Source organism: Acetobacter syzygii (assembly GCF_000964225.1).
Lineage (GTDB): Bacteria > Pseudomonadota > Alphaproteobacteria > Acetobacterales > Acetobacteraceae > Acetobacter > Acetobacter syzygii.
The window spans coordinates 1-114823 of sequence record NZ_BAMZ01000009.1 but is presented as its reverse complement, the minus strand read 5'-3'; the positions used below and the strand labels follow the sequence as shown (position 1 = coordinate 114823).

Genomic DNA, 114823 nt, shown 5'->3' with positions numbered 1-114823 from the left:
TATGGTGACCATGAAGGGGAGCTGAGCCGCTTCCCGCACCAATCCATTGCTCTCCTTCTTTGGAAGAGGAGTAAGGGGTTGGGTCATTTATAGGAGCGTGATCCAGCCGTTAGGCAAAAGGGTCTGGATCATATCCCACACCTGTCAGGTATAATCCATCAGGCGGGGCTGTAGGACCTGCTGCACTGCGGTCCCGTGCTGCAAGGGCGGTGGCAACGCGGTCTGGCTCCCATGCGCCAGTTCCTACTTTTTTGAGCGTGCCGACCATATTGCGCACCTGATGGTGCAAAAATGACCGAGCCTTGGCAAATACCACAACCTCATCCCCCTCACGCGTGATGTCCAACCGGTCAAGCGTGCGAATGGGGCTGTTGGCCTGGCAGGCAACAGCGCGGAAGGATGTAAAGTCATGCTGGCCGAGCAAGAGGTTGGCAGCCTGCTGCATAATATGTTCATCCAGCGGGGATTTAACATGCCATACATGGCCTTCGGCCAGTGCAGGTCGTGTGCGCCGGTTGAGTATCCGGTAGCGGTAAGAGCGCCATGTGGCCGAAAAACGGGCACTCCAGTCTAAGCTGACTGGTGCCGCATCAAGCACAACCACTGCATGGGGTTTAAGGTGGTAGCTTAGCCCTTCCCGCACGGAATAGCTGGAAAAATGGGCATCTGCAGGAAAATCCAGATGCGCCACCTGTGCCAGCGCATGGACCCCCGAATCAGTGCGTCCAGCGGTAATGCTGGGCACGGGTCTGCCACCAGCAAGACGAAAAGCCGCGTCTTCCAGCAGAGCCTGTACGGACAGACCGGATTTTTGGCGCTGCCAGCCAACAAGACCGCGACCATCATATTCCAGTTGTACAGCCCAACGCTGGATGGCGGGTTCGGTCATGGAGTGTTGCTGGGGGTGCTGGTGCCCAGGCAGGTTCCCGCGCGCAGGGGTTGCCCACGCAAAAAGGCGTCGGCATCCATCATGCCGCGTCCGGGGCGCTGCAGGCGGGTGAGCCGCAGGAACCCGCTCCCACAGGCAACGGTAAGATGATCGTCAATAATTGTGCCTGCCGGTGCAGTATGGGAGGCTGATGCAGGAACACCACCACCAACCTTGATGACAGTACCGTCTGCCAGAGTAGTAAAGGTGCCGGGCCAAGGGGTTAGGGCACGGATCTGGCGGTCTATGGCTGTAGCGCTCTGTGTCCAGTCAATACGACCATCTTCCCGCATGAGGCGGGAGGCGTAAGTCACGCCCTGTTCCGGCTGTATCTGGCGCGCCGGACGATGGGCAGCAAGGCGGTCCCGTGTTTCTGCCGGGGTTGGGTGTGTGGCCGGGAAGTCCTGCAATACACGCAGGACCATGCTGCCCCCCAGAGCGCTCAGGGCATCATGCAGGGTTGTTGCGGTTGTCTGCTCCGTAATGGAAACGGCCTCGCGCAGGAGCATGGGGCCTGTGTCCAGCCCGGCTTCCATCTGCATGATGGTTACGCCACTTTCCGTATCCCCTGCCAGAATGGCACTTTGTATGGGGGAAGCGCCCCGCCAGCGCGGGAGCAGGCTGGCATGGATGTTCAGGCAGCCCAGTCTGGGGGCATCCAGCATAATCTGGGGGAGGATCAGCCCATATGCGGCAACAATGGCGGCATCGGCTTTAAGTGCGGCAAAAGCTGCCCATTCATCCGGGTTATTGCGCAGGGATAATGGATGACGCACAGGCAGGCCCAGTTCTTGTGCGGCCTGCTGCACAGGAGATGCACGCAATGCCTTGCCCCGTCCGGCGGGGCGAGGCGGCTGGGAGTAAACGGCAGCAATGTCATGCCCGGCGGCGTGGAGGGCCTTTAGGGCGGGAACGGCAAAATCTGGCGTACCCATAAAAACAAGACGCATCGGGCGGTTATTTTTCACTTAGTTGCGTTTCAGATCCTTGGCCAGGCGACGCAGGATCATGTTGCGGCGCAGGGCGGACAGATGGTCCACAAACAGAACACCATCCAGATGGTCAAGCTCATGCTGCACGCAGGTTGCCAGCAGACCGCTTACGTCACGCTCCTGCTGCTCACCGCGCAGGTTCTGCCAGCGAACACGCACTTTTTCGGGGCGAACAACTTCGGCGTACTGTTGGGGAAGGGACAGACAGCCTTCTTCCCGCGCAGCCATCTCTTCCGTTTCAGCCAGAATTTCGGGGTTGATCAGCACCATGGGGTCGCGTGATTCCTTTTCCCCCAGATCGATCAGGACAAAACGCAGACTCAGGCCAACCTGTGGGGCTGCCAGCCCAATGCCGGGAGCCTGATACATGGCGGCAAACATGCCGGGTAGAATCCGCTGGATTTCTGCCACGTCTTCAGGTTTGACCAGTCTTGCTTTCTGGCGCAGCACCGGGTGCGGTGGCGTCAGGATGGTAAGAGGGGCGGCATTGTCCGAGGCAGCGGAAAATGCGGCGTCTGTCAGGGCTGCGTTTGTCATACAGCCCGATTTAGCGTCCCGTTGTGGCGGATGCTAGAAGAAAACCGCATTAAAAGTTTTTGGGGGGCAAAAAATCTGTCACTTTGCCGCCACAACATGGCGCACAAACCACAGTGCGGGTGTATCTGACCAGATAGAAGCGGGACACAGGGTTGCGTGCGCCTGCTTCTATCCCATATCGTGAAGAGACCGGATGCCGTGGCGGGTTCGGTTGATACGTCTCGCTCAGAAGGGAGGAGGCTTGTACAATGTCAGGCAGGCTTTTTGGCTCGCCCATGTTTTTGGGTTTTGATCATCTGGAACAGATGTTGGAACGTGCCAGCAAGGGTTCGGGTGATGGATACCCACCTTACAACATTGAGCAGATTGCCCCTAATGGCCTGCGCATTACCCTTGCCGTTGCCGGTTTTCGTATGGAGGACCTCCAGATCACGCAGGAAGACAACCAGCTTGTCATTCGTGGTCGTCAGGCGGAGGAAGGGGAGGAACGTGTGTACCTGCACCGGGGCATTGCCTCCCGCCAGTTCCAGAAAGCGTTTGTGCTGGCCGAGGGCATAGAAATTGGTGGTGCGTGGCTGGATAATGGTCTGTTGCACATAGACCTTTTTCGCCCACAGCCAGAGGTCAGGATCAAGCAGATCGAGATTATGCAAGGTGGACAAAAGGCGCAGGGGGCCTCCGGTACGGGGGTTAAACCACGGCCTGCACCGCGTATGCTGCATCCAGTCATGGATGTAGACGGTCGATAAAAAACCGGAAAGGAAGACGCAATGAAAAGCAGCATACAGGGTGGTTATATGCCAGCTGGTTTGCCGCAGGCCGAACGGGTGGCGGATGTGCGGCAGCTTTCCGATATGCAGTTTCGCTCCCTTGGGTTGAGCAAGGTTGCCTATACCCGGCCTGCCATGATGGAAGATGGAGAGGAAGGCTGTGCCATTTACGCAGCAGACGGCTCCTTGCTTGCCGTGGTGGATGATATGGAAACCGCGTGGGGCGCCATTGTGCAGAACGACATGGTGCCAGCATCCCTCCAGTAAACGGAGGGTGCCCATACATTAAAAAAAAGGACCGGTTATGCCGGTCCTTTTTTGTTGGGGGGGGATGGATGCCATGCCCCCCGGTTGGCTGGATTGGCTGTTCAGGCAGAGGTGGCTTCCAGCGGTGCTGTATCCACCCAGCCAATATTGCCGTCATTGCGCCGGTAAACCAGACTGATCTGTCGGCTGGCGGTATTGCGGAAGAGCAGAAAGCTCTGGCCTGCAAGGTCCAGCCGCATCACGGCCTCCCCTACGGACAGGAGCGGAATATCCGTTGGCTGTTCGGCAATAATGGTTGCAAAGGTCTCTTCCTCCTCCGTGTGGCCCGTTGTGGCGGAGGCTGTTTCCAGCACCTGTTCTTCCACGGGCTGCAACACGTAGGAGCGGACGCGCTCCGGTAGTTCCTGTCGTGTGGTCGCGCGTGAATGGGAGGTAACGCGCTTGTGGTAGCGGCGCAGACGCTTGGCAATATGTTCGGCTGCATCATCAAAAGCGGCATTGGCATCCGCTGCTTCGCCTTCCCCGCGCAGGATCAGGCCACGACCGGCTTTTACGTTGATGTCGCAGGTAAAAAAGGAGCGGGCCTTACCAAAGGTTACCTGTGCCTGTAGCCCTGTATCAAAATATCGTTCCGCAAGATTGCCCAGATGGGTGTTGACCCGATGTTTCAAGGCATCGGAAAGATCAATCTGTTTACCGGAAACCTGAATATGCATAGGACATCGTTCCTTGCGACTGGCAGGCTGTTCCACCACACCCGAAAAGCATGTGTTCACAGTGCTTGTCCGGTGCAACGGATAGGCCTTGATCTGCATTGCAGGCAGGGTTCTGCAACGCTTCGTTTGGTATTTGGGCATGGGCAGGGTGTTCGTGTCCATGCCTTTGTTACAGATATAATGCAGAGCTTTGCCCGGTGGTTGCATGGCAGCCTGATCCGGAGAAAATATAAAGCTGCATGGCAGGCTTGCCGCCAGACGCCCCCTATGCCTACACAGGGAGTTGCTGGCCTTACATGTTATGATCTGGATATTTGCCAACCATGCTTTTACGTTCTGCCCCCCCCAAGCATATGCCCAAAATGCCGCGCGGCTGGGGCTGGCAGATTAAACTGGGCTGCCTTGTGGTTCTGGGTGGGCTGTATGGCGGTTTTATGTGGCACATAACCCACCAGAAGGTCCGCCCGGTTATGGAGCGGATTGATATTCCGGTTATGGTGCTGGCACCACCCAAACCACCGGCTCCGCCTACGCCGCCTATTGCCATGCAGCCCCCACCACCGGTGACGGTTGCAGACCCGCCAAGCTTGCCAGGCTATAGCCGGCACAGGCCATAGCACAGCCATGTCGGTGGATATGGGGTTGCAGGGGCCGCACGTTACCAGCTTGCATATTTATCCGGTCAAAGGGTTGCATGGGCTTGCGCCTGCTTCTGCCATGCTCAGCCCTTGGGGGATGGAGGGGGACCGCCGCTGGATGGTGGTTACGCCGGACAATCGGTTTTTAACCCAGCGTACCTGCCGCGATATGGCATTGGTGGCCCCGATTCCCACAGCGGGAGGGCTTGTGCTGACCCGCGCAGGTGTGCAGCCTTGTCCGGTGCGTTGCCCGGATCAGACGGCGCTGCTGTTGACGGTAACGGTCTGGAAAGATCAGGTGCAGGTGCGCGATGCGGGAGAAGAGGCGGCAAGCTGGTTGACCAGAGTGTTGGGGCGGCCTTGCCGGCTGGTGTGGATGCACCGCCCGGAGCTTGCGCGCATCCGAATGCTGGGCGAGGCGGAACATCCTGTTTCCTTTGCTGATGGGTATCCGCTCCTGCTTGCCAATACCGCCTCATTGGAGGCGTTGAATGACCGCCTTCCCGCAGGGCAGGCCATACCTATGAGCCGCTTTCGCGCCAATATTGTAATCAGCAGCAATCAGGCCTGGGCGGAGGATGGCTGGCGGCGGTTGTGCATCGGTGGGAATGTGGTTGTGCGTGTTGTGGCGCCGTGTTCCCGGTGTGTTGTTACATCCATTGACCAGAACACGGCGCAGGTGCCTAACCCGAAGGAACCATTGGCTACGCTGGCCAGCTTCAGGCGCACCAGTGGCGGGGTTATGTTTGCACAAAACGCGGTAGTGGAAAAAAGCGGGCTGATTAGCGTAGGGGACAGGGTTGAGGTGCTGGAGGAAGGCCCTTCCAATCTGCTGGATAACCAGAACCAAACAGCCTGAAAAAAACCAGAAGCCCGCTACAGTTTCCTGCCTGCGGGCCTCTGGTTTTGCATCTGTGCAGCGTTAGAGCGAGAAGCTTTCGCCCAGATAAACACGGCGCACATCCTCATGCGCCACAATTTCCTCTGGTACGCCCTGCATCAGAACCTGACCACTGTGCATAATGTAGGCACGGTCAATAACTTCCAGTGTCTCACGCACGTTATGGTCGGTAATGAGCACTCCGATCCCACGGTCCTTGAGGTGGGAAACCAGATCGCGGATTTCGCCCACGGCAATGGGGTCAATCCCGGCCAGTGGTTCGTCCAGCAGAATGTAGTGTGGCTGGCTGGCCAGTGCGCGGGCAATTTCCAGCCGTCGGCGTTCCCCACCGGAGAGTGCGAGGGATGGCGAATGGCGCAGGCGTGCAATGCCAAATTCGTTAAGCAGCCCATCCAGCATGACCTGCCGCTGGTCAATGTCGGGTTCGACCACCTCTAGTGCTGCCATAATGTTCTGTTCAACATTCAGCCCCCGGAAAATGCTGGCTTCCTGTGGCAGATAGCCAATGCCAAGGCGTGCACGGCGGTACATGGGCAGTTGGGTAATATTGGCGCCATCAAGCGTAATGGTGCCTGTATCGGGCTGGACCAGCCCTACAATCATATAAAAACTGGTGGTTTTGCCCGCGCCGTTAGGGCCAAGCAGGCCCACGGCCTCGCCCCGATGCACTTCAATCGAGACATTTTTAACCACTTCGCGCTTTTTATAACTTTTACCAATGTTATGCGCGACCAGACCATGCCCCGGTTGGTGAGGAGCGTTCAGGTCCATGGGCTCTGGCTCCAGACCAATCACTTCTTCCCGCACGGTTTCTTCGGACGTCCAGCTGACTTCCCGGTTCATTGTTATTTCCTGTCCGATGTATCGCCATTGTTGGGTACGACCAGCCCGCTTACGCGGCTGCCGGGGCGTTCCGTCATGGTGGCAATACCTGTGTGCATGTTGATAATGGCCGCAGCCCCCTGAATCTGGTTTGGCCCGCGGGTGATATGCACATTGCCAATAATCCGCGCAATGCCCGTGTCCGGTACATATACGCCCCGTTCGCCCGTAACAATTTCTGTCTGGGTACGGACCCATACATGGCCAAACGCATTGACTTTTTCCAGCTTGCCGGAGCCGGAACTCAGGGGATCGCCCGATGTGTTGGCGGGTTTTGCCTGTGGGTCGGTTCCGGCTGGCGGTGGCTCGCTGGGGGCGCTGTAGCCAACCAGCACATCAGCACGAATCTGCCTGTGGTCATTGGTTGTAACCGTTGCATCACCCCGCCCGATGGAAATGCGGTCCTGCGAGTAATATTCCATCGAATCGCGTGCGGTCAGCACGTCTTGCGGTGTTGTCAGCTTCAGGGCCTTGCCGGTCATGACCAGTACAGCCTTGTCCATGTCATACACGGCCTTGTCACCCCAGGCCTGATCGGTCTCGGTAAAGATGTGGACGTGACCTATGGCTTCCAGCCGGTAAATTTCATTCGCACCGGAATCCTGATCATCCCCGGTCTTGGCCGGGGCAGGGGGGGGCGGTGCGGGCGGTGGTGTGGCCGGGGCCGTTGGTGCATTGTCCTTGCCCGGAGTGGTCGCCGCCGCACCCGCTGGTGCTGCCGGAGCATCTACGGGCGTTTTTTTGCGGTAATAGGCAATCAGCTTATCGGCCGTGACCGTAACATTGTTCCGTACGGCTTTGGCCTGATCATAGGCCGTGACCTTTTTCTGGTTCTGGTCCCAGTCAAACCCACCAAGCGCTGTTACGGTAATCTGCCCCCCGTGGGAGAGGTCTATGGCCTGTGCGTGCGCACCCCCGTGGAAGAGCAGAATGCCAGCAGGCAGACCAGCCAGCAGGCAAGCGCGCCGTGCAAAAGAACGCAGGACGGACGATAGGGGCAGTGCTCGTGTTATCATACTTCAGGATGCCTTTTTGCCAGTTGTGGCATCATTCTGGCGGTCATCATTCAGGATCAGTCGGCCCGGGCCACGGAATTGGGCAATGCCTTCATGCTGGCTCAGCAGGAACCCCTGCGCGTCCAGCACACCAAATGGCCCTTCAGCCCGCACCCATGAGTCGGATGCAATAATGCTGCGTTTTACGTCAACATCCGCAATAGGTGTGTGCATCATCAGCCCATCGTCTCGGTACAGGGTGACTTCTCCGGTCAGGTCAAGAATCTGTGCGTGCTGCATGTAAACGCCTTTTTCCGATCGGACCATAAGCCAGTCTCCACCCTGGGTCAGAATATCGGCCACGGGGTCAGTCAGGTCCAGCCTGCTGTCCGTTGCCTGATGGACGACATCGGCCGTGATCATGAACGGACGGTCGTGTTCATCCACTCCACGGTATGTGGCTCCGATCAGATTGCCGCTTTCTATCTTGACCTTGCTCAACTCACGAATGGTGGTTTGGTTAGCACTTACCAGACGTTCAACCTCCGGCCATATGGCTATGGCGGATAAAAGCAGCAGAGCTGTGGCAGGCAGCACCCACTTGGCCCAGCGGAGCACCATACGGCGGCGCGCAAGTTTGACCGGGTCCGGTGGAGTACGTTTGATGGATGCGCCAGCAATGTGTTCGCGCCGCTGTCTGTTATCTGCCGCGGAACGGGCGTAGTCGTCGCGTTGTGGGCGTTTGTCGGGTGTGTTGGTCATCCAACACCTGCGCGGATCAGGTCGTGCAGATGTACAACCCCAATGGGCTGGCGGTCGGCATTAAGAACAAAAAGGGAGGTAACGGGCCGCTTGCGTGCATTCATGACCTGCAACGCCTCGGAAGCAAGGGCATCCGGGTTTATGGTAAGCGGCCTTGGGTTCATTATGTTCTGTGCCAGTGTGGTTGTTAGGTCGTGGTCCAGCGCGCGGCGCAGGTCACCATCCGTGATCAGCCCTGCCAGTTCCCCATTCTGCCCCACAATGCCAACGCAGCCTAGCGCCTTGTGCGTCATTTCCATAATGACATCGCGCATGGGCGTGCCGGGGGCGGTCAGGGGCATGGCGTTACCAGTGTGCATGACATCGCGCACTGTTAGCAGGCGTGCGCCAAGCCTGCCACCGGGGTGGAAAACCCCGAATTGCGTTGCCGTAAAACCCCTGTAGCGCAGCAGGGCCACAGCCAGAGCATCGCCAAACGCCAGCTGCATGAGAGTACTGGTCGTGGGGGCCAGCCCCATGGGGCAGGCTTCGGGCATGGCAGGCAGGGTCAAGGCCAGGGTGGCCGTGGTTGCCAGGGTGGACGTTGCTTTGCTGGTTACGGCCAGCAGGGGTTGGCCGGTGCGCAGGGCATGGGCGGCAATGTCGCCCAGTTCCGTGGTCTCACCCGAGTTGGAAAAAGCCAGAATGGCATCATCGGGTTGCACCATGCCCAAGTCCCCGTGAGAGGCTTCAGCCGGGTGAACGTACAGGGACGGTGTGCCAGTAGAGGCCAGAGTGGCCTGTATTTTGCGTGCAACATGCCCCGATTTGCCAATGCCGGTTACAACAACCCGGCCCTGAATACCCAATAGAATTTCTACCGCCCGGCTGAAGGTGCCTCCCAGTCCGTTGGGGTCTTCAAAGGCATGAGCCAGCGCATCCAGCCCGGCCTGTTCCATGCGCACGGTCGTTGCGGCATCCATGCCCGCTGTGGTGGGTGCCGTTACACTGGAGGGGAGGGGTGTTGTCATGCGTCAGGTGGGTCCGATAGCCAGAAGGAGCAGCAGGGTACGTTTGCTCAGGCGCGATGGGAGAAAATGTCCGGGTCCTCATAACCCAGCATGTCCAGCCGTGCCCGTGTTGGCAAAAAGTCGTAGCACGCTTGGGCAATATCGCGCCTGTTTTCGCGGTCCAGAAGGGTGGAAAGCTTATGCCACAGGTCATGCAGGTAAAGCACGTCCGATGCGGCATAGGCCAGCTGTTCGGGCTTGAGCTCACGTGCACCCCAGTCCGAGCTTTGCTGCTGTTTGCTCAGGTCAACGCCCAGCAGGTCCCGGCAGAGGGCCGCCAGTCCGTGGCGGTCTGTAAAGGTACGGACAAGGCGGGCCGCAATTTTGGTGCAGACAACAGGGCTGACCGTAATACCCAGAGCATGTTGCAGAATACGGACATCAAAGCGCGCATAATGCATGATTTTGGTTATGCTCGGGTCCGCCAGAACGCGTTTGAGGTTGGGGCAGTCATAGCCCTGACCACCAAGGGATGAGGGGATAAGCTGCACCAGATGGGCCGTACCATCCCCGCTGGAAATCTGGACAAGGCACAGCCTGTCCCTATGGGGGTTGAGGCCCATGGTTTCCGTGTCCACGGCAATGGAGCCTGTAAAGCGCATGTGGTCGGGCAGGTCATTTTTGTGCAGGGTAATGGCGCCAGCACATGGGCCCTGAGCTGCGGACATAAGGCGCTCCTGTTCTGCTGTTGCGTCTAGGCTGCTTTGCATCAGACGGATTACCGCCGTGGGGGGGGAATGTCCATTCCCGTGCGTGTTCATGGTTCTGATCTTTACTCACCAAAGCGCATCATACCGTGTTGTGGGGATAGGCGGAGACCCCGCTCATGCGCTAGGGGAGAGGCAGAGTGACCCAAATCCGGAACCGTTTGTCCATGCAGAACCCCCGCAAAGTTGCCCGCCCCGCCCGCAGATCCCGCTCCTCCGGCCATGGTGGTGGGCGCGAAGGCGGGCCTTCCGCACCCGTGGGTAAATGCTGGCTGTTTGGCACACATGCCGTGGCTGCGGCCTTGGCAAATCCACGCAGGGTGTACGAACGCTTACTGGTGACCGAGGCCGAACATCCCGCACTGGAAGAAGCAGCCCGTTCTGGTGGGCGCGGCTTGCGGGTAGCCCCCGAACTGGTGCAGCGCGCCCGGCTGGATGACCTGCTGGGGCCGGAGGCAGTGCACCAGGGTGTAGCCATGCTGGCGCATATTCTGCCCTCGCTCTCGCTGGAGGAGGCGCTCGAACGCCCCGGGCCGGTGCTGGTGCTGGATCAGGTTACAGACCCACGCAATGTGGGGGCTATTTTGCGGTCGGCAGCAGCCTTTGGTGCCGCTTGCATTGTGGTGCAGGACCGCAATGCCCCAGAAGAGACAGCCGTTCTGGCCAAGGCCGCATCCGGTGCGCTGGAAACAGTGCCGTTTGTGCGTGAGGTTAATCTGTCCCGCGCTATAGAAATGCTCCAAAAAGCAGGGTGCTGGACCGTAGGGCTGGATGCTGGCGGATCAATCCTTAATGGTGCCGGGTTTGACGGACGGCGTGTGGCGCTGGTTCTGGGCGCGGAAGGCCGCGGCCTGCGCCGCCTGACGCGTGAGAGCTGTGATGAAATTGCCGGTCTGTACATGCCCGGTGATATGGAAAGCCTGAATGTATCCGTGGCGGCAGCCGTTGGGTTGTACGAACTGGTGCGCCGGGGAATGCCTGGCGCAAAATAACCGGATGGCAGGGCGCGCGAGGTTCTGCCCGTAGCCTTGATTTAATGGCTTCAGCCCAGATCCGGCTCCGGCTCCGGCATACTGCCCGGTGCTCCGGCTGGCTGGTTGTTGTAATAGGCTTCGGCTAGTTTGATGGGCAGTAAATCCATCAAACGGGAGCCTGCTGCAAGCCAGAGCGGAAAGGTAATACGCCGCTCATTGCGTGCCAGTCCGCGTAAAATCCGACGGCAGGCACTGTTAACATCCGTAAGACCGGGCATGGGGAAGGTGTTGCGCGCCACCATGGGTGTGTCCAGAAAACCGCAAACAACCGAACTGAGCAGAATACCGGCTTTTTTGGTGTTCCCCCCCGTTGCAACCATAAAGCGGTCCACAGCCGCCTTGGCGGCACTGTAAGATGGGGTGCCGGGAAAAGAAACAAGGCCAGCAACGGAGGAAATGGCACAGATTCGCCCGCGCAGGCCATCGGTCGCCCGGGGCTGGCCCTGCATAAGCTCAAGTGCGGGAAGAACGGTGTTGAGCACACCGTACAGGTCTGTTTCAAAAATTCTGCGGATTTGGGCCGGGGATTCGGTTGCCGGAGTATCTGCCCCTTGGGGTTTGCGGGTGCCGCCGGTAATGCCCGCGCAGGCCAGAACCATATCCAGCCCCCTTGTGCCCTGCACCCAGTCTGCCATGGCATGGCGGTCGGTAACATCGCACAGGTTCAGGTGCACGGCAGCGCCACGGCTGATGCAGTCGCGGGCAGTTTTGTTCAACCGCTCCGGGTTGCGTCCTCCCAGCCATAGGGTGCGGCCCGGGCGGGCCAGCGTTAGGGATAAAGCCTGCCCCAACCCGGAGGAAGCGCCGGTTATCAGAATTCTATCGTGCTTCATGGTGGATCAGCCTTTCCTTGTGGCACAGTGTGCGGTGGCGCAGCATGGCGGCTTCTGGCATGTAGGGGGCACGTCCGTAAGTTTGAACAGGCAGGGTGTTAAAAAGCAACATGGCGCACAATGGAACGGCTCATCCGGGTCATGCAACGCGGCGGGGTGTATGCCTTGTTATTTCCGCCCCATCGGGGGCTGGCAAATCAACTATTGCCAATGCGCTCCGTGCCTCGGACCCTAAACTCAAGCATTCGGTCTCGGTGACGACCCGCCAGCCCCGTCCGGGGGAAAAGGAAGGCGTGCATTACTACTTCCGCACCATGGAGCAGTTTGAAGCCATGGCGCAGGCTGGTGAACTGTTGGAGTGGGCCACTGTGTTCGGTCGTGGTTACGGCACGCCGCGTGCTCCAGTGGAGCAGGCCCTCGCTGAAGGGCATGATATGGTGTTTGATATAGACTGGCAGGGTCACCGCCAGATCCGGCAGGCATTGCCGGATGATGTGGTCAGCCTGTTTGTACTGCCGCCCTCTCTGGCGGAGCTTGAACGCAGGTTGACGGGCCGTGGCTCTGACCATCCGGAGGAAATAGCGCGCCGTATGGCTGCTGCGCGTGATGAAATTTCGCACTGGCAGGAGTTTGACTCCGTGATTGTGAACACAGAGCTTGACCGTGCCATTGCTGAGGCCCGTTCCGTCCTTGTGGCAGGGCGTCTGTTAACGCGCAGGCAAACAGGCCTTGCCGATTTTGTAGCAACATTTGGTGCCTGAACCACAGGGGGTGCCCCATATTCGGGTGCTCTGCACCAATCCGTATCCGTGACAGGCCATTGATGTGACTATGACAACAGAAACTGACAAACCCAAAGATGACGGCCTGCTAGGTTTGACCTTGCGCCAGCCCCCCGCCAACATAGAGGCGGAACAGGCGTTGCTGGGGGCATTGCTAACCAACAATCGTGCGTATGACCGGGTTTCCGACTTTCTGGCCGGGGAGCATTTTGCCAACCGTGTTAATGGTCAGCTGTATGCCGCTATTGCCCGCAGGATAGAAAACGGCCAACTGGCCGACCCTGTGACCATGCGCGCAGAGCTGGAAAATTCCGGAATGCTCGATAGCGTCGGTGGCATGGCTTATCTGGCCAAACTGCTGACCTCCATGGTGGGGATTATCAACGCCGGGGATTACGGGCGTGCCATCCATGATGCGTGGATACGCCGCCAGTTGATTGATATTGGTGAGACCGTTGTAAACAACGCCTTTGGTGCAACGGGGGACCTGTCCGGCCCGGACCAGATTGAAGCGGGGGAAGAAGCCCTGTTCAAACTGGCAACCGAAAAAGGCAAGGAGGGCGATTTTGTTGCATTTAACAAAGCTCTTACAGGGGCCATCAATGTTGCCGCACTCGCCTTCCAGAGCGAAGGGCACGTTACGGGCCTGACATCCGGTCTGCGGGATCTGGATAAAAGAACCGGCGGCCTGCATCCTTCGGATCTGCTTATTCTGGCGGGTCGTCCTGCCATGGGTAAAACGGCTCTGGCTACCAAAATAGCGTTTTCCGCAGCACGCGCCCTTATGGAGGAAGCTGAGGAAAAAGGGGGCAAGCCCAAAGGGTCTGTTGCGATCTTCTCGCTCGAAATGTCCGCTGAGCAGCTTGCAACACGTATTTTGTCCGAGCAGGCGGAAGTTTCGGGCGAACGCATCCGCCGGGGGGATATTGGGCAAAAGGAATTTGACCGGTTTGTCCGGGTCAGTCACGAACTGGCCAGCCTGCCTTTGCTGATTGATGATACGCCAGCTATTTCGCTCTCCGCCATGCGTACCCGGTGCCGCCGCCTTAAGCGCACGCAGGGTTTAAGTTTGATTGTGGTGGATTACCTCCAGCTTATGCGCCCATCGGTTGGCACCCGGCCTGAAAGCCGCGTGCTCGAAATTTCCATGATTACACAGGGACTCAAGGCTATTGCCAAGGAACTGGAGGTGCCGGTTATTGCACTCTCCCAGTTGTCCCGTCAGGTAGAAAGCCGTGAAGACAAGCGGCCCATGCTGTCCGATCTGCGAGAATCAGGCTCCATTGAGCAGGATGCGGATGCGGTCATGTTTGTTTATCGAGACGAGTATTACCTGCAACAGCGTATGCCCAAGGAAACAGCCTACGATTCCATGGATAAATACTCAGTCGCGCTGGAAGAGTGGCAGCGCAAGATGGGGCTGGTCCATAATAAAGCTGAGCTGATTCTGGAAAAACAGCGGCATGGACCAACAGGCACCATCCATCTGTTCTTTGAAGGCGAATACACACGCTTTGCCGATCTGGATAATATTCACGAACAGTGAGGATGATTGGATAACGGATTTGTCCGTAAAAAAACCGGCCTCCTTGTTGGGGCCGGTTTTTTTTGTGGTGGCCTGCACACCAATGCCAAGGAACTGGTGGTGTGCAAGGCATGGTATTTTTTAAAATTTAAGATGCGCGCACGGTCTGCCGGAAGGTCACAGGAATTTCGTTTTCCTGAAAAGCCTGCCATATTGCAAAAAGTGCGCTGCTGCGGGCCGTTTTTATTTCCACCCCATCCCGTGCTTTGGCGGAACCGGTCAGTATGGCGGAGCCATCGGCAACAGAGGTCATGGTCACTGTGGGCGGGCTGTCCGGGTCTGTATCCGCACAGGCGCTGAGCGTGGCAATGACCACGCTGCTGGCCTTGTTCAGGTCGGATGCAAAGGGCAGATCCAGCTCCACGGTAAAAACACCGGGTTTTTGCGCCCGTGTGGCATTTTTGACCGCTGATGTAATGAACTGCGAATTTGGTACGATCATGGTGGATTTGTCATCCAGCCTGATGTCTGTTGAACGTACACTAATGCGTTCCACCTTGCCGGTTACTCCGGCAATGGTCACAACATCCCCCACCGACACAGGGCGTTCGGCCATAAGAATAATGCCAGACACAAAGTTCTGCACAATGGATTGCAGGCCAAAGCCAATCCCGACGGAAAGAGCACTGACAACCCATGTCATGCTTTTGACCGTAACACCAAGGACCGCCAGCATGGCCAGACCAATTAAAATCCATGCGGCATAGCCCAGAATGCTCAAAATGGAAGCCTGTGCACCAATATCTAGATTGGTGGCGGGGAAAAACCTTTGCTGGAACCATGATTTTACAATTTTTATGGCCTGATACCCAGCCAGCGGTAACGCTACACAGAGCAAAATAGCATCCAGCGAAACCGAGGATGTATTGTTGTCCTCCGTTCCATGGAACAGGGAATAGAGTTGCTGCCATATCTGGGGTGGGTCAAAATTGGCGCCGGATGTTGCCACGGCATAGGCTACGGCCAGCAGCAGCACATTGACCAGACCCGGAATAAGAATACTGGCCTGGTTAATCAGGCGTGGGGGCAGGCCCAGTTCCACCAGATGGCGACCCAGAGGTGCGCGGGAGGCAAATAAGGCTCCCCCCATGGCGGTTGTGAGCATGGACAACAGCAAAAGTGTTGTCATGCTTAATGCCATAACGCTCACCCAGGAAATAAGGGTGTAAGCAAGGGGAATATAACCCGACAGCACCGCAATCCAGCAGATGATGGAAATGCCCATGGCCATGCTACGCAGGAATTGTGCCAGCGGAGGGGATTGGTCGGCTTTGCCTTGCTCCGCATCTGCCTCTGTATCCTGATCCTGCGCAGCGGTGAGGCGGAGCTTGCGGGGAATGGCAAACAGAAGCGGGCTAACAGCCAGCGTATACAGCCCATCCATAAGCTGCACACTCAGCAGGGACAGGCCACTCTGTGTGTCCACATAGCGCAAAATGCCGCGTACGATCATGGCAATGGCCAGCCATGCGGGGAAGAGCCGCAGGCTACGCGCCAGATCGTCTGACATGGCAAAAACCCGCCATTCCGCCTTGCTGCTCAGGAAGCAGAAGCCAAGCTCCAGCACCAGACCACACAGGGGGGCCTGTGTGGCAACCATACTGGCAAGCTGGTCCAGATCGTCCCCGACTGCGGGGTTGTCAAACGCCAGTGTGTTCCAGAACACCTGAAACGAAATTGTGCAGGCCAGCACACTGATCAGCCCGCACACAACGGTTGCGGCTATGGGGCGTACACGCCCTTCAGGCAAAAAGCGGGTGATCAGCAGCCTTACGGTTTTGCGCGCAAATATCCATGCCGCCAGTAACAGCAGGGATGCCCCAAGACCGGCCAGAGTAATAAAAATGCGTTTGCCAGTCAGGGCTGTGGCCAGCATGGCCAGTGTTTCTGCTCCCAGTGCGTTCAGCCTGCGCCCATCCTGTGGGGCGGTCTGTACGAACTGGGACCAGAAGTTGATCCCCAGTGGCGAGGGGAGCTGCTGCCAAAGTGTAGCCTGCTGGATGGCGCTATCATGCTGGCGCAGTTCGTTGACCAGTTGCTGTGCTTCAACCTGATACAGCTTTAGCCGTGTCAGGCGGGCAGAAATATCGTTCTGCCGCTTGTTCAGGCTTTCGCGCTGTTCGGTAATGGACGGAGCTTCTGGCGGGGCATCCTTGGCGGGTGGTTTGCCCAGAATGTCCACAAAGTTCTGATAAATGTCCTGATACGGTTTTATGCGCGTTATCAGCCTGTCAGTTTGTGTTGCCACGGCGGAAGCCCGCTGGAGCAGAACGCTCAGATCAATTGCGCTGTGCCCCGTGTTCTGTTCCGCAATGCCGCTTTTGTAGATGGCGCGTATTTCTGCCCCGATTTCGTCCAGTGTCTGGTCAGAGACAATATCCTGCGCGCTCATAATCAGGGGGGTGGGGGCATTGTTGGCGACGGCAGCAGCCTTGGGCTGGTCCGCCGCCTGCTGCGCTACCGCTGGACCAGCCAGAGATGGGACGGAAAAGAGGAAAAGCGAGAGCAAAAAGAATATGCGAGCAGGCATACGAAGCATCAGGCAACCTTGCGCCGTGGGAGAACACTACAGCTTTGAACGATCAGGGCCGACCTCGGGTTTCATGCCGGTCGTTTGCAAAGCCGGAACACATCATACCATGACTGCACACTGTGGGAAAATTTTTACAATTTTAAAAAGCTGTTGCGGTCGGGGGCATGGAAGAGAAATTCCCATGGAGATGGCGCGCCCCACACACAGACCCGCGCTGGCGTTGTATGTGGCCAGAGGTCCGCACTGGTGCCAGCCTGACTGCGCATTGGTCAGGCTGGTCAGGAGGGTTTTAGTTGTCGCTGCTGCTCAGGTGGTCGTGGTAGCCCAGCGGAACCCACTGTGAGGATTTGGTCAAATGGCGCGGTGGATGGTGGAACATAGAACAGGCGGAAAGCCCGAGTGCGCATGTCAGCAACAGAACCGCACGTTTCATTGTGTGTCTTTCTCCACAGTGGTCTGAGTGTTTCTATCTCATCCACGCCGGTTATGGGCAAGATAATTAGAGAACACTCGGGTCCGTTAGCGCCTTAATTCCATGGTAATGGGGCCTTCGCGGCGACCATGGGTAAACTGGTCTACGTAATCGTTGCCACTGTGCATAAGCGATGCCGCAGCCCCCTGCCAGACCAGCTTACCTTTGTAGAGCATGGCTGCCTCATCCCCAATCCGTTGGGCGGAGGCCATGTCGTGCGTAATGGCAATGGCCGTGGAGCCGAGTTTTTTAACGCAATCCACAATCAGCCCGTCAATCACGGCACCCATAATCGGGTCCAGCCCGGTTGTGGGTTCGTCAAAGAACAGAATGTTGGGCTGGGCTGCAATGGCGCGTGCAAGACCGACACGTTTTTGCATCCCGCCCGAGAGTTCGGAGGGGTACAGATCTCCTACGGATGGGGCCAGTCCAACCTGTTCCAAAATGGCGCCAGCTTTGCCGCGGGCATTTGCACGGGTCAGTTTTTTTAGCGCAAGCAGGCCAAAGGTCACATTTTCCCATACTGGCAGGCTGTCAAACAGGGCGCCGTTTTGGAACAGCATCCCAATTTCGCTCCGTAGTTGCTCGCGCCGTTTGGCGGAGGCTGCCAGCACGTCCTCACCATCAATTTCAATACTGCCCGAATCTGGGGTCATCAGGCCAAGAATGCAGCGCAGCAGAACAGATTTGCCGGACCCCGAACCGCCAATAATAACAAACGATGTTCCCTGCGGCACATCGAGAGAAATACCATCGAGTACTTTTTTGTCCCCAAAGGACTTGTGCAGATTCCGGATACGGATTTTGGGGGGCGCACTGGTCATGCTCTGGTCCATTGCGGCATTACTCATTGTGAGAAAAACAGGTCTGTAATCAGGTAATCAAAGGCGAGCAGCAGAATGGAGGCCACAACCACGGCGGCTGTGGTGGCCGAGCCAACGCCTTCTGCCCCCCCTTTGCTGTTATAGCCGTAGTAACAGCCCATCAGCGTAATAAGGAACCCAAAGAGGGCCGCCTTGATGAGCCCCACCGTAACATCCATGACCTTAACGGAGTTGAGGGTCGCGGTAATATAAGCGGTGGGGGAAAAACCCAGCTTGACCACAGCAACCGTAAACCCACCCGCAACACCCAGTACGTCGGCCACAAGGACCAGCAGGGGCAGGGCGATAATACCTGCCAGCAGGCGGGGCGCGACCAGATACTTCATGGGGTTGGTGGAAAGGGTGCTTAACGCATCGATCTGGTCTGTAACCCGCATGGTGCCAATCTGTGCCGCCATGGCGGCGCCAACACGGCCAGCCACCATAAGCCCGGCCAGAACAGGCCCCAGCTCACGGGTTACGGCCAGCACCACAATGCCTGCAATGGCGCTCTGGGCATGGTATTGTGCAAACCCCGTGTAGGATTGCAGGGCAATAACCCCGCCTGAGAACAGGGCTGTCAGTGCCACAACAGGTAGCGAGAAAAATCCCGTCTCAAGGAACGTGCGTATAAACACCCGCCCATAAAACGGTGGCCGCACAATGTGGGATAACCCTGCCAGTGCGAACAGCGCCAGAGCACCCGCACTGCGGATAAGCGAAAGTGTGGTGCGGCCTGTATGGGCCACAAGATCAAGCACCATATCCATGGGTCTGGGTTGTCTGTTCCTGCTGCGTGTTATCGGGCTCTGTATCTGGAGTGAGCCGTAACCCGTTCGGGTCGGGTTCGTCAAAGAATGCTTTTGTTTGCCATGTGTTTGTGTGGAACCAAACGGGAGGAATTGGGGCAAAAACCATCAGGTGGTCCTTGAAAATGTTCTTGTTTTATTCCATTTATGGGCGTCCAGTCAGGCAGGAACAGGGGAATATCCGTGGCCAAAAAAACGTCCCGCCAGTACGTGTGTAAGGCCTGCGGGGCCGTCCATGCCAAATGGGCTGGCCAGTGCGATGCCTGCCAGGAATGGAATACGCTGGAGGAAATGGCTGTGGAGCCTCTGGCGGCTTCGTCCGCCACGGTGCGTGCTGGCAAGGGGCGGCGCGTGCAGTTGCACGGGCTGGGCGGAAAGGTGGAACTGCCACCGCGCACTGGCACGGGTATTGCGGAACTGGACCGAGTGCTGGGCGGGGGGCTGGTGCCAGCCTCTGTTGTGCTGGTTGGGGGCGACCCCGGTATCGGTAAGTCCACGCTTTTGTTGCAGGCAGCAAGCCGTCTGGCAGGCAAAGGGGAGCGGGTTCTCTATATTTCGGGCGAAGAGGCGGTGGACCAGATTCGGTTGCGGGCCATCCGCTTGGGGGTTGCACAAACCAGCCTTGATCTGGCGGCGTCCATTAATGTGGCGGACATTGTCGCAACGCTGGAGGCTGAGCCGGACGTTAAGGTTGTTGTGATCGATTCCATCCAGACCATGTGGCTGGAAACGGTGGAGAGCGCTCCGGGAACAGTCTCGCAGGTGCGTGCATGTGCGTTTGAACTTATCAGGGCAGCCAAGCGACGCGGCTTTAGCCTTATTCTGGTCGGGCATGTGACCAAGGAAGGCGCATTGGCCGGGCCGCGTGTGCTGGAGCACATGGTGGATGCGGTCATGTATTTTGAAGGGGATCGCGGGCACCAGTTCCGTATTCTGCGTGCTGCCAAAAATCGCTATGGCGCGACGGATGAAATTGGCGTGTTTGCCATGACTGACCGTGGGCTTGAGGAAGTCAGTAATCCCTCTGCGCTTTTTCTGGCAGAGCGGCGTGGCAATATTGCGGGGTCTGCCGTGTTTGCAGGGTTGGAAGGAACGCGCCCCGTTCTGCTGGAGGTGCAGGTTCTGCTGGCCCCAAAGGGGGGGGATGGCGCACCCCGTCGGGCTGTAGTGGGGTGGGATAGCGGACGTTTGGCCATGTTGCTGGCGGTGCTGGAGACACGGTGCGGGCTTAAGTTATCGGGGATGGATGTTTATTTGAATGTGGCCGGGGGGCTTAAAGTGGTTGAGCCTGCGGCTGATCTGGCCGTGGCGGCGGCCTTGGTCTCTGCTGCCAGTGGGGTGCCCACCAGCCCTGGCGAGGTGTATTTTGGCGAGGTCGGTTTGTCTGGCGAGGTCAGGCAGGTTGCACAAGCGGATGCGCGACTGAAGGAGGCCGCCAAGCTGGGCTTTACGCAAGCCGTTCTGCCCCGCCGGATAGCACGTGGCAGTGCGCGGTCCCGCCCACCGGAGGGAATGAGCCTGCGGGAGCTGGGCCATATTTCCGATCTGGTTGGCTCCGATGCGGAGGCAGAATAATACGCAGGGTGTTTGCATACCATTGCAAGCACGACTGGAGCACGCTATAAGGCGCCCACGCACTGCGCGGATGTAGTTCAATGGTAGAACGGCAGCTTCCCAAGCTGCATACGGGGGTTCGATTCCCCTCATCCGCTCCATGCTTCCCCAAAAATAGAGCTGCATTCCTTAATATCAGCTGCATGTAGCTGTATGCCATTGGCAACGCGTGTGCGTTTGCCCCCACCCGTTGTGATGAATGAAAAATACAGCGGCGTTTGACCGATGAGGGGCGGTTAGCAGGTGGCTTAAGCCCTGTTTTCCTTGCGCACTGTGGGGACAGGATGGTGAAAATTCCTAATTTTTACAAGGAATTAATATATACCCAAGGATACAATTCATAGGATATTCCTGAAAAAGTGAAATTAATTGGCATGTATATTATTTCGTTCTTGGTATATTAAGCTATTTTTCAGTCAAGAACGGAAAAGAAACGATATTCAATACAATAATTACTTATTTGTATAAGAAAATACTACCAAGAATACAAAAATGAGATTTCAGGGTATTTTGATTATATCATCTTGAATGTATTATAGGATGGTGCAATGATTATAATGTAATTATTCGCCCAGCCATGCTGTGGGTGGGCTCTATAGCTGATTTTGGAAAGGAGCGCTTCTGGGTGTGAATGGTCTGCCAAAAAAAAATAAAAAACAGATTGGACTGTTCCGTTGCACACAAAATCAGCCTTCCACTCCGCCGCATTGCGGCAGGGAAGGGCGTGTGCATGGCTTTGCAGGGAGTGGAGTTTATGGCGCGCTCAGGCTGGGGTGTTCTTCCTTGTTGTTGAGCGCATTTGGGGTGAATCTGCCAGCCAGGGCGGAGCAGACGCTTGTGTCCCTTGGTGGGGTCACTATCCAGAGTGCTCTGGATATTGGCGGATCTGCTTTTCATCTTCCCCACACAAATTTTGGTGGTGGGTCTTATGCTGTTCGGCCATCAGGCGGTTACACACGCCATGCCAACACCACTTATGGCGAGCTTTATGCCAAGCCCACTCTCAAGGGGGAGTGGAAGACTGGCTGGGGGTTTGACGTTATTGGCAATGCCTCGGCCATAGGCGCAACCACTCTGGGGGATGGGGATGCCCAGCAGGTCTCCCAGACATCGGGCACACCACGATCGGTTTATCTGGAAGAAGCTTATCTGGGCGTCAGGGTTCCGGTCAGGCTTGGTGGGGGGCATCAGGCTCTTACCATTCAGGGCGGGCGACAGGCATTTGCCGTGGACGATGGGTTTTTGATTGGCAAAGGCACCTATAGCTCCGGGGAGCGGGGGGCATGGTGGTATGCACCACGGTTTGCCTTTTCTGGTCCGGGTGTCATCAAGCTCGAAGGAGACCCGGTTCGCGCAGACGTATTCATGCTTGAAAGCAATACGGATAACGATATTGACCGTGGCTATGACCGCCCCAAAACCAGCTTTGTCGGTTTTGATGTGACATGGTTTGTCAACAAGGCCGGAGGGCATGGTGCCTCGACCTATGCGGACCGTGCTGCTTACGTAACCCTTACGTATTTCCATGTAAGGGATGCGGATACATCCGCCCATTATGATTATTCGACCCGTGCAGACCGTAACGGTATGAATGTTGCAGCCCTAAGCTGGGGTGGCACCCTGTTGCCTATAAAAGCCTTGGGTATTTCCAAAAACTTTACGTTCTACGGGAATTTTGTATCGGAGCAGAATAGCCGCGCAGGCAATGGTTATACTGGGGTTTCGGCTTACGGAATGTATTTCGAACCAGGATATACGTTTTCCATGCTGCCGTGGACGCCCCATATTTTTTACCGTTACACCCGCTTTGGTGGCGGCAGAAATGCCGAAGGGGGCGTTAAGCATAATTACGATACGTTCTTTTTGTATGATGGTAAGCGCTACACCTATGGCGGCTACTGGCCGGGGGAAATTGTGGGCATGTATCTGGCCCCACTTTCCGACCTTGAGGACCATCAGATCGATCTGACGGTTATCCCGCCCGTGCATTTGTTCCGGCGGAACGATTCGCTCAAGCTTGGCCTTCATTTTTATGACCTGTCACTCCTCTATGCTTCTGGCATGGGGCTCAAAAACACAGGCCGTCACGTATCGGACGAACTGGATGCATCTGTTGAATATACGCTGGACGAGAACACCTCCGCAGCCCTTGCCGGGGGGGCTGCCTTTGCCGGACCGGCAGGGCGCGCCCTGTCAAAAGCAGGGGTGCCGGGTGGGCAGCCCATGCCAACCATCGGCCACCATGCAGGGGTGATCGAGGCATATTTTTACAAGCATTTTTAGAGATATTTCCCAGTTCATTCCTCTTGAGTTATGAATAGGGTAAGCCGACCAGAACAAAGGACCTCTCCATGGCTGAGCCGAACACCAAATCCGCTGATAAACCTGCTACCGGGTTGCGTAGCCGCCACATCGCCATGATCGCGTTGGGTGGGACTATTGGAGCAGGGCTGTTTGTAGGGAGCGGAGCGGCTATTGAGGCCACGGGACCCGCAGTTTTGCTGGCTTTCCTTCTGGTTGGTCTGCTGGTCATTCTGGTCATGCGCATGTTGGGCGAAATGGTGGTGGCCGACCCCGGCCGCGGTTCGTTTGTCGAATATATTCGCGCAGCACATGGGGACAGGCTCGGATTTACGTCTGGCTGGCTTTACTGGTTTTTCTGGGTGGTGGTGCTGGGAAGCGAGGCCATAGCCGGGGCGATTCTGTTACAGGACTGGGTGCATCTACCTATATGGGTTTTGTCCATTGGGCTGATTGTGCTTTTGAAACTGGTTAATTTTGCTGCCCCGCGTGTGTTTGGTGAGTGCGAGTTCTGGCTTTCTGCCGTTAAGGTTTTTAGCATTCTGGCATTTGTGGCCATTGGTGCGCTGTATGTGGTGCATGTTTTTGGCCCCGGTGTGCCTGTGTGGCAAAATGTTATGGGCCATGGCGGCTTTTTCCCACATGGGATTGTTGCCGTGCTGTCCATTATTCCCACCATTTTGTTCACGATGATGGGGTCGGAAATTGCAACCGTTGCAGCAGGGGAGTCACCCGAGCCGGGTAAGAATGTGGCCCGTGTTACCCGTAGTCTGGGTACACGCGTAACCCTGTTCTATCTGGCATCTGTTGCCATGATCCTGCTTGTGGTGCCTTGGACCAACATTGTTTCCGGCCGGTCTCCTTTTGTAACCGCCATGGACACAATGGGCATTCCCGGTGCGGGGATTATGATGCGGATTGTGGTGCTGAGCGCCATTCTGTCCTGCCTGAACTCGGCCATGTATATTACTTCGCGCGTACTTACCGAACTGGCTGCGCAGGGCGATGCTCCGGCTTTTCTAACCCGCCGTTCCGCTACTGCTGCGCCGCGGATGGCCATTACGGTCAGCAGTATTTCCGGGACATTGGTGGCATTTTCATCCATCCTTGCACCACAAACCATTTTTGCGTTTCTGCTGAGCTGTAGTGGTGGGGTTATCCTGCTGATCTACAGCCTTATTGTTACAGCGTATATTACCTCCCGCTTTGCCGCGCGCCGGAATGGTACGGAAAAAGATAATTACACGCTCTTTCTTTTTCCCTTCTGTAATTATGCAACGCTGGGTGGGGTCGTGCTGGTTTTTGTTGCCATGCTGGTTAATCCTGGAGAACGGATGACCGCTCTGGCAACGTTGGGTACTTCGGTTGTCTGCTACTGTCTGGCAACATATTTTGTAATCAAGAACAAACAGTCGACCTAACTGTTCATGTCGTGTTTTTAACAGAAAGGCCCGCCGGTTGATGGCGGGCCTTTCTGTTATGTAGGGCAATATTCTGCAAAAACAGAACTCAGGGAATGCTCATCCGGTCCAGATGAAAAGCAAGCGGATGCTTGCGCAGCAACAGGAGCCCCCCGGCTGCAATAATGGTGCCACCAGCAAGAGCAATGCCCAGAGAGACACTATGGTCCGAGACCAGTGTGCCAATAACGGCCCCAATAAACAGGCTAAAAATAGCGCTTACACGGCGCAGGGTGCCCGTGCTGTTCCCTCCTGCGGCAGAACTGTTGTGGGCCAGCCCATGCAGCACCATGGTTGCGGCAGGCAAGATCATGTCGGGTAATTTGGCGTGTCTGGTCGCGGATGTCTGTAAACCCATAGCGCATGACAACAGGGCAAGGGTTACGTAAATATCGCCCGGAATATTGGTATGCCAGACCCATGCGGCAAGACCGACCATACCGCCAACGCCCAGCAGAATATCGCCTATTGTGGAACGTACGCTGCGCTGGCGGCGCACAAGCCGCCCACCGACCATGGCCCCCAGAAAGAAAAAGCCTATAGCTTCCAGCCCGGACAGGACAACGGCTTGAGACGTGGCAATGTTGACAGCCATTAAAATAATGGTGGCAGTCAAATAGCCAGCAAAAATCTTGAGATGCAGCAGAGAAATGGCGTCCAGCATACCCATGGCCATGGTAACGAGCAAAATGGCAATGACCAGTTTGGCATCATGCCCCGCGCGGGTTGTCATTGTATCTCCTGATTATGAGAGACTGAAAAAAAGAACCCTACCGTGCCTGAGCACAGGGGCCAGTAAGAGGTGTTGTAACATCAGGAATGGTCACGGAAAAATGACCATAGCTGGCATGTGCCATGTTTTGTGGGCAGGATGTCGGGCCTGATATTGAGGATGAACAAAAAAGGCCCGGCAGGGTGCCGGGCCTGGAACAGGGGGGCTCTGTTCCGCTTAGTTCAGGGTCATCAGGCTGGCATTGCCGCCAGCGGCTGTGGTGTTGATGCTCCGGGACTGCTCTTCCAGCACAGCTTCAATCGAGGGCAGACCAGCACCAGTTATGTAAGCCGAAACAATAGGGCCATTGCCGGCACTCAATGTTTTGCGTGTGGTGTTAAAGACCTCGTTGTCCTCCTCGCTCAGAATAATGCTGCAAGGCAGGGACATGGCGGAGGAAACAGGACGCACAAAATGCTGGATGCCTGCGGGAAGGGAAGAGAGTCCCGCCAGCACTTGTGCATCTGCCAGAATGGCTGCCGTATTCCCCCCCGCCAGCACGAGAGAGATCTGGTCGTATAGACCTGTTTTGGTCTGGGCCATGCACAATACAGTACCGCGCGCACCCAGTTTATACTGGTTCAGTTCACCTACAGGGCCGGGCAGGGTGATCTGTCCATTGGTCAGTGGCTGGCTGGCAAGGATATGGGCGCGTTGGGCGGGCTGGCTTTCCCCTTGTGTGCGAAGCCAATCGGTCCATTTGACCATGGCCTGCGGCGTGCGGCCCCGTACAATTTGTGGCAGAGCCGGTACCTTTGCCAGCAGGCGGCGCAGAATAAGTGGTCCACCGGCTTTTGGCCCTGTGCCCGAAAGACCGCGACCACCAAAGGGCTGCACACCCACAACGGCGCCAATCGTGTTGCGGTTGACGTAAAGATTACCTGCTTCCACCTGTTCCAGAACATTCTGGATGGTAGAGTCCAAGCGTGTGTGCAGGCCAAAGGTCAGGCCATAACCTGTGGCGTTAATATCTGCCAGAACATTGGCAAGCTGGGTGCGCGGGTAGCGCAGCACATGCAGAACCGGGCCAAAAACCTCCTGCCCTACATCCCGAATGGACATGACCTCAATAAGGGTGGGTGGTACAAAGCTGCCATGTGCGCAGGCCTGCGGGAGTGCTAGCGCATGGACTGGTGCGTTTTTCTGGCGGAACGCATCAATATGGGTGGTAATGCCTTTGGCGGCCTCTGGCGTAATAACTGGCCCCACATCGGTGGACAGGGCTGATGGGTTGCCCAGCCGCAGTTCGTTCATGGCGCCACGCAGCATGGCCAGCACATGGTCTGCGCAGTCATCCTGTACGCAGAGAATGCGCAGGGCAGAGCACCGTTGGCCAGCACTATCAAAAGCGGAGGCCAGCACATCTGCTACAACCTGTTCAGCCAGAGCGGACGAATCAACGATCATCGCATTCTGGCCACCGGTTTCGGCAATAAAGGGTACGGGTTGCCCGGTGGCGGTGCGGCGGTCCTGCAACTGGCGGTTAATCAACTGGGCAACAGCCGTGGAACCGGTGAACATAACGCCCATAATGCGGGCATCTCCTACCAGTGCAGCGCCTACGTCTCCCTCACCGGGGAGGAGTTGCAGGGCTGCGGCAGGCACTCCGGCTTCGTGCAGAATGGCAACGGCAACGGCTGCAATTAAGGGTGTTTCTTCCGCGGGTTTGGCAATAACGGCGTTTCCGGCGGCCAAGGCTGCGGCAATCTGGCCGATAAAAATGGCGAGCGGGAAGTTCCACGGACTAATACAGGCGACAATCCCAAGGGGAATATGGGTTGCATTATCAAAATCGCGGTGGATTGTAGCAGCATAATAACGCAGGAAATCCACCGCTTCGCGTATTTCTGCCACAGCATTGGGGAGCGACTTGCCTGCCTCGCGGCAGATCAGGGCCATTAGGGCGGGGTGCCGTGCTTCCAGCAGGTCGGCAGCTTTCAGCAAAGCCTCAGCACGGATGGCAGGGGTGCGTGCCGCCCAGTCCGCAGCGCCGTTCTGTGCCGCGTCCACAGCCTGTTTAACGGTTTCTGCCGTGGCGTAGGTCACGTGGCCGACCACATCACGCCGGTCTGCGGGGTTGGTTACGGGCTGGGATGGACCAGTGATAGGGGCACCATCCACCATGGGTGCAGCCTGCCATTCTTTGGGTGCAGCCTGAATGCCAGTGGCAAGGGATTCAAGTGCACGGTCATCTGCCAGATCCAGTCCGGCAGAGTTCTGGCGTTCTGGTGCAAACAGGTCCAGTGGCTTGCAGATTTCGGAATGAGGGGCACCAAAAGGTGTGTAACGTTGCGCAGAGGTTACGGGGTTTTCAATCAGGGATGCCACGGCAATGGAGCTATCCCCAATCTGATTGACAAAGGACGAGTTTGCACCGTTTTCCAGCAGGCGGCGGACCAGATAGGCCAGAAGCGTTTCGTGCGTGCCAACAGGAGCATAAATGCGGGCGGGGCGGTTCAGCTTGTCCGCGCCAACAACCTGACGGTACAAAGGTTCTCCCATGCCATGCAAACACTGGAACTCGTAAGACCCGATCTCGTATTTTTGCCCGGCCAGTGTGTAGATGGTGGAAAGGGTACGGGCATTATGGGTAGCAAATTGCGGGAAAATAACATCCCGTGCGCCCAGAAGTTTGCGAGCGCAGGCAATGTAGCTGATGTCCGTATGGCATTTGCGGGTGTAAACGGGATAATCCGCCATGCCCTCAATCTGCGCCTTTTTAATTTCGCTGTCCCAGTAGGCACCTTTAACAAGGCGCACCATAATGCGGCGGTTGGTGCGCCGCGCCAGATCAATAATGTAATCCAGAACAAATGGCGCGCGTTTACCATAGGCCTGCACAACAAAACCAATGCCCTTCCAGCCTTCCAGCCCCGGTGTAGCGCACAGGGCTTCCAGCAGGTCGAGCGAAATATCAAGCCGCTCGCTTTCTTCGGCATCAATGTTAATGCCAATGTCGTACTGGCGTGCCAGCAGGGTTAATTCCTGCACAATGGGGAGAAGCTCCCCCATGACCCGTGCGTGCTGCGCGCGGGTGTAGCGCGGGTGCAGTGCTGAAAGTTTGATGGAAATACCGGGACGTTCGTAAACGTTGGCCCCTTTGGCGCTGCGGCCAATAACGTTAATGGCGTTAATGTAGTCCTGCCGGTAACGCTGGGCATCTGCTGCGGTGTAGGCGGCCTCGCCCAGCATATCGTAGGAATAGGAAAAGCCGATATCTTCCAGTTTTTTGCTGTTCTTGCGGGCCTGTTCAATGGTTTGGCCCAGAACAAACTGTTCGCCCATAAGGCGCATGGCCGCATCCACCGCTTTGCGGATAACCGGGCGGGTGCTCCGTTCGACAAAACCCATGAGCGCGCCAGAGAGTGTTTTGTCGTTATGCTCGGCAACCACGCGGCCTGTCAGGGCAAGCCCCCATGCGGCGGCATTGGCAAACAGCGGTTTGCCCCGTGCCACGTGGGAGAGCCAGTCACTCTCGCCAATCTTGTCCTGAATAAGGGCATCCCGCGTTGCCAGATCGGGAATACGCAGGAGCGCTTCGGCCAGGCACATCAGCGCCACACCTTCGGCGGAAGACAGGGCAAACTCCTGCACCAGTGTTTCCACCAGTCCGGGGTTGCGCTGGCTGCGCAGGGTTTCGGCCAGTGTGGTGGCTATGGCTGCTACGGCATCATCTTCCGGAGCACTCAGTGTTGCCGCGGGGGTCAGGGCTTCAATGCACACCTGCTCGGGGCGGCGAATGGCCTCGATAATGGCTTGGCGCAGTGGGGTGCGGGAGGTGAAGTCAGGAGCAAATGCGTCAGTGGAGGACATGGCCTTGTTCATCCAGATCAACCGCCAAACCGTGCGCCTGCGGGGCGCAGGTTGGTTTTGGCTTCATAATGATTTTTGTGCTCTGACACGATAATATACGATTTGCAACATTATATATTACCCAATCCGGCGTGGCTGATGGATGGAAGAATTAACCCCTTCAATAATCTGGATTTTTATACGCTAAAAAGACTCAGCCAGCCTGCTGGATTGCCTGCCGACGCCGGAAGACATCGACCGAGATTCTGGAGGCTTCCAGAATATGTGTGCGGGTCAGGCTGGCACACAGGTCTGCATCGCGGTTCCGGCAGGCGTCCAGAATAGCCTTGTGCTCGTCATGGGTAATTTTGATTCGGCCTTCAATAACCAGATGGCCGCGAATATAGCGGTCTAGTCTGGTGTGGAGGTCTTCTATCATTTCCAGCAGGCGGGGGCGGGGGGCCGCGGCATAAATGGCGTTATGAAAAGCCCGGTTGAGGGCACCGGAGCGGATCATACCCTGTGCCCCCTCAACACCATTGACAAAGGCATCATAAGCATCTTCCACGCGGGCAAAATCCACGCGGGTCATATTGCGCACACCCTCTGCGGCGGCCTGTTCTTCCAGCATGGCGCGGATCTGGGAGTATTCCAGAATATCGGCTTCATCCAGCCCAATAACCAAAGCACCTTTGTTGGGCGTAAAGGCCACCAGTCCTTCTGCGGCAAGGTGTTTAAGGGCTTCACGCACAGGAATGATGCTGACACCAAACCCGGCGGCTAGTTCCGATTGTGGCAAAGCCCGACCTGTTGGTAGCTGATCCTCCAGAATAGCCTTGCGCAACGCCGTGCATATACTCTCGGACACTGTGCCGTGCGGTGCGATTTCAACACTTTTGAAAAGGCTGGCAGGCAGCATATGGGGCTAAGCTCCCGCTTATTTTGTTACGGACTCGTTAAGGTTCGTTATAGAATGGAAGGCGTAACTGTTCAATCAGTCTGCGCCCACACAGCTTAGCACAGGTCAAAGGGGTGGGGGCAAGGTGCCACATCACCTGATCGTGATAGCGTTAAGGCATGGCAGGAATATGCCGTTTTTGCCGAAGCATTCGGTGCCATTCAGGGGCATGGCAGGTGGTGCATGGAACTTTGCACCATGCTGCCTGCTTACGCGTGCATACGCCCAAGACTACACATGTCATTGCAGAAGATTGAGATAATAGCATCATGTTTTGATGATGAAAATTTTTGTGTCTTGGGTGTTCAGGGTGTTTGCTCCCTGTTTGGAAGGCTGCCGTACCCCTTGTGGTATGGCGGGTGAGTGTTGTGATTTTTTTGTTATGACAAGCTGTGTGCACACCCATATGGACAGGACTGTGGGCAGCCATGTTTTTTGTGCGCGTGGGGGCTGCTTGATCTTTGCGGGGGTTACGGGGCAGTTTGGCGCATATTCCGTTTGGGAGATTCTGAATGAAACTGTTTGCCGTGCGTGCCCTGTCGGCGCTAGCCCTTACCACGTCCGTGCTGGCATCCGTGCCCGTGCTTGCTCATGCTGAGGACCAGACCCTCAACATTCCGGTTATCCGTGGGGGAGACACGTCCATGCTCTCAACCGTGGACCCATCGGGTTATGTTGCATCTGTTGACCCGAAAGAAAACGCAGGTCTGCTGAACTACTGTGTGCAGAATGAATACGTCCCTGATTATGATGACGCATTCCGCACTTTGCAGGAATATAACAAGAAGACCAACGCTGTGTCTGACGGCGCTGATGGCAATATGTTCTATGCAATCGGTTCTGCTGGTCAGATCCGCGTGAACAACCAGACCTACACCGTAGCCATGGCAACCCTGCCGCTGCGCCAGAAGACCTGCAAGGCTGTTCTGGAACGTGCCAAAGCTGCTCTGTAATTCGGGGGCAGGCCTTATTCCGCGCCGACCGGAATTTAAGGTAAGGCATTAAAACGGCATAACAAAAAGACTGGTCATGCAGATGGCCAGTCTTTTTTTATGTTCAAATTCGCATATTTTCCACGCATTGGGCCTGTGTATGCCTTTCCTATACAGGCGTGATATGATCAAAGACCATCTGGTTCGGGTGCAAAATAAGAACGTAAATGAAAGGACCAGTCCGAGTGGAAGATATGTTCCCCTGCACGGCGGAGGCAGCCGTCTCTGATCGCTATCTTGATCAAGTGCAGCGTGCGCAACGCGATCCGGAGCACTTCTGGCTATCGCAGGCGCGCCGACTGGTCTGGCATAAAACGCCGTCTCAGGCTTGCCGCTCCGATTTTGGCGGTGATGTCCGTATTGCGTGGTACGAGGATGGTCAGCTTAATGTGGCCGAAAACTGCCTTGACCGGCATGTTCTCAACCAGCCCGACAAGGTGGCTCTGATCTGGGAAGGGCAGGAGGCCGGGCAAAAAGAGGTGCTGACCTACCGCGAACTCCACGCGCAGGTGTGTCGCCTTGCCAATACCCTGCGCAGGTTGGGAGTTGGTCGTGGGGACCGCGTTGCCATCCATCTGCCCATGGTGGCCGAGGGCGTGGTTTCCATGCTCGCCTGTGCGCGTATTGGCGCCATTCATGTTGTGCTGTTTGGCGGTTTTTCGGCTGAAGGTCTGGCCGAGCGGCTTGTGGATAGCGGTGCGGTCGTTGTGATTACGGCCGACGTGGCGCGGCGCGGTGCCAAGGCCATTCCCAGCAAGGTGACCATGGATGAGGCATTGCAGGCCTGTGGTTCAGCTTGCGCTGTGCGGCATGTGCTGGTGGTGCCTGTAACGGGTACGGATGTGCCCATGCAGCCGGGGCGGGACCTGTCCTACGCAGCGGAAGTGGCGATGGAAATACCAGACTGCCCGCCAGAAGTCATGAATGCGTGTGACCCCCTGTTCCTTATGTACACCTCTGGCAGCACGGGTCGGCCAAAAGGCGTTGTGCATGGTACGGGTGGGTATCTGGTCTGGGCATCTTATACGCATGAGGTGGTTTTTGCGGCCCAGCCTAACGATGTTTTCTGGTGCACTGCGGATACAAGCTGGATTACGGGCCATACCTATGTTGTGTACGGCCCCCTGTGCAATGGTGCGACAATCCTGATCTACGAAGGATTACCCTCCTGGCCTGAACCGGGCCGCTGGTGGGATGTGATAGACCGTAATAACGTGAGCGTATTTTATACGTCGCCCACCGTTGTGCGTGCTGCCATGCGCGAAGATGCGAATGTTGTGCGCAGTCGTTCGCTTGCCAGCCTGCGTGTGCTGGGCACTGTGGGGGAACCGATTAGTCCTGAAGCATGGCAGTGGTTCCATGATGAGGTCGGCCGCAAGTGCTGTCCGGTGGTGGATACATGGTGGCAGACCGAGACTGGAGGCGTCATGATTACCGCCAGTGCCGGACAGGTGCCGGGCAAACCGGGTGCTGCTGGCCTTCCGTTGCCGGGGGTAGAGGCGGTGCTGGTGGAAGCCCAGACCCAGACCGAAGTCACTGGTGCAGGGGATGGCCTGCTGTGCATGAACCGCTCATGGCCGGGGCAGGCCATGACCTTGTGGCAGGACCATGCACGTTTTCGCCAGACCTATTTTACCACATGCCCCGGACGTTATTTTTCGGGCGATGGTGCCCGGCGCGAGGCAGATGGTTATGTCTGGATTACGGGGCGGGTGGATGATGTGGTCAATGTCTCTGGCCACCGGATTGGCACGGCAGAAATTGAAGACGCCGTTGCGACCGATGCCGAGGTTGTGGAAAGTGCCGCTGTTGGCGTGCCACATGACCTCAAAGGGCAGGGGCTGGTTGTGTTTGTTGTGCCACGCAGGGACGGGAGTCTGGACCCCGCCGTCGTACGCCGCGCCATTGCTGATGGTGTAGGCCGTTACGCGGTGCCCGAACAGATTTACGTTGTGCGCGATCTGCCTAAAACCCGTTCTGGCAAGATTGTGCGCCGCCTGCTGCGCAAGATTGCTGCGCATGATCTGGACAATCTGGGGGATTTATCCACCTTGTCAGACCCGGATATTGTGCACGAAATTATGGTACAGGTTGCCGGGCAGGCAGGCTAGGCTGCCTGTTATGGGGCGTATGGGTGGTCTTGCCTATACGCCACGGTTTTTTTGTTCATCCTCACCAATATACGCAAAGCGTGGCACGCCATTTACGCTTTGCTGCCACATGCTCAGGGGGCGCACCCAGTAGCTCCCCAGAGCCTCGCTCCGGTAAGTTACCAGCCACTCCTCGGTCTCGCTGTGCTGCCCTACACAGATTACGGTGTATAAACCGCCTTTATAATGGCGGTAGAGACCGGGGCGGGGGTGTTCGGTCTGCTCATTTGTGGCATTTTGGCTTGTCTGTTCGGACATGCTTGGGGTCTACTCCATAGAGTATGTGTTGCTCAGGATCTTACAAATTAAGGAATGCGCGCTTGATGCATCGTGTGGGGTTGTATTGTGTGCTGGCAGGCTTGTCATGCGTTGTTCCCGGTTATGCAGTTGCACATGCCGCAACGCACAGCCAGCGTGGAGGGGCTGCACACACCAAAGGTGAACCCGTAGTGCTTACCGCCCAGCGCGGCACGGAACTGGACCATGCCGCCAGATTGCTCAATGCGGATGATCTGGCGGCTGCCGCACGGCATAAGGACAGGCCACTGGTGCTGGTTGGCTCCGCTCCCTTGTCTGCCAATGGTAAAAACATGGGGCTTTTTGTACAGGTTCAGGCCGCCAGCCTTTGCGGGTCGGCTGGGTGCTCAACAGATGTGTATCTTATGCGCCATGGCCAGTGGACCAAAGTTCTGGATTCCGTAAGTGGTCCGGTGGAACTGTTGCCAACCACCCATGGTGGTATGAAGGATATACTGGTTGATGGGTCTGACCGTTGGGTATGGAAGAAAAATACCTATGTGGATACGCTGGTCGCGCCGGACGTGCCGGGGCTAAAAGCATCTGTGCAGAAGCATCAGGCCCAGATGCGCAAACACTCCAGTAGCAGCCGGTAACCGGTATGGCGCAAGAGGATGGCAGCATTGGGCGTACCCTGCTTAAAACAGGTGCCACCGTAGGGCTGACTGCGGCTCTGGTGTTGCTGCTCCGCTGGGTGCTGAGCATTCTCCCCCGGTTGGACAGCCTGACAGGTAGCCATGTGGGGGGTGATATTCTGCATTTTCTGGCATCGGACGGACAGGCTCAAACGCAAAAAACAGTTGCCATTGTTCTTATGGTTCTGTGCTTTGGTGTGGCTGTGTTGCTGGTGCACATTCTGGAACGCCTGCTCCAGCGTGGAACGACCAGACGTTCCTGAACAGGGGTATTGAACCCCTGCTAAACGCTGCTGATAAAATCAGAATGCGTTGGGAGGGAGGGGGGACTGGCCTTTAAGAGCAGCTTCCTGGGACCAGAAAAATGTCAGCTCATGTTTGTTGTGGGCAAGGTGCGCCAGTGCGCCACCGGGTATGGCTTCAAACGCTGCAACGGTTTCGTGGTCTGTATCGCCTTGGAATTTGACGGTCAGAACAATATTTTTGGTCTGCCCGGATTCAATCCATGCGCGGGTTAAGCGCAGAAGGCGCTGGGGGTAGGCTATAATATCGGAAAAAACCCAGTCTACAGCAGCGAGTTGCTTGGGGTCTAACCCAAAGGCACTGGCCTGTTCAAAGCAAACGCCGGGCATGGCGGCAACGGAGGGTGCCAGAGGTGCCCGGTCAAACGCGGTAACCTGCGCGCCAAGGGTTGCCAGCGCCCACGTCCAGCCCCCCGGTGTTGCCCCCAGATCATAACAGCGCTCGCCCGCAACTGGCCAGCGCCCAAGGCGGGTACATGCTTCCCAGAGTTTTAAATAAGCGCGGGATGGAGGATCCGTCCTGTTTTCCACAAACTCTGGAGCACCATTAACGAACGGGCTGCTTTTTGTGGCGGAGAACAGCATGGTGGACGTGTTGAGCAAGGTCCATGCCCCAAGTGGGCTGGTGGGAGTGTGCGCAGGAAAAACAAGAGGTGCAGCTTTGACAGGCGGCAGCTTTTGCACAATCAGCCCGGCACGGCGGAAGCAGTCTGCGGCATACAGGCTCCAGTTACGCTGGATGGCGCGCAGCGTATCGGACGCATCGCGGATGGATTGGATGTTAACCTTTTGCGGAGCAGTCCATATATCCAGCGCCCATGGAGAATAAACCGGCTTTTGGGAGGAAAGTGCGAGCATTCCATGCCACTGCGTTACCGTAACGCCACGGAGCAGTAGGTCCTCTTGCAGAACGTGCTTTAGCCCATCGGCAGCCAGCCATGCGGCCTGTATGCTTGCGCTCATGCCCGGCGCATCCAGCCTGCAGCCAGCACCAGCCACGAGCCAATAAGAATGCTGCCGCCAGTTGGCGCAATGTGGCTGCCGTGGTGGCCTGTAAAGGCCGTGTCATACACACCGGCGCAAAACAGGGATGTTCCCACCACAACACCACAGCCCCCGGCAAGGAGCAGGCGGTTGGTGCGCTGGGCCAGCCCAAGCCCCAGTGCCACAAGGGCAATGCCCTGCCACATTTGCATATCCATGGCGCTGCGTGCCATGGCTCTTCCGCCTTCAGCAAAATGGGCATCGGGCAGATGGGCGGTCAATGCGCCCATAATTGTCCCGGTTGCAACAAAGAGTGCACCACAGATGCACCACAGGCGTGTAAGGAAGGGTCCAGTCAGCATAGATGGTGTATAGGCGTCTCTGCACCAAACGGGAATAGCGCGTAAGGTGCGCCACCCGTAATTCTGCCGGTGCAACGGGGGGTGGCGTTGTGCGTTTTTGCCGAATGGCGGAATATTTCAGTACCTAAAGGGGCATGTCATGGCCATACGGATTGATAAGGTGGTGACCCGTGGGGGCGATGGCGGACAGACATCGCTCGGTGATGGAACACGTGTTGCCAAGGATGAAGCCCGGATAGAGGTGCTTGGCACACTGGACGAGGTTAACGCCCTGATCGGTCTGGTGCAGGCCCACACACCGGACGGAAAAAGTGTGGCGCACCAGTTGAGTGCGGTGCAGAATTTACTGTTTGATATGGGGGCGGATATTTGCCTGCCGGAAGAAGGCCCAATGGCCGACCGTGCACATCGGGTGGAAGAAAGTGCCCTGTTGGTTATTGAAAGCAGAATAGAAGAATTGCGTGCCGCCCAAACGCCACTGGCCGGGTTTGTGCTGCCTGGTGGTTCCGTGGCGGCAGCATGGGCGCACCTGGCGCGTACACAGGTCCGCCGGGCCGAGCGGCGTATGGTGGCTTTGGCCCGGCAGGAGCGTGTTAATCCGGTTTTGTTGAAATTACTGAACAGATTATCTGATTACTTTTTTGTTCTTGCCCGTCATTTTAATCATGATGGACAGACGGATGTTGTGTGGCAACCTGTACCAAATGGCAAAAAAGAGCTGTAGGGTAGACAACCCCTTGGAAAAAGCAGGGGGGTGTGGTAGACGGACTGGCAGCAGACATTGCCTGCGCGGCAATGTGTAAAATACCTTAGCTGCCGGTGCTGCGACCATTTCTCTGTTTTTATCATGTGTTTGGTAACAAGGCAGGTGCCTTAAACCTGTTTTTGACCAGACCTTAGTAAAAAAGTCGAATCGGTTTTCTGGCAGCTTATAAACAGACCATAAAATATCTGAAACGTGACATCTGAATTCATGAATACATCATCTTTTCTGTCTTCCCCCGTAGTAGACAGGGATAATGAGGAAGGGCTGGAAGAAGCGTCCATGCGTAATGCGCTGGAACGCCTTGGCCATTCCGCCCGTTCCCGTTCGTCTGCTCCTCCGCAGCCTCGCCCTGCTGCTGAAAATACCAATAACAAGCGCCGCCGCTTTGTGCGTGATGGCGAAGTGCAGGTGGAAAAACACTCCCTTGCCCGCACAACGCCGCGTACAGTGGCCATGCCCCGTGTGGCAGGGACCTCCCGCGCTGTGCATTTTAATGAAGAAGATAACAGCGAGCTTTCCCGCCTGCGCCGCCAGTTGGCGGAAGAAAAACTGCGGGTGGAAGAAAGCGAACGCCAGTTGGCGGACATGCAGGCAACCCAGCGCGGGTTAACGACCCGTATTGGCCATGCAGATGCCCTGATTGCCGAACAGAAAAACAAACTGGCTGAGCGGGATGCCGAACTGGCCAATGCCGGGCGCGAAATTCGTGCCGGACGCCGCCAGATGGAAGAACTGGAAGCCGAAGTGGCAAACCTGCGCCGCCAGCTGGAGGCCAAACCACGCGGGCGTCCGCGCAAGGAACCGGAAGTGGTAGAGGTTGCAGGTCATGAGGACGAGCCACAGCCCGTTAAATGGTGGAAGGACTAACCCCTGACTGTGTGGCTAGGGGTTTATCCTCATGAAAAATAATACCGTCACCCCAGCACTGGCCCTTCTGGTTCTGGATGTTGCACTTGGGGTGGCGTGTGTGCTGCTACCCCCTGTTGTTATGGGCTTTGTGGGGCTGCTGCGCGAAGTGTTTGGCGTTCTTGTGCTGCCGTTCAGCTTTTTGTTTGGGCTGGCGGGCTGGTCATCAGACCTTTCCTCCCTGTCCAGTATGCATGATGGGTTGGTGCCGGTAACCACAACACACCCGCTGTATGCGATTATGGCTGCCGGATTGCTGGGGGTGGGGGGCGTGTGCTCCGTGCTGGCGTGCAATGCGCCCGAAGGCGCAAAGCTGGAACGGGCGATTGCACCTGTTCTGACTGCCCTTGCTATTGTAATGGCTGGCTGGGACCCCGGATTAATTGTTGTTCCGGCGTTTATTTTGCAAATTCTGTGTTTTTGGTACCCAACACTGAGTTTTTCTTTTCGTCGCCCATAAATATCTTGCCGTGCAGGGCTTTGCACTTGGCGTATGTTTGCGCAGCGACCACCAGAAAAAGGACTATTCTTCCGGTGGTCGTCAGGCAGTCTGATCAGGCGGGGGGTAAGACCTTGCCCGGGTTCATCAGGTTCTGCGGGTCAATGGCTGCTTTAATCCGGCGCATGGTCTGCAGTTCTGCACCACCACGCCAGGATGGCATCATATAGGTTTTAAGTTGGCCTACGCCATGCTCGGCGGAAAAAGACCCATCCAGCATACGCACGACTTCGGCCACGGTATCCATAATGGCGTGATCCTGTGCCAGAAATGCAGCGGCATCCGCACCTTCTGGCTGCACCAGATTAAAGTGGATATTCCCATCCCCAATGTGACCAAAGGGGGCTACCCGGATACCGGGAATAAGAGCCTCACAGGCTTTGGTGGCTTTTTCAATAAACTCCGGTATGGCTGCCAGCGGAACGGAAATATCGTTTTTAACAGAGGCACCAGCCCGTTTCTGGGCTTCGGCATGTTCCTCGCGGATCATCCATAGACCTTGGCGCTGGCTTTCGCTTTCGGCCAGAACGGCGTCTGTGACCAGTCCTTCTTCCAGCGCGTTGCCCAGCACGTTTTCCATAAGGCTACGCAGGCTATCATCTCCACGGGGGCTGGCGAGTTCCACCAGCACATAGGCCGGAGCCGGAGCCTCCAGAGGCAGGCTTGCGCCTTCGATCAGGGCGTTAACCAGCGCCATGGATGTGCCAGACATATATTCAAACGCATGAATGGCGGAAGGGTCCTGTTTACGGAATGCCGCAAACAGGTCCAGAGCACCTTGGGTATTTTCCACCGCGCAAAGAGCCGTCTCGCGCGAGCGGGGGGCGGGCTGTAGTTGAATAACCGCCTGCGTAATAAGGCCCAGTGTACCTTCCGACCCTACAAGTAACTGGCGCAGGGCATAACCGGTGTTGTCTTTGCGCAGCTTGCGCATAAGGTCCAGCACACTGCCATCGGGCAGTACGGCCTTCAGGCCAAGGGCCAGTTCCCGTGCATTTCCATAACGCACCGTGTTGTTGCCGCCTGCATTGGTTGCCAGAATACCACCAATATCCGCCGACCCTTCGGAAGAGATGGATAGGGGGAGCAGCAAACCCTGCGCACTGGCTGCATCTTGTGCTGCTTTAAGGGTCACACCTGCATCTACGGTCATGCTCAGGTCTGCATGGTCAATGCTGTGGATCTGGTTCATGCGGGTGGTGGAAATAACAACCGCCTGCCCGGTTGCATCCGGGGTTGCGCCACCAACCATGCTGGTGTTTCCACCCTGCGGCACCATGGGCACATTGTATTCGTGGCACAGGGCAATGACTTTTGCACATTCTTCGGTATTGGCAGGGCGCAGCACGGCTGCGCAGCGGCCATGGTAAAGTGCGCGCCAGTCCACGCAAAAGGCTTCTGTATCCGCAGGGTTGGTCAGCACGCCTGATGGACCAAGAATTTGCACCAGCGCATCATGGAGGGGCGGGGCAAGGGGCGTTTGTGGCATGGCTCTGGTTTTCCCTGCAAAAGCACAAAAAGACAAAAAAGGCCGACTGGCAGCCCTTTAGTAAAGATAATGCGTGTTATCGGCTACAGTATGGGCGGGTGCGGGGCGCAGGACATGCGCCGCCTGCGACCCGGCAACGCCAACCAGCAAGCCAACAAGCAGACTAATGGCAATGGTTACCGGCTTTTTGTTGCGTGCGCTGGACTGGAGTGTTGCCAGATGAGTCTGGAGTTCCGCGCGGGATTTCTGGGTCAGGTAAAGTTCGGATTTGAGCGTTTCGTTCTGCGAGTGGGCAACCCGTAAGTTGCGGTCCAGCCGGGTAATGCTATCGGCCATTTCGCGCAGTTGTATGCGGTACTGGTCAGGCATGTCCGTAGATTTGGCCTTGCTGGCCGAGGCCCGTGTGCTGGCTTGCCGTGCCGCAGTTTTTGCTTTGGACGGGTTGGCCGCAATGGTCTGGAACAGGTTTTTGAGGGCACCACCTGTTGTGCTGTTTTTGCGGGCCCGGTTACGCAGGGCCTGCAAGGCATTGTCCGACTGACCGGGGTGCTCCTCAAGCACCAGAGCCAGAATGTCCGATAGGATTTTGAGTTCCTTGGGGTCAATCTCGGTCATGGAATGCTCCCCTGTGTGCCGTTTTGCGGGCGGGGGGCGGCAGCGCGGTTCAAACGGTCCTGAATGGCGCGGCCCAGACCGTACTGGGGAATGGGCTGCACGGCAATGCGGCTTAACCCTAATGCCTGCCCTTCCTGGTCGAGTGTACGCAGGCCGGTAAACAGCCGTGCTGCGGCCTCTTCCAGATTACCTCTGGTGCTCAGGTTCCATACAAGGGGAGCCTGAGTGGCACGGGGTGCGCCAAAGGCCAGCAGAGCCTCATCCGCCTGAACATGCAGGGCATCAAGCCTGACGGGGAGGTGCGGGGCGTAATGCGAGATCATACGGCCGGGGGAATGGGGGGCTACATCATGCGTGGTCTGCGGCAGGTTTATCTGCGGGCAGATGGCCTGCAGCTCTTCCAGCGTTACACCACCGGGGCGCAGCAGGCATGGGTTTTGTGGGTCTGTCAGGTCCACCACGGTGCTTTCCAACCCAACGGTGCAGGGGCCACTGTCCAGCACGGCGTCTATTCTGCCGTCGAGTTCTTCCAGCACATGTGCGGCATCAACCGGGCTGATACGGCCAGAGCGATTGGCGGAAGGGGCCGCTATGGGGCGGTCCACCAGTTCCAGCAATGCGCGGGCGACCTCATTGGCAGGCACACGCACGGCCAGACTGGACAATCCATCGGCCGCCAGATCGCTAATAATGCAACCCGGCGCACGGGGGAGAATAAGTGTGAGCGGTCCGGGCCAGAAGGTCTGCGCCAACCGCAGGGCCAGCGGATTTGGCACAACCTGCGTAAAAGCTGCCTGAGCATGGGCAAAGTGGCTGATCAGCGGGTTAAAGCGGGGCCTGTTCTTGGCTTCAAAAATACGGGCTACAGCCTCCGGCTGGCTGGCGTCCGCACCAAGCCCGTAAACGGTTTCCGTGCCAAACGCCACAAGGCCGCCAGCACGGAGTATGCTTGCGGCTGTGGCAATGCCGCTTTCGGTGGCATCCAGACGTCTGGTCATGGTTTTCTCATGGCAACAGGGTGCAATCCGTAGGCCGATCAGTGAGGCTGGCAGTGTTTTGGCAACAGGAGCACCCTGCGTAAAGAGGCTACGGCGGGGCTACCCTGTTTATCGTGTTCCGGTACAGACAAAAGGTGGGTTTTTCCAGCCTGCCTTGCCGTAAATAAGGGGTGCGCCATCAAGGAGAGTAATATGGCCACCTGCGGCTTCCACAATGGCCTGCGGGGCAGCCGTATCCCACTCCATGGTTGGGCCAAGGCGGGGGTACAGGTCCACCAGCCCTTCCGCAACACGTGCAAATTTTACTGCCGAGCCAATATTGCCCAAATGCGCAATGGGCTGGTTGTTCAGGTATTCGGCCAGACGCGTATCATCCGCATGATGGCGCGATGCCAGAACAGTCAGCCCTTCCGCAGGGGGCTTGCGTGTATGAATGGCCTGTGTGCCCTGCTTGTCCGTGCGGTGTGCGCCAAGTCCCACGCCTCCGGTATAGAGCTGGTGGTAGGCTGGCAGGGCCATTGCGCCCAGCACGGCATGGCCATCACGAACAAGACCGATGTTAACAGTAAAATCATCCCGTCCGGCGGCAAACTCCCGCGTGCCATCCAGCGGGTCCACCAGCCAGTAGGATGGCGTGGCTGAGGCCTGCAGACCAGCGGCAACTTCTTCTTCCGCAATAACGGGAATGTAGGGTGTTGCCGCGCGTAGCCCCCGCAGGATGTGGGCTTCCGCAGCGTGGTCCGCCTCCGTTACCGGGGAGGAGTCGGTCTTGGTCACGGTTTCAAAACCACGCGCACGGATGGTACGGATGATTTCGGCGGCTTCATCGGCCAGTCTGGCGGCAAGAGCCAGCAGGTCTTTATCTGCAAGGATGGTCATGCTCCTAGCATACGCCAGCTTGGGGCTGCCGTCATGCCCTGTCATGCGTTCCTGCGTGTTTATCGTGCAATATGGGAATGCGGGTCTGTGTGGCTATTGCCAAGACAGGGAGGGAGACTTAGGCAGAAAAGATGTGGTTTTCAGGGAGATCGGTCAGAACCATGCTACAGATTTCATTTTCCACCCAGACACAGCCCACAGGTGGCGCGCTGGCTATTCTGGTGCCCGAAGGTGACGCGCGGTCTGCGGTTTTTCACGCAGTTGATAAGGCAACCCATGGCGCATTAAGCCGCAGCGCCGAAGCGGACGGGTTTAAGGGTAAGGATGGAACAAGCTGTGTTGTTCTGGCTCCCTCTGCCCAGTTTGAACGCGTTGTGCTGGTCGGGCTTGGCAAATCTGCCGATGTGGATGCCTGGGTGGCGGAAAAGGCCGGTGGTCTTGCTGCATCGCTGTTAAGCCGTGCGCCCGCTGCCGCTCTGGCTGTGGGCGATTTGTCCGGCGAGCTGGCTGCCCATGTGGCGCTGGGTGCGGTTCTGGGGGCTTACCATTTTGGTCTGTACCAGAAAACCGCGGCTGAAGAGGATAAAAAACACCGGCTGGCCGATCTGGCCGTACTGGGCGAGCACGCAAGCGTATCCGAAGCACTGTGGCCTTCCCTGCAGGCTGTGGCGCGCGGCGTCGTGCTGACGCGTGACCTGGTGAGCGAACCGGCCAACGTGCTGACCCCGGCAGAATTTGCCGAACGTGCGACGACCCTGCGTGCCCATGGGCTGGAAGTGGAAGTCATGGACCGTGCCGCCATGACCACGCTGGGCTTTGGTGCTCTGCTTGGTGTGGCACAGGGCAGTGCGAATGAGCCGCGCATGGTTGTAATGCGCTGGAACGGCGGCAAGGAAGGCGAGGCTCCTCTGGCCTTTGTGGGCAAGGGGGTTACTTTTGACTCGGGTGGTATTTCCATCAAACCCGCCGCTGGCATGGAAGACATGAAGTGGGATATGGCCGGGGCTGCCACGGTGACCGGGCTTATGACCACACTGGCGCTGCGCAAGGCTGCGGTTAACGCGGTCGGTCTGGTTGGTCTGGTCGAAAACATGGTGTCCGGCACAGCCCAGCGTCCGGGGGATGTGGTGCGCAGTGCATCTGGCCAGACGATTGAAGTGCTGAATACCGATGCCGAGGGCCGTTTGGTTCTGGCCGATGTGCTGTGGTATGCGCGCGACCGCTTTGCCCCTCGCCTCATGGTGGATCTGGCGACCCTGACCGGGGCGATCATTGTTGGGCTTGGTCATGAATACGCAGGCCTGTTCTCCAATGATGATGCACTGGCCGTTGGTCTGGCAGATGCCGGTGCCTTTACGGGGGAAAAGCTGTGGCGGATGCCTATGGGCAAGGAATATGATGCCCTGCTGAAGTCCGATATTGCGGATATGCAGAACATTAGTGGCGGCCGTGCAGGCGGTTCCATTACCGCGGCACAGTTCCTCAAGCGTTTTGTGGGTGAAACACCTTGGGCCCATCTGGACATTGCCGGTGTGGCATGGGCCAGCAAAGCCAAAAACGGTCAGCCTAAAGGGGCAACCGGCTTTGGTGTACGTCTGCTTGACCGCTTTGTGCGCAATGGGTTTGAGCAGGGCTAATTCCTGCCCGATATTCCAGCCTGCCCGCAGGGCCGGGCAGGCTGGGTCTTATTAACTTAACGTGCCCGCTTCCAGCCTTTCTCTTCCTGCCGCCAGTAAGCCAGATCATGTCCGGCTTTTTGGGCCTGTGCCCATCGTTTCCGTGCGGCGGCAACTGCGGTCTCGTCATGACCATCAAACAGATCGAATATCCGCTCAAACTGCTCTGGCTCCGCGCATTCCCTGTTTTGCGTTAAAAACAGAAAACGCCCCTCATTAGGGTGGTCATCCCCCGTGCTTAGCCAGATGGGTTGCAGGTCCGGGCAGGCAATGCCTGCGCTGCCATGGGGTAGCCACCGTGGGGTGGAAACCTGCCAAAGCGCTTTATCCAACTCATCCAGCAAGGCTTTGTCCGTGCACCAGACTACGGCTTTTTGCCCGCTTTCCAGCGTACGGGAGAGCAATACGGGCAGGGCTTCGGTCAAGCTGGTGCGGGTCAGGTGGTAAAAGCCGATCTGGGTCATATATCCCCTATAACAGAGTCTTGCCATGGAGCGGAAAAGAACTCGAACCAAACGTTCCATGTTGCCGTATGGTGCGTTAGCACAAGGAGAAACCCGACAATGGCCACAACCGTAACCCTGTCTGATGGTACAGTTCTGCCCGCACTGGGGGTGGGGACATGGAACATGGGCGATTCCACCACCCGAAGGGAGGAGGAAATAGCAAGCCTGCGCTATGCGATTGACCATGGCGTACAGGTCGTGGACACGGCAGAAATGTATGGGAATGGCCGCTCGGAAATACTGGTGGGGGAGGCTATTGCCCCCATGCGCAAGCGGGTTTTTCTGGTTAGCAAGGTTCTGCCTACCAACGCCACGGCCAAAGCCGTTGCACAAAGCTGCCGCCGTTCACTCAAACATCTGGGAACAGACTGGCTGGATCTTTACCTGCTGCACTGGCGGGGTCATGTGCCTTTGGCCGAAACCGTGGAGGCTTTTCGCACACTCCAGCACGAAGGTCTGATCCGGCATTGGGGTGTTTCCAACTTTGATACGGACGATATGCAGGACCTGCAGCGCTGTTCTGGTGTGGGGGAGTGCGCGGTTAATCAGGTGCTTTACAGTCTGGAGCATCGGGGGGTCGAATATGACCTGCTTGCAGCAGATCAGCAGCGGCAGGTTGTAACCATGGCTTATTCTCCCATCGGGCAGGGTGGGGCTTTGCTGGCAAACCCTGCACTGGGGCAGGTTGCTGCGCGCCATGCAACATCGCAGGGCAAGGCAACACCCGCACAGGTTGCGTTGGCATGGGTGCTACGCCAGCCCAACATGCTGGCCATCCCCAAGGCGGGAACGGTTGAGCACATGCGCCTTAATCTGGCTGCGGGGGAACTGGTGTTAACGGAGCAGGATCTGGCCGAACTGGATGCAGCGTTTGCGCCGCCTGTGCGCAAGGAAGCGCTGGCCATGATCTGATCAATGAAAACCGCCATCCTCGGATATGGGGCGTAGACCCACGCGTATGCTCAGGGTCTGGGGGTGGTTGTTTCGTAGAATGGCCAGTGTTGCATTGCTCCCCGGCTTAGCGGCGGCAATCGCACGGATCATGGCGCGGGCTGTATCCACATGCTCCCCATTAAGCATGGTAATAATATCCCCCTTGCGCAAGCCGCCGCGCGCTGCCGGGCTGTCGCGGTCCACTTCCGTTACCTTGGTGCCATTATGAATCGCCACATCATCCAGGGTGGCTCCTAGCCAGCCGCGGTCTATGTGCCCGGTCTGGCGCAGGGTTTCCACAATAGGGATAACAATTTCGGATGGAATGGAAAATCCAAGTCCGACCGACCCCCCTGTGGGGGAAACAATGGCCGTATTCAGGGCAACCACCTGCCCGGCAAGGTTAAAGGTTGGTCCTCCTGAATTGCCGGGGTTGATTGGTGCGTCGAGCTGCAAAAAATCATCAAACGGGCTGGCTCCTATGTCCCGCCCGCGGGCGGACACAATGCCAGCGGTCACGGAAGATCCCAGACCAAACGGATTGCCTGCCGCCATAATCCAGTCCCCGACCTGCACCTGTCGGCTATCGCCCCATTCCACAAATGGCAGGGGATCAGGGCTGATGATTTTGATAACGGCAATATCCGTCAGCGGGTCCACGCCTACAAGCGTTGCAGTAAATTCCTTTCCGCTGGCAAGGGAGACGGTAATGGTGTCCGCATCTTCCACCACATGGCCATTGGTTACAATGATACCGCTGGGAGCAATAAGGAACCCCGACCCCGCTTCCAGAAGCTCATCTCCATGGTGGCGCATCCGCTCGCGGTAGCGCCGTTCCAGTGGTGTGCCCTTAACCGAGGAGGGAAGCTTGTGGTGGTTGTCTGCTGCAAAATCATCCCGGGTCACGGCAATGTTCACCACGGCAGGCACAACTTTGCGCACAAGGGGCGCAAAGCTGACTGGCCCAGCCACAACAAGGGGGACTGCCGGAGCAAATGGGGGAAGGGTATCCGCCCGTGCGGCATCGTTGCTCAGGAGCGATGTGCAGCACAGGTAAGCCAATGCCATGCAGGGTAAGCCGTGCAGCAGTCTGTTCATCAAAATAGTGCCATGGAGCCAAACATATAAACTTTAGGCCATGTTTGGCGGCCTTGTGCAACCATGTTGGACAGCTAAGGCGGGATTTGGAGTTTTTTTAACAGTTCAATGGCATTTATGTCGGGCGTTGCCGGGGTCTGGCAGGGGCAAGGGCCGGGTTTTCCGGCCAGTCATGGCGTGGGTAACGTCCGCGCATATCCCTGCGCATATCGGCCCACCCTCCTTGCCAGAAACCGCCAAGGTCCGCCGTAATCGCCTGTGGTCGCCCAGCGGGGGAGAGCAGGGCCAGACGGAGGGGGACCCGTCCACCAGCCAGCAGGGGTGTCTGGTCTGTGCCAAAAAACACCTGCGCACGTGCCGAAGCCACGGGAACGGGTTGCGTATAATCTACCTCCGCCCGTCCACCGGGGAAGGGGAGGTGGTTGGGGAGTTCCCGGTCCAGCCACTGGCATTGCGCGTAGGTCAAACGGTTACGCAAGAGGGTGTGGATGTCCAGACTTTTCAAGGCTGTAATGGAGGTGCAGCCACCCATGTAAGGGGCCAGCCATTCTTCCACACAGTCTGCCAGCGCGGGGGAGGAAAAATCGGGCCAGACTTGCGCGTTGTCTTCCGTGCACGCATGTCCTTCAGGGAGCGCGTTCATATCCTTGGCGAGCGCTACACGGGCCTGTAACTGTTTGACGGCATCGGTCCAGTCCAATGCTGTTTCCATGTTGTTGCGTGCATGGAGTAACAGGAGCGATTCAGCCTCTTCCGGTTTGACCTTTTCGGTCCTGTCCTTGAGTACAAGGCAGCCAATCCGTGTACGTCTGCGGGCCATAATATTGCCCGATACGGGGTCGAGCGTGGTTTCCACCTGTTCATGGGTGCGGGCGAGCAGGGGGGGCGGCAGGTCGTTAGGGTCCAGTGGCGCCGCCAGACGGATTTCCGCGGCTGTGCGCAGGTGCAGCCCGGCTACAGCCAACAGACGGTGGTGGTTGAGCGCATCATCGCGTTTGAGGCGCGCATTGCTGCCATTAGCCAGCCTGTAGCTGCCGGGTTCCCCCCGGCACAGCGCAATACGGTCTGGAAAACCAGCAGCCAGCAGAGCGGCAGGGTTCCCTTTGGCAGGCAGGGACTGGGGTATTTTCAGGCGGGAGCGGAAGCGCTTTGCCGCCAGCCTTATGCGGCTGAGTGCTGCCCGGTCTGCATCGGGGTGGTCATCTCCTGCAATCAGGTCCAGCCTCAGACCAATATCCGCCGGAGGGGTTGTTGGTGGTCTGCCTTGTGCTGTTTGCCGGGGGCGCAGGGGGTCTCGTTCTTCCAGAAGTGCCGCCATGTCCGCCGCCATTGCGGCTTCTTCTGCCGTACGGGCCGCAAGGAGCATGGCGGCCAGACGTGGATGCGTGCCCAGTTGGGCCATGCTTTTTCCTAGTGTAGTAATTTGCCCCGCCTGATCCAGCGCTCCTAGCTGTTCCAGCAGTTCCCGTGCGGCGGCAACAGCACTGCCCGGTGGCTGGTCCGGTAGGGGGAGCGGGTCTGTGGTGCCAACTGTGTCGGCCCATAGGGCTGTTGCCAGCACATAGTCCGCCAGATCGGCTTCCAAAATTTCTGGGCGGTCATGTTGGGGCATAGCGCGCTGGGTATGGGCGCTCCATAAGCAGTAGGCTGTTCCTGGTGCTTCGCGCCCTGCACGGCCAGCACGCTGGCGGGCTGCTGCCTTGGAAATACGCAGGGTTTCCAGGCGTGAAAGGCCAGCACCGGCATCAAACCGTGGCGCACGGCGGTAGCCGCAATCGACTACAACGCGCACGCCCGGCACAGTGAGCGATGTTTCTGCAATGGATGTTGCCAGAATAACCCGGCGCTCTCCCTCTGTTGCGGGGCGCAGAACACGGGCCTGCTCGGCAGGGTGCAGTTCCCCATGCAATGGAAGGACGGTGGCGTTAACCCCTTCCAGCAACTGGGCTGTGCGGCGTATTTCCCCCGTGCCGGGTAAAAAAGCCAGAATATCGCCAGTTGTGTCGGCCAATGCCTGCCGTATGCCTGTGGCAGTCGCAGGGGCAATATCCCGCAAAGTCGCAATGTCTTTTTTGGCATGGTGTATATCCAGCCCGAACATGCGGCCTTCGCTGGTTAGGACCGGAGCATTCATCAGACTTGCCAGCCGTTGGGTTTCGGCTGTGGCGGACATGGCGACAAGGCGTAAATCTGGACGCAGGGTCCGCTGGAGATCAAGGCAGAAAGCCAGAGCCAGATCGGCTTCCAGCGAGCGTTCATGCACTTCGTCCAGAATAACACAGGCAACGTCCTCCAGCATGGGGTCTCCCAGCAGGCGGCGTAAAAATAGTCCTTCGGTCAGCACTTCAATCCGTGTGCGGGCGGATACGGCACTTTCTATGCGGGTGCGAAACCCCACAAATCCCCCCACATCCTCCCCAATAAGGGTGGCAATGCGCTGGGCAGCGGCCCGCGCAGCAAGCCTGCGCGGTTCAAGCATGATGATGCGCCCACGCTCGCCCCGCCATGTGCAGGCGGCCAGTACAGGTGGGATGGATGTTGTTTTACCCGCCCCCGGTGGGGCGACCACAATGGCGCTGGCAGGGTGGTCTTGCGTTGGGTCTTTGGCCAGCAGGGCGCAAAGCTCTGGCAGAATTTCCTTGACCGGCAGGCCGTTTGCGATCTGGTCCAGGTTGGGCAAAAGGGGCTGGGTTGTCATGCCCCTCTTATGGCGGTCTGGGGGGCTGGCTGCAATGTCTGACCGTCACGCGCATAACGTGTGCGGTTATGCGCGTGTGTGGCAGCCCGCTGCGGAGGTGCTGGAATTACTGTGTTTTGGCTGTGGATGGGAGTTTGAGAAAACCAGCCTTGGGGGAGAGTGTCTTTTTGGGGGCAGTTTGTGCAGTGCCATCATCCGTTCCCGCAGGGAAAATGGCGTTGGGTTCACTCTCCTGCGCAGGTGTTGCTGCGGCCGTGGAAGCCGTGGTGCTTGCCGTACCCGTTGCTTGCGCAGGGGTTGGTGCCGTGCTGCCCGTTGTTGTGGCCGTGCCGGTTGCGGCGGCTGTTGTGCTGGCAGGGGTTTCCGTCAGGCTGGTCGTATTATCTGATGTGGCACCCGCCAGAGGAGGAGCCTCGGCCGCACCCGTCAGGGACTGGGTCTGTATGGCGTTGTTCATGGGTGTGCCACCGGCATCGACCAGCCATTTGTTCAGGGAGTGGCGGATCTGGTACTCAAATTCGACATTGATGGTCTGCATCATGTCTTTTGTAATTTCGTACAGATTGGCAGCGCTTTCCACATCCTGCGATGGGTCGGGGTGAAGGGTCTGTGTTGCCTGTGCGGATGCCGAGGCAACGCGCTGGCCTTCGGGGTTGAGAATGTCCAGATGCACATTCATCTGCCCATCCAGAGTGCCGCCGGGCTGGTGGAGAATAAACGCCTTATCAATAACAAAATGTGCCGTGGCTGCGGCGGCTGTGTTGCCTGTGGCAATCAGTCGGTCGGCGGCCATCTGCCGTAAGGTATGGTCTGGTGGGGAGGGGGATTTGTACCCAATGTCACCCGGTTCGGGGTTGGTGACCGAATTGTCCACCACGTCCAGTGTTGCCACGTTCAGGTGGATCTGGCCCAGATAATCATAGGTCAGGGGAGCAAAATGGGTTTGTGGTTTTTCCCCTGCGCACCCGGCCAGCGCGGCAGGCAGAACAAAGGCTGCAACCAGATGGGAAAGACGCATACGGGGCAACAGCATCATGGCACAACCTCTTTGCAGCCAACTCAAATTATTAAACGCAATGCCCCGTGGCAGGGGCCATATCCACCCCGTTTAATCTGCTCCGGGGTGGGTGCACCGTCAACAGTGCGCCGGGGGTAAAGTTCCCCCTAGCTCGTGGCGGACGCAATATCCTTGCGGGGAAAATGAAAATCCTTGTTACAGAATTCGCAGGTCATGACGATGGTGTCATTGTTGACGCACATATGGTCCAGATCATCTTCGGGGAAGCGCTGGAGCACATCCACCAGACGGGCACGGGAGCAACGGCAGCCAAAAGCCAGTGCCCGTGACTGGCTGACATGCAGGTCTTCCTCGTGGAACAGGCGGTGCAGCAACTGTGGTGCTGGCAGGGTATCATCCAGCAGTTCGCCCACGGTCAGGGTATTTGCCAGAATGGTGGCTGTTTCCCAGTTATCGTCTGCCTGTGTGGTTCCGTCTGGCGCAGTTGGGGAGGTATCGAGCGTGCCGCCCTCCCCGGCAATGCGTTCGAGAACCAGAGCCCCAGAGCGCCAGCCGGCATCGGTCATTGTGCAGGCCAGCATAATCCAGCAGGCATGTTGTTCGCTGGTGGCAAAGTAATGTGTGGCCATGGCGGCCAGATCATCCCCGGCGATTTCAACAATACCCTGATGGCGCTCCATATCCGGCCCCTGGTCAACCGTAAGGGCCAGATAGCCGTTCCCCATCAGTTCCTTGTCCGTGGGGGTGGGGTTCCGGGCCAGCAGGGTGTTCAGGGCATCCTCATCCGTGCGGGCATAAAAGCGGAGTGCGCCATCGTGCGTACAGTCCGCAACCAGCATGGAAACAGGGCCGTCTCCTTTGATCTGGAGCGAGAATGATCCCTGAAATTTAAGAGCGGAGGCCAGAGCTGCAACAAGAGCCAGAGCCTTGCCCGCAAGAGCGGTAACCTGTGCCGGATTGTCATGGCGGGTCAGCATGGCATCGGCCAGAATGCCAAGGCGGATCAGCCGCCCACGCACCGGACGCCCTGCCAGATAGAAGGGCGTTACACCGCCCGGAACCACCAGACCGGGAACATCGGGGCGATCACGGTCGAGAAAAGCCGGTTTTTCCATAAAAACGTTCTATCCTGCCAATAACAAAATAAAGGTCACCCCCTGAGCCATGTGGACGGGGGGAGTGATGGTACGCCAAAGCCTGTGGTGTTTCAGCACTGGGCTATGGGGTACGGTCAGACCTGAGCGGAAATATCCAGTTCAAGTTTTTCAAGCTGCTGCTCCAGCGTGCGGGCAGCAGTCTGGGAGAGACCTAGTGAGTCGGTCAGGGCACGCAACATCCCCTTGCGGCAGGCATCATGCTCCATATCCAGATCGCCTGCACGGCCACACCCTGCCAGGCAGTCCAGATAAGAGGCGCGGAAAGGAGCCAGCTTGTCCGCCCCGAAAGGAAGGGTCGCCAGAATTTTGTCCAGTGCAGGTTCAACCCAGCCGGGAACAGAGGGCGTATCTTCCGTGGAGGTAGGCATAACGGGTCTTTCCGCATCACTCATTGGTTCATTCCTTGCCAAAGGAGGTCCAGTTGGAGCCTCCCATTGTCCATGCCAGAATGCCCTTTTGGGCGTGCAGGCGGTTTTCGGCCTCGTCAAACACAACGGAGTGTGGGCCTTCAAACACGTCCTGTGTCACTTCCTCACCAATATGGGCAGGCAGGCAGTGCATGAACAGGGCATCCGGGGCTGCAAGGGCCATCAATTTTGTATCCACGCGGTAGGGTTCCAGCCGCGTCATGCGCGAGGCAGCCTCTTCGTGCGAGTCGGACATGCTGACCCATGTATCTGTTACAATGCAGTCCGCATTGTTCACAGCGGCGCGGGGGTCTTCCATCCACTCCACATCACCGCCTTCACGCTTTGCCCAGTCCAGAACGTCCTGCGGGGGCTGCATCTGGAGAGGGGTTGCCGCACGGAGCCTGAAGCCAAAGCGTACGGCCCCTTCAATCAGGGAGACCAGTACATTGTTGCCGTCCCCCGTCCATGCAAACGTGCGGCCACGGACGGGACCACGATGTTCTTCGAACGTCATGATATCGGCCAAAATCTGTACGGGGTGAGAGCTGGGGGTCAGTCCGTTAATAACCGGGCTGGTGCTCCAGCGTGCCAGTTCATGCAGGTTTGTGGTGTTCCCCGTCCGCAGTACAATTGCATCTACAAAGCGGGAGAGCACGCGCGCTGTATCGGCCAGTGTTTCCCCCCGGCCGATCTGCATGTCCTGTGGGCTGAGCACAACGGCATCCCCCCCAAGCTGGCGCATCCCCACCTCAAAGGAAACCCGCGTGCGCGTGGAGGGTTTGGACAGGATAAGCCCAAGCTGTCGCCCGGCCAGTGGCTGGCGTGGGTGCAACGGAAAACGGCGGTTCTGCTGCATCCGCTTCATGCTGCTGGCAACATCAAGGATCTGGCGCAGGGTTGCCGCATCCAGATCCTTGATGTCCAGAAAATGGCGTAGCCCCGTTTGCACCGGCGTTATGGAAGAGGTGGAAAGAGCGGCGCTCATGGGGTTGCCTCCAGCACTGATTTATTTTTGTTCGTGGTTTTAAGGCTGGTTACGGCTTGTACCAGCATGGCTACGGCCTTGCGGCAGTCTTCTTCCGTTACGGTCAGGGGCGGCACAAGGCGCAGTACGTTATCGCCCGCAGTTACGCAGAGCAGCCCGGCTTCCTGCGCGGCGGCCTGTACCTCTGCAACAGCAGGTACGCAGCGCAGGCCGATCAGCAGGCCAAGGCCGCGGCGCTGTTCAAAAATATCGGGGGCATCTGCCACCAGACTGTCAAGCAGTTCGTCCAGCAGGGCGGCACGGGCACAAACCTGATCCAGAAAACCGGGAGCAAGGAGGACGTCCAGCACGGCATTGGCCGCAGCACAGGCCAGTGGGTTGCCACCAAAGGTAGTGCCGTGAGTACCTGCCGTCATGGCTCTGGCTACAGTCTCGGTTGCCAGAATGGCCCCGATGGGGAAGCCCCCTCCAAGCCCTTTGGCGGTGCTCATCACATCAGGTGTAATGCCAGCCCACTGGTGGGCAAATAGGCGACCTGTGCGGCCAACACCGCTCTGCACTTCGTCCAGTGCCAGCAGCACGCCGGTCTGGTCACAAAGAGCGCGCAAGGCACGCAGGTATTCAACGCTTGCGCACTTAATGCCGCTTTCGCCCTGAATGGGTTCGAGCATAACAGCCGCCGTGCGGGGGGTTATGGCTGCCTTGACGGCTTCAATATCGTTAAAGGGAACATGCACAAAGTCCGTAACCGGCGTGCCAAACCCTTCCAGATACTTGGGGTTGCCTGTGGCGGAGAGCATGGCCAGCGTGCGCCCGTGGAACGCACCATCCATGCAGATGATTTCGGTCCGTTCGGGGTGGCCTGCCATCATCTGGGCACGACGGGCCATCTTGACCATGCCTTCGTTGGCTTCCGCACCAGAGTTGCAGAAAAAAACGCTCTCCGCAAAACTGTTGGCCACAAGCCGTTCAGCCAACTGTTCCGCCTGCGGAATGCGGAACAGGTTGGAGACATGCATAACCCGTGCAGCCTGCTGGCTTATGGTTTCGACCAGATGCGGGTGCGCGTGACCAATGGAGCAGGTGGCAATGCCTGCCGCAAAATCCAGAAATCGTCGTCCATCCGATGCGTACAGCCAAGAGCCTTCGCCCCGCTCAAAGGCGAGGTCGGCACGCTTATAGGTCGGCATCAGGGGAGGAATCATGGAATCCGGTCTTTATGTTGGTGGTTATCAAACCTGAATGAGGGAGTCTGGAACAGCGCAAAACAAAAAACGCCCGCTACCGTAAATGGGTGGAGCGGGCGGCCCGTTGCGCTTTTTGTATAATGCCGTGTTCATGTTGCGGGTGTCAAACTTCTGGATTGACAATTTTGCATACCAATTATGCGCATAGTTGCGCCGGGGGTGAGGGAAGAGGTGGCACGCCAGCGCAACATTGCGCATAATACTGGCACCGATGGAAAATACAGCGTCCTTACCCCAGTCCACTCCTCCTCCGCAGCGCGCGGCCCTGCGGGAGGCCGCACTGGCGCATCTGGCACGGTTTGGCACCACCCGGCAGGGGCTGGAGCAGGTTCTGCAGCGCCGGCTGGCCCGCTGGGCACAAAAAGCCATACGTGCGGGGGACTGCCCGGACCTTGTGGCCGAACAGGTGGCGGCCTTGCAGTCTGTAGTGGCTGAGGTTGTGGACGATATGGTGCGCCTTGGTGCGGTGGATGATGCTGTTTTTGCCCGTTCCCGCGTGCGGCGGCTTGTTCGCTCCGGGCGCTCCGGGCGTGCGGTGCAGGCGCATCTGGCGGCCAAAGGCGTGGCCCCGGAATTGCGCGATGAGGCACTGGAAACCGCCGTGGGAACGCTTGGCTCCACGGAGCGGGAACTGTGCGCAGCTCTGGTGCTGGCCCGCAAGCGCAGGCTTGGGCCATTTGCCCTTTCCTCCGCCCCGGAGTGTGAGGAGGAGGATGCCGCTGCACTGGCCCGGCAGAACCGTGCCCTTGGTGTGTTGGCCCGCGCAGGCTTTGCGCGTGATGTTGCCCAGCGGGCGCTGGAGATGGAAGCCGATGAGGCAGAGGACTGGATGGATCGTTTAAGGGCCGAGTCGTGATCGGGCGGTGGGTCTGCCTTGCCTTGCCTTTGCTTCTGGCAGCCTGTGCGGGGGGTGGCCATGGTAGCTGGCGTGGGGCCGTGCAGTGCGCGCCCTATGCCCGGGACCATTCCGACATCAACCTGCGTGGGGATGCAGCATCATGGTGGTGGCAGGCAAAAGGGCAATATGCGCGCAGCCCCCGCCCCAGAGAGGGCGATGTGCTGGTATTCCGTGCCACACGCCGGTTGCCATCGGGCCATGTTTCGGTTGTGCGGGAGGTGCGCAGTAGCCGTCTGGTTCTGGTCGATCATGCAAACTGGGAGCCGGGGGAAGTAACCCGCCATGCCCCCGTGCAGGATGTCTCTCCAAGAAATGACTGGACGCGGGTGCGGGTGTGGTGGTCCCCGGTCCATGCGTTTGGCAAGACCGTTTATCCGACCTACGGCTTTATAGAACCCTATACGCCGGGAAATAGCTGAACAGCGCGTTTGTCAGGTTAAAAAGGAAAAACTTGCATCGCGGCCTGTTCGCCCTCATGTAAAAAGCGAATAAGGCAAGCAGACTGGCCGCACATGCGCGCCGTTAAGGTTTGAAGGAAAGAGTGTAATGGGCAGCTTGAGCATCTGGCACTGGCTTATTGTTCTGGTGGTCGTGCTGGTGTTGTTTGGCGGTGGCGGCAAAATCAGCACCATCATGGGGGATATGGCCAAAGGCATTAAATCCTTCAAAAAGCACATGGCCGACGATGAGCCGATGGACGATAACGCCCCCCGGACGGGCGCTGGTCACATTGCACCGCCCCCCGCACCAGCAGCCGACCGTACGGCCGCTCCTGCGGACAAGACGGTCCAGCACTAACCCACGCCCAGGAAGGCCATAAGCGCCATGACAGATAACGCCACCACGGATTTTGTCCGCGGCGCGCAGGATATTGTGTCCGCTGGCCAGCGGATGGATGCGCGTGGCTGGGTTCCGGCCACGGCGGGCAATATCAGTTGCAGGCTGCCGGACGGGCGCATCGCCATTACACGTTCAGGTTGCCACAAGGGCTTCCTGAGTGTGGAGGACGTTATAACCGTTGATCTGGCGGGGCAGCCCCACCAACCACAGAACAAGCCAAGTGCGGAAACCCTGCTGCATTGTCAGGTTTACCGTCTGCTGCCCAATGTGGGGGCCGTGCTGCATGGGCATTCTGTTGCTTCTACCGTTCTTTCCATGACCGAGCCTGCCAACGCCCTGACGCTGGAGGGCTATGAGGTCCAGAAGGTGTTTGAGGGTCAGTCCACGCATGAGGCCTGCGTGCAGGTGCCGCTGTTTGCCAATGATCAGGATATTGCCCGTCTGGCGCGTGAGGTTGAGCCGTTTTTTGCCAACATGCCAGCAGGCTACATTATCCGCGGTCATGGGGTGTATGTGTGGGGCAGGGACATGCGTGCAGCACTCGCCCGTCTGGAAGGGTTGGAGTTCCTGCTGGCCTGTGTGCTGGAAAGAAGGAATCTGGGCCAATGAGTAGCCTGAGTGTGTTTGAGGACAACCGCCCCGGCGTGCCGTTGTTGCAGACGCAGGACGGGGAAAAAATTGCCGCAGCCCTTGCCCCGTTTGGCATTCGGTTTGAACGGTGGGATGCAGTGGCACCTCCCCCCAAAGATGCGGACGAGGCTACGGTTCTGGCGACTTACCGCCCTTGGCTGGATAAGCTGATGGGGGAAACAGGGGCAGGCTCGGCGGATGTACTGCGCGTTAATGCCCAGACTCCCAACAAGGAGGCCCTGCGGAGCAAATTTTTGTCCGAGCATACGCACAGCGAGGATGAGGTGCGGTTTTTTGTGCATGGTGGGGGCCATTTTATCATGCACATCGATGACCGGGTGTACGATGTGGAATGCACACAGGGCGATCTGATCTCTGTGCCAGAAGGGTATAAACACTGGTTTGATGCGGGCCCGCAGCCCGATATGGTGACCCTGCGCATTTTTACCCACAAGGAAGGCTGGGTTGCCCGTTATACGGGTACGGATATTGCCCGCCAGTTCCCTTCCTTTTCCAGCTGAACAGATTGGACCATGATGCAGAATACGGGCTCAAACACGCCACGCGTGGTGCTGCTGGATATTGAGGGCACCACCCTGCCTGTGGCTTTTGTACACAAAGTCCTTTTCCCTTACGCACGCACCCATCTGCCAGCCTTGCTGGTCCAGCAGTCTGATAATCCGGTTGTCAGGCAGGCTCTGGCGGAAACCGCGCAGCTTGCGCCCGGTGTGCCGGTAGCCGAACAGCTTGAACGCTGGATGGATGCGGATGCCAAGGTTGCCCCGCTTAAAAGCCTTCAGGGGCTATGCTGGGAGCAGGGGTACCGTCAGGGCGAGCTGGTGGCAGACCTGTATGCCGATGTTGTGCCTGTGCTACGGGCATGGAAGGCTGCGGGCATAACGCTGGCAGTCTATTCCTCTGGTTCGGAAGCTGCGCAAAAACTGATTTATGGCTACACGGAGCAAGGGGATGTCACGCCTTTGTTCAGTGCGTTTTTTGACCTTAAAATGGGTGGTAAGCGCGAGGCCGCAAGTTATAGCGCCATTGTGGGTAAGGCAGGCTGGAACCCGGCGGACGTGCTGTTTTTGTCCGATGTTGTGGCGGAACTGGCTGCGGCCGCGCAGGCCGGGTTGCAGGTTTGCCAGATTGCCCGCCCGCAGGATGGAACCGTAGCGGATGCGGATTACCGTGTTGCGGCCAGCCTGCCCGAGGCAGCCCATCTGTTCGGTCTGCCCGAAGGAGCATAAAGGGTCGTGACAATCTGCCTGCACACCAACTGGCGGGACATCCCCGCAGAGGCACATGGCTGTGCCGCCGCACTGGGTAATTTTGATGGTGTGCACCTCGGTCATGCTCATTTGCTGCGCTCGGTTTTTGCGGCCCGGCCTGACCTGCCGCCCGCAGTGGTTACGTTTGAGCCACATCCGCGCGAGCTGTTCCGGCCGCAGGACCCGCCATTCCGGCTTACGCTTTCCGCCGAACGGCTGGAGGCATTGCGGGCCGTAGGGGTCCGCCATGTTTTTCAGATCGGGTTTGACAAGGCTTTTTCCGAACTGACCGCCGAACAGTTTGTGGAGGATGTTCTGCATGGTGCGCTCCATCTGCGCCATGTGGGATGTGGCCCGGATTTTGCCTTTGGGCACAGACGGGGCGGCAATGTGGCATTTCTGGCGGAACGTACGCACGAGCTGGGTATGGGCTTTACTGCCGTGCAGGCTCTGGCAGATGCCGGAGGGCCTTTTTCCTCCTCACGCATTCGGCGCTTGCTGCAGGATGGTTACCCCGAGGAGGCTGCGGAGGAACTGGGCCGCAAATGGTGCATCCGCGGGACAGTGCAGCATGGCGACAAGCGCGGCAGGTTGTTGGGCTTTCCCACCGCCAATATTCCGCTTGGGCGACATCTGGAGCCTGCACGGGGTGTGTATGCGGTTACGGTCAGATTGCCAGATGGGCAGACACACCGGGGGGTTGCCAACATAGGCCGCCGTCCAACCATTAATGATGGGCAGGAAAGCCGGCTGGAAGCGCATCTGTTTGACTTTGAGGGGGACCTGTATGGGCAGGAACTCTCGGTCGCATTGCATAGTCTGCTGCGCGAGGAAAAGCGTTTTGCCGGACTGGATGCGCTAAAAAACCAGATTGAGCAGGATGCAGCGCAGGCCCGGAAGGTTCTGGACGCAGGTGCCCCCCGGAGCTGAGCAGAAGGGCATGGGCAGGGCCGGGTTGAACAGTGCTGCCCGGTTTGGTGCTTGACCCTGAGCTTTTCCTTTTTGATAAGACAGTAACGACCAAGGTGGCATGGTGCCCAAAGCCCATGCCATGAACCCGAACCAGAGTGACCTCAGCCTCCCATGACCTCATCGAGCAGCGAACCCGACAAGACCACCCTGGCCGACCAGTATCGTAATACGGTGTTTCTGCCACGGACCACTTTTCCCATGCGTGGCAACCTGCCCCAGCAGGAACCCAAATGGCTTGAAAAATGGCGTGCAGGCGGTCTGGATGAACGGTTGAAGCAGCAGGCCGAGGGCCGCCCGGTTTTTACACTGCATGATGGTCCGCCCTACGCAAACGGGAACCTGCACATTGGTCATGCGCTGAACAAGATCAACAAGGACGTTATTAACCGCGCCCACCGCATGGCAGGTTATGCGGTGCGTTACGTACCGGGCTGGGACTGCCACGGTCTGCCCATTGAATGGAAAGTGGAAGAAGGTTACCGCAAAGCCAAGCGGGACAAGGATTCCGTTCCCGTGTTGGAATTCCGGGCGGAATGCCGGAGCTACGCTGCGAACTGGCTGAATATTCAGATGCAGGAATTCCAGCGGCTGGGGGTGCAGGCCGAATGGCAGAACCGCTACGCTACGATGGATTTTTCCTCCGAAGCAACGATTGTGGAGGAAATTGGCCGCTTCCTGCTCAATGGCAAGCTGTACCGTGGTTTGCGCCCGGTGATGTGGAGCCCGGTTGAAAAAACCGCTCTGGCTGAAGCTGAAATCGAATACCACGACCACACCTCCACCACCATTCTGGTCGCGTTCCCGGTCGTCAAGGACCCCACACCAGCTCATGCTCTGGCCGATGTGTCCGTTGTAATCTGGACCACCACACCGTGGACCATTCCGGGCAACCGGGCGCTGGCTTACGGGCCGGAGATCACCTACGTGGTCCTGCGGGTGGATGAAACAGCCGAAGGCGCCATGCTGGAACCCGGTGCCCGTGTGCTGGTGGCTGAAGCACTCGTCGAGTCCTTTTGCGACCAGGCGCATGTAAACGCGCACCATGTGCTGTACACCCTCCCCGGTAGTGCACTGGCAGGTGCCGTGTGTGCCCACCCTCTGCGTGGTGCCGGGTATGATTTTGATGTGCCCATGCTGGCGGGGGACTTTGTAACCACGGATGCCGGGACCGGCCTTGTGCATCAGGCTCCCGCCCATGGTGAGGATGACTTCATGCTCTGCCGCGCCAATGGCGTGGATGTGCCCGAAACCGTGCAGGATGATGGTACATATGCCCCGTGGGTTCCGGGTTTTGCCGGGGTGCATGTGTTCAAAGCGGCGGATGTGGTCTGTGCCACGCTAACAAGCGTTATGGAGCGTGCCAATGCTGCTGGCACGGCACCGGCCGGGCTGGTCGGTCGGGGGCAGATTGTGCATTCCTACCCTCATTCATGGCGGTCGCGTGCTCCGGTTATCTACCGTGCGACCCCGCAGTGGTTCATCCGGATGGATGGTGAGAACGCCCTGCGTGAGAATGCGCTTAAAGCGTTGGAAAATGTGACCTTTGTGCCTGCTCAGGCCCGCAACCGCCTGACGTCCATGATTCGCACCCGGCCGGACTGGTGCATCAGCCGCCAGCGTGCATGGGGCGTGCCCATTGCCGTGTTTGTGGAAAAACGCACAGGCGAGGTCCTGCGTGACCCCGCAGTTATGCAGCGTGTGGTTGACGCATTCCGCTCCGAAGGGGCGGATGCCTGGTACACATCGGAACCTGCGCGCTTTCTGGGGGATGCGTACAAACCTGACGAGTACGAACAGGTGTTCGATATTGTGGACGTCTGGTTCGAAAGTGGCTCGACCCATGCCTTTGTGCTGGGGCGTCCGGGACTGAACTTCCCCGCTGACCTGTATCTGGAAGGGTCGGACCAGCACCGTGGGTGGTTCCAGTCCTCTTTGCTGGAGAGCGTGGGCACACGGGGAGTCTCGCCCTACAAGGCATTGGTAACCAATGGCTTTGTGCTGGACGAACAGGGGCGCAAAATGTCCAAGTCCTTGGGCAATGTTATTGCGCCGCAGGATGTTAACGACAGCATGGGGGCAGACGTGCTGCGCCTGTGGGTGATGAATTCCGATACCAATGATGACCTGCGAATTGGTAAGGAAATTCTCAAGCAGCAGGGTGAACTGTATCGCCGCCTGCGGAATACGCTGCGTTGGCTGCTGGGTGGGCTGGATGGTTTTACCGATGCGGAAGTCGTACCCTACGACCAGTTGCCCGAACTTGAGCGCTGGGTTCTGCACCGGCTGACGGAACTGGGTGGGCTGGTGACCCGTGCAGTAGAAACCCATGAATGGGTTGGGGTGTACCCCGCCCTGCATGGGTTCTGCACCACCGATCTGTCTGCTTTCTACTTTGATATCCGTAAGGATGCACTGTACTGCGATGCGCCATCCAGCCTTACGCGCCGTGCCGTGCGTACGGTGTTGGATGTGCTACACCGTTGCCTGACCACATGGCTGGCTCCGGTGCTGGTTTTTACGGCGGAAGAAGCATGGACAGCCCGATTTGGCGAAGAGGCCAGTGTGCACGAGCAGTCCTTTCCCGATCTGCCGGTGGAATGGAGTGACCCTGCACTGGAAGAACGCTGGACGCGTATCCGTTCCGTGCGCCGGATTATTACAACCGAAATCGAAGGCGCGCGCCGTGCTGGCACTATTGGTTCCTCGTTGCAAGCGCAGGTGGAACTGACCCTGTCGGAAGAGGAAGCGGCTTTGTTCGCGGGTGTAAACTGGGGCGAACTGGCCATTGTCTCCCACGTGGAGGTCGTGATCGACCCCACATCCTCCTCCATTTATGTGGACGGGGATGAAGGAGGCGACCTGCATGGTGCGCCTGTGGTCCGCGTGGCAGAGGGTGAAAAATGCGCCCGCTGCTGGAAGGTCCTGCCCGAAACCGGGTCTAACCCCGCGTATCCGGGTCTGTGCCTGCGTTGTGCGGATGTGGTGGGCCAGAGCGGCTTTGTGAGCACAGCGGTGCAGGAGGGCGCGTGAACAGGCCGTTCATGCTCCGGCCCATAGGAACAGGGCTGCTTGTTCTGATGCTGGTTCTCTCGGCGGATCAGCTTAGCAAGTTCTGGATTCTCTACGGGCTGGACCTGCCAGCCCGTGGCTCCGTAGCTGTGCTGCCCTTTCTTAACTTTACCATGGTCTGGAACCATGCCGTAACATTTGGCATGTTTGGCGGGCTTGGTGGTGCGGGGCGGATTGTGTTTTCCGTTATCGCAATGGTAGTAGCTTGTTGTCTGCTTGTATGGATGGCCAGAACGCCCAGCAAGTTGACCGCAGCATGTGTGGGGGCGGTCACCGGTGGCGCCATAGGTAACGTTATTGATCGTGTACGTTATGGCGCTGTGGTGGATTTTTTACATGCACATGCATTCGGATGGTCTTGGTATGTGTTCAATGTGGCTGACTCCGCTATAGTATGCGCGGTATGCGTATTGCTGTTGCAGAATTTTCTGTCAGATGGGCAGCAGCAGACATCTTAGGCATAGGCAGCCCGCGCCAGAGTGCGCGGTTTTCAGGATGAGTGGAAGGCAGATGATAGTGCGCCGTGTTTCGACCCTGATTTCTCCGGTGCTGCTGGTAGGCGGCTGCATGATGCTGAGCGGCTGCTCCGGGCACGAGGCAGCCCGTGCGTTCGGTCTGGAACGCAGCCTGCCAGACGAATATACGGTAACAACCCGCTCCCCCCTGTCCATGCCCCCTTCGGACGAGCTGGTTAAACCCACCAAAGGGGATGAACGCAGGCAGGATGAAAGCGAACGCCTGCAGGCGCTGGAAACCATCTCCCCCGATGTGGCGCTGCGTGGCACCAATGGGGACACCAGCGAAGGCCAGACCATTCTGGTGAACGAGGCAACGGCAGCAGCGGATGAACCCGATCAGGGCGAACTGGGTGCGGCTGGTACAGGCTTTGTGCAGCAGCTGATGTTCTGGAAAGGGGGAAAAGCCGGTGGCGTTGTGAATGCGGATGAAGAAAATCGCCGTCTCAAAACCAACGCAGCACTTGGGGCTCCTCCAACCAAGGGCGTTACGCCCACCCAGCACCCCAAAAAAAGCTAGGGTAAGGGTCTGACCATGTCAGACCTGCCCGCACAACAGTCTGCTATGCCAGATACACTGCCCGATCATCCGCATGTGCGGCGGTTGCCAGAAGTTATTGTCAACCGCATTGCGGCAGGCGAGGTTATTGAGCGCCCCGCTGCTGCCGTAAAAGAATTGATAGAAAACGCCATAGATGCCGGTGCCCGCCGTTTGAGCATCGCGCTCGACGGGGGCGGTGTGGAGCGCATGATTGTTACGGATGACGGCATTGGCATGTCTCCCGCAGATCTGGCGCTGGCGGTTGAGCGGCATTGTACCTCCAAACTGGGGGACGAAACGCTGGTGCATATCAACACCCTCGGTTTTCGGGGGGAGGCGCTGCCTTCCATTGGAGCGGCCGCGCGGTTGAGCATTACCTCCCGCCCAAAGGGGGCGCAGGGGGCATGGCGTATTCGGGTTGAAGGGGGCAGAACATATGCGCCCGAACCGGTAGCAGGGGCATTTGGCACCAGCGTTGTGGTCGAAGACCTGTTTTTTGCCACGCCCGCGCGCCGCAAGTTTTTAAAAAGCGCCCGTGTGGAAGGGCGACATGTAGAGAGTGTGGTGCGCCGTCTGGCGCTGGCCGTGCCGCAGACTGCGTTCAGGTTTGTGCTGGATGGGCGCGAGGTGCTTGATCTGCCATCGCAGGATATGGCCGCCCGCGCCGCAGCATTGCTGGATGCCAGCGAGGCAGATGGGTTCCTGAGCATAGATGGCGTGCGTGATGGCATGACCTTGACCGGCTTTATCTGCCCGCCCTCTGTGCATCGCTCCACGGCTAACGGGCAGTTTATGCTGGTTAATGGGCGTCCGGTGGTGGACCCCGTGCTCAAAACCGCTGTGCGTGTGGCCTACCGGCGGGTTATTGAGCCGGGGCGTCATCCTGTGGTTGCACTTATGCTGAGCGTTCCGCCTGAACAGGTGGATGTAAACGTCCATCCTGCCAAAACAGAACTCCGTTTTGCAGATGAAGCGTCTGTGCGGTCTTTGGTCATTGGTACACTCCAGCGTGCTCTGGAACATGGAGCCGGTATTGCGGGTGTACGACCGGTTTTATCGTCCGCACCCAGGGCGACCCGCATCTGGTACCCGCCGGAGCAGGGGCAGGCTGCTCCGGCACCCGCGCCAATCCATGCGGCCACCACACATCCGGTATCAGGCGTGGCGGAACCGCGCCTGATGTTTGGGGATACACCATCTGCCCGCACGCTGCCCCTTGCTTCAGGCACAGTGTCTTTTGCCGCGACGGGTGTTGAAAACGCACAGGCCGTGGGCGAGGGCCGGGCAGATGCTGCCGCTGCGGCCATGGCGGAAAGGGGCATGGCTCAGGTTGGGCCAGAACACCCGCTAGGTGCTGCTGTGGCGCAGGTGCTGGATATGTATATTCTGGCCGTTGCGGCGGACGGGAGTCTGGTTCTTGTGGACCAACATGCCGCTCACGAGCGGTTAACGCACGAACGCCTGCGCGAGCAGTATTTGAGCGGGCGCGTACAAGCCCAGCGTTTGCTGGTGCCAGATGTTATAGATCTGCCACGTGTGCAGCAGGACCTGCTACTGGCCCGCCAGCCTATGCTGGAAAGACTCGGGGTGGAGATAGAAGAGTTCGGAGGAGGCTCCATTCTGGTGCGCGCCTTGCCAGCCATGCTTGGCAAGAGCGATGCGGTCAGCCTCCTGCGCGATCTGGCGGACGAGCTGGAAGCGGATGAAAACGGCGCACCGGACGAAATGGCGTCCCTCGATGGCAAACTGGATGCGGTTATTGCCCGCATGGCCTGCCATGGCAGCATTAGGGCTGGGCGACGGTTAGCACCAGAGGAAATGAACGCTCTGCTCCGCCAGATGGAGGCGACCCCCCGTGCGGGAACCTGCTCGCATGGTCGGCCGACATGGCTCAAACTCAGCCGCAATGATCTCGAAAAGTTGTTTGGCCGCCGTTAGGCACCCGGCCTTGCCCATAGGGGTGATCGGCGGAACGTGAACAGCCCGATGCTGGCTTAGAACGGTAAAATGGAGCAGTCTTAAAAAACTGTCATTAAACCCGGATGGTGTGAAGCCGTGCAGCCTATCCTGCTTTCGCTGATAACCTATCTTCCTCTCGCAGGCGCTGTTGCGGCCTTTCTTTGCCCTGGTCATGGACCGGAGCGGGACCGCACGGCGCGCTGGTTGGGGTTGTGGACTACATTGCTAACCTTTGGGCTGAGCGTGCTGCTGTGGATTGGTTTTGATCCCCAGCAACCCGGCCTGCAATTTGAAACCCGCCTGAAGTGGCTGAGCGATTATGGTATTTCCTACCATACGGGGGTGGATGGGATCAGTCTGGTCTTTATCCTTCTCACGGCTTTTCTAACGCCTTTGGCATTGGGGGCTGGCTGGCGTAGCGTGCAAACACAGGGGCGGGACTTTGTGGCCGCCATGCTGTTGTTGGAAACAGCCCTGTTTGGCCTGTTCTCTGCTCAGGATCTGGTGCTGTTTTACGTTTTTTACGAAGCAACACTTATTCCGGGCTGCCTGATGATTGGCATATGGGGTGGTGCCAAACGGGTGTGGGCATCGCTCCAGTTCTTCCTGTTTACCTTTGGTGGCTCGCTGTTCATGCTGGTCGGGCTGATCACCATGTGGCTGCACGCGGGCACGACCGATATTCCAGCTCTTATGCACGCTGGTTTTTCCCATTCCTTGCAGGGCTGGCTCCTTCTGGCCTTTTTGCTGGCTTTTGGCGTAAAGCTGCCTTTGTTTCCGCTCCACGCATGGTTGCCCGATGCTTATACGGAGGCTCCCACGCCTGCTTCGGCCATGTTGTCGGGCGTTTTGTCCAAAACAGGGGCATATGGCTTGCTGCGCTTTGGCGTGCTCATGTTCCCCAATGCCGTGCGTGAGTTTGCACCTTATGTGCTGGCGCTGGGCGTCGTGGCCATTCTGTATGCGGCATTTGTGGCCTTTGCCCAGACCGATATGAAGCGGCTTATCGCCTATTCGTCCTTTTCCCACATGGGCATGATCGCAGTCGGGCTGTTTACCCTCACGGCGGAAGGGATTGATGGGGCAATCTTTCAGATGCTTTCCCACGGGGTGGTTATTGCCGCACTGTTCTTTTGTGTAGCAGCCGTGGCTTGGCGGGCAGAAACGCGCGAGATTGCTGATCTGGGGGGTGTTGCGCGCCAGATGCCTGTGCTTGCCCTGCTGGCCATGCTGTTTACCATGGCCAATGTGGGCTTGCCCGGCACAGGTGCCTTTGTGGGAGAACTGCTGGTGCTGATGGGGGCCGTGCATGTGTCCATCTGGGTTGCGCTACTGGCTGGTGGCACCATGATCATGGGGGCTGTTTACATGCTCTCGCTTTATCGTCGGGTACTGTTTGGCAGCGTACGTGGTACGGTTGGGCTGCTCCGTGACCTGACGGTCGGGGAAATTGCGGTGCTGGCTCCGCTGGCCGTGCTTACGCTGTGGATGGGGGTGCACCCAAGCACCTTTACCCGGCTGTTTGACCCTATGGTCATGCAGGCTGTGCACGCCAATATGGGCGATGTTGCCTCGTATTCCGTGCAGAACCCGGTTCTTCATCTGGCTAGCCAGTAAGATAAACCGGGTTTAAGGGCGCACCCGCCTTTGCTGGGGAGGTTACGGCCGGTTAGTCTTTAGTCTGGAAGAACCGGCCCTTCCTGCGGTGTGGGGCGTGTACGCTGGGGTGTAAGCACGGTACCAACAGAGGCCGATGCCACACATAAAATACCACATACATGGAGGAAGGACGGAATTTCGTGCAGCAGCATGGCGCCCGCCAGTGCTGCCGAAACAGGCTCCAGGCTGCACAGAACCCCAAACTCCCGGGCTGAGAGTTTTTGCATGGCCTGCATTTCCAAGGCGTAAGGCAGGGCAGAAGAACACAGCGCGACCAGAACACTCAGCCCAAGCAGGGTAGGGGTGTGCAGGCCCGTCCACAGGGCTGGTGCCGTGCAGGGTACAAAAACCGCAACCGCACCACAGAGCATTCCAAGGGAACACGCCTGACCAGATGGCAGCTTGCCAGCAAGGTTATGGGCAAAAAGAATGTACAGCGCCCAAAATGCGGCAGCGAGCAGCGCAAACAGAATACCCAGAAGGTCCGGGCTTATGGCTGATTCGGGCCGCAGGAGCAGCACAAGTCCCATAAGGGTCAGGCTGGTCCAGACAACGTCGCTCCAGCGCCGTGTCTGAATAAAAGACAGGACAAGAGGGCCGGTAAATTCCAGAGCTACGGTTGTGCCTAGCGGCAGGCGGCCCAGAGCAAGGTAGAAAAAATAGTTCATACCTGCGAGCGACAGCCCATAAGGCAATACCAGAAGCAGCACCCTGCGCGAGATGGCATGCCAGCTCCGGAAAAAGACCATGAGCATAATGGCGGCAAAAAAGGTGCGTAGCCCCAGCATTCCGGTTGCCCCAAAAGTGGGGAACAGCATTTTGGCGTAGGAAGACCCAAACTGCAGGCAGAGCATTCCTCCAATAACCTGCGCTAGAGCCGCAAAGCGACCTCGCACCGAAGAAGTAGGCATACTCATGGATTGGTCACTTTACGGCAGGCCGTGGGGTAACCCACGCCGGGGGAGCAGGGGGTCAGATATCCAGCAGTTCATCAACCGAGCGGGCATGTTCCTGAATAAAAGCAAAGCGGAGTTCGGGCTTGCGGCCCATCAGGCTTTCCACACGTTCGCGCGTGCTTAGGCGGTCTTCTGGCGGGGCCACTACGCGTAGCAGGGTGCGGCTACGGGGGGCCATTGTTGTTTCCTTCAGATCCGCTGGTGGCATTTCTCCCAGCCCTTTAAAACGCGAGACATCAATTTTGCCGCGTTTTTTGGCCAGAGTTGCCATTTTGCGTTCTCGGTCCGCATCATCCATGGCGTACACGCTGTAAGCCCCTTGTGTGAGCCGGTATAGCGGTGGCTGTGCAAGGTACAGGTGCCCGTTGCGAATCAGTTCGGGCAGTTCACGGTAGAAGAACGTCATGAGCAGGGAGGCAATGTGCGCTCCGTCCACATCGGCGTCAGTCATGATGATAACGCGGCCGTAGCGTAGCTTGGTCAGGTCGAATCGTTCGCCCGACCCGCAACCCAACGCTTCGATCAGGTCGCGCAACTCCTGATTTGCCCGTAGTTTTTCCGTGGTTGCACTGGCCACGTTCAAAATTTTTCCGCGAAGAGGCAGAACGGCCTGTGTTTCTCGGTTTCGGGCCTGTTTGGCTGACCCTCCTGCGGAGTCCCCTTCCACCAGAAAAATTTCGGTATCGGGAGCGTGTTCTCTGGTGCAGTCGGTCAGCTTGCCCGGCAGCCGCAGGCGGCGAGTCGCGCTTTTGCGCGGCGTGTCCTTGAGCTCGCGGCGGCGCAGGCGCTCCTCCGCGCGTTCAATAGCAAAGCTGAGAAGAGCATCCGCCTGTGGCGGATTCTGGGCCAACCAGTGGTCAAAGCGGTCACGTAGAGCGGTTTCCAGCAGTTTGCTGGCTTCAGCCGTGGTCAGTTTTTCCTTCGTCTGGCCCTGAAACTGTGGGTCGCGGATAAAGGCAGACAGGCAGGCCGCGATCATGCCCAGAATATCTTCTGCGGTAATGCTTGCCGCTTTTTTTATGGAGCGCTGATCGCCCCATGCCCGCAGCCCCTTGAGCAGGGCATTACGAAAGCCCGTTTCGTGCGTACCACCCAATGGAGTCGGAATGGTGTTGCAGTACGAGATAAGGGAGGCAGGACCGTTTTCCAAAAAAGCGACGGCCCATTCGACCTTGCCATTATCGGCCCCATCCGCCTGTGGGGGAAGAGGTGCCTCGCCCGACCAGAACGGAGCCAGCAGGGGGGCATTGGGGCCGAGTTCGTCCGCCAGACTGTCTGCCAGACCACCGGGGAAGTGCAGAACAGCCTCGGCTGGCGTGTCATCCCCGGTTTTGATCAAGGAGGGGTCACACGACCAACGGATGGTTACACCACGGAACAGAAAAGCCTTGGAACGGCAGAGCTTGTACAGGCGGGCAGGCACAAACACATGCGTGCCAAAAATCTCCGGGTCGGGTTGGAATGTAATTTGCGTCCCCCGCCGGTTGGGGGCTGCCCCGGCTTTCTGGAGGGGGGTTACAGGTTTGCCGCGTTCGTAGGACTGTTGCCACAAGGTGCGGTCCCGGGCGATTTCCACATCCATATGGGCAGAAAGGGCGTTTACAACAGACGACCCAACGCCATGCAACCCACCAGACGTGGCATAAGCCTTGCCTGAGAATTTACCGCCTGCGTGCAAGGTGGTCAGAATGACTTCCAGCGCGGAACGGTCTGGAAAACGGGGGTGCGGGTCAACAGGAATACCCCGCCCATTATCCCTGACCGACAGCCTGTTGCCCGGAGCCAGATGCACGTCAATGGTATTGGCGTGGCCTGCTACGGCCTCGTCCATTGAGTTATCAAGAATTTCGGCTGCCAGATGGTGCAGCGCACTTTCATCCGTTCCGCCAATATACATGCCGGGCCTGCGCCGGACAGGTTCCAGCCCTTCCAGCACCTCAATGGCACTGGCATCATACGCCTCGTTTTCCGGCCCTTTGGGGCGGGCGGGCGTACTGGCGGATTTGCGGGACGGTGTGGGGGCGGAAAACAGATCGCTCATGCGGGAAGTCTGTCCCGCTTTGGCGTTGATTCGTCAAGCACCAGAGGCGGCCAGAGCATTAAAAGCCCGGTTGCCGCCCATGGTTGCACAGCATTATGCGGCCTTGTGGGAGGCCCGGCGGCGTACAGGAGCACGCGTGGTGGTTGGTGCTGCGCAGGTTTCGAACGATGCCGGTTGGGTCACGTCTTTGGCATCGGAATAATTGGAGAGGTCTTCCCCGTTATCCAGAGCATTGACTTCATCAAACATGGCCATGCGCTGCTGGCAGAAGATGGTGCCGGACTGCAAGCCCCGTTCGGACTGCACATTGGCAAGCTGTGTAATGTAATCATCATGTTCGCGCTGTGCGCTGCGGCCGTAAGTGGACCGGAAGTAGCCGTTAAGCTTGTCTTCCTCGTTCAGCAGAACAGTGCGGAACTTGGCAACAAACGCATTGTAGCGATCCTGTGCGCTACAGGAGAGAGCCGTAACCATCAGTTCGCTTTTAAGCCCCTGCACGTTGAATGCCTCATGCGCGGGGGAGTGGCCGCACGGACTGGCGGCAAAGGTAACGGAACTATGCAGAACGCCCGCGGCAAGAACACCCGCGGCAATAAAACGGGAAAGGAACATACGGTAGGACCTCCGACAGATGCAGCACAACGCAATAGCCTATTCAGGCAGGAAAGGAACGGCCTAATTTGTCATACCGTCATTTCCCCGCAGGGGGGCACATGGCCACATAATGCATACATGGCAGTTTATCCCCGCACTGCGTTGACATGGCGCTGTGGCAAAACAATGTTTTTACCTGCTGTAAAGCACATGGAAAGGCAGGCGTGCCAAAAGGTGCGGTCAGTGCCTCTTTCTTCCTGATGCAGGATGTTTTAAAGGCAATGACGACTCATGCTGCGTAAGGCGTGTTGCGCTGGTGTTGCCAGTGGGCAGGTCCAACCCTTTAACCAAATATGGAACGCGCTGGGTTTATGGTTGTATTAACAGGAATGAAGCGGAGCTGTGGAGTGCGCTTACGAGGAATTGCCGGGCTGACGCTAACGGCCGGAATGCTTGCCGGCTGCGCGACAACCGTGGGCCCTGTCCATGTCGGATCTCCCAATCCGTTTGGGTATCTCAAAAAGTCTGCCGTGTGCAGCACAACCCCTATCAAGAAAGAGGCTGACGGCCAGCTTTCCACGACCATGACGGTCCGTTCGGATGATGGGCTGTGCGAAGTGCTCGTCTCTCAACCCAATGGTAAACCTTATCTGTCCTTTGGGGCCGCTCCGGCGCCGGAGCACGGCAAGGCGTTCCTGTACTCGTTGGATAACGACACGCATGTAACCTACACGCCCACACAGGGCTATGCAGGGCAGGACAAGTTTACGGTCATCCTTATTCCCGGCCCCGGCCAGCAGCGTACCCGTCTGACGGTTACAGCGCAGGTTGATGCAACGGGTGTGTTTATTCCGCACCCTGCGGTTACGGCCCCCACACCTGCTGCTCCAGCCAAAAAAGCTGTTACCAAGCGGGCAACACGCGCGGCCAAGAACAGCAAAAACTAAGCAGCCTTTACAGGCATATAAAAAAAGCGGTGCCGCTGAATGCGAGCACCGCTTTTTTTTTGGGGTAAAAATTCTACCTTTAGATCGAAAAAGTGATCGGCTCACTCTGGGGGCGTTTAAGCCCGGCCTCTTCTGCCTGACGGACCAGTTCGTCCAGAGTGGTTTTGCCCATCTGCTGGGTCAGTTTTGAATCAAACTCACTCCAGCATGGTTCAATAACCTTGTGGAAGAGTGGCCCCTGTGGGCCATCGCTGCCCTCTGGGTCATCATTCAGGACGGCTTCAATAATATTGACCAGGGAAACATCGCGCCGGGGGCGACCGAGACGGTACCCACCACGGGGGCCACGAATACTTTCCAGTAGCCCTGAGCGCGATAGTGCCTGAAGGAGCGGTTCTATCCCTCGGCGGGCCAGACCGGAGCGCTCGGCAATATCTGCCGCGCTCACGGCATTGGAGCGTCCCGCGTGGAAAGCAACGTCCAGCATGATGAGAACAGCGGTCATTGCTCTGTCACGACGGAGAATCATGCGCGTGGTCCTTCCTGCTTGGCTTGGGGGCTGACTTAATGTTGTGTCAGCCTTGCTGTGTTGAGTGCTTATAGCAGGGGAATGGCTGTTTATCTACGTTGGAAATTCGTATTATAAGACAGTTGAACATATAAACAGTTCAGGTAGGGACCAAATGCCATCAACAACGCACGATAACGAGGGATACGGCTTTGCAGCGCCTCGTGGGAGAGTTTACGACTCGGTTTTGAATGTGGTGGGTGGAACACCTCTGGTCGCACTGCCGCGCATTATGCACGAAGATAAGCTGAAAAGCCGCGTGCTGCTTAAGCTGGAATTTTTTAACCCGCTGGGTTCAGTCAAAGACAGAATCGGCACGGCCATGGTGCTGGATGCCGAACAGAAGGGTAAAATTGTACCCGGGCGCACTTTGCTGGTGGAGCCAACATCGGGCAATACAGGTATTTCTCTGGCATTTGTTGCTGCCGCTCGGGGTTACAGGCTGATCGTGACCATGCCCGAGGGAGCCTCCATTGAACGACGCCGCATGTTGCGGCTGATGGATGCGCAGGTGGAGCTTACGCCCGCACGCCTTGGTATGGCAGGTGCTATTGCCCGTGCGAACGAGATACTGGCCGAAACACCGGATGCTTGGATGCCCGACCAGTTTGATAATCCGGCAAATCCGGCTGTTCATGCGGCTACCACGGCAGAAGAAATCTGGACCGACACAGAAGGTAAAGTCGATATTGTGGTTGCCGGTGTAGGGACTGGCGGTACGGCAACAGGCATTGCAGAATCGCTCAAGCCCCGGCGCAAGGGTATTCAGGTTTTTGGCGTGGAACCTGCGGAAAGCGCTATTTTAAATGGAGATGAGCCAGGCCCCCACGGTATTCAGGGCATTGGACCAGGTTTTTGCCCTGCAACGCTGCATCTTAAAGCTCTGGACGGTGTACTCACTGTTTCCGAACGGGAGGCTATTGCTGCTGCCAGACGTTGCGCTCGTATAGATGGCATTCCTGTTGGAATTTCTTCTGGTGCGGCGCTGCACGCAGCATTGCAACTGGCTCAGAAAAAAGAGAACGCAGGTAAAACCATTGTGGCCATAGCGCCTTCTTTTGCCGAGCGTTACCTTTCTACGTCCCTGTTTTCTGGTTTGTAAAAAGCGTAACAGGACTGCTTATAAAAAAAGCCCGCCGTATATGGCGGGCTTTTTTGGGGCAGATCGTCGTGCTGTCTCTTAGCGCAAAATAATTTCTACCCGACGATTCTGTGCTTCCTTGGTGTTTGGGCCAGTCTGCACAAGCGGGTGTGTGTCACCATATCCGTGAATATCAATGGTGGAACCTGCAATTCCATCCCGCATCAATTCGGCCTTAACCGCTGTTGCACGGCGAAGCGAGAGCTTCATGTTGTATTCTTCCCCCGCTTTTTCGCCCGGATGGGCAGAGGAGTTGTCCGTATAGCCGGAGACGGTAATGCGGGTGACAGCAACATGAGCTGCGGCCTGTGCGGCCTCGTTAACAATGGAACGCGCCCTGTCGGTCAGGTCAGCCTTGTCCCAGTCAAAGAAAACCAGATAGCTGCGGGCCGCCTGCGGGGCGGGAGCTGCAATGGCAGCCGCAGGAGGGGGAGGGGGAGGGGCTGGATTAAATTCGTAACGCAGACCCAGCATCATGGAGTGATTAAAGTCGGTTACGGTTTTATGCGTGCCACTTACGGTGCTGACACCCTGAGCAACTTGCGTACCACCAATATTGCCGATGGAAGTCACACCATGTGACTGTGGGCCAAACATGGTCCAGAACCGGTATTCTGCCGTGGCAGACAGCCCCACAACCCATGGGACGGGGAAGGACAGACCAAAAATGCCCTGATAGGTGGCATTCCCGTAGGTGCCGCCAATCTGCTGTGTAGTGCTGCCACCTGCCGCATTATGCCCTACGAGGGAGGCATGGGTTGCCGTCCACCCATAGCCAACGCCTGCACCAAAATACGGGAACAGCCACGGCTTGCCGATATCCAGATCAAACAGGGCATTAACCATCACACCATAGGTCTGGCGGCGGCCATCCCCTTTGGTGGACATGGTATTGGTCACAAGGCGTTGATACCCCATATTACGGTAGTCGCCTTCGACTTCCACACGAAAACCATTGCCCAGCCCCCAGCCGATCGAGCCGATTCCAACGGCACCGGCTTTCCAGCGGTCGCGACCATCTGGGAAGTTGGCGGTGCTTTTGACCCGCTGATCCTGGTTAAGCGTTCCACCGCCTTCCCCGGCAATATACAGCCCCTGCACAGGCTGCGCATGTACGGAGACGGCAGACAGCAGGAGCCCAGCCGCAAGCGGCGCAGAAAGCAGCGTTTGCGCAAGCAGTATACGGCGCGGCTTCATGGTCTTCTCCCTGCTGTGGCAAAGGTTGTGCGATACATCACGTATGGCGTTTGATGGTACGAGGGCACACATGCCTGCCTTCTTTGCTGTAAAGTTGTGTATGACGCAACAGTTAGAAGCCAGAGTTTTCCCAAACTTGTGGTTTTATGCGTCATAAATACCGCAGGCGTGTGGGTTAAGCCACAATACCTACCTTTCTTGTCAGATCAGTATTGCTTCAAACGGAGGGCTGAAGTCCTGGGTTTCAATTTCCAGTACCCATAAATCAGGATCGTATTTGAGCTGCCGGTCAATATAGGCCTGAATCTGTTCTGCCGGGACAGGTTCGGGGCCAGTTCCACGCATCCACGCTGCTTCGCCCTGAGCTGTGCGGGTCTGGGAGAGTACGGTTCCCTCCCCATGACGGCCAGCCAGTACGACCAGAATACCGCCTGCATCGGGGTCACCTTTGCGGAGCAGCATGGCTGAACGTCCATCCAGCCCGGACTGGCGCAAAATGGCGCGCGCTACCAGATCTGTCCGCAGGCGTGGGGGGGAGGTCATGTCAGGATTCATGGGGCGGCAACAACCTGTGGGGATGGAGCAGTATCATCAGGAATGGCTGCTATGGCAGTTTTGTACCATGCGGGATGATTGATCAGGTCCCGGGCTACGCTAATGTCCCGGTCATTGCCAAGCGCAGCCGGACACGCCTTGCGAATAGCCAGAATGTTGGAAACACTCAGCGGGTAACGCGCCGCGCGGGAGGCGGTTATGGCCGCCTGATTGGCGAGCTTGCCGCTGGCCAGCGTGTGCAGGGCACGGTTTGTATCCGCCTCGCCCAGACTGGTGCAGATCTGGGGCATAACGCCCAGTCCCTGCAGGGGCCAGTGGAGCGGGGCAATAACGCGGCTCCATGTAACAAAAAGCTCTCCCTCATCAGGGAGTTGGGCCACAGTCTGGACCAGCCCCTTGCCCAGTGTTGCGCTGCCAATCACAACGGCGCGCCGGTGGTCTGCCAGAGCTGCGGCCAGAATTTCGGCCGCGCTGGCAGTACGGCCATCCACCAGAACAGTAATGGGCAGATGGTTGGTCATGTCTCCCCCCTGTACTGCCCATATATGGTTGGACTGAGGGTCCCGCCCACTGGTTACGGCTGCGACACCATGGTCCAGCAGCAGGGCAGCGGCAGTTACCGCCTGTTGCAGCACGCCGCCACGGTTGCCACGCAGGTCTATAATCAGCCCCCGCAGGTTTCTGTCCTGCGTGGCCTGATCCAGATACTGGCTCATTTCCTCGGCAGTATCGGAGGAAAAAGCGGTTACGCGCAGCACCACAATGGGGCCACTGGCAAAAGCAAACACGGTTTCTGGCGGCACTTTGGCGCGTCGGAGTGTAACTGTGTGCGCACGCCGCCGCCCGGGGGAGAGCAGGCGCAGCACAAGAGGACTATCCTCCGGCCCACGCAGCCATTCCGTAACGGCTGGAACGGACTGCCCCGCTGTTAACTGGTTGTTCACGGCAATGATGCGGTCGCCCGTATCAATTTCTGAGGTCCACGCTGGTCCGTTGGCGTTAATGGCGGAAACCACAATATGCCGTCCGCTCTGGGCCAGCGTAATGCCTGCATCGGCCTCGCCCCCTGTTCTTGCTTCGCGGTCGGTGCTGGCAGAAGACGGGCCGATATAGCGTGAATATGGGTCAAGATGATTGAACAGTTCATCAAAAAAAGCCTGCAACAGATCATCCCGCTCTGCCGAACGTACGGCGGTGGAGTGGGCGCGGGCGGCTTCTAGAAAATCGGTGGCCAGTTTGGCCCAGTCATCAACATTGTCCGCAGGTGGGGCCACGCGAGAGAGCAGGGGCATAGGCCCGGCCAGCAGTTGAATATTGGTGCCACGGGAATCGAACGTAAGCGTGGGGTCCAGAGCCGTCAGGCATCCTAACCCCCAGAGGGTAAAGTCCCGGCTGCTGTGTGCCTCCAGCGTGCGTGGTCCCAAAAATTCCAGTGCGGTTGCAATGACCGAATGAACCAGTGGCATATCCACCGTTGGAAGCGGGGGAGATGGTGGCGTTTCCTGCTGTGGCACAACTGCCGGAGGTGCTGGGGCCTCTGCTGTGGCAGGTGTTGGGGGCGTGGCGGGGTGTACTGCCTCCACTGCTGCCGGGGTACTGGGGGCTGCGGGTTGCGGTGTGGCCGGAGGAGGCGTGGGTCCCCCCGCTCCTCCCGTGTTCTGGGCATGAAGGGTGGCTGGCTGGCACAGCAATAAAATGGCCAGCACAACACCGGGCAGGTGCAACTGGTGTTGCACAATGGCACGCACATAATAACGGAATGGAAGATCAGCACGCATAGTGAGGGGACGCCAGTACGGACACACCACGCGCCGGGCAGGTTGCCAGCAGAACTGCCTTAAGCAGCGCCCCACTCTGGCTAGGGGGCGTGTGGCGGGCGGCAGATTTGCCGTACAGCGAGTCGTCATTCATCCTTGCGTAATCCGGAACAGCAGACCATGGCAGCAAAGACGGAGTTCCCGTTTTCGTCAATCGCACGCAAAGGCCTTGCCGTGTTGTTGTGGTGGCATGGATGTTCACGTTTTGCCCTACGCAAGGGGCCAGAAAGGCTGCCGCCAGCCGATTTTGGCTATCCTGCACGCATTGTGCGGCTCGTTTTTCGGTAAAATTAAGGTGCGATACCAATGCATTATCCTGCATGGCAGGTGGCGCGTAAGCCACAGTTGTGGTGCCTTGGCACCACATGGTCAGGGCTCTGTGGGCAACCAGATCGGCATAGCGCCGGATGGGGCTGGTAAAATGGGTATATAAAGGCAGACCAAGACCGTTATGGCGTTCGGCAAGGGTGCTGTAACGCGCTGCCGGGCGTGGCCGTTTGACCGTGGGCGCGGGATGCACCCTGAAGAGAACCGGAAGCTGGTTTTTATGGGCTATTTCGGCTGCAAGCGTGTTTGCCGCGATCATGAAGCTGGCCACCAGATCGTGGGTCGCAAGGCGTTCGCGTGGCTGAAAAGCAGCAGGCTGCCCATCTGGGTGGAAGGTAATAACCAAGGCATCTTCATCCAAACGCAGGGCACCGCGTTGGGTTGCAGCCAGATCTAAAGCGTCGCCTGCCGCCTTGAGCGTACCAAGCAATGCAGACGGTAAAGTATGAATGGGGTGTTCGGGCGGCATGGCTTTGCCATCCAGCGCATCCTGCACATCGCGGTAGGTCAGGCGGGCTGCACTGCGCATGATGCCCTGCCCAATTGTACCGTGCCGTACGATGCCACCGTGCGTAATGTGCATATCGGCAAATAGGCATAGCCGGTCCAGCCCGGGCAGGAGCGAACAGGCATTGGCGGACAGGCTGGGTGGGAGCATGGGCACCGACTGGTCTGGTAAGTAAACGGAGGTGCCACGTTGCCGGGCCTCCATATCCAGTGCCGATCCATGGGGTACGTAATGCCCTACATCCGCAATGGCGATCAGAAGGTGAAAGCCGTCCTCCGTGGTTTCTGCCCATATGGCATCGTCAAAATCCTGTGCGGTTTCATCATCCAGTGTGATCAGGGGGAGGGAGCGCAGGTCGCGCCGGTTTGCGGGTGCAGGCTGGTTATGCAGTTTTGCAACCAGTGCCGCCGCATACTCTCCTTCCTGCTCAGCCGTGCTGGAAAAACGGGTTGAAACACCATACGTCAGCAGGCTTAGTCTACAGGCCATGCCAGCCTGCTTTGCGTGACCATAAGGGACTGGTTTGGTTACAGCCAGTGTGCCATCGGGCATGGGCTGCAAGCTGCCTAAAACCACGTCTCCCGGTGCTGGCAGGGGGAAGAGTTCAGGCTCTGCAAGTGCAAATGTGCCGGTAATGTGTGGGTTGCAGGTCCATAACCGCTCCAGTGGCGCACCGTCTGCCCCTAGTGCTCGTGCAAAGGCAAGGGGGATGTTGGTGCGTGCCAGAAGGCACTCTGCACGGGCTTCCCTGCGGTAGTGACCATTGGCAGGGCGCAAGCGCACCAGAAATACGTCGCCGGGTAAAGGGTACGGCAGGTCGGGCGCTAATGTCTGGATTGTAACGGGAGTCGCAGCCGGATTGTCCGCCAGAACACCGCAGGGTGTTCCATCCGTGCGAATATGGGTTATGCGTGCCCGTGCAGTTTCGGGCAGGCCAATGGAGGTTTTCAGGCGGCCTGCGGGCAGGTCCAGCAAAGAACCATCCAGAGCCATGGCGTGTAAAAGGGTTTTAAGGCGGGCTTTGTCCCGTATCGGGCGTTCAAATGCCCGTAGCATATCCGTCAACCCAACAGGGGTATCCCCTCCCAGCAGGTAGGCCCGAAGTGCTGCGCTGGATGGTAGGGCAGCAGCTTCAGACCTGCCGGGCATGGATTATTCAGCCTTTTTTTTACGCGTTGTTGTTGTGCTGGCTTTGCGGGTTTTTGGCTTGGGTGCTTCCGCCTCATCTTCCGCTTTGGCCGCAGCTTTTGTTTTTGTTGTTTTGGTCGCGCTCTTTGTTGCCGTCTTGGCTGTGGTTTTGGCGCCCGTTTTGCTGGTCGCGGCTTTTGGTGTGGCGGCTTTTTTCTTGGTCGCGGTTTTTTTGGCGCCAGCCTTGGCTTTGAGCGGTTTGCCCTTGTCCGCCAGCAGGGCCACAGCCTCGTCCAGCGTGACCTCATCCATATCCGTACCGCGCGGCAGGGTGGCTACAAGCTGTCCATGCTGGGCGTAGGGGCCAAAGCGGCCTTTGCGCACCATAACAGGTTCGCCATCCTTGGGGTGGTTCCCAAGATTGCGGATGGAAGCCAGCTTTTTGGCCAGTGCATCGACTGCGCGGTTCAGCCCTACGGTCAGAACATCGTCATCCTTATCGAGCGAGCCATAGACCGCACCCATTTTAACGTACGGCCCAAACCGGCCCAGACCGGCCTCTATTGGTTCACCCGTTTCGGGGTGGAGTCCTACAAGGCGGGGGAGGGAGAGCAGACCAACGGCCTGATCCAGCGTAATGTTCGCTCCATCCATGCCTTTGGGCAGGGATGCGCGGCGCGGCTTGGCTTTTTTATCCGCAGGGTCAGGTTCCCCCTGCTGTACATACAGCCCCCACGGCCCTTGGCGGACGGTAATATCCTCACCCGTCTGTGGGTGTTGGCCAAGCAGGCGCATACCGTCCTTAAGTGCGGCGCTACCATCGCCATCTTCCGCGCTTTCTGCGGTCAGCCTGCGGGTAAACTGGCATTCGGGGTAATTGGAGCAGCCAATAAACGCCCCATAACGGCCAAGCTTAAGGCCAAGGCGACCCGTGCCACATGCCGTGCAATGCCGTGGATCGGACCCATCCGTACGGGGAGGGAAGAAGAACGGCCCCAGATCCTTGTCCAGTGCATTAAGCACATCGGTAATGGTGAGTTCTTTGGTGTCACCGACTGCCTTGGAAAAATCATTCCAGAAGGAGGCCAGTACTTCCTTCCACTGGGCCTGTCCGTCCGAAATATCGTCCAGCAGTTCTTCCAGACTGGCAGTAAAGCCCGTGTCCACATATCGTTCAAAAAACGAAACAAGGAAGGCCGTTACAAGCCGGCCACGGGCTTCTGGCACAAAGCGTCTGTTTTCAAGCTGCACATAGTTGCGGTCCTGCAGAACGGTCAGGATGGACGCATAGGTGGAAGGGCGGCCAATGCCCAGCTCTTCCATTTTTTTGACCAGCGATGCCTCGGAGTAGCGGGGCGGCGGTTGTGTAAAATGCTGCTCTGCTTCCACCCCTTCACGCTTGAGAGGGTCTTTCTCCTGCATGGGGGGGAGCATACGGGAATCATCATCCGCTGCTTTTTCGGTGTCATCCCGCCCTTCACGGTAGAGTTTCAAAAACCCGTCAAAAGTAATGATCGACCCGTTGGCACGCAGCACGGTCTGGTTGGATGGTCCGGCAATATCCACCGCAACCTGATCCAGCGTTGCGGATTCCATCTGGCTGGCCACAGCACGCTTCCACACCAGTTCGTACAGGCGGCGCTGGTCGTTGTTCAGGTAGCGGGCCATGGATTCGGGTGTGCGGGAAATATCCGTGGGTCGAATGGCCTCGTGCGCTTCCTGTGCGTTTTTGGCCTTGGATGTGTAGTGGCGTGGCTGGGCAGGCACATAGTCTGCACCAATTTTGCTGCCAATATGGTTGCGAATGGCGTGTATGGCCTCCTGTGCCATGGTCACGCCATCAGTTCGCATATAGGTGATCAGCCCGACTGTTTCCCCACCCAGTTCCATGCCTTCATAGAGTTGCTGGGCGGTGCGCATGGTGGTCTGCGCGCTCATGCCCAGCTTGCGCGATGCCTCCTGCTGCAAGGTGGAGGTGGTAAAAGGGGGCTGTGGGTTGCGCCGGACCTTGCGCCGCTCAATGGAGCGTACACTCAGTTCTTCAGCTTCTACCGCGCGTTTGGCTGCTTCGGCCTGTTCGGCGTTACCCAGATCAAACTGGTCAAGCTTTTTGCCGCCCAGGTGCGTAAGGCGAGCGGTAAAGGGTGCGTTGCCCGGTGTAAGCAGCGATGCCGTTACACTCCAGTATTCCCGCGGTTTAAAAACCTCAATCTCCGCCTCACGCTCACAGATCAGGCGCAGGGCAACAGACTGCACACGTCCGGCACTGCGTGAACCGGGCAGTTTGCGCCACAGAACGGGGGAGAGGGTAAAGCCAACCAGATAATCCAGTGCGCGGCGGGCCAGATATGCCTCAATTAATGGAAAATCCAGCTCACGCGGGTGCGCCATGGCGTGCTTGATGGCGGTTTTGGTAATTTCGTTAAACGTAACACGCTGCACGTCCACGCCTTTAAGCGCGTTGCGCTCCTCCAGCATGGCCCGCACATGCCACGAAATAGCCTCCCCCTCCCGATCCGGGTCAGTGGCGAGGTACAGGTGCTTTGCCCCTTTGAGCGCCTTAATAATGGCGGCAACCTGCTTTGTACCGCGTTCATCGGCCTGCCACTTCATGGCAAAGCCTTCATCCGGCAGGACAGACCCGTCTTTGGGTGGAAGGTCACGCACATGCCCAAACGATGCCAGCACCGTGTAGCCATCACCCAGATATTTGTTGATCGTTTTAGCCTTGGCTGGGCTCTCGACCACAACAACGTCAGTCATACTCTCTCCGACCTGCCCGGAAGCAGCACTTACCTACTCGTTTCTGCCTGCCCGTTAGTTAGCCCAACGCGACCATCCTGATAGGTGGTCACCTGACCTGAGAGCTCAAGCTGGGTGAGCGCGGCCAGAACGACAGAAGCCGAGAACTGGCAGCGCCTTATAAGATCGTCAACAGCTATGGGTGTAAAGGACAGAAGGTCAAGGACCTGTTTGACGGGGTCTACCGGAGTGGCGGGCTGTGTAGCGGGTCTAATCGGATTTTTGTTAACACTCTGTTTTTGTTGAACATTATCACCTTTTCGCGGAGTGTTATCTGCTGTGCCGGAAGGGGGGAGAGATGCAAACAGGTCACGCGTGGATTTTGTCTGCTTCAGATCCGTAAAAAGAGTTTGGGGGGTGGAAAATGCAATGTGGGGCAGAATGTCCGCCGCGCGTTCGGTTAGAATAGCCCCCTTACGGAGCAGGTCGTTGCTGCCCCGGCACCGTGGGTCCAGCGGGGAACCGGGTACGGCAAACACCTCGCGCCCATAATCTGCTGCCATGCGTGCGGTAATTAATGTGCCAGAATGGGGCGCTGCTTCTACGACCACGCAGCCAAGGGCCAGCCCGGCAATAAGCCTGTTCCGGCGCGGAAAATGGCGGCCTTGCGGGGCTGTTCCCAAAGGCGCTTCGGTTATGACCACACCCATTTGTGCAATCTGGGCCTGTAGGGGGGCATTCTGTGTGGGGTAGGGGCAGTCCAGCCCGCCAGCAATGGCGGCAATGGTTAGTCCACGCTTGTAAAGCGCACCTTTGTGGGCGGCGCTGTCTATGCCCCGGGCAAGGCCGGAAATAACGGTTAATCCGGAGTCGGCCAATTCGGTTGCCAGATTTTCGGCCAGTCGCAAACCTTGGGCAGAGGCATTGCGCGCACCAACAATGCCAATCCCCGGCTGGTGGAGGTATGCCGGGTTGCCCAGAATGCTCAATACCGGTGGTGCGTCTGATATGTGGCGCAAAAGGGGAGGATAGTCCGGGTCCAGCAGGGTCAGGAACTGCCCGCCAAGTGCACTGGTCGCCTCAATCTCGCGCTCAATAGTCGCGCAGGAGGGAATCGAGGGGCGTGTGCGCCCGCGTATGGGCAGGTCTGGCAGGGCATCCAGTGCGGCTGCGGGTGTACCATATTGTGCGACCAGACGCTGCCATGTGCGGGGCCCCACCTGTTCGGTGCGGGCCAGCCGGAGAGCCGCCAGCAGGTCACTCACGTCTGGAGCGGCCTAGGCCAACACATGGGGCAATCAGTCCTTCTTCTGGCCAATACGGGACTCGGTACCACGGAGGATACGGCTAATGTTCTCGTGGTGGCGGGCAATGACTAAAATGCTGATCAACAGCGTTGCCATGGGCTTGGGACTGTTCTGGAAAGAAAAACCATACAGCGCCAGAATAACCACAGGCATGGCCACAAATGCCGCCAATGCCCCGGCGGAGGAAATGCGCGTGGCCTTGGCAACAGCCAGCCATACCGCACACCCCAGCAACCCGGTAATGGGAGAAAGGGCAAGCAACGCGCCCAAGCCGGTGGCAACCCCCTTCCCCCCGCGAAAACCCAGAAAAATGGGGAAACAGTGCCCAACCACAGCCGCCAGAGCAGCAAGGGATGCCGTGTGGTCGGAATAATCGGGTGAGGTCATGACCCATGCGATCAGAACCGCCAGAAAACCCTTGGCTGCGTCCAGCCCCAATGTTGCGGCAGCCAGATCCTTGCGGCCTGTGCGCAGTACGTTGGTGGCACCAATATTGCCAGAGCCAATACTGCGCAGGTCACCTGCGCCACCAAGGTTGGTCAGGATCAGCCCAAAAGGCACACTCCCCAGCGCGTAGCCCATGAACGCCATGGCGGCCATAAGCCACAGGACGTAGGAGGGAAGCTGCCCGCTCATGCTGCGTCAGCCTCATATACGCGGTGGCCTGCTTTCCATGTGCCCAGTACCCGGCCTTCCAGTGGGCGATGGTCAAACGGAGTATTCTGCGCACGTCCGGGCAGTTTGCCTGCCGTAACAAGCCAGCTCTGTTCGGGGGCAAACAGGCACAGGTCCGCCATGCTCCCCACGTCCAGCGTGCCGGCCTCTACCCCCAGTAGTGCGGCTGGGCGGTATGTCAGCAGGCCAAGGGCCTGCGGCAGGCTTAATGTGCCATCATGCACACGGGCGAGCGTAACACCCAGAAGCGTGACCATGCCGGTGCCACCTGTAGCGGCCTGTGCAAATGGCAGGCGTTTATCATCCGCATCGCGCGGGTGGTGGTCGGAGGCAATGGCATCAATCGTGCCATCAGCCAGACCAGCACAGACTGCCAGCCGGTCTTCCTCGCTCCGCAGGGGGGGAGAGAATTTGGCGTAGGTTCTGAAATCACCAATCGCGTTTTCATTCAGGTCAAAGTAAGGCGGGGCGGTATCGCATGTGACATTCAACCCTCGTGCCTTGGCCTGCCGGATCAGCTCCAGTCCTTCACCCGTGGAGACGTGTGCAAAGTGCAAACGCCCACCGGTCAGTTCCGCCAGACGGATGTCCCGCGCAATCATGATCGATTCGGCCGCGGTGGGAATGCCCGCCAGCCCAAGGCGTGTGGCCAGTGCGCCGGATGTGGCGCAACCCGAACCAGCAAGGGAGGGATCCTCTGGGTGCTGGACGACCATGGCCTTGAACCCGCTGGCATATGCCAGTGCAAGCCGCATAAGCCGCGAAGGGTCAATGGCCCGGTTGCCATCGGTAAAGGCTACGGCCCCCGCTTCGTGCAGGAGCCCGATTTCTGCCAGTTCCTTGCCTTCACAGCCTTTGGTTAAGGCACCATAGGGCAGAATGGTTACTGCGCCGGTTTCCTCCCCACGGGTGCGGAGCATTCTCACAAGGGCTGGGTTATCAATGGCGGGTTTGCAGGTGGGCAGCACGGCAATGGTGGTAATGCCACCGGCGGACGCGGCACGGGTGGCAGAGGCTATGGTCTCGCGGTACTCATAGCCCGGCTCCCCTATTTCCACACGCATATCAACAAGGCCGGGGCACAGTACTGCTCCTTGCCCGTCTATAAGGGTTGCCCCTTCGGGCCTGCCTTCGGCTCCGGGTTTGTCCGTGCCTGCAATGCGGCCATCCTGCACCAGCAGCCGACCGGGCTGGTCCATACCGGATGCGGGGTCAATCAGGCGGACATTTTCAAAAACGACAGTGGTCATAGAGTTTGCCTGCTGCGTGTAAGGCGGTCCAGAACGGCCATGCGCACGGCAACACCCATTTCCACCTGTTCCTGAATGACACTCTGGTCAGAATCGGCAACGGAGCTGTCAATTTCCACCCCCCGGTTCATGGGGCCGGGGTGCATGACCAGCGCGTTTTTGTGCGCAAGGTCCAGCCGTCTGCGGTCCAGACCAAAAAAGCGGAAGTATTCCCGTGCGCTGGGGATCAATCCGGAGGACATGCGCTCGCGTTGCAGGCGGAGCATCATCACCACGTCCACATCGCGCAGCCCGTCCTCCATGCTGTGGTGAATATCCACCCCAAGCTGGCCAAGGTTGCCCGGCACCAGCGTGGGTGGGCCAACAAGACGGATAGAACTGCCCATTGTGGTGAGCAGATGGATGTTGGAGCGTGCCACGCGGGAGTGGGCCACATCGCCACAAATGGCAACTTTTAAACCACCCAGCGTGCCGTGGTGGCGGCGGATGGTCAGGGCATCAAGCAGGGCCTGTGTGGGATGTTCGTGCATTCCATCCCCTGCATTCACCACGGATGCTTCCACCTTGCGGGCCAGCAGGGCGGGTGCGCCAGACTGGGAGTGGCGTACTACCAGCAGGTCCGTGCGCATGGCATTCAGGGTGGCTGCGGTGTCCAGCAGGGTTTCCCCCTTGTTCACCGAGGACTGGGCGACGGACATGTTGATCACATCCGCCCCCAGCCGCTTGCCTGCCAGTTCGAAGGATGTGCGCGTGCGCGTACTATCTTCAAAAAACAGGTTGATCAGGGTCCGCCCCCGCAGCACGTCGCGCGGGACCTTGCGGGAGCGGTTGAGCAGGGCATAGCTCTCGGCCAGATCCAGCAACGGCTCGATCTGGTCTGGCGTCATGCCCTCCAGCCCGAGCAGATGCCGGGTGTGGCGGCCGGGAAAGCTAGCCATGCAGGACAGCTCCTATGCGGGCCAGTGTTTCGTCCCGGCCCAGTGCCTGAAGGGTGGCATCAATGCCGGGGGAGGAGTTGGAGCCGGTTACCGCCGCACGGAGTGGCTGGGCAACCTGCCCCAGCTTGTGGCCACCACGCTCGGCAAAGGCACGCAGGGCTGCGTCTATCTTTTCCGGGCTGAAGGGTTCAACCACAGCCAGGTCCCGTGCAAGTTCACCCAGCAGGGCGCGGCCTTCGGGGGTTAGCAGTTTCTCGGCTTTGGCGTTCATGGGCAGGGGCACATGGCGGCCAAGGAATGCCGCATTCTCGGTCAGTTCAACCAGAGTACGCGCACGTTCCTTAAGGCCCGGCATAAGGGCCAGCACGCGGGCACGGGTGGTTTCATCCACCGTTACGCCTTCAACCTTTTTCAGGCGTTCCATCACATCGTCCGTCAGGCGGACATCATCTGCCTGTCGCAGCCATACGGCGTTAATGTGGTCGAGCTTGGCGTAATCCATGCGTGAGGGAGCGCGGCCCACGCCGTCAATGTCGAACAGTTTGATCTGTTCTTCGCGGGAGAGGATTTCCGCATCTCCATGCCCCCAGCCCAGACGGAGCAGGTAGTTGCACAGGGCTTCGGGCAGGTAGCCCATGTCGCGGAATTCCACGACGGACTGCGCACCATGGCGTTTGGAAAGTTTGGCGCCATCGGGGCCATGGATGAGTGGCAGGTGGCCAAAGCGCGGCAGGTCCCAGCCCATGGCGCGGTAGATCATGGCCTGGCGGAAGGTGTTGGTCAGGTGGTCATCACCACGGATAACGTGGGTAATGGCCATGTCGTGGTCGTCCACCACCACGGCATGTTGGTAGGTGGGGGTGCCATCGGAACGCAGGATGATCATGTCATCCAGCTCAACATTGGCAACGCGCACTTCGCCCTGCACAAGATCATTAATAACCGCATCGCCTTCCCGCGGGGCTTTAATGCGGATGGCAAAAGGGGCATCCTTTGGAGCATCAGCCGGGTCGCGGTCGCGCCACAGGCCGTTATAGCGCGGGGGTTTGCCACTTTTCATGGCCTCCTCACGCATCTGCTTGAGTTCTTCTGGCGTGCAGTAGCACTTGTAGGCCAGACCTTTTTCAAGCAGTTCCAGTGCGACTTCGCGGTGGCGTGCCTCCCGCGTGGACTGGAATACAGGTTCCTCATCCGGCGTAATGCCCATCCAGTCCAGACCCGCAAAAATAACATCTACGGCCTGTTGGGTGGAGCGTTCGCGGTCGGTATCTTCAATACGCAGGAGGAATTGACCGCCATGGTGACGGGCAAAGAGGAAGTTGAACAGGGCTGCGCGGGCGTTGCCAATATGCAGCAGGCCTGTCGGACTCGGAGCGAAGCGTGTGCGGATGGTCGTCATGGGGCCAGTCTTTATCACGCGCGGGCGCAGGGAGCCATATGCTGAACCCGATGTCTGTCATGGTGTTGTTCGCAGGGGAATACCGGCGGCTTGTGCTGTGGTGCCCCGTGCTGCTGGCATTGGGCGCACTCAGTTATTTTTTATGGCCGTCTGAGCCGGGTTGGGAACTGGGGTTGCTACTGCCCGCCATTGTGGCTTGCACAGGGCTGGGTGTCTGCCTGTACAGGCCGCACAGCCTTGGTGTGCGGGTGCTGGGTGGGGCTGCTATGGCGCTGGCGGTGGGGTTTGGTGCGGCATGGAGTGCCGCGCACCGGCAGCCCCCTATGCCGGAACTGCCCCGGCGCGGCACGGAACTGACGGGTATTATACAGGATATTGCATATTTTGCGGCTTCCGACCGGGGCGGCCCACCAGTGCGGTATGTAACGCTGGGGCAGGGAGTCCTGCATGATTTTGTGAATGAGGGAATGCCGCCGCTTCGGCGCAGTCTGAACATAAGACTGGTCCCACAGGACTCGGCAGAACTGGGTATAGGTGCGCACCTGCGCGTACGCGTTCTTTTGCAGTCTCCTTCTTTCCCCGCATTCCCCGGCGGACGGGACATGCAGTTTGAGGCATGGTTTGCCGGGCGTGCAGGCCGTGGCAATGCGCTGGGGCCAGTGCAGGTGGAACCTGCGATTCCATACCCGCCCCAAGGGTTTGCCACGCACATTATTGCCAGATTACGCCAGCACGTGGGCGCGCGTATCCGGCAGGTTCTGCCCGGTGCATCCGGTACGGTCGTGGCGACTTTGCTGGATGGTAAGGCGGAGGAGGTGCCGCGGACGGTACGGGAGGATTTTGCCGCGTCCGGGCTTGCGCACCTGCTGGCGGTAGCGGGGCTACATCTGGGCATTGTTATGGGGGCGGCCATGCTGGTCTGCCGCATGGGGCTGGCTGCATGGGAATGGGCTGCTCTGAGGTGGCCATGCAAAGCCATTGCGGCTTTGGTCGCATGGGGGATTGGTGGCGCTTATGTGCTGCTGACCGGAGTGCACCTGCCTGCCGAGCGCAGTTGGCTTATGTCCAGCGTGGTGGTTCTGGGGCTTGTGGTCGGGCGTCGGGCCGTATCCATGCGGGGTGTTGCGCTGGCTGCGACCATTATGCTGCTGGTGGCGCCGCAGGTTGTGCTGGACGTTGCTTTTCAAATGTCCATGGCCGCAGTTATGGCGCTTGTTGCGGGGTATGAGGTCATACATCCACGGTTGCTTGGCTGGGTGGGGAGGCTGGCAGGGTTTGGGCAAACATGTGCACGACATGCCGCCATGCTGGTTTTGACCAGTATTCTGGCAGGCACAGCGACCCTGCCTGTGGTTATGGCGCATTTTGGTGTTGTGCAGCCGTTTTTTGTTTTGGCCAATCTGCTGGCAGTCCCGCTTATGGCTGTGTGGATCATGCCTTTTGGGTTGCTTGCGCTACTGGCCATGCCCGTCCACGCCGACGCCCCCTTTTTACATTTGATGGATGTGGGGGTGCGGTTTGTGCTGTGGCTGGCGCATGGTGTGGCGGGGTGGCCCGCAGCCCGTATTGCCGTGCCTGCCATGCCCGGATGGGGGCTTTTTGCAGTTCTGCTGGGGCTGTGCTGGCTGTGTTTGTGGCAACATAGCTGGCGTTGGTGGGGCGCTGTGTTGGTGTTTGTTGGTATGGCAACGCCTTGGCTGGTGCGGCAGCCGGATATTCTGATCAGCCCGGATGGTCAGTTAATTGGTGTGCGTGATCGGGGCAGCCTGCTGGTTATGGGCCATGCACGGGATGAATATACCGTAAAAGCCGCATGGGCGCAGGCTCTGGCGTTACCCGTGACCACATTCTGGTCTGGTGGCCCCCAAGGGGTGGAAACGGCCGATGGCAGCCTGATCTGTGGGGAAGATGAAGTTGCCGGAACCTGCACCATGCTTCGTGGCGCACAGGAGGTGGTCCTGCGTGTACACGACCCCTCGGATGGTCTGGCGCTTTTGCCGCAGGCGCTGTGTGCACAGGCGTCTCTGGTGGTCAGTGTGGCACCCATCAGGCAGTCCTGCCCGGATGTGTCTGTTCGGCTTGATCGTTTTTCTGCCTGGCGCGGGGGTGCGCAAATGGTTTTTCTGGCTTCAGGCGTGCAGGTTGTAACGGACAGGCAGACGCGGGGGGAGCGTTTGTGGGTGCTCAAACCCGGTGGGCATGGCACCCCCACCCTGCCTTTGGCGCAGGCGGAATAAGGCGCTTAGTTTTCCGTGCTTTCAAACGCTTCCATAACCCGGCTGGAGTAAACAAAGGCAGCTCCGGCATTCAGGGCTACGGCTACGCCCAGTGCTTCGGCAATTTCGTCTTTGGTTGCGCCAACCTTGCGGGCCTCTGCGGAATGCACGGCAATGCAGCCATCACACCGTGTGGTTACCGCCACTGCCAGAGCAATCAGTTCGCGCGTTTTGGCATCCAGATGCCGCATCTCGGGTAGTGGAGTTTCCAGTGTTTGCAACCCCTTGAGTGTATTGGGGGTCAACTGCACCAGTGTTTTGACATTTTTTTGCATATTGGCGCGATAAGCGTTCCAGTCGGTCATGACGTGGACTCCGATATGGGTATGATGGACCCATGAACAGCACCAGAGTGCTCCAGCCTTGTCACGACACGGTTAGGAGAGGTGATGGTGCTTGCAGAAAGAGCCTTCAAGCCGTTATCGGGCAGAATTATGACAGATATGAACATGAGCGGGGCCTCAGCTGCGACCAGACAGGGGCCTCTGGCAGTTTACCGGCAGCGCATTGCTACCGGGGACATCAAGAGCGATCCGGATCAGGCCCGTGTGGTCGAACGTCTGGACCAGTTGTGGCGCGAACTGGCCGCCATGCCCGAACGCAGGGTGCAGGCGGCCACCCCCGCCAGCAAGGGGCGCGGTTTTTTGGCGGGTCTTGCCAAAAAGCTGATGAACCAGCCTGACCAGACTACGCAGGACCGTCCACGGGGCCTTTATATTGTAGGGCGTGTGGGGCGTGGCAAAACCATGGTCATGGATCTGTTTTTTGGCTGCGCGCCTGTCCGGCACAAGGAGCGCATTCATTTTCTGCGCTTCATGCAGGACGTGCATCAGAAGCTGCATGACCTCAAGGCTGCCAACCCCGGTATGGCGGACCCTATTCCACCACTGGCCAAAGCCATAGCCGCCCGCGTGCAGCTTTTGTGCTTTGACGAGTTTCAGGTGAACGACATTGCAGATGCCATGATTCTGGGGCGTCTGTTTGAGGCGCTGTTTGCGGATGGTGTGGTTATTGTCGCCACATCCAATACTGAACCCTCGCAACTGTTCCAGAACAGACCGGGGGCAGATGCCTTTAAACCGTTCATAGCCATTATCCGGCGTGAGCTGGATACGATTGAGCTGGATTCGCCAAGGGATTACCGCCGTGGGCGCGAGCAGGACCGCCAGACATGGCTTGTTCCGGCCGATGCACAGGCCCATGCAACGCTAGACCGTATTTTTGCCCATCAGGCCGGAACTGCAAAAAATGAGTCGGTGACTTTGGAGTTTGTTGGTCGCAGCTTTGTTGTGGAGCAGGCTGCGGGGCGGGTGTGCCGGTTCGATTTCAACTCTTTGTGTGGAAAGCCGTTGGGGCCGAACGATTATCTGGCGCTGGCCAAGCGCTTTCCCGTTGTTGTGATCGATAACATTCCCTGCATGGGGCAGGACGAGGCCAACCTCGCCCGGCGCTTCATCACCCTCATAGATGCCTTGTATGACAACGGGAATCTGCTGTTTGCCTCGGCTGCAGCAGCACCTGACAAACTGTTTACCGAGGGAGAAGGCTCGGACGCATTTGCCCGCACAGCCTCCCGTCTGGCGGAAATGGGCAGTGAAAGCTGGCTTGAGCATGGTGCACAGGCAGCACAGGCAGCCCACAGCCTCGCTAGAGCGTGACAGGCGGTGCCCTTGTTCCAGCCCCATGGCCGGTCTAGCTCTTGAGACAGAAAGAGGCCGGGGGCTGTCTGCTTCTGGCAAGGGATATCAAGGGCACTTCACCGTATGGGTGGGGTGAAGGAAAAGATGGTCCGGCTTACGTTGGAGTGTGACACAACATCTGGTCTGCGGCGCGTGATCACCCCGCGACAGGGAGGAATGTGAGATGGCGGTATCGGATATGCTGGCAACCGCTCTGAACGGTGCCAATATCGCGTACCTTGCGGATTTGTATGCCCAGTGGGCGAAGGATCCAAAAAGTGTAGATCCCTCCTTCGATATTCTCTTCAGTTCGCTGGGAGATGATGAGGCAGCCGTGCTGCACGATGCACTGGGTGCATCGTGGGCGCCGCGTCCATCCATTATCACGGGGGAAGAGCCGCCGCCTGTAAAGGGTAGCCCGGCTGGCGGCCTTGCAGCACAGGACAGTCTGGCAATTGCCAGACTGGTGCGCGCTTACCGCGAATTTGGTCATCTGGAAGCAACGCTGGACCCGCTGGGGCTTAAAGTTCCTGCCCAGCGTGAGGAACTGAACCCGCAGACCTACGGCTTTGGCCCCAAGGATCTGGACCGGGAGGTTTTTATTGGCTCTTTACTGGACCCGCTGCTTAAGGGGCGGAGTACTGCAAAGGTCAAGGAGGTTATTGCAGCACTGCGGTCAGTCTATTGCGGGAATATTGGTGCGGAATACCTGTATGCCCGTAATGCTGAACAGCGCGAATGGTTCCGCCAGCGGCTGGAAGGCGATAACTGGCAGCAGAACGTAAGCGTTGCCGAGCGCAAAAGCATTCTTAAAAATCTGGCCGAAGCCGAAGGGTTTGAAGCATTCTGCCAGAAGCGTTACGTAGGGGCCAAGCGCTTTGGTCTGGAAGGGGGAGAAATCTCCATTCCAGCCCTTCATGCCATTGTGGACCAGTCTGCTGTGCAGGGCGTTGGGTCAGTAACCATTGGCATGGCACACCGTGGCCGCCTGAACACGCTGGTCAACGTGGTGCGCAAACCCTACGTTGCCATTTTTAACGAATTTGCCGGTGGTTCTTTCAAACCTGACAACGTGGAAGGTTCGGGGGACGTTAAATACCATCTGGGATCTTCGGCGGATGTGGAGGTTGGCGGGCGTTCCGTTCACATTTCCCTCCTGCCCAATCCGTCCCATCTGGAAGCGGTTGATTCCGTTGTGCTGGGCAAGGTCCGTGCAACACAGGATGATGCGGGCGATACGCAAAACCGTAGTGGCAGCATGGGCATTATCATTCATGGTGATGCTGCCTTTGCGGGTCAGGGGATAGTGTACGAAACATTTGCCATGTCCCAGCTGCCCGGTTACCGCACGGGTGGCACCATTCATATGGTAGTCAACAACCAGATCGGTTTTACCACCAACCCTGAATGTGGCCATTCTGGCGTTTATGGCACGGATCTGGCCAAATCCATTGAGGCCCCGGTCCTGCATGTCAACGGGGATGATGCGGAAGCGGTGATCTATGTTTCCCGCCTTGCGGCTGATTACCGGCAGAAGTTTGCGAGCGATATTGTGCTCGACATTGTCTGCTACCGTCGCCATGGCCATAACGAAACGGATGAGCCGGTCTTTACCCAGCCCGTAATGTACAAGGCGATTGCCAGCCACGAAACACCCCACACCCTGTACGCACGCCGGGTGGTGGAAGCTGGTGTTATGAGCGAGGCGGAAGCACAGGCCCAGTGGGATGCCTTCCAGGATCGGCTGGAAACTGATTACAAGGCGGCTGAATCCTACAAGGTTAACAAGGCCGACTGGCTGGAAGGCGGCTGGAAAGGGCTTACGGCACCGGGGCAGAAGCCCGAACAGGCATGGCCAGAAACCGGCGTGGCGCTTGATGCACTGCAAAAAATTGGTGCAGCAATTACTAAAGTGCCAGAAGGGTTTAACCTGAACTCCAAAATTGCGCGTCAGCTCAAGGCCAAGGCTGGCATGTTCAGCTCTGGCGAAGGGTTTGACTGGGCAACAGGCGAGGCATTGGGTTTTGGCTCCCTGCTGCTGGAAGGTCACCGTGTGCGTTTGTCCGGGGAGGACTGCCAGCGTGGGACTTTCAGCCAGCGCCATGCAACATGGACCGATCAGGTTAACCAGAGCCCCTGCACACCGCTGAACCATATTCAGACCGAGCAGGCAAAAATTGAAATCTGGAACTCGCTGTTATCCGAATACGGGGTTCTGGGTTTTGAATACGGATATTCCGTGCGCAACCCACAGACACTTGTGCTGTGGGAGGCCCAGTTTGGTGACTTCGCGAACTGTGCACAGGTCATTATTGATCAGTTCATTGCTTCGGGCGAGACCAAGTGGCTGCGTATGTCCGGTCTGGTTCTGCTTCTGCCTCATGGGTATGAAGGGCAGGGACCAGAACATTCTTCTGCCCGTCTGGAGCGTTATCTCCAGCTTTGTGCGGAAGACAACATGTTTGTCTGCAATATTACAACGCCTGCCAACTACTTCCATGCGCTCCGCAGGCAGCTCAAACTCGACTACCGCAAACCGCTGGTGCTGATGGAACCCAAGTCCCTCCTGCGCCACAAGCTTGCGGTTTCCGCTCTGGCGGACTTTGGGCCGGGCACCCACTTTAGTCCGGTTCTGTCCGAGGTGGATGCTCTGGGGCCGGATGCCAAGGTGCGCCGTGTCGTGCTTTGCTCTGGCAAGGTTTATTATGACCTGCTGGCCACCCGGCGCGAAAAAGACGTGAACGACGTTGCCATCGTGCGTGTGGAGCAACTCTACCCCTTCCCCGAAGCAGCACTCGCAGCCGAACTCAAACGTTATCCTAATGCGGACATTGTCTGGTGTCAGGAAGAAACGGAAAATGGTGGTGCGTGGCACTTTGTGGACCGGCGGATTGAAAAAGCTCTGCTGCGGGCAGGCCATAAGACTGGGCGTCCGCAGTATGTCGGGCGTGCCGCAGCGGCTAGCCCGGCTACGGGGCTGGCCCGCATTCACGCCGCCGAGCAGGCGGACCTTGTGGACCGTGCACTGGGGCTTAAGGCGGCTCGCTGAGCAGGGTCTGGGATTTTAGAAAATTGTCCGCCTTACGCGGAAGAAAAACCTGTGTGGAAAAAACCATTACGCCACACAGGGGATTTCTTGAAAAAAATGGGGAATAGGATGTCAGTCGAGATCAAGGTGCCAACACTGGGCGAGAGCGTGACCACGGCAACCATTGCCAAATGGCTGAAGCAGCCCGGTGATGCGGTCAAGGAAGACGAACCGGTTGTTGAACTTGAAACTGATAAGGTCAGTGTGGAAGTGGCAGCTCCGCAGGCTGGTGTGCTTGGCCCACAGGCCGTAAAGGAAGGGGATGAGGTGGAAGTGGGTGCCCTGCTGGCAACCGTGGAACCCGGCAAGGCTGGTGCCGCTCCTGCTGCCCCCAAAACTGCTGCCCCAGAAAAAAAGGTGGAAGTCCCTGCAACACCGGCAGCCAAGCCAGCGGCCGATGCCGCAGCAGCACTGCCAGCCGCACGGAAGCTGATGGCGGAAAACGGGCTGAACGCAGGGCAGGTTGGTCAGGGCACGGGCCTTGGCGGACGGATTACCAAAGGCGATGTGCTGGGCTTTTTATCCCAGCCACAGGCAGCAACGCCTGCCGCAGCCCCCAAGGCCGCCCGCAAGGATGACCCGCGTGAAGAGCGTGTCAAAATGACGCGCCTGCGCCGTACCATTGCCCGCCGCTTGAAGGAAGCGCAGAATACCGCGGCCATGCTGACCACGTTTAATGAAATTGACATGTCTGGCGCAATGGCGCTGCGTGCCGAATTTCAGGATAACTTTGTAAAAAAGCATGGTGTGAAGCTGGGTTACATGTCCATCTTCTCCCGCGCGGTTATTGCAGCACTTAAGGAATTCCCCGCCATTAACGCTGAAATTGATGGGGAAGACGTGATCTACCGCGACTTCGTCAATCTTGGCATTGCTGTGGGTGGTCCCAACGGTCTGGTTGTGCCGGTCATTCGCGATGCTGACAAAATGGGTTTTGCCCAGATTGAAAAAACCATTGCAGGGTTTGGTAAGGCGGCACGCGAAGGTACGCTCAAGCTTGATGAGCTCTCCGGCGGTACCTTCTCCATTACCAATGGCGGCATTTATGGTTCCCTGCTGTCCACCCCGATCCTGAACTCTCCGCAGTCCGGTATTCTGGGGATGCACTCCATTCAGGAACGTCCTGTTGCCGTCAATGGTCAGGTGGTTATTCGCCCCATGATGTATGTGGCCCTGTCCTATGATCATCGGATTGTGGACGGCAAGGAGGCAGTCAGCTTCCTTGTCAGGCTCAAGCAGAATGTGGAAGACCCCCGCCGCCTGTTGATTGACGTCTGATCTGACACTGGCACAGGCCGGAGGTAACCCGGAAGGGGCCCCGGCCTTTACCTTTTTGCAGACCCTAACGTGAGCGAGACAAGACCCATGCCGACCGAAATTAAAGTTCCCACCCTTGGAGAAAGTGTAACAACCGCCACGGTAGGGAAGTGGCTGAAACAGCCTGGCGAAGCGGTTAAGGAAGATGAACCGGTTGTAGAACTGGAAACAGATAAGGTGAGCGTGGAAGTTCCCGCCCCTGCGACTGGTCGGCTGGAAAACCACGCAGTCAAGGAAGGGGACGAAGTAGAAGTTGGTGCCGTGCTGGCTCTGCTTGAAGCCGGAGCCGCAGGTAAAACCGCAACTGCTCCTGCTGCGGAACAGGCGCCTGCTCAGGTTGAACCTGCTGCAAAAGCAGCTTCGCAGCTCGCCCCTCCGGCCGAGACGGATTATGATGTTGTGGTTATTGGTGCTGGGCCGGGTGGCTATGTGTGCGCCATTCGCGCAGCGCAGCTTGGCTTTAAGGTTGCCTGCGTGGAAAAACGCGCAACACTTGGTGGTACCTGCCTGAATGTCGGGTGCATTCCCTCCAAGGCTCTGCTTCAGTCATCGGAAAATTACCATGCAGCCGGGCATGACTTTGCCGCACATGGCGTGCTGATCGAGAGCGTAAAGCTTGATCTGGCCAAGATGCAGGCGCGTAAGGCCGATATTGTTGGTGCCAACGTGAAGGGGGTTGAATTCCTTTTCAAGAAAAACGGCATTACCTGGCTTAAAGGCCACGGCAAGGTTGAAGGTACAGGCCGCCTGAGCGTGGATGGCAAGCCGGTTACTGCCAAGCACATTATTATTGCCAGCGGGAGCGATAGCGCAAACCTGCCGGGCATTGAGGTGGACGAAAAAGTTATTGTGACTTCAACAGGTGCCTTGGAACTGTCCGAAGTACCTAAGCGGCTGGTTGTGATTGGCGGCGGCGTAATCGGTCTGGAACTGGGCAGCGTCTGGCACCGTTTGGGTGCGGAAGTAACGGTTGTTGAATTCCTTGATCGTCTGGTACCCGGTACGGATAACGAGGTAGCAACCCAGTTCCAGAAACTGCTGACCAAGCAGGGCTTTAAAATGAAACTGGGCCATAAGGTCACCAAAGCTGAAAAAACCAAAAAAGGCGTTGTGCTGAGCATTGAACCGTCTGCAGGTGGTACGGTGGAAACGCTGGAAGCCGATGTGGTTCTGGTTGCGGTGGGCCGCACGGCGGCCAGCAAAAACATGGGGCTGGAAGAAGCCGGCATTGCGCTGGACAAGCGTGGCCGCGTGGAAGTGGATGCACATTATGCCACCAATGTTCCCGGAATTTACGCCATTGGGGACGTGATTGCTGGTCCCATGCTGGCCCACAAGGCAGAAGAAGAAGGCGTGGCACTGGCCGAACTGCTGGCAGGGCAGGCGGGGCATGTTAATTACGATGCCATTCCCGGTGTTATTTACACATGGCCTGAAGTTGCGTCTGTCGGCTTTACCGAAGAGCAGCTTAAGGAAAAGGGCGTCGGCTACAAAACTGGCAAATTCCCCTTCCTTGCCAACGGCCGTGCACGCGCGCTGGGCATGACAGACGGGTTTGTAAAGGTGCTGGCAGACAAGCAGACAGACCGTGTGCTGGGTGTCCATATTATTGGTCCAGCAGCAGGGGAGCTGATAGCCGAAGCGACCATGGCGATCGAATTTGGCGCATCGGCAGAAGATATTGGCCGCGTCTGCCATGCCCACCCAACCTTGAGCGAAGCTGTTAAGGAAGCTGCATTGGGTGCTGACAACCGCGCGATCAATATTTGAAAATTTTCTTATTGTTAGGACTAATGCCATACTCTCTCCCGTAGTTTTATACGGGAGAGCGTTATGCGCATGGTAAGGAAACTGGCCGTCTGTTCAGCTATGGCTGGCAGTTTTCTGGCTATGCCAGATGCCCTTTGGGCACAGGGTGAAGCGCGGCCCGGTCCAGCTTATACCCGCCCGGCAACCCAAGCAGGCAACCACCCCACCAATGTGGATGACAGCGCATTGGACCCGGCGTTTTCTGGGGTGAACGGGGCTGACAGGGTTCAGAATCCCTCTGCTCAGGAACGGGTTTTACCCCCGGTTCCCGTTGTTTCGGAAGATGCTGCCAGGCAGGAAGCCTGGGCACTGACGCTGGCTTTCCGGCATGAGGTGCCCGTGGCACTTCCTGTGTCTGCTGCCTATAAGGCTGCGTGGGTTGCACTGGCTCGTCAACAACTGGCACAGGCCGGTTATGTGCTGGACCGGCCGCAGGTGCTTGTGGTGGTGGACCGCAACCCCAAAGTACAGCGCCTATGTTTGATTCTGGCCCTGCCATCCGATGAGGACTGGCAGGTCATCGGCAGTACAAAGGTCTCTACCGGCACAACAGGACGGAAATACTATTACATTACTCCTACGGGTGTTTTCCCCAATTCAGCAGAACGTCTTGGCTACCGTGCGTTGGGAACCAAGAATGAAAATGGCATTATGGGCAATGGCACTACGGGTATGCGTGTGTGGGATTTTGGGTGGCAATGGACCGAAAAAGGGTGGTTAGCCAGCCGGGAAAAAGCACAGATCCGCTTGGAAATGCACGCAACTGACCCGGTCTATCTGGAACAGCGTCTGGGCCATACTGCTTCTGAAGGCTGCATCCGTATCCCATCATCGTTGAATGTCTTTATTGACCGGCATGGACTGCTGGATGTGGAATATGAGCAATGGGCGGCTGTAGACCGCCGCTTTGCAGCTCTTTTGCGTAAGGACAGGGTTGCCTCTCCCATAGCCGGACTTGCTGTGGTGGTCGTGGATACGGCAGATTATGCCATGCCCTTGCCCGCTGCCGGTGCATTAAAAAATGCGGATGCCCAGCACAGGCACGCAACCCGAGGTTAGGGGGCCAAAACTGTGGTAGCCCAGAGTAGTTTGGACCAGATAGGGCGTTAGAGGCCGATAAAAATAAAGCGCAAGCTGTTGAGCTTGCGCTTTTGTTATTCTGCTCAGACCTGATGGTGCAGTCTGTTACAGACCCGCAGGAACTTTGCCGCCGTTCTGTTCCAGCTTCTGCCGGACTTCCTTAATCAGCCAGATGTTCATGCTTGCGCTGTCTTCCGTGCTGCCGGTGTAGCCCAGTTCTGCTGCCAGTTTTTTGCGGGCATCAAGGGAACTGTCCAGACCCAGCAGTTTAAGCAGGTCCACAATGGATTCCTTCCAGTTCAGGTTCTGCCCGTTCTGCGCGGCAAGGCTGGCCAGAACCGCATCAACATTAACAGGCGAACCCGCTGGGGGAACCGTGCCCGGTGCAGCAACGGCTGCGGCACTGGGCTGAGCACTGGCGTTGGCGGGGGAGGTTGTGTCCGGCGTTGCGGCTTTGGCGTGATGGAAAATGGCAGATAAAATGGAACCAAAAATGCTCATGTGGGCAATCCTTTATCGTGTATTTGTCCGGTCCTGTTACGCAGGATAACCTGACAAATCTGTCAGGAAAGAGACAGTTTTGTGCAAAGCTTCTGGCACCTGCGCAGACCACCCATGTGGTTTGTTACCATAGGGGTGCGGGGCCCCCGGATGAACGTTGCTGCGCAAGCAGTAACGGTTTGGGGTGGGGTATGGTTCATGGTTTGAACCAATGGAATTTTCGGGGGACGTGGCAGAAGGGAATGCCGGGTGGTGGAGGCTTATCCACTACACATTTTCTGCCCTAAGGCTACCCGAAAGCCCCTTTGGCGGCTTCGGGTAGCCAGTTAGCGGTGCTTAGTAACGGTATTCTTCGTGCTTGAAGGGGCCGTTTACGGGCACGTCAATGTACTGGGCCTGCTTTTCGCTGAGCTTGCTCAGGTGAGCGCCAACCTTGGCAAGGTGCAGGGCTGCAACTTTTTCGTCCAGCTTTTTGGGCAGGGTGTACACCTTGGCTTCGTATTTGCCTTCCGGTGCGGTCCACAGTTCGATCTGGGCCAGCGTCTGGTTGGTAAAGGAAGCAGACATAACAAAGGACGGGTGGCCAGTTGCATTGCCCAGGTTGACCAGACGGCCTTCGGACAGAACAATCAGGCGCTTGCCATCGGGGAACACAACTTCGTCCACCTGCGGCTTAATGTTTTCCCACGTAAAGTTACGCAGGCCGCCAATCTGGATTTCGGAGTCAAAGTGGCCGATGTTGCACACAATGGCGCGGTTCTTCATAGCGCGCATGTGGTCAACGGTAATCACGTCCACATTGCCGGTTGCGGTTACAAAAATGTCCCCACGGGTAGCGCCTTCTTCCATGGTGACCACTTCGTAGCCTTCCATGGCAGCCTGCAGGGCGCAGATCGGGTCCACTTCGGTTACCAGCACGCGGCAGCCTGCATTGCGCAGGGAGGCAGCGGAGCCTTTGCCCACATCCCCATAACCGGCAACCACGGCAACCTTGCCTGCCATCATAACGTCGGTACCACGGCGGATGGCATCCACCAGACTTTCGCGGCAGCCATACAGGTTATCAAATTTGGATTTGGTAACGCTGTCGTTCACATTGATGGCCGGAACCTTCAGTGTGCCTTTTTTCTGCATTTCCCACAGGCGGTGCACACCTGTTGTGGTTTCTTCGGACAGGCCTTTTACGTTGGCCAGCAGTTCCGGATACTTGTCGTGCATCATAACGGTCAGATCGCCGCCGTCATCCAGAATCATATTCGGGGTCCAGCCATCGGGGCCCTGAATGGTCTGTTCAATACACCAGTTAAATTCGTCTTCCGTCAGACCTTTCCATGCAAACACCGGAATGCCGGCATCAGCAATGGCAGCTGCAGCATGGTCCTGCGTGGAGAAAATGTTGCAAGAAGACCAGCGCACGGTTGCGCCAAGAGCGACCAGTGTTTCGATCAGCACTGCGGTCTGAATGGTCATGTGCAGGCAGCCAGCAATACGTGCGCCCTTAAGGGGCTGGCTTGCGCCATATTCTTCGCGCAGCGCCATCAGGCCCGGCATTTCGCCTTCAGCAATGGAAATTTCCTTGCGACCCCATTCGGCCAGCGAGAGGTCCTTTACCTTATAGTCGCTCATATTATCCTGTCTTTCTATGCAGAGTGCCGCCTTGCTATACCGCCATAGAGGCTTCGAGGCCAGTCAGAACAGGTCTGGCAGGTCTGGCTTTGTATGGTTTTCCTTGCAAGGCTGGCTGTTTTCTGGTGTCCAGCATGGCAGATCTAAAGAACTGGTAAGCTGGTTATAACGGGTTTTGTCTTATGGTTGTGGTGCGTTCCGTCCTGTTTAATTGTGTGGCTTTTGTGCTGACCGGGATCATGGGGGTTGGTGCGCTGCCTATCCGCTGGTTTATGCCCGGGCGCGCGCTGGCTTATGCCAAACTGTGGTCCAGAGCCGTGCTGTGGCTGTTCCGTTCCATATGTGGTGTGCGGGTGTGTGTAAGTGGGCTGGAGCACCTGCCAAAATCCGGTCCGGCCCTTATTGCCTCCCAGCATCAGTCTGCGTTTGATACGCTGGTCTGGATGCTTTTGCTGCCACGCCCCTGTTATGTGATGAAGGGTGAATTAACCCGCATTCCCCTGCTTGGACCAATGCTGGTGCTGACGGGCATGATGCCGGTAGAACGTGCGGCAGGTGCGCGCGCCCTGCGTTTGCTGCTGCAAGGTACGGACAGGGCTGTGGCGGATAACCGGCAGATTATTATTTTCCCCGAAGGAACGCGCACCATGCCGGGTGAACATCCGCCCCTCAAACCCGGTATTGCCGCCATGTCCAGCCATATAGACCTGCCGGTTATTCCCGTCGCAACCAATTCGGGCCTGTTCTGGGGGCGTAATGCCTTTGTTAAACGGGGTGGTGTGTTGCACATATGGATCGGCCCGGCCGTAGGCCCTGCCAAACGTACCGCGCTGCTGGACGAAATTGAAAAAAGCTGGCGTGTGCTCGAACAGGGTGAGGATTTGTAAATCCGTAGAGGAGCAGTGCAAGGAGGGGATAAAGAACTTGCTCTGTGGATAACTTTGTGGAGTATGGTGCGTGTCATAAAAGGGTCATGTTAGTAATGAGCGGGGATTTACTGCATGGTCTGGAGTAAATCCGGTACATCACGCGTGTGAGATATGCCGTAATTTTTTATAAAATTTGGAAAATATACAATAAAATTCAGAGGTTTTTTTATTTTCCATTCCTGTCTGTTTTACTGGAGAATTTGAGCGCACCATGCCATAAGCTGCTACAGGAACAGGTAGGGCCAGTAAGGAAGTCGGGTTGTGGATAACTTTGCACGGAAGGCGGAATACAGCCATTTGAGGTGGGGATGACGCGTTTTTTCAAGCAGCCTTTCGTATTGGCGGCCGGTGTTGTGCTGCTGGTTCTTGGGGGAGCTGTTGCGTTCCGTTGGCAAAGCCAGCAGTATTTAAACCGGCTTGTCGCCCATCCCTCCGACTTATGCCAGATTTCCTACCAGAGCAGGCAGTCAGCAGGCAGTATGTGGCGCGCGGCACTGGTGTTGCAGGGGGTGCGTGTAGCCTGCACCCCGGCCATGCATGATGGTACCCCAGCCCATACCATAGAGTACGGTGCCAATAATATTCTGCTGGAGGTGGTGCCTTGGCACCCGTTGCAGGTGCATATGCGCCTGAATGGACCGCAATCCCTAACCATACCCTATGCGCATAATGGCGAGGAGAGCAGGCGTCTGTTTGTGCTGGAAGGGCATCCGGTCGAGGTGTTCTGGCCTGTGCGTTCCCTACCAGCCGGGCGTGCGGCCTTTAGCGCGCCATTTGCACATTTGCGTGCATCGGGCGTGAGCATGAAAAACGTGCAGGGTGAAGTGTTGTGGAATACGCAGGCCAATTTTCAGGCCAGTGTGCTGGGTCTGTCCTTTTCTGTTGAGCAGATGACTGTTCCCTCATGGCCCCAGCATCTGGAAAACGTCAAAGCTGCTTTTTCCATGCCCGGCCCTTATGAGCGCCTGCGCGTACTGGAGCAGGAGGAGGAGAGCGGGCTGGCCATCTGGCCCGAACTGCTGGTGCAAAAAGCCTCGGCGGATTGGAATGGTCTCAAGCTGGGGGTAACCGGGCATGTGCGCGGTGGCCATGCGACCAGCATAACGGGGGACTTCTGGCTGACCGTGCGGGACTGGAAGCCATTTGTAGAGCAGTTGCAGCCTGAAAGAATTCTGCCCCCCCTACAGGCAGCAGCATTTAAAAACACGTTGGAAGATATGCTCTCCCGCGGGGATAGGGCCGGGGGTAAGCTTGTTCTCTCCCTCTCTGTCAGGGATGGATATGTTTATATGGGAGCCGTGCCGCTGGAAAAAATTTTACCAGTTTTTCAACTCGTCCAACCCGCAGCACGCACGCTTGTCCAGCAATAAAGTTTTCTATCGCCAGTTGGGTTTAAAACACGTCTTTCTGCTGCCGTAGGTCTGCCAGTTCCTGCACTGTTGTTGCCCGCAGGAACGGGTTTGTTGCGCGCTCAAGCCCGAGTGTGGAGGGTACGGTTGCCTCTCCACGTGCACGCAGGGCCTGTACGGTGCGTGTGCGGTCCTGAAGTGCGGCATTATCGGGGTCGATGTGCAGGGCAAACTGGCTGTTGGATAACGTATATTCGTGCCCACAGCACACCAGGGTCTGTGCAGGCAGGTTGCGTAGCTTGGCAAGGCTCTCAAACATCTGCTGGGCCGTGCCTTCAAACAGACGGCCACACCCAAGGCTGAACAGGGTATCCCCGCAGAACAGGGCTGGTGGATGGTCAAAATAATAGCTGATATGGCCCAGTGTATGCCCCGGCATAGCCAGCACACGGCCAAGGCTTTGCCCAATAGCAATGGTGTCCCCATCGTTCAGGGGGAGGTCCATATGCGGCATACGGTGCTGCTCTGCCGCTGGTCCGGCCACTTTTGCGCGGTAGCGCTGCTGCAAGGGGGTGGTGCCACCAATATGGTCATTGTGGTGGTGGGTGAGTAAAATAAAGTCCAGCCTGCCGCCATGCTGCTCCAGCCAGCGTTCTACGGGGGCGGCTTCTCCGGGGTCGACAATGGCGGTTGTCCGGGTTGCTTCATCCCGCAAGAACCACGCGTAATTATCGTTCAGGACATGAATGGCGTGTATGGTCAGGGGCATGGCATGGCTCCGGCTGAAGGGAAGAGGGACAGGTCATGGCTTTGCGATGCAGACTTATGATAGGCATGACCCATGCAGGAAGCCATGGTGCGTGAAGAAAGTTTTTACAGAACTCCAGCAGGCAAGGTTTGTGTGGACCTGCTGGGCGAGCGGATGCGGTGGTTCTGGCCGGATTTGAAAAACCAGTCTGTTCTGGGGCTGGGTGGAGCCGCACCGTACCTGACCCGTATTGGAGACCATACAACGGTGCGTATAGGGGCCTGTTTTGCGGGCAATCCTGCGGAAGCTTTAGGTCTGTCTGGTCAATGCTGTGTGGTGGACCCGGATAACCTGCCGTTTGAAGGGCAGCAGTTTGACCGCATTGTGCTGGCACACGGCTTGCAGACGCGCACCAATCCAGTCCAGATCCTGCGGGCAGCAGCCCGCGTTCTGCGTGATGACGGGCGGTTGCTTATGGTTGTTCCCAGCAGATTGGGCGGGCGCGCGCGGTTGCGGCGCACTCCTTTTGCGCGGGATATGCCCTTTACCCGCCATACACTGCGCCAGACTCTGGCCGCTGCCATGTTGCGGGCGGAAAGGTGGGATGAGGCGGTCTTCCTTCCTGCAAGCCATGCCTGTCGCACGCTCAGACGGGGCAGGCGGATGGATATCGCTGGCAAGGTTCTTTGCCCCGGTGGTGGAAGTCTGATTTTGGTCGAAGCCGTGCCAGAGATGTATTCTGCCCTGCCTTTGTCTGTCTGCCATAAAAAAGGGTGGTTTACGCGTATGCGTGTGTCTGCCACCGGGATGGCGCGCATACCCGGAGCAGGAAAAACGCTTTGATCCGGTTCCAGTGTTGCTGAACAGATTGTATTCAGCCTGCACTCATGGTGTTATCCGCCGGTTTTATGTTCATAGGTTTGGGGCCGGGTTCCATTCTACTGTCTTCCGTTCTTTGTGGGTTGCTGCTGGCGCTGGTTGCGCTGGGCTTTTTTGCTGTTGCGCCAGATCGTCTGCTGCGCGGAGTGGCAGTCTGGCGAGCCGAAATTCTGGCAGGTCTGTGGGGGCTGCTGGGGGTGTTGGCCCTGCTTGGAGCATCCTTCCGGGTCGAAGGGGAGTTGGGGTGGTTCCCCGTTTTTGGGGCGGATGGCCCCTCTTTACCCATGCTGGCGATTTTGGCCTGTGTAGGGGCACTGGCTGGCAGGGGGCGGGCCTGCGTGGCCTGTGTGCTGGCCTGTATGGGTGTGCTCGCACTTTCGCCTCTGGTTTTTGGTCTTTTTACCGGTACGGCGCTTGTGCTGCTGGCAGGGCGAGGCAAGCGCGGGTTGTGCCTGCCCTTTGCCGTGCTGCCTGCGTGTATTCCAGCCGATAGTATTTTGTCTGTTCCCCTGCTGGGGGTCATGGTGGTTCTTGTCGGGTGGGCGGTGTCCGTCCAGCGGGGACCGCTTGCGGTTCTGCCTGCCTGTATTGGCCTGTTCCTGCTTGGCCGCCTGCTGGCGGAGGTGGGGGAATTACCACTGCTGCCACAGGTTGTGCTGCTTCTGTGTGGTGGTGCAGTGGCCTGTGCGGGACTTGCGCAGGCCATGCGCCAGCAGCAGGCTTTAAGCCTTGTCGCTGGCTTGGCTGCCGGTTGGTATGGAATGCTGGTATTTGCACTTGTGCTGGCGCTTTCCTCCCCTCTGGGGGGGGCGGATACTTTTCGGACCACCGTTATTCTGGGTATGGGTGCGCCTGTTGTGGCCTTGCTGGGCGTGCTTTGGCTGGCGCGCAGGTGGGAACTGGAGAGTGGTGCCGGGCTGCACACGCCTCTGGCCAGATGCCTGATGGGCGTCGTACTGGCCCAGTGCTCTGTTCTGCCGCCCTGTGGTGGATTTTTGGTGTTGTGGTCAGCCCTGGCAGGGGCAGGTTATTCGGTGGAGGCCAGTCAACCAGCCATGGCATTGCTTGTTGTTGGGCTGGTGGTGTTTTTTGTTGCTCTTGGCGTTGTATTCAGTGCGGGCTTGTTGCGTGCAGCACTGGTGTTTTTGCCCCACCGTGGTGGAGGAGCCGGGCAGGTGCGGGCCATGGTGCTTCCTTTGTGGCTATGCGCCGTGCTTGGGAGCATCATGGCTTTTTTTCCTGGACTCTGGCTGTTTGTGGCGGACCATCTGGTGGTGGGGCCACCCTTGCCCCCTGTGACATGGCAGGATGTGACAACGGTGCATTTTATAGGCCATAGCGCCCGGCTGACCCCCGTGCTGGTGCTGCTGGGCGTGGCGCTGGTCGTGCTGGCAGTCGGCCTTCTGGTGCGGCTGCTGGGGTTTATGCCCTTTGACCGTTCTGCCCGGCAGGTTGAGGCATGGCGCCAAGGTGCGCCAGTCTGTGATGTTGCCGCGGCAGAAGGTGGTGCGGAGGAGGATGTCTTGCCTTTATGGTCGGCATGGCACGGGTTTTTCTTTGCGCCTGCTGTTGTTACGGCCCTGCGTGGCCCCGGCACCGGCGGTGCCCTTTTCCGCCGTGCCGTATTTTTCTGGCGTTATGCCCGCAGGAGCCTGTTTGTTGCCGTAGGATGGTGCGAAGCGCAGGGCATGGTCCTTATTCTGCTCCTTATGGGCGTGGGTCTGCTGGCAGGGCTGTTTGTGGGTAAATGATACATTCTCTCACATGGGGCGGATGCCTTGTTTATCTGCTGCTCATTGCGCTGCAAACACTGCTTATGGTGTTTGTGGCACCTTGGCTGAATGGTCTGGTCGGGCGGCTCTCTGGTCGTGTGTCCGGGGTATCTTCCTTTCCGGTTATGGGGCGGTGGCAGGATATCGGGCATCAGTTCAGGCGGCCTCGTTTGCAGCAGGGGGCGGACTGGCTGAGTGGCGCTGCCTGCACGGGCGCATTGGTACTGGCCGTTCTGGGGTGCGCTCTTGTTCCCGCTTTTACGCTGGCTGTTCCGGGTTTTCCCGCCCCGGGGCTGCTGCTGATCTGTAGTGTGCTGGTTGTAGCGCTGGTGCTGCTGGATGTGCCGCGCGTGTTGCGTGGTGGACTGGGGGCGGTGCAGGGGGCACGCAGCCTGCTGGGAGCGTTGCTGCTGCTGCCTGCTCTGGTTCCGGTTGTGCTGCTTGCCGGTGTGCGTGACTTTTCGGACTTTCTGGCAACCGTGCATGGACTTTCACCCGTAACGGATGGCGCACCGTTTGTGCTGGCGGGTGTTGCCCTGTTTTTGGTGCCAGCATTGGCCTGGCCCGACCAGCAGGGTCAGCTTGCCTCTCTGGCAGGGCCGGAGCGGGCCATGTGGTTGTGGGCAGCGGATTGCGTGCAGATCGCATGGGTGGTGCTGGCCTTGGATATGGCCTGGCCCGGTGGTCTGGCTTTGCCCGATGCGTCTGGCATGGAAGCATGGTTGATCCAGTGCATGGTTGATTTTGCCCTGTGGGGCGGCAAGCTGCTGCTGGCTGCCACTATGCTGGCGCTGGTCAGGCTGGTTGTGTTGCCGCCATTAAGGTTGGCACGCATTCGGCTGGTGAGTATTTTTTTGCTGGGTGTGCTGGCCTTGCAGGTTACGTGGTCTGTTCATCCGCTTTTAGCCGAACGGGATGAGGGGGGCGTGCTGGCAGGCCCGCAACAGTTGGAGTCACAGGCCGCCATAACAGGGGGGGAGGACGTGCAATGACCCTTGTTGCCATTCTGGTGCCCTTGGTGGCGCTGTGTGTTGTTGCGCGGGGTGTAGGGTTTTTGCTGCTGACCGGAGTGGTCACGGCTTTGGCCATGCTGCTGGATGGACTGACCCCCCTGCAGGAGGCTGGCGCCAGTTTGGCATTGCTGTTTGCTGTCGCGCCTCCCGTGTTTTTAACCCGATACCAGCATGATGCCACGCATGAGCGCAGTGGCACAGCCGTGCCCTTTTTTGCTCTGGGGTTAATGGTTCTGCTGCTGCTTGGGTGTGGGCGTGCAGGGAGTACGCTCTTCCCCGCAGGGTTGTGCGCTATGGTTGCCGGGCTGGTAACGGTTGTGTGCCGCCAGAGCATGGTGTGGCAATGGGCCGGATTACTGACATGTATTGAAGGTGTACTGCTTTCCGCCGTGCTGGGGCGGCAACCCGTGGTGCTGGGCGTTGCAGCCTTGGCTGGTGTGGTTGTGGTGCTGCTGGGCGGTATGTGTATCCACCGGATTATGCCGCGTGTGGTGGCTGCCCATAGCCCCGCCAGACAATCCCGCCGCACAAAGCCTGCGACCGGAGGGAAGGACACATGAGTGTAGCTACGCAGGCGACCGTCTTTCTGGCAGCTCTTGCATTTGTGTGGCCATTTGTTGGGGCTATTGGAGTGGCGGCCGTGCCTGCCCCACGCAGCCGGGAGGTCGCTTTGTGGATGGCGGGCCTTGGCTGCCTGCTGTCTGTTGTTGTGTTTATGTTCCCTGCGATGGGTGGCAATGCCAGCGGCTGGGATGATGACCCCGTGCAAAGAGCAGGCCGCGTTATGCTGGCATTTGGCCTGCTCCTGCTGGTGCTGGAAAATGGCGTTATGCCCGACCGGCTGTTACGCAGCCTGCCGCATGTCTGCACGGCTTTGGCTGGCTTGGCCTGCGTTGCCCCCGAACCGGCAGTAGGCCTGGGTATTCTGGAAGTCGCACTGGCGTGGGGGGTATTTGTTTTTACGCGTCCGGCCGGGCAGGCCAAAACCGGATGGGGGCTAATGCGTACCGGCTCCGTGGGAACAATGCTGGTCCTGTCTGGCTTGCTGCTTCCGCAAGGGAGTACGGTCTGTGGGCTTATGATGGCTTGTGGACTTGTTATTTTAACCGGTCTTGCTCCTTTCGGGCAGTTCTGGCGGGATGAGAACGATAGCTTTCTGTTCCTCCCTTTTGCAGGTGCTTCCATTCTGCTTGCCATGCGCCTGCGTGGTCATGGTGGCATGGCGTTTGAAATGGCTTTGGTGGCAGCCGGGCTGGTGTCGGTCTGGCTTACGGCCTGTGCGGGTCGCTCGCGTGACCGGCAGAGGCTGTTTCGGACCTTTCCGTCCGCGCTGGCCCTTATGGCTGTGGGGGTAGAGGCAGATGTTGCCGCATTGCTGTTCCTGTGCGGCTGGTGCCTGGCTGGTGGCAACCGTAGTACGCGGGGCTGGGCGGTTAATGTGCTGGCGTGCTTCCCCCCCGGTGCGCCTTTTGTGGGCTGTCTGCTTCTGCTTTCTGTCATGACCGATTGGTCATGGTCCGTCGCGGTGCTGACGGTGTGCGGTATTCTGGCAGCAGTGTTACGCGCCGTGCCAGACAGGGAGGCAGCCCGCCTGTTCTGGCCGGAGGATATGGCTGGGCGGGTAGCCTGTTCGGTTCTGACGGTTATGGGGTTTTTGGTGCCATTGGCCATGATGCTGGGGGCCTTCTGATGGATGTTGTCTCCCTGATCTGTGCTGGAGAGCACACCCAGACGCACTGGCGCTTCAGGCTGGATGAACTGGCCTGGCGCGATATGGTGGACCTGCTCCGCCAGGATGATCTGCCTTTTGTTGGTCTCTGGTGCGATGGAGAGGATGTCCATGCCCTGTTTTTGCCAGATGGGCAGCCGCTTGCGGCAACCCTGCGGCTGGAAAATGGGCGTTATCCTGCTCTCTCTCCCGCACGGGTGGTCTCCAGCCTGTACGAGCGGGTTATTTATGACCTGTATGGGGCCGAGGCCATGTGGGCGCTGGACGTGCGCCCCTTGCTTGACCACGATGTCTGGTCCGCCTCTGCTCCGCTCTCTGCTGCGCCGGGGCGGGGCGGGCAGCATAAGGGGATTCTGGCATTCCAGCCGTCCGATGCCCTGCTGGCTGCCAAAGGTCGGGTAGAAGATGTGGGACCGGCAACGGGTAGCGCGGTTCCACCATTTTATACGCGCCTTGTCCTTTCCGGCGGTGTTGTTGCTAATGCGGAAACCCAGACAGGTTATGCGCACCGGGGTATTGCCGCTCGCTCCCGCCACGCACGGGTGGAGGATGCCTGCCGCCTTGCTGGTCGGGTGGCCGCAGGGAGTTCGGTTGCGCATCAGGTTGCATTTTGTAAGGCCGTGGAAAACGCATGTGGCGCGCGCGTGGGCACCGAAGTCGCTTTGCTGCGGGTCGCCTTGCTGGAAATGGAGCGGCTATTCCACCACCTTTACAAACTGGCGGCTCTGGCCCGGCTGGCTGGAGTGCATCTGGTGGCGTCGCATTGTATGGCCCTGCGCGAAAAACTGGTCGCACAGGCAGCTCCTGTTACCGGGTCGCGGCTGTTAATGGATGTCTGCACGCCCGGAGGGGTATCGCTGCGGGAAGCCTCGCAGATGGGGGATTTGTGTGCCAGTCTTTATGAGCTGGGGCGTCAGGCATACCCACAACTGGCTCTGTTGTGGCGGGAATACCCCGGTCTGGCCGTGCTGCTGGGGAATGTGGGGCGTGTTCAGGCGGATGAACTGGAACGCATAGGGCTGGATGGCCCTGTTGCCCGCGCCTCCGGTTGGGATTGTGATGGACGGCGGATGATCCCTGCATACGAGGGGTTGTGGCGCTACACATCCGGTCGGCAGGACGGGACCGCGGAGGACCGCGCACTTCTGCTATTGGATGAAGTGGAGGAAAGCCTGCGAATGCTGGACCTTGCCGCAGCCCGTATTGGGCTAAATGCAGGCGGCAGCACCCCCCTCTCCATGGAAGATGGAGAGGGTATAGGGCTGGTCGAAGGGCCGTGGGGTGGCGTGTTATATTGGGTCCGTCTGGCGCATGGGCGTGTGGCAGAGGCTTTCTGCCGCAAGCCCGAAACATCAGCCCTCCTTGCGTTTGAGCAGATGCTTCCCAACCATGCGGCGGCAGATACAGCGTTACTGGCCTGCTCTTTGGGTATGAATGCAGCAGCACTGGATGGCTAGGAGTGCAGGAATGAACAGGCACAAGGCAGTGTTTTTATGGGGCTGATCCGTGCGGTCATGCAAACTGCGTTCTGGAAGGACAGGCAGAAGCGCAAGCCACTTGGGCCACGCTGGCCTCTACTGCTTTTCCATGTGGATACAGGGGGGTGCGGGGGCTGTGGTATGGAACTGCAGGCTATGGCCAGCCTTCCATACGACATGCAGGGAGCAGGGTTCGGGTTTGTCACCTCTCCCCGTGCGGCAGATGTGCTGCTGGTAACAGGCCCGCTTACTCGTAGCATGGCGCCGGTGTTACAGGCCGCATGGGATGCCATGCCAAACCCCAAAGGGCTGATCAGCGTTGGCAACTGTGCGCTGGATGGCGGTCTGTTCAGCGAAAATTATGCCGTAATGGGGGGGCTGGAACGCCGTGTTACGGTTGATCTGGCCATTGCAGGCTGCCCGCCCAGCCCACAGGATGTTCTGAACGGGTTATGTGCCATGCTTGGAAGTGCCGCACAGAGCCGATAAAAAAACGCCCTCAGGGAACTGAGGGCGTTTCGTCTGCATCATCGTCTTTGTGCAGGTCTTCCGCTGCTTTTTTGAGCTTGAGAAAACTGCGGCGGCTGAGTGGCAGCAGAATCATGTAAATAATTCCCGCTGCAGCTAGTGCCGCCCATGGATCTGCGACCAGAACAACCGCGTAAATTCCGGTCCCCAGCATAAGGGGCAGAACATATTGTGCTGGCACCTTAAAGTTTTTAAAGGACCAGACCGGCAGGGTCGATACCAGCAGGAGTGCCGTGCTGGTTAATGTAAAATCTGGCAACCATGGCAGCCGGGTCAGGTTATAAAGCCAGTCTATGCCCAGCTTCTGCGCTTCCAGTCCCAAAAAAAGCGGGAAAAGAGCCAGACCAGCGCCAGCAGGAGCAGGAACCCCCGTAAAAAAGTTGCTGGCATATTTGGGTTTAAGCTCTTCACCATCCAGATTGGCGTTAAAGCGTGCGAGCCTGAGTGCCATACAGACGGTAAACAGCAGGCAGGGCAGAAAAGCGTAGCGATTGCTATCTTTTATCGCCCAGAAATACAGCAGGAAGGAGGGGGCAACCCCAAAGCAGAAAAAGTCTGAAAGACTGTCAAATTCTGCTCCAAACCGCGTAGCGCCACGCAGCATTCGCGCAATACGGCCATCCAGCCCATCAATAAAAGCAGAAATCAGCAACGCTGCCGCAGCAGCCTGAAAGCGCCCTTCAATGGCAAAGCGCATACCGGTCAGGCCAGCGCACAGCCCCAGCATTGTTAAAATGTTGGGAATCAGGCGGTTGAAGGATGGCCCACGGCTTTTGTTGCGCACACGCCGTTTGCGTGCGCGCTGCCGAGGGGCTTCTTCCTTGGGAACGGGCAAGGTTACTGCTGGGGGTGTGGGGTCGGGGAGTGTCACGGTCTTGTCAGAGACGCGCCATAACGGTTTCACCACCGACCATGGTCTGACCCACAGCAACCAGAGGTTCCACGCCGGGTGGCAGGTACAGGTCGGTCCGTGAACCAAAGCGGATCAGCCCAAAGCGTTCACCGGCTTCCATTTTTGTGCCTTCCTGCACGGAGCAGACAATCCTGCGGGCAACCAGCCCTGCAATCTGCACCACAGCCAGCATCCGGCCATCAGGGAGTGTCAGGCTGAGCGCATTACGTTCATTCTGCTCGGATGCCTTGTCCAGACTGGCGTTCAGGAACAGCCCAGGGTGGTAGGCGATCCGTGTTACCGTACCCGCAGCAGGCATACGGTTTACATGCACATCCAGAACAGACAGGAAGGTGGCAATGCGCCACACAGGGGTTTCCCCCATTTCCAGTTCTTTGGGCGGAGCAATTTTTTCAATGGAAACAATATGGCCATCTGCCGGAGCCACGGCCACATCTGCGCGGGCCGGGGTTATACGTTCGGGATCGCGGAAGAAGTAAAGGCAGAAGCCAAAAAAGGCTGAGCTTGCATGGCCAAGCAGGCGCAGCTTGGGGCAGCGGAATTTGCGGCCCAACAGGTAAGACACGGCAGACGCCGCACCAGATGCCAGCAAAAAAGGACGCGCCTCCGGATGGGGGCGGGACACAACAAATTTAAGAGATTCAAGTAAAGACATAACGCAATCCTTACGCCAAAGGCAGACCAAGGGGAAGCGGCAGAACAGCGCGTTGCCGCGCTATTCTACGTTCCGCTTTTTTTGAGCGTCTGTGTCAGACCGTCTCTTTCAGTATATCGCGCACAGCTGCAAATGCTGCATCGGCGGCCTGTCCGTCTGGTCCACCAGCCTGCGCCATGTCCCTGCGTCCACCACCGCCTTTGCCACCCATGGCAACGCTTGCAGCTTTAACAAGTGCCACGGCATCGACTTTTTCCGTCAGGTCTGGTGCCACAGCCGCAACCACACTGCCCTTGCCATCAGCGCAGGAGATCAGGACGACCACATTGGCTTCCCCCTGCTTGAGTATGGTTTCCGCCAGCCCTTTAAGTTCACGCGCAGGGGTTTCCCCCACGTTGCGGGTTGCCAGACGGGCAGAGCCTACTTGCTCCACACCAGCCGCGGCAACGCTCCCTGTTGCCAGTTGGCGTTGCAGGTTGGCAATCTGACGTTCCATGGTGCGGCGTTCTTCCAGCAGGCTTGCCAGCCGTTCGGGTGCTTCCGCCACACTCACCTTCAACATGCCAGCAAGCTGGGCAAGTCTCTGCTCGTTGGTTGCCGTCAGGGATTCGGCAGCTTTGCCAGCTACGGCTTCAATACGGCGTACACCAGCGGACACGCCATTTTCAGCGACAATACGGAACTGACCAATGTCCCCCGTGCGGCTAACATGGGTGCCGCCGCATAGTTCTATGGACCAGGCTGCTTTGCCATCTTCTGCCGGCCCCATGGAGACCACGCGGACCTCATCGCCATATTTTTCGCCAAACAGGGCTGTTGCCCCTTCGGCAATGGCTTCATCAGGCGTCATGGAGCGGGTTGTAACGGCCGCATTCTGGCGGATGCGATGGTTCACCTCCGCTTCAATATCAGCCAGTTCTTCTGGCGTAATCGGGCGGGGCTGGCTGACGTCAAACCGTAAGCGATCTGGCGTATTCAGGCTGCCTTTCTGCGCAACATGTGCCCCCAGCCGACGGCGCATGGCCTCGTGTAGCAGATGCGTTGCGGAATGGTGCGCCCGTATGGCCGAGCGACGGTCATGGTCAACGGTTGCAGTAACCGCCATGCCGGGCTTGAGCACCCCTTCGGTCACGGTGCCATAATGCACAATCAGATCCCCCGCTTTTTTCTGGGTATCACTGATTGCGACTTTAAGGCCCTTTGCGCTCAGAAAACCGGTATCGCCCGCCTGTCCGCCACTCTCACCATAAAAGGGGGTCTGGTTGAGCAGAATGGCGACTTCCTGCCCGATTGTGGCTTCTGGCAAAAACGCATTGCCAGCAATAACAGCCAGAACCTCGCCATCGGCCTGTTCCGTGGAATAACCAAGGAATTCGGAAGCGCCAAATTTGTCGCGTGCTTCAAACCAGATGGTTTCTACAGCAGTATCGCCCGAACCAGTCCATGCTGCGCGGGCACGCTGGCGCTGGATGGTCATGGCATCTTCAAAGCCCTGCACATCCACATCGTGGCCACTGCCGCGCAGCGCGTCCTGTGTGAGGTCGAGCGGAAAACCAAATGTGTCGTACAGGCGGAAAGCAACATCACCGGGGAGCGGGGCCCCCGTTGCCAGTTTGCTTTTTTCGTCGTCCAGCAGGTGCAGGCCACGGTCGAGCATGGCTTTAAAGCGCTCTTCCTCTCCGCGCATGGTTTCACGGATCAGGGCTTCACCGTGCACCAGTTCGGGGTAGGCGGTGCCCATCTGCTGGATAAGAGCGGGGAGCAGCTTGTAAAAAACCGGGTCTGTTGTGCCCATCATATGCAGGTGGCGCATGGCGCGGCGCATAATCCGGCGCAGTACGTACCCTCGGCCATCCTTGGCAGGCAAAACACCATCGGCAATCAGGAATGCTGTGGAGCGCAGGTGGTCCGCAACCACGCGATGGCTGGCCTTGAAGGGGCCATCCACAGCCTGATGGGTCAGGTCGGCAGAAGCATTGGTGAGGGCAACAAAGGTGTCTGTGTCATAGTTGTCGCGCTTGCCCTGCATAATGGCGGCAAAGCGTTCCAGCCCCATGCCTGTATCAATGGAGGGGCGCGGTAGGGGCGAACGGGTGCCTGGCGGGTCTTCGAAATACTGCATGAACACGAGGTTCCAGATTTCAACAAACCGATCACCGTCTTCATCGGGGGAACCGGGGGGGCCACCGGGAACATCGGGGCCGTGGTCAAAAAAGATTTCGGAGCATGGGCCGCATGGCCCGGTGTCGCCCATACGCCAGAAGTTGTCCGATGTGGGAATGCGGATAATGCGGCTATCGTCCAGCCCGGCAATGGAGCGCCACAATCCTGCGGCGTCTTCATCATCCGCATAAACGGTAACGAGCAGCTTATCCTTGGGAAGGCCAAAGCCTTTGGTAATCAGGTTCCACGCCAGTTCTATTGCCTGCGGCTTGAAATAATCGCCGAAGGAAAAATTCCCCATCATTTCAAAAAATGTATGGTGCCGGGCTGTGTAGCCAACATTATCCAGATCGTTGTGTTTGCCCCCTGCGCGGACAACCTTCTGTGCGGTTGTGGCGCGTGAGTAGGGGCGGGTTTCCTGCCCGGTAAACACGTTTTTGAACTGGACCATCCCTGCGTTAGTAAACAGCAGAGTGGGGTCGTTGCTTGGAACAAGCGACGAGGAGGGGACGATCTGGTGGCCCTTGCTGGCAAAATAGTCCAGAAAAGCGGTGCGGATTTCATTTGTTGTCAGCATGGCGTGAGGCAGCAAAGTCCTGAAACTGGTTGGGCGCGTAATATCTTCCCGATGAACGGAAAACGATGCTCACGGCCAGATGGAACACACAGTATTCTTTTAAATGTAGCGCACCCTGCGCGTCTCTGAAAGAGGGCAGGATTAAGGCTTGGTATTGTGCGTATGGTCTGTGGGAGGGAAGTCCACAGTCATCTCCACAAGTTCCAGAGGAGAACTGGGTGGCCGCGCACGAAAAACCAGTTTTTGGGTCAGGTTAAAGTTGGCCAGAAGTCCAGCAAAACTCCCAGCGGCCAAGGCCAGTATAGGGTGGTGGATGCAAAGCGGAAACGCATAAAACAATGTATAAACGGTTCCGCGGTTAAGCATAAATCCTACACTGTTGGCAGAAAGGAATCGCAGCCACTGCAAAATGGGATGCTCATGTGCGCCCATGCCTCGGAAGGTCCACAAGCGGTTGAGAATCCAGTTAAGGGTTGCGGCCACAAAATAGCTTACCAGCGTGGCGGCAGTTAATCCGATGATCGGGCGCAGACCATAGGTTGTTGCCGTATCCCAGACAAAGCCCAGACTACCAATGATGCCAAACTTAACAAAGCTTAGCAAAGAGCGCTGTTGGGTGGCTGGGGGTGTTGCGGGCATACCGAGCAAAGGTCAGAAAACTGGAAAGAGAGCAAGACAAAAAAAGGAGGTGCCGTGAGGCACCTCCTTTAATTGTTCCG

General features: G+C 58.0%; 102 protein-coding genes and 1 tRNA gene (1 of these 103 cut by a window edge). 50 read left to right on the top strand and 53 right to left on the bottom strand.

Annotated elements, in window-relative coordinates:
* On the top strand, positions 1-25 hold the final stretch of the coding sequence (locus Absy_RS04365; protein ID WP_048853511.1) for a hypothetical protein. It extends 599 nt beyond the left edge of the window; 25 of the gene's 624 nt are visible here — the last part of the coding sequence; the start codon falls outside the window, past its left edge; it ends in the stop codon at positions 23-25.
* An 84-nt stretch (positions 26-109) separates the two neighbouring features.
* Here the strand turns inward: Absy_RS04365 and truA are convergent, their stop codons facing one another.
* Genes truA through def form a run of 3 tightly spaced genes read right to left on the bottom strand, consistent with a single transcriptional unit; the run spans position 110 to position 2457 of the window.
* The gene (truA, locus tag Absy_RS04360; protein WP_048853510.1) at positions 110-889 is read right to left on the bottom strand and encodes a tRNA pseudouridine(38-40) synthase TruA; all 780 of its coding nucleotides are present in this window, start codon (positions 887-889) and stop codon (positions 110-112) included.
* Positions 886-1878, bottom strand: coding sequence for a methionyl-tRNA formyltransferase (gene fmt, locus Absy_RS04355; RefSeq protein ID WP_048853509.1), 993 nt, complete (start codon positions 1876-1878; stop codon positions 886-888). Before fmt ends, truA begins: the two co-directional genes overlap by 4 nt.
* Positions 1879-1896: 18 nt before the next feature.
* Positions 1897-2457, bottom strand: coding sequence for a peptide deformylase (gene def, locus Absy_RS04350; RefSeq protein ID WP_048853508.1), 561 nt, complete (start codon positions 2455-2457; stop codon positions 1897-1899).
* Between the two features lie 248 nt (positions 2458-2705).
* On the opposite strand from def, the gene Absy_RS04345 reads away from it, so the two are divergent.
* Together Absy_RS04345 and Absy_RS04340 are read left to right on the top strand one after the other, a co-directional pair.
* On the top strand, positions 2706-3206 hold the full coding sequence (locus tag Absy_RS04345) for an Hsp20 family protein (RefSeq protein ID WP_048853507.1): 501 nt from the start codon (positions 2706-2708) through the stop codon (positions 3204-3206).
* Positions 3207-3227: 21 nt separating this feature from the next.
* Positions 3228-3494: a hypothetical protein gene (locus Absy_RS04340; protein WP_048853506.1), complete on the top strand. Its 267-nt coding sequence runs from the start codon at positions 3228-3230 to the stop codon at positions 3492-3494.
* A gap of 101 nt (positions 3495-3595) precedes the next feature.
* Here the strand turns inward: Absy_RS04340 and hpf are convergent, their stop codons facing one another.
* Positions 3596-4210: a ribosome hibernation-promoting factor, HPF/YfiA family gene (gene hpf, locus Absy_RS04335; RefSeq protein ID WP_048853590.1), complete on the bottom strand. Its 615-nt coding sequence runs from the start codon at positions 4208-4210 to the stop codon at positions 3596-3598.
* A 323-nt stretch (positions 4211-4533) separates the two neighbouring features.
* On the opposite strand from hpf, the gene Absy_RS04330 reads away from it, so the two are divergent.
* Together Absy_RS04330 and Absy_RS04325 are read left to right on the top strand one after the other, a co-directional pair.
* Complete coding sequence (locus tag Absy_RS04330) at positions 4534-4827, top strand: hypothetical protein (protein ID WP_048853505.1); 294 nt, start codon at positions 4534-4536, stop codon at positions 4825-4827.
* 7 nt (positions 4828-4834) lie between these two features.
* A complete protein-coding gene (locus Absy_RS04325; RefSeq protein WP_048853504.1) occupies positions 4835-5707 on the top strand; it encodes an MOSC domain-containing protein in 873 nt (290 codons plus the stop codon).
* Positions 5708-5770: 63 nt separating this feature from the next.
* Here the strand turns inward: Absy_RS04325 and lptB are convergent, their stop codons facing one another.
* Genes lptB through Absy_RS04300 form a run of 5 tightly spaced genes read right to left on the bottom strand, consistent with a single transcriptional unit; the run spans position 5771 to position 10105 of the window.
* Positions 5771-6592 carry an LPS export ABC transporter ATP-binding protein gene (gene lptB, locus Absy_RS04320; protein ID WP_095351214.1) on the bottom strand — a complete coding sequence of 274 codons (822 nt, stop codon included), beginning with the start codon at positions 6590-6592 and terminating at the stop codon, positions 5771-5773.
* A 2-nt stretch (positions 6593-6594) separates the two neighbouring features.
* On the bottom strand, positions 6595-7647 hold the full coding sequence (locus Absy_RS04315; RefSeq protein WP_048853503.1) for an LptA/OstA family protein: 1053 nt from the start codon (positions 7645-7647) through the stop codon (positions 6595-6597).
* A gap of 3 nt (positions 7648-7650) precedes the next feature.
* A complete protein-coding gene (gene lptC / locus Absy_RS04310; protein WP_048853502.1) occupies positions 7651-8388 on the bottom strand; it encodes an LPS export ABC transporter periplasmic protein LptC in 738 nt (245 codons plus the stop codon).
* Entirely contained in the window at positions 8385-9398 is a 1014-nt protein-coding gene (locus Absy_RS04305; RefSeq protein ID WP_048853501.1) for a KpsF/GutQ family sugar-phosphate isomerase, read from the bottom strand. Before Absy_RS04305 ends, lptC begins: the two co-directional genes overlap by 4 nt.
* A gap of 47 nt (positions 9399-9445) precedes the next feature.
* Positions 9446-10105 carry a ribonuclease D gene (locus Absy_RS04300; protein ID WP_048853588.1) on the bottom strand — a complete coding sequence of 220 codons (660 nt, stop codon included), beginning with the start codon at positions 10103-10105 and terminating at the stop codon, positions 9446-9448.
* A 206-nt stretch (positions 10106-10311) separates the two neighbouring features.
* On the opposite strand from Absy_RS04300, the gene rlmB reads away from it, so the two are divergent.
* Positions 10312-11136, top strand: a complete 825-nt coding sequence (gene rlmB / locus Absy_RS04295) for a 23S rRNA (guanosine(2251)-2'-O)-methyltransferase RlmB (protein WP_084596882.1) — start codon at positions 10312-10314, stop codon at positions 11134-11136.
* 50 nt (positions 11137-11186) lie between these two features.
* Here rlmB and Absy_RS04290 read toward each other — a convergent pair whose 3' ends face one another.
* Positions 11187-12011 (bottom strand): SDR family NAD(P)-dependent oxidoreductase, encoded by an 825-nt coding sequence (locus tag Absy_RS04290; protein ID WP_048853499.1) that lies wholly within the window; start codon positions 12009-12011, stop codon positions 11187-11189.
* A 110-nt stretch (positions 12012-12121) separates the two neighbouring features.
* Here Absy_RS04290 and gmk point away from each other — a divergent pair, with 110 nt between their 5' ends.
* Complete coding sequence (gene gmk / locus Absy_RS04285; RefSeq protein WP_048853498.1) at positions 12122-12772, top strand: guanylate kinase; 651 nt, start codon at positions 12122-12124, stop codon at positions 12770-12772.
* Between the two features lie 70 nt (positions 12773-12842).
* The gene (locus Absy_RS04280; protein ID WP_048853497.1) at positions 12843-14339 is read left to right on the top strand and encodes a replicative DNA helicase; all 1497 of its coding nucleotides are present in this window, start codon (positions 12843-12845) and stop codon (positions 14337-14339) included.
* A gap of 127 nt (positions 14340-14466) precedes the next feature.
* On the opposite strand, the gene Absy_RS04275 is transcribed toward Absy_RS04280, so the two are convergent.
* The 3 genes from Absy_RS04275 to Absy_RS04265 all read right to left on the bottom strand — a co-directional run bounded on the left by Absy_RS04275 (position 14467) and on the right by Absy_RS04265 (position 19016).
* Positions 14467-16917 (bottom strand): DUF3772 domain-containing protein, encoded by a 2451-nt coding sequence (locus Absy_RS04275; protein WP_048853496.1) that lies wholly within the window; start codon positions 16915-16917, stop codon positions 14467-14469.
* A 513-nt stretch (positions 16918-17430) separates the two neighbouring features.
* On the bottom strand, positions 17431-18219 hold the full coding sequence (locus Absy_RS04270) for an ABC transporter ATP-binding protein (protein WP_179287819.1): 789 nt from the start codon (positions 18217-18219) through the stop codon (positions 17431-17433).
* Between the two features lie 11 nt (positions 18220-18230).
* Positions 18231-19016, bottom strand: a complete 786-nt coding sequence (locus Absy_RS04265) for an MlaE family ABC transporter permease (protein ID WP_048853495.1) — start codon at positions 19014-19016, stop codon at positions 18231-18233.
* Between the two features lie 222 nt (positions 19017-19238).
* Here Absy_RS04265 and radA point away from each other — a divergent pair, with 222 nt between their 5' ends.
* The 4 genes from radA to Absy_RS04245 all read left to right on the top strand — a co-directional run bounded on the left by radA (position 19239) and on the right by Absy_RS04245 (position 24391).
* Positions 19239-20630, top strand: a complete 1392-nt coding sequence (radA, locus tag Absy_RS04260) for a DNA repair protein RadA (protein ID WP_048853494.1) — start codon at positions 19239-19241, stop codon at positions 20628-20630.
* 66 nt (positions 20631-20696) lie between these two features.
* Positions 20697-20770: transfer RNA gene (locus Absy_RS04255), tRNA-Gly, on the top strand.
* A 625-nt stretch (positions 20771-21395) separates the two neighbouring features.
* Positions 21396-22952, top strand: a complete 1557-nt coding sequence (locus Absy_RS04250) for a hypothetical protein (protein WP_048853586.1) — start codon at positions 21396-21398, stop codon at positions 22950-22952.
* Positions 22953-23020: 68 nt separating this feature from the next.
* Positions 23021-24391 (top strand): amino acid permease, encoded by a 1371-nt coding sequence (locus tag Absy_RS04245; RefSeq protein WP_048853493.1) that lies wholly within the window; start codon positions 23021-23023, stop codon positions 24389-24391.
* 88 nt (positions 24392-24479) lie between these two features.
* Here the strand turns inward: Absy_RS04245 and Absy_RS04240 are convergent, their stop codons facing one another.
* The 3 genes from Absy_RS04240 to Absy_RS04230 form a co-directional block, all read right to left on the bottom strand.
* A complete protein-coding gene (locus tag Absy_RS04240; protein WP_048853492.1) occupies positions 24480-25163 on the bottom strand; it encodes a YoaK family protein in 684 nt (227 codons plus the stop codon).
* A gap of 216 nt (positions 25164-25379) precedes the next feature.
* Positions 25380-29015 carry a bifunctional proline dehydrogenase/L-glutamate gamma-semialdehyde dehydrogenase PutA gene (gene putA, locus Absy_RS04235; RefSeq protein WP_306414332.1) on the bottom strand — a complete coding sequence of 1212 codons (3636 nt, stop codon included), beginning with the start codon at positions 29013-29015 and terminating at the stop codon, positions 25380-25382.
* 193 nt (positions 29016-29208) lie between these two features.
* Positions 29209-29913, bottom strand: a complete 705-nt coding sequence (locus Absy_RS04230) for a GntR family transcriptional regulator (protein ID WP_048853490.1) — start codon at positions 29911-29913, stop codon at positions 29209-29211.
* Positions 29914-30464: 551 nt separating this feature from the next.
* On the opposite strand from Absy_RS04230, the gene Absy_RS04225 reads away from it, so the two are divergent.
* Together Absy_RS04225 and acs are read left to right on the top strand one after the other, a co-directional pair.
* On the top strand, positions 30465-30905 hold the full coding sequence (locus Absy_RS04225; RefSeq protein ID WP_048853489.1) for a hypothetical protein: 441 nt from the start codon (positions 30465-30467) through the stop codon (positions 30903-30905).
* 206 nt (positions 30906-31111) lie between these two features.
* The gene (acs, locus tag Absy_RS04220; protein WP_146802561.1) at positions 31112-33055 is read left to right on the top strand and encodes an acetate--CoA ligase; all 1944 of its coding nucleotides are present in this window, start codon (positions 31112-31114) and stop codon (positions 33053-33055) included.
* A 33-nt stretch (positions 33056-33088) separates the two neighbouring features.
* Here the strand turns inward: acs and Absy_RS04215 are convergent, their stop codons facing one another.
* Complete coding sequence (locus Absy_RS04215; RefSeq protein ID WP_048853488.1) at positions 33089-33352, bottom strand: DUF1653 domain-containing protein; 264 nt, start codon at positions 33350-33352, stop codon at positions 33089-33091.
* A gap of 65 nt (positions 33353-33417) precedes the next feature.
* Between Absy_RS04215 and Absy_RS04210 the strand changes: the two genes are divergently transcribed.
* The gene (locus tag Absy_RS04210) at positions 33418-33987 is read left to right on the top strand and encodes a hypothetical protein (protein ID WP_146802565.1); all 570 of its coding nucleotides are present in this window, start codon (positions 33418-33420) and stop codon (positions 33985-33987) included.
* A 5-nt stretch (positions 33988-33992) separates the two neighbouring features.
* Positions 33993-34289 (top strand): hypothetical protein, encoded by a 297-nt coding sequence (locus Absy_RS04205; protein WP_048853486.1) that lies wholly within the window; start codon positions 33993-33995, stop codon positions 34287-34289.
* Positions 34290-34328: 39 nt separating this feature from the next.
* Here the strand turns inward: Absy_RS04205 and Absy_RS04200 are convergent, their stop codons facing one another.
* Positions 34329-35291 (bottom strand): SAM-dependent methyltransferase, encoded by a 963-nt coding sequence (locus Absy_RS04200; protein WP_048853485.1) that lies wholly within the window; start codon positions 35289-35291, stop codon positions 34329-34331.
* On the bottom strand, positions 35288-35674 hold the full coding sequence (locus Absy_RS04195) for a DUF423 domain-containing protein (protein WP_084596880.1): 387 nt from the start codon (positions 35672-35674) through the stop codon (positions 35288-35290). Before Absy_RS04195 ends, Absy_RS04200 begins: the two co-directional genes overlap by 4 nt.
* Positions 35675-35813: 139 nt before the next feature.
* Here Absy_RS04195 and Absy_RS04190 point away from each other — a divergent pair, with 139 nt between their 5' ends.
* From Absy_RS04190 to Absy_RS04180, 3 genes are all read left to right on the top strand, one after another.
* On the top strand, positions 35814-36398 hold the full coding sequence (locus Absy_RS04190) for a cob(I)yrinic acid a,c-diamide adenosyltransferase (RefSeq protein WP_048853484.1): 585 nt from the start codon (positions 35814-35816) through the stop codon (positions 36396-36398).
* Between the two features lie 249 nt (positions 36399-36647).
* Complete coding sequence (locus Absy_RS04185) at positions 36648-37307, top strand: hypothetical protein (protein WP_048853483.1); 660 nt, start codon at positions 36648-36650, stop codon at positions 37305-37307.
* Positions 37308-37338: 31 nt separating this feature from the next.
* Positions 37339-37806, top strand: coding sequence for a hypothetical protein (locus tag Absy_RS04180; RefSeq protein ID WP_048853482.1), 468 nt, complete (start codon positions 37339-37341; stop codon positions 37804-37806).
* Positions 37807-37900: 94 nt separating this feature from the next.
* On the opposite strand, the gene Absy_RS04175 is transcribed toward Absy_RS04180, so the two are convergent.
* From Absy_RS04175 to cysQ, 4 genes are all read right to left on the bottom strand, one after another.
* Positions 37901-39334 carry an FAD-binding oxidoreductase gene (locus tag Absy_RS04175; protein WP_048853481.1) on the bottom strand — a complete coding sequence of 478 codons (1434 nt, stop codon included), beginning with the start codon at positions 39332-39334 and terminating at the stop codon, positions 37901-37903.
* A gap of 57 nt (positions 39335-39391) precedes the next feature.
* Positions 39392-39949, bottom strand: a complete 558-nt coding sequence (locus tag Absy_RS04170) for a hypothetical protein (protein WP_048853480.1) — start codon at positions 39947-39949, stop codon at positions 39392-39394.
* A complete protein-coding gene (locus tag Absy_RS04165; protein WP_048853479.1) occupies positions 39946-40947 on the bottom strand; it encodes an L-threonylcarbamoyladenylate synthase in 1002 nt (333 codons plus the stop codon). Before Absy_RS04165 ends, Absy_RS04170 begins: the two co-directional genes overlap by 4 nt.
* A gap of 108 nt (positions 40948-41055) precedes the next feature.
* Positions 41056-41826, bottom strand: a complete 771-nt coding sequence (cysQ, locus tag Absy_RS04160; RefSeq protein WP_048853583.1) for a 3'(2'),5'-bisphosphate nucleotidase CysQ — start codon at positions 41824-41826, stop codon at positions 41056-41058.
* Positions 41827-41987: 161 nt separating this feature from the next.
* Here cysQ and Absy_RS04155 point away from each other — a divergent pair, with 161 nt between their 5' ends.
* Positions 41988-43463 (top strand): leucyl aminopeptidase, encoded by a 1476-nt coding sequence (locus tag Absy_RS04155; protein ID WP_048853478.1) that lies wholly within the window; start codon positions 41988-41990, stop codon positions 43461-43463.
* A gap of 56 nt (positions 43464-43519) precedes the next feature.
* Here Absy_RS04155 and Absy_RS04150 read toward each other — a convergent pair whose 3' ends face one another.
* Positions 43520-43966 carry a DNA polymerase III subunit chi gene (locus tag Absy_RS04150; protein WP_048853477.1) on the bottom strand — a complete coding sequence of 149 codons (447 nt, stop codon included), beginning with the start codon at positions 43964-43966 and terminating at the stop codon, positions 43520-43522.
* Positions 43967-44065: 99 nt separating this feature from the next.
* On the opposite strand from Absy_RS04150, the gene Absy_RS04145 reads away from it, so the two are divergent.
* Positions 44066-44920 (top strand): aldo/keto reductase, encoded by an 855-nt coding sequence (locus Absy_RS04145; protein ID WP_048853476.1) that lies wholly within the window; start codon positions 44066-44068, stop codon positions 44918-44920.
* Here the strand turns inward: Absy_RS04145 and Absy_RS04140 are convergent, their stop codons facing one another.
* From Absy_RS04140 to Absy_RS04110, 7 genes are all read right to left on the bottom strand, one after another.
* The gene (locus Absy_RS04140) at positions 44921-46039 is read right to left on the bottom strand and encodes a S1C family serine protease (RefSeq protein WP_048853475.1); all 1119 of its coding nucleotides are present in this window, start codon (positions 46037-46039) and stop codon (positions 44921-44923) included.
* A 115-nt stretch (positions 46040-46154) separates the two neighbouring features.
* Positions 46155-48737, bottom strand: coding sequence for an ATP-dependent helicase HrpB (hrpB, locus tag Absy_RS04135; RefSeq protein WP_048853474.1), 2583 nt, complete (start codon positions 48735-48737; stop codon positions 46155-46157).
* A 106-nt stretch (positions 48738-48843) separates the two neighbouring features.
* Complete coding sequence (locus Absy_RS04130; RefSeq protein ID WP_048853473.1) at positions 48844-49773, bottom strand: hypothetical protein; 930 nt, start codon at positions 49771-49773, stop codon at positions 48844-48846.
* A gap of 128 nt (positions 49774-49901) precedes the next feature.
* The gene (hslO, locus tag Absy_RS04125; RefSeq protein WP_048853472.1) at positions 49902-50870 is read right to left on the bottom strand and encodes an Hsp33 family molecular chaperone HslO; all 969 of its coding nucleotides are present in this window, start codon (positions 50868-50870) and stop codon (positions 49902-49904) included.
* 116 nt (positions 50871-50986) lie between these two features.
* Positions 50987-51304, bottom strand: a complete 318-nt coding sequence (locus Absy_RS04120) for a hypothetical protein (protein ID WP_048853471.1) — start codon at positions 51302-51304, stop codon at positions 50987-50989.
* A 4-nt stretch (positions 51305-51308) separates the two neighbouring features.
* Positions 51309-52307 (bottom strand): ornithine carbamoyltransferase, encoded by a 999-nt coding sequence (gene argF, locus Absy_RS04115; RefSeq protein ID WP_048853470.1) that lies wholly within the window; start codon positions 52305-52307, stop codon positions 51309-51311.
* The gene (locus tag Absy_RS04110; protein WP_048853469.1) at positions 52304-53512 is read right to left on the bottom strand and encodes an aspartate aminotransferase family protein; all 1209 of its coding nucleotides are present in this window, start codon (positions 53510-53512) and stop codon (positions 52304-52306) included. The genes argF and Absy_RS04110 overlap by 4 nt, the downstream gene beginning before the upstream one ends.
* Positions 53513-53765: 253 nt before the next feature.
* Here Absy_RS04110 and Absy_RS04105 point away from each other — a divergent pair, with 253 nt between their 5' ends.
* From Absy_RS04105 to Absy_RS04050, 12 genes are all read left to right on the top strand, one after another.
* Positions 53766-54410: a RecX family transcriptional regulator gene (locus Absy_RS04105; RefSeq protein ID WP_048853467.1), complete on the top strand. Its 645-nt coding sequence runs from the start codon at positions 53766-53768 to the stop codon at positions 54408-54410.
* Positions 54410-54871, top strand: a complete 462-nt coding sequence (locus Absy_RS04100) for a CHAP domain-containing protein (protein WP_048853582.1) — start codon at positions 54410-54412, stop codon at positions 54869-54871. The genes Absy_RS04105 and Absy_RS04100 overlap by 1 nt, the downstream gene beginning before the upstream one ends.
* Positions 54872-54998: 127 nt before the next feature.
* Complete coding sequence (locus tag Absy_RS04095; RefSeq protein ID WP_048853466.1) at positions 54999-55250, top strand: twin-arginine translocase TatA/TatE family subunit; 252 nt, start codon at positions 54999-55001, stop codon at positions 55248-55250.
* A gap of 27 nt (positions 55251-55277) precedes the next feature.
* Positions 55278-55901 (top strand): methylthioribulose 1-phosphate dehydratase, encoded by a 624-nt coding sequence (locus Absy_RS04090; RefSeq protein WP_048853465.1) that lies wholly within the window; start codon positions 55278-55280, stop codon positions 55899-55901.
* Positions 55898-56443, top strand: coding sequence for a 1,2-dihydroxy-3-keto-5-methylthiopentene dioxygenase (locus Absy_RS04085; protein WP_048853464.1), 546 nt, complete (start codon positions 55898-55900; stop codon positions 56441-56443). The genes Absy_RS04090 and Absy_RS04085 overlap by 4 nt, the downstream gene beginning before the upstream one ends.
* A gap of 15 nt (positions 56444-56458) precedes the next feature.
* Positions 56459-57169 (top strand): acireductone synthase, encoded by a 711-nt coding sequence (gene mtnC / locus Absy_RS04080; RefSeq protein WP_084596895.1) that lies wholly within the window; start codon positions 56459-56461, stop codon positions 57167-57169.
* A gap of 6 nt (positions 57170-57175) precedes the next feature.
* Positions 57176-58120, top strand: coding sequence for a bifunctional riboflavin kinase/FAD synthetase (locus Absy_RS04075; protein WP_048853462.1), 945 nt, complete (start codon positions 57176-57178; stop codon positions 58118-58120).
* A 153-nt stretch (positions 58121-58273) separates the two neighbouring features.
* Positions 58274-61192 carry an isoleucine--tRNA ligase gene (gene ileS / locus Absy_RS04070; RefSeq protein WP_048853461.1) on the top strand — a complete coding sequence of 973 codons (2919 nt, stop codon included), beginning with the start codon at positions 58274-58276 and terminating at the stop codon, positions 61190-61192.
* Positions 61193-61203: 11 nt separating this feature from the next.
* Positions 61204-61689, top strand: coding sequence for a signal peptidase II (gene lspA / locus Absy_RS04065; protein WP_048853460.1), 486 nt, complete (start codon positions 61204-61206; stop codon positions 61687-61689).
* A 55-nt stretch (positions 61690-61744) separates the two neighbouring features.
* Positions 61745-62266 (top strand): DUF3035 domain-containing protein, encoded by a 522-nt coding sequence (locus Absy_RS04060; RefSeq protein ID WP_084596893.1) that lies wholly within the window; start codon positions 61745-61747, stop codon positions 62264-62266.
* Positions 62267-62281: 15 nt separating this feature from the next.
* Positions 62282-64225: a DNA mismatch repair endonuclease MutL gene (mutL, locus tag Absy_RS04055; protein WP_245614718.1), complete on the top strand. Its 1944-nt coding sequence runs from the start codon at positions 62282-62284 to the stop codon at positions 64223-64225.
* Positions 64226-64342: 117 nt separating this feature from the next.
* The gene (locus Absy_RS04050) at positions 64343-65863 is read left to right on the top strand and encodes a complex I subunit 4 family protein (protein ID WP_048853457.1); all 1521 of its coding nucleotides are present in this window, start codon (positions 64343-64345) and stop codon (positions 65861-65863) included.
* A 59-nt stretch (positions 65864-65922) separates the two neighbouring features.
* On the opposite strand, the gene Absy_RS04045 is transcribed toward Absy_RS04050, so the two are convergent.
* The 3 genes from Absy_RS04045 to Absy_RS04035 form a co-directional block, all read right to left on the bottom strand.
* Positions 65923-66822: an EamA family transporter gene (locus Absy_RS04045; protein WP_048853456.1), complete on the bottom strand. Its 900-nt coding sequence runs from the start codon at positions 66820-66822 to the stop codon at positions 65923-65925.
* A 55-nt stretch (positions 66823-66877) separates the two neighbouring features.
* The gene (gene parE / locus Absy_RS04040; RefSeq protein WP_048853455.1) at positions 66878-68902 is read right to left on the bottom strand and encodes a DNA topoisomerase IV subunit B; all 2025 of its coding nucleotides are present in this window, start codon (positions 68900-68902) and stop codon (positions 66878-66880) included.
* Between the two features lie 93 nt (positions 68903-68995).
* On the bottom strand, positions 68996-69514 hold the full coding sequence (locus tag Absy_RS04035) for a hypothetical protein (RefSeq protein ID WP_048853454.1): 519 nt from the start codon (positions 69512-69514) through the stop codon (positions 68996-68998).
* A 389-nt stretch (positions 69515-69903) separates the two neighbouring features.
* On the opposite strand from Absy_RS04035, the gene Absy_RS04030 reads away from it, so the two are divergent.
* The gene (locus Absy_RS04030; protein WP_048853581.1) at positions 69904-70443 is read left to right on the top strand and encodes an Ig-like domain-containing protein; all 540 of its coding nucleotides are present in this window, start codon (positions 69904-69906) and stop codon (positions 70441-70443) included.
* Positions 70444-70522: 79 nt separating this feature from the next.
* Here Absy_RS04030 and Absy_RS04025 read toward each other — a convergent pair whose 3' ends face one another.
* On the bottom strand, positions 70523-70972 hold the full coding sequence (locus Absy_RS04025) for an RrF2 family transcriptional regulator (RefSeq protein ID WP_048853453.1): 450 nt from the start codon (positions 70970-70972) through the stop codon (positions 70523-70525).
* A 154-nt stretch (positions 70973-71126) separates the two neighbouring features.
* Between Absy_RS04025 and cysK the strand changes: the two genes are divergently transcribed.
* A complete protein-coding gene (gene cysK / locus Absy_RS04020) occupies positions 71127-72113 on the top strand; it encodes a cysteine synthase A (RefSeq protein ID WP_048853452.1) in 987 nt (328 codons plus the stop codon).
* A gap of 78 nt (positions 72114-72191) precedes the next feature.
* Here cysK and Absy_RS04015 read toward each other — a convergent pair whose 3' ends face one another.
* The 10 genes from Absy_RS04015 to gltX form a co-directional block, all read right to left on the bottom strand.
* Positions 72192-73421, bottom strand: a complete 1230-nt coding sequence (locus tag Absy_RS04015) for an OmpA family protein (protein ID WP_179287816.1) — start codon at positions 73419-73421, stop codon at positions 72192-72194.
* Between the two features lie 129 nt (positions 73422-73550).
* Positions 73551-73892, bottom strand: a complete 342-nt coding sequence (locus Absy_RS04010; protein ID WP_048853580.1) for a DUF1491 family protein — start codon at positions 73890-73892, stop codon at positions 73551-73553.
* Positions 73893-73900: 8 nt separating this feature from the next.
* On the bottom strand, positions 73901-75682 hold the full coding sequence (locus Absy_RS04005; RefSeq protein ID WP_048853450.1) for a S41 family peptidase: 1782 nt from the start codon (positions 75680-75682) through the stop codon (positions 73901-73903).
* Positions 75672-77705: an RNB domain-containing ribonuclease gene (locus Absy_RS04000; protein ID WP_048853449.1), complete on the bottom strand. Its 2034-nt coding sequence runs from the start codon at positions 77703-77705 to the stop codon at positions 75672-75674. The genes Absy_RS04005 and Absy_RS04000 overlap by 11 nt, the downstream gene beginning before the upstream one ends.
* A gap of 3 nt (positions 77706-77708) precedes the next feature.
* Positions 77709-80447: a type I DNA topoisomerase gene (topA, locus tag Absy_RS03995; protein ID WP_048853448.1), complete on the bottom strand. Its 2739-nt coding sequence runs from the start codon at positions 80445-80447 to the stop codon at positions 77709-77711.
* Positions 80448-80476: 29 nt separating this feature from the next.
* Positions 80477-81691, bottom strand: coding sequence for a DNA-processing protein DprA (dprA, locus tag Absy_RS03990; protein WP_048853447.1), 1215 nt, complete (start codon positions 81689-81691; stop codon positions 80477-80479).
* Positions 81692-81724: 33 nt separating this feature from the next.
* Complete coding sequence (gene plsY / locus Absy_RS03985) at positions 81725-82369, bottom strand: glycerol-3-phosphate 1-O-acyltransferase PlsY (protein ID WP_048853446.1); 645 nt, start codon at positions 82367-82369, stop codon at positions 81725-81727.
* The gene (locus Absy_RS03980; RefSeq protein ID WP_048853445.1) at positions 82366-83658 is read right to left on the bottom strand and encodes a dihydroorotase; all 1293 of its coding nucleotides are present in this window, start codon (positions 83656-83658) and stop codon (positions 82366-82368) included. The genes plsY and Absy_RS03980 overlap by 4 nt, the downstream gene beginning before the upstream one ends.
* Positions 83655-84596 (bottom strand): aspartate carbamoyltransferase catalytic subunit, encoded by a 942-nt coding sequence (locus Absy_RS03975; protein WP_048853444.1) that lies wholly within the window; start codon positions 84594-84596, stop codon positions 83655-83657. Before Absy_RS03975 ends, Absy_RS03980 begins: the two co-directional genes overlap by 4 nt.
* Positions 84589-85995 carry a glutamate--tRNA ligase gene (gene gltX, locus Absy_RS03970; protein WP_048853443.1) on the bottom strand — a complete coding sequence of 469 codons (1407 nt, stop codon included), beginning with the start codon at positions 85993-85995 and terminating at the stop codon, positions 84589-84591. Before gltX ends, Absy_RS03975 begins: the two co-directional genes overlap by 8 nt.
* A 38-nt stretch (positions 85996-86033) precedes the next feature.
* On the opposite strand from gltX, the gene Absy_RS03965 reads away from it, so the two are divergent.
* Positions 86034-88232, top strand: coding sequence for a ComEC/Rec2 family competence protein (locus tag Absy_RS03965; RefSeq protein ID WP_084596878.1), 2199 nt, complete (start codon positions 86034-86036; stop codon positions 88230-88232).
* A gap of 5 nt (positions 88233-88237) precedes the next feature.
* Here Absy_RS03965 and Absy_RS03960 read toward each other — a convergent pair whose 3' ends face one another.
* Positions 88238-88576 carry a carboxymuconolactone decarboxylase family protein gene (locus Absy_RS03960; RefSeq protein ID WP_048853442.1) on the bottom strand — a complete coding sequence of 113 codons (339 nt, stop codon included), beginning with the start codon at positions 88574-88576 and terminating at the stop codon, positions 88238-88240.
* 84 nt (positions 88577-88660) lie between these two features.
* Between Absy_RS03960 and zapE the strand changes: the two genes are divergently transcribed.
* The 5 genes from zapE (at position 88661) to Absy_RS03935 (ending at position 97223) form a co-directional block, all read left to right on the top strand.
* Positions 88661-89929: a cell division protein ZapE gene (zapE, locus tag Absy_RS03955; protein ID WP_084596876.1), complete on the top strand. Its 1269-nt coding sequence runs from the start codon at positions 88661-88663 to the stop codon at positions 89927-89929.
* A 205-nt stretch (positions 89930-90134) separates the two neighbouring features.
* A complete protein-coding gene (locus tag Absy_RS03950; RefSeq protein ID WP_048853441.1) occupies positions 90135-92999 on the top strand; it encodes a 2-oxoglutarate dehydrogenase E1 component in 2865 nt (954 codons plus the stop codon).
* A 108-nt stretch (positions 93000-93107) separates the two neighbouring features.
* On the top strand, positions 93108-94316 hold the full coding sequence (odhB, locus tag Absy_RS03945; protein ID WP_048853440.1) for a 2-oxoglutarate dehydrogenase complex dihydrolipoyllysine-residue succinyltransferase: 1209 nt from the start codon (positions 93108-93110) through the stop codon (positions 94314-94316).
* Between the two features lie 87 nt (positions 94317-94403).
* Complete coding sequence (gene lpdA / locus Absy_RS03940) at positions 94404-96125, top strand: dihydrolipoyl dehydrogenase (protein ID WP_048853439.1); 1722 nt, start codon at positions 94404-94406, stop codon at positions 96123-96125.
* A gap of 63 nt (positions 96126-96188) precedes the next feature.
* Positions 96189-97223 carry a L,D-transpeptidase gene (locus tag Absy_RS03935; protein ID WP_245614717.1) on the top strand — a complete coding sequence of 345 codons (1035 nt, stop codon included), beginning with the start codon at positions 96189-96191 and terminating at the stop codon, positions 97221-97223.
* Between the two features lie 126 nt (positions 97224-97349).
* Here Absy_RS03935 and Absy_RS03930 read toward each other — a convergent pair whose 3' ends face one another.
* Positions 97350-97745 carry a DUF3597 domain-containing protein gene (locus Absy_RS03930; RefSeq protein WP_048853438.1) on the bottom strand — a complete coding sequence of 132 codons (396 nt, stop codon included), beginning with the start codon at positions 97743-97745 and terminating at the stop codon, positions 97350-97352.
* Positions 97746-98081: 336 nt separating this feature from the next.
* Entirely contained in the window at positions 98082-99371 is a 1290-nt protein-coding gene (gene ahcY, locus Absy_RS03925; RefSeq protein ID WP_048853437.1) for an adenosylhomocysteinase, read from the bottom strand.
* 182 nt (positions 99372-99553) lie between these two features.
* Here ahcY and Absy_RS03920 point away from each other — a divergent pair, with 182 nt between their 5' ends.
* Both Absy_RS03920 and Absy_RS03915 read left to right on the top strand, forming a co-directional pair.
* Positions 99554-100258 (top strand): lysophospholipid acyltransferase family protein, encoded by a 705-nt coding sequence (locus Absy_RS03920; RefSeq protein WP_048853436.1) that lies wholly within the window; start codon positions 99554-99556, stop codon positions 100256-100258.
* A 350-nt stretch (positions 100259-100608) separates the two neighbouring features.
* Positions 100609-101670, top strand: coding sequence for a DUF2125 domain-containing protein (locus Absy_RS03915; protein WP_048853435.1), 1062 nt, complete (start codon positions 100609-100611; stop codon positions 101668-101670).
* A 22-nt stretch (positions 101671-101692) separates the two neighbouring features.
* Here Absy_RS03915 and gloB read toward each other — a convergent pair whose 3' ends face one another.
* Complete coding sequence (gene gloB / locus Absy_RS03910) at positions 101693-102418, bottom strand: hydroxyacylglutathione hydrolase (protein WP_048853434.1); 726 nt, start codon at positions 102416-102418, stop codon at positions 101693-101695.
* 72 nt (positions 102419-102490) lie between these two features.
* Here gloB and Absy_RS03905 point away from each other — a divergent pair, with 72 nt between their 5' ends.
* Genes Absy_RS03905 through Absy_RS03875 form a run of 7 tightly spaced genes read left to right on the top strand, consistent with a single transcriptional unit; the run spans position 102491 to position 109757 of the window.
* Positions 102491-103240 (top strand): methyltransferase domain-containing protein, encoded by a 750-nt coding sequence (locus Absy_RS03905; RefSeq protein WP_048853433.1) that lies wholly within the window; start codon positions 102491-102493, stop codon positions 103238-103240.
* Between the two features lie 44 nt (positions 103241-103284).
* Positions 103285-105027: a hypothetical protein gene (locus tag Absy_RS03900; protein WP_048853432.1), complete on the top strand. Its 1743-nt coding sequence runs from the start codon at positions 103285-103287 to the stop codon at positions 105025-105027.
* Positions 105024-106040, top strand: a complete 1017-nt coding sequence (locus tag Absy_RS03895) for a hypothetical protein (RefSeq protein WP_052945699.1) — start codon at positions 105024-105026, stop codon at positions 106038-106040. The genes Absy_RS03900 and Absy_RS03895 overlap by 4 nt, the downstream gene beginning before the upstream one ends.
* On the top strand, positions 106037-106621 hold the full coding sequence (locus tag Absy_RS03890; RefSeq protein WP_048853431.1) for a hypothetical protein: 585 nt from the start codon (positions 106037-106039) through the stop codon (positions 106619-106621). Before Absy_RS03895 ends, Absy_RS03890 begins: the two co-directional genes overlap by 4 nt.
* Positions 106618-107751: a hypothetical protein gene (locus Absy_RS03885; RefSeq protein ID WP_048853430.1), complete on the top strand. Its 1134-nt coding sequence runs from the start codon at positions 106618-106620 to the stop codon at positions 107749-107751. Before Absy_RS03890 ends, Absy_RS03885 begins: the two co-directional genes overlap by 4 nt.
* Positions 107751-109247 (top strand): NADH-quinone oxidoreductase subunit D-related protein, encoded by a 1497-nt coding sequence (locus tag Absy_RS03880; protein WP_048853429.1) that lies wholly within the window; start codon positions 107751-107753, stop codon positions 109245-109247. The genes Absy_RS03885 and Absy_RS03880 overlap by 1 nt, the downstream gene beginning before the upstream one ends.
* 36 nt (positions 109248-109283) lie before the next feature.
* A complete protein-coding gene (locus Absy_RS03875; protein WP_048853428.1) occupies positions 109284-109757 on the top strand; it encodes an NADH-quinone oxidoreductase subunit B family protein in 474 nt (157 codons plus the stop codon).
* 10 nt (positions 109758-109767) lie between these two features.
* On the opposite strand, the gene Absy_RS03870 is transcribed toward Absy_RS03875, so the two are convergent.
* The 4 genes from Absy_RS03870 to Absy_RS03855 form a co-directional block, all read right to left on the bottom strand.
* On the bottom strand, positions 109768-110631 hold the full coding sequence (locus Absy_RS03870; RefSeq protein ID WP_048853575.1) for a CDP-alcohol phosphatidyltransferase family protein: 864 nt from the start codon (positions 110629-110631) through the stop codon (positions 109768-109770).
* A gap of 43 nt (positions 110632-110674) precedes the next feature.
* Complete coding sequence (locus Absy_RS03865; protein ID WP_048853427.1) at positions 110675-111364, bottom strand: phosphatidylserine decarboxylase; 690 nt, start codon at positions 111362-111364, stop codon at positions 110675-110677.
* A 94-nt stretch (positions 111365-111458) separates the two neighbouring features.
* The gene (gene alaS, locus Absy_RS03860) at positions 111459-114104 is read right to left on the bottom strand and encodes an alanine--tRNA ligase (protein WP_048853426.1); all 2646 of its coding nucleotides are present in this window, start codon (positions 114102-114104) and stop codon (positions 111459-111461) included.
* A 141-nt stretch (positions 114105-114245) separates the two neighbouring features.
* Positions 114246-114743, bottom strand: a complete 498-nt coding sequence (locus Absy_RS03855) for a GtrA family protein (RefSeq protein ID WP_048853425.1) — start codon at positions 114741-114743, stop codon at positions 114246-114248.
* Between the last annotated feature and the right edge of the window lie 80 nt (positions 114744-114823).

Bases quoted from the DNA above. Each gene is read 5' to 3' on its own strand.
- Absy_RS03865 (WP_048853427.1), bottom strand. From the start codon at position 111,364: ATGTCTTTACTTGAATCTCTTAAATTTGTTGTGTCCCGCCCCCATCCG.
- lptB (WP_095351214.1), bottom strand. From the start codon at position 6,592: ATGAACCGGGAAGTCAGCTGGACGTCCGAAGAAACCGTGCGGGAAGAA.
- Absy_RS03935 (WP_245614717.1), top strand. From the start codon at position 96,189: ATGCGCATGGTAAGGAAACTGGCCGTCTGTTCAGCTATGGCTGGCAGT.
- Absy_RS04170 (WP_048853480.1), bottom strand. From the start codon at position 39,949: ATGACCGAGATTGACCCCAAGGAACTCAAAATCCTATCGGACATTCTG.
- truA (WP_048853510.1), bottom strand. From the start codon at position 889: ATGACCGAACCCGCCATCCAGCGTTGGGCTGTACAACTGGAATATGAT.
- Absy_RS04230 (WP_048853490.1), bottom strand. From the start codon at position 29,913: ATGCTGCCTGCCAGCCTTTTCAAAAGTGTTGAAATCGCACCGCACGGC.
- argF (WP_048853470.1), bottom strand. From the start codon at position 52,307: ATGAGCGCCGCTCTTTCCACCTCTTCCATAACGCCGGTGCAAACGGGG.
- hrpB (WP_048853474.1), bottom strand. From the start codon at position 48,737: ATGACAACCCAGCCCCTTTTGCCCAACCTGGACCAGATCGCAAACGGC.
- Absy_RS04090 (WP_048853465.1), top strand. From the start codon at position 55,278: ATGACAGATAACGCCACCACGGATTTTGTCCGCGGCGCGCAGGATATT.
- lpdA (WP_048853439.1), top strand. From the start codon at position 94,404: ATGCCGACCGAAATTAAAGTTCCCACCCTTGGAGAAAGTGTAACAACC.
- Absy_RS03950 (WP_048853441.1), top strand. From the start codon at position 90,135: ATGGCGGTATCGGATATGCTGGCAACCGCTCTGAACGGTGCCAATATC.
- Absy_RS04140 (WP_048853475.1), bottom strand. From the start codon at position 46,039: ATGAACAGACTGCTGCACGGCTTACCCTGCATGGCATTGGCTTACCTG.
- Absy_RS04175 (WP_048853481.1), bottom strand. From the start codon at position 39,334: ATGCCACAAACGCCCCTTGCCCCGCCCCTCCATGATGCGCTGGTGCAA.
- lptC (WP_048853502.1), bottom strand. From the start codon at position 8,388: ATGACCAACACACCCGACAAACGCCCACAACGCGACGACTACGCCCGT.
- Absy_RS03895 (WP_052945699.1), top strand. From the start codon at position 105,024: ATGATACATTCTCTCACATGGGGCGGATGCCTTGTTTATCTGCTGCTC.
- Absy_RS04015 (WP_179287816.1), bottom strand. From the start codon at position 73,421: ATGTGTGCCCTCGTACCATCAAACGCCATACGTGATGTATCGCACAAC.
- Absy_RS04210 (WP_146802565.1), top strand. From the start codon at position 33,418: ATGCATCGTGTGGGGTTGTATTGTGTGCTGGCAGGCTTGTCATGCGTT.
- Absy_RS03880 (WP_048853429.1), top strand. From the start codon at position 107,751: ATGGATGTTGTCTCCCTGATCTGTGCTGGAGAGCACACCCAGACGCAC.
- gmk (WP_048853498.1), top strand. From the start codon at position 12,122: ATGGCGCACAATGGAACGGCTCATCCGGGTCATGCAACGCGGCGGGGT.
- parE (WP_048853455.1), bottom strand. From the start codon at position 68,902: ATGAGCGATCTGTTTTCCGCCCCCACACCGTCCCGCAAATCCGCCAGT.
- Absy_RS04110 (WP_048853469.1), bottom strand. From the start codon at position 53,512: ATGATTCCTCCCCTGATGCCGACCTATAAGCGTGCCGACCTCGCCTTT.
- Absy_RS04120 (WP_048853471.1), bottom strand. From the start codon at position 51,304: ATGAGTGATGCGGAAAGACCCGTTATGCCTACCTCCACGGAAGATACG.
- Absy_RS03915 (WP_048853435.1), top strand. From the start codon at position 100,609: ATGACGCGTTTTTTCAAGCAGCCTTTCGTATTGGCGGCCGGTGTTGTG.
- Absy_RS04190 (WP_048853484.1), top strand. From the start codon at position 35,814: ATGGCCATACGGATTGATAAGGTGGTGACCCGTGGGGGCGATGGCGGA.
- Absy_RS04275 (WP_048853496.1), bottom strand. From the start codon at position 16,917: ATGCTTCGTATGCCTGCTCGCATATTCTTTTTGCTCTCGCTTTTCCTC.
- Absy_RS03980 (WP_048853445.1), bottom strand. From the start codon at position 83,658: ATGACCACTGTCGTTTTTGAAAATGTCCGCCTGATTGACCCCGCATCC.
- gltX (WP_048853443.1), bottom strand. From the start codon at position 85,995: ATGACGACCATCCGCACACGCTTCGCTCCGAGTCCGACAGGCCTGCTG.
- Absy_RS04330 (WP_048853505.1), top strand. From the start codon at position 4,534: ATGCTTTTACGTTCTGCCCCCCCCAAGCATATGCCCAAAATGCCGCGC.
- Absy_RS04145 (WP_048853476.1), top strand. From the start codon at position 44,066: ATGGCCACAACCGTAACCCTGTCTGATGGTACAGTTCTGCCCGCACTG.
- Absy_RS04035 (WP_048853454.1), bottom strand. From the start codon at position 69,514: ATGTTCCTTTCCCGTTTTATTGCCGCGGGTGTTCTTGCCGCGGGCGTT.
- Absy_RS04130 (WP_048853473.1), bottom strand. From the start codon at position 49,773: ATGATGCTGTTGCCCCGTATGCGTCTTTCCCATCTGGTTGCAGCCTTT.
- hpf (WP_048853590.1), bottom strand. From the start codon at position 4,210: ATGCATATTCAGGTTTCCGGTAAACAGATTGATCTTTCCGATGCCTTG.
- Absy_RS04200 (WP_048853485.1), bottom strand. From the start codon at position 35,291: ATGAGCGCAAGCATACAGGCCGCATGGCTGGCTGCCGATGGGCTAAAG.
- Absy_RS04305 (WP_048853501.1), bottom strand. From the start codon at position 9,398: ATGACAACACCCCTCCCCTCCAGTGTAACGGCACCCACCACAGCGGGC.
- plsY (WP_048853446.1), bottom strand. From the start codon at position 82,369: ATGAGCGGGCAGCTTCCCTCCTACGTCCTGTGGCTTATGGCCGCCATG.
- Absy_RS04240 (WP_048853492.1), bottom strand. From the start codon at position 25,163: ATGACAACCCGCGCGGGGCATGATGCCAAACTGGTCATTGCCATTTTG.
- gloB (WP_048853434.1), bottom strand. From the start codon at position 102,418: ATGCCCCTGACCATACACGCCATTCATGTCCTGAACGATAATTACGCG.
- Absy_RS03975 (WP_048853444.1), bottom strand. From the start codon at position 84,596: ATGGCTAGCTTTCCCGGCCGCCACACCCGGCATCTGCTCGGGCTGGAG.
- Absy_RS04000 (WP_048853449.1), bottom strand. From the start codon at position 77,705: ATGCCCGGCAGGTCTGAAGCTGCTGCCCTACCATCCAGCGCAGCACTT.
- Absy_RS04085 (WP_048853464.1), top strand. From the start codon at position 55,898: ATGAGTAGCCTGAGTGTGTTTGAGGACAACCGCCCCGGCGTGCCGTTG.
- alaS (WP_048853426.1), bottom strand. From the start codon at position 114,104: ATGCTGACAACAAATGAAATCCGCACCGCTTTTCTGGACTATTTTGCC.
- Absy_RS04005 (WP_048853450.1), bottom strand. From the start codon at position 75,682: ATGCGTGCTGATCTTCCATTCCGTTATTATGTGCGTGCCATTGTGCAA.
- Absy_RS03885 (WP_048853430.1), top strand. From the start codon at position 106,618: ATGAGTGTAGCTACGCAGGCGACCGTCTTTCTGGCAGCTCTTGCATTT.
- Absy_RS04315 (WP_048853503.1), bottom strand. From the start codon at position 7,647: ATGATAACACGAGCACTGCCCCTATCGTCCGTCCTGCGTTCTTTTGCA.
- Absy_RS03965 (WP_084596878.1), top strand. From the start codon at position 86,034: ATGCTGAACCCGATGTCTGTCATGGTGTTGTTCGCAGGGGAATACCGG.
- cysK (WP_048853452.1), top strand. From the start codon at position 71,127: ATGCCATCAACAACGCACGATAACGAGGGATACGGCTTTGCAGCGCCT.
- Absy_RS04165 (WP_048853479.1), bottom strand. From the start codon at position 40,947: ATGACCAGACGTCTGGATGCCACCGAAAGCGGCATTGCCACAGCCGCA.
- Absy_RS04185 (WP_048853483.1), top strand. From the start codon at position 36,648: ATGAATACATCATCTTTTCTGTCTTCCCCCGTAGTAGACAGGGATAAT.
- odhB (WP_048853440.1), top strand. From the start codon at position 93,108: ATGTCAGTCGAGATCAAGGTGCCAACACTGGGCGAGAGCGTGACCACG.
- Absy_RS04340 (WP_048853506.1), top strand. From the start codon at position 3,228: ATGAAAAGCAGCATACAGGGTGGTTATATGCCAGCTGGTTTGCCGCAG.
- Absy_RS04025 (WP_048853453.1), bottom strand. From the start codon at position 70,972: ATGATTCTCCGTCGTGACAGAGCAATGACCGCTGTTCTCATCATGCTG.
- Absy_RS04300 (WP_048853588.1), bottom strand. From the start codon at position 10,105: ATGTCCGCAGCTCAGGGCCCATGTGCTGGCGCCATTACCCTGCACAAA.
- Absy_RS04155 (WP_048853478.1), top strand. From the start codon at position 41,988: ATGCTACAGATTTCATTTTCCACCCAGACACAGCCCACAGGTGGCGCG.
- Absy_RS04270 (WP_179287819.1), bottom strand. From the start codon at position 18,219: ATGGACCAGAGCATGACCAGTGCGCCCCCCAAAATCCGTATCCGGAAT.
- topA (WP_048853448.1), bottom strand. From the start codon at position 80,447: ATGACTGACGTTGTTGTGGTCGAGAGCCCAGCCAAGGCTAAAACGATC.
- rlmB (WP_084596882.1), top strand. From the start codon at position 10,312: ATGCAGAACCCCCGCAAAGTTGCCCGCCCCGCCCGCAGATCCCGCTCC.
- Absy_RS04265 (WP_048853495.1), bottom strand. From the start codon at position 19,016: ATGGATATGGTGCTTGATCTTGTGGCCCATACAGGCCGCACCACACTT.
- Absy_RS04325 (WP_048853504.1), top strand. From the start codon at position 4,835: ATGTCGGTGGATATGGGGTTGCAGGGGCCGCACGTTACCAGCTTGCAT.
- Absy_RS04010 (WP_048853580.1), bottom strand. From the start codon at position 73,892: ATGACCTCCCCCCCACGCCTGCGGACAGATCTGGTAGCGCGCGCCATT.
- Absy_RS04195 (WP_084596880.1), bottom strand. From the start codon at position 35,674: ATGCTGACTGGACCCTTCCTTACACGCCTGTGGTGCATCTGTGGTGCA.
- Absy_RS04290 (WP_048853499.1), bottom strand. From the start codon at position 12,011: ATGAAGCACGATAGAATTCTGATAACCGGCGCTTCCTCCGGGTTGGGG.
- Absy_RS03905 (WP_048853433.1), top strand. From the start codon at position 102,491: ATGCAGGAAGCCATGGTGCGTGAAGAAAGTTTTTACAGAACTCCAGCA.
- acs (WP_146802561.1), top strand. From the start codon at position 31,112: ATGAAAGGACCAGTCCGAGTGGAAGATATGTTCCCCTGCACGGCGGAG.
- putA (WP_306414332.1), bottom strand. From the start codon at position 29,015: ATGTCCTCCACTGACGCATTTGCTCCTGACTTCACCTCCCGCACCCCA.
- Absy_RS04225 (WP_048853489.1), top strand. From the start codon at position 30,465: ATGAAACTGTTTGCCGTGCGTGCCCTGTCGGCGCTAGCCCTTACCACG.
- Absy_RS03960 (WP_048853442.1), bottom strand. From the start codon at position 88,576: ATGACCGACTGGAACGCTTATCGCGCCAATATGCAAAAAAATGTCAAA.
- Absy_RS03855 (WP_048853425.1), bottom strand. From the start codon at position 114,743: ATGCCCGCAACACCCCCAGCCACCCAACAGCGCTCTTTGCTAAGCTTT.
- Absy_RS04280 (WP_048853497.1), top strand. From the start codon at position 12,843: ATGACAACAGAAACTGACAAACCCAAAGATGACGGCCTGCTAGGTTTG.
- zapE (WP_084596876.1), top strand. From the start codon at position 88,661: ATGGTGCTTGCAGAAAGAGCCTTCAAGCCGTTATCGGGCAGAATTATG.
- Absy_RS03920 (WP_048853436.1), top strand. From the start codon at position 99,554: ATGGTTGTGGTGCGTTCCGTCCTGTTTAATTGTGTGGCTTTTGTGCTG.
- Absy_RS03930 (WP_048853438.1), bottom strand. From the start codon at position 97,745: ATGAGCATTTTTGGTTCCATTTTATCTGCCATTTTCCATCACGCCAAA.
- cysQ (WP_048853583.1), bottom strand. From the start codon at position 41,826: ATGACCATCCTTGCAGATAAAGACCTGCTGGCTCTTGCCGCCAGACTG.
- lspA (WP_048853460.1), top strand. From the start codon at position 61,204: ATGCTCCGGCCCATAGGAACAGGGCTGCTTGTTCTGATGCTGGTTCTC.
- ahcY (WP_048853437.1), bottom strand. From the start codon at position 99,371: ATGAGCGACTATAAGGTAAAGGACCTCTCGCTGGCCGAATGGGGTCGC.
- Absy_RS04105 (WP_048853467.1), top strand. From the start codon at position 53,766: ATGGAAAATACAGCGTCCTTACCCCAGTCCACTCCTCCTCCGCAGCGC.
- Absy_RS04345 (WP_048853507.1), top strand. From the start codon at position 2,706: ATGTCAGGCAGGCTTTTTGGCTCGCCCATGTTTTTGGGTTTTGATCAT.
- fmt (WP_048853509.1), bottom strand. From the start codon at position 1,878: ATGCGTCTTGTTTTTATGGGTACGCCAGATTTTGCCGTTCCCGCCCTA.
- Absy_RS03875 (WP_048853428.1), top strand. From the start codon at position 109,284: ATGGGGCTGATCCGTGCGGTCATGCAAACTGCGTTCTGGAAGGACAGG.
- Absy_RS04205 (WP_048853486.1), top strand. From the start codon at position 33,993: ATGGCGCAAGAGGATGGCAGCATTGGGCGTACCCTGCTTAAAACAGGT.
- Absy_RS04180 (WP_048853482.1), top strand. From the start codon at position 37,339: ATGAAAAATAATACCGTCACCCCAGCACTGGCCCTTCTGGTTCTGGAT.
- def (WP_048853508.1), bottom strand. From the start codon at position 2,457: ATGACAAACGCAGCCCTGACAGACGCCGCATTTTCCGCTGCCTCGGAC.
- hslO (WP_048853472.1), bottom strand. From the start codon at position 50,870: ATGGAAAAACCGGCTTTTCTCGACCGTGATCGCCCCGATGTTCCCGGT.
- Absy_RS04095 (WP_048853466.1), top strand. From the start codon at position 54,999: ATGGGCAGCTTGAGCATCTGGCACTGGCTTATTGTTCTGGTGGTCGTG.
- Absy_RS04215 (WP_048853488.1), bottom strand. From the start codon at position 33,352: ATGTCCGAACAGACAAGCCAAAATGCCACAAATGAGCAGACCGAACAC.
- ileS (WP_048853461.1), top strand. From the start codon at position 58,274: ATGACCTCATCGAGCAGCGAACCCGACAAGACCACCCTGGCCGACCAG.
- mutL (WP_245614718.1), top strand. From the start codon at position 62,282: ATGTCAGACCTGCCCGCACAACAGTCTGCTATGCCAGATACACTGCCC.
- mtnC (WP_084596895.1), top strand. From the start codon at position 56,459: ATGCAGAATACGGGCTCAAACACGCCACGCGTGGTGCTGCTGGATATT.
- Absy_RS03890 (WP_048853431.1), top strand. From the start codon at position 106,037: ATGACCCTTGTTGCCATTCTGGTGCCCTTGGTGGCGCTGTGTGTTGTT.
- Absy_RS04045 (WP_048853456.1), bottom strand. From the start codon at position 66,822: ATGAGTATGCCTACTTCTTCGGTGCGAGGTCGCTTTGCGGCTCTAGCG.
- Absy_RS03900 (WP_048853432.1), top strand. From the start codon at position 103,285: ATGGTGTTATCCGCCGGTTTTATGTTCATAGGTTTGGGGCCGGGTTCC.
- Absy_RS04150 (WP_048853477.1), bottom strand. From the start codon at position 43,966: ATGACCCAGATCGGCTTTTACCACCTGACCCGCACCAGCTTGACCGAA.
- Absy_RS04245 (WP_048853493.1), top strand. From the start codon at position 23,021: ATGGCTGAGCCGAACACCAAATCCGCTGATAAACCTGCTACCGGGTTG.